82 protein-coding genes, 1 tRNA gene and 1 pseudogene are annotated in these 84,548 nt (G+C 40.2%); 42 read left to right on the top strand and 42 right to left on the bottom strand.

Annotated elements, in window-relative coordinates; translation table 11 throughout:
* Positions 1–149 precede the first annotated feature (149 nt).
* A complete protein-coding gene (hutI, locus tag Q0K96_RS03255) occupies positions 150–1,385 on the bottom strand; it encodes an imidazolonepropionase (protein WP_297332577.1) in 1,236 nt (411 codons plus the stop codon).
* 71 nt (positions 1,386–1,456) lie between these two features.
* On the opposite strand from hutI, the gene corA reads away from it, so the two are divergent.
* Both corA and Q0K96_RS03245 read left to right on the top strand, forming a co-directional pair.
* Positions 1,457–2,539: a magnesium/cobalt transporter CorA gene (gene corA, locus Q0K96_RS03250; protein WP_297332576.1), complete on the top strand. Its 1,083-nt coding sequence runs from the start codon at positions 1,457–1,459 to the stop codon at positions 2,537–2,539.
* Positions 2,540–3,238, top strand: a complete 699-nt coding sequence (locus Q0K96_RS03245) for a DUF1003 domain-containing protein (protein ID WP_297332575.1) — start codon at positions 2,540–2,542, stop codon at positions 3,236–3,238. It abuts the gene before it with no gap.
* Here the strand turns inward: Q0K96_RS03245 and Q0K96_RS03240 are convergent.
* Both Q0K96_RS03240 and fumC read right to left on the bottom strand, forming a co-directional pair.
* Positions 3,235–3,732 carry a GNAT family N-acetyltransferase gene (locus tag Q0K96_RS03240; protein WP_297332574.1) on the bottom strand — a complete coding sequence of 166 codons (498 nt, stop codon included), beginning with the start codon at positions 3,730–3,732 and terminating at the stop codon, positions 3,235–3,237. The two genes, Q0K96_RS03245 and Q0K96_RS03240, sit on opposite strands and share 4 nt — an antisense overlap.
* A 73-nt stretch (positions 3,733–3,805) precedes the next feature.
* A complete protein-coding gene (gene fumC / locus Q0K96_RS03235; RefSeq protein ID WP_297332573.1) occupies positions 3,806–5,206 on the bottom strand; it encodes a class II fumarate hydratase in 1,401 nt (466 codons plus the stop codon).
* Positions 5,207–5,437: 231 nt separating this feature from the next.
* Between fumC and Q0K96_RS03230 the strand changes: the two genes are divergently transcribed.
* Complete coding sequence (locus tag Q0K96_RS03230; RefSeq protein ID WP_297332572.1) at positions 5,438–5,599, top strand: hypothetical protein; 162 nt, start codon at positions 5,438–5,440, stop codon at positions 5,597–5,599.
* Between the two features lie 39 nt (positions 5,600–5,638).
* On the opposite strand, the gene Q0K96_RS03225 is transcribed toward Q0K96_RS03230, so the two are convergent.
* Genes Q0K96_RS03225 through Q0K96_RS03205 form a run of 5 tightly spaced genes read right to left on the bottom strand, consistent with a single transcriptional unit; the run spans position 5,639 to position 10,123 of the window.
* The gene (locus tag Q0K96_RS03225) at positions 5,639–6,175 is read right to left on the bottom strand and encodes a DinB family protein (protein ID WP_297332571.1); all 537 of its coding nucleotides are present in this window, start codon (positions 6,173–6,175) and stop codon (positions 5,639–5,641) included.
* A 57-nt stretch (positions 6,176–6,232) separates the two neighbouring features.
* On the bottom strand, positions 6,233–6,778 hold the full coding sequence (locus tag Q0K96_RS03220) for a Crp/Fnr family transcriptional regulator (RefSeq protein WP_297332570.1): 546 nt from the start codon (positions 6,776–6,778) through the stop codon (positions 6,233–6,235).
* Entirely contained in the window at positions 6,778–9,051 is a 2,274-nt protein-coding gene (locus tag Q0K96_RS03215; RefSeq protein ID WP_297332569.1) for an ATP-binding protein, read from the bottom strand. The genes Q0K96_RS03220 and Q0K96_RS03215 overlap by 1 nt, the downstream gene beginning before the upstream one ends.
* A 37-nt stretch (positions 9,052–9,088) precedes the next feature.
* A complete protein-coding gene (locus tag Q0K96_RS03210) occupies positions 9,089–9,676 on the bottom strand; it encodes a biliverdin-producing heme oxygenase (protein WP_297332568.1) in 588 nt (195 codons plus the stop codon).
* Between the two features lie 9 nt (positions 9,677–9,685).
* Positions 9,686–10,123, bottom strand: a complete 438-nt coding sequence (locus Q0K96_RS03205; protein WP_297332567.1) for a response regulator — start codon at positions 10,121–10,123, stop codon at positions 9,686–9,688.
* Between the two features lie 210 nt (positions 10,124–10,333).
* On the opposite strand from Q0K96_RS03205, the gene Q0K96_RS03200 reads away from it, so the two are divergent.
* The gene (locus Q0K96_RS03200) at positions 10,334–10,582 is read left to right on the top strand and encodes a hypothetical protein (protein WP_297332566.1); all 249 of its coding nucleotides are present in this window, start codon (positions 10,334–10,336) and stop codon (positions 10,580–10,582) included.
* 3 nt (positions 10,583–10,585) lie between these two features.
* On the opposite strand, the gene Q0K96_RS03195 is transcribed toward Q0K96_RS03200, so the two are convergent.
* Both Q0K96_RS03195 and Q0K96_RS03190 read right to left on the bottom strand, forming a co-directional pair.
* A complete protein-coding gene (locus tag Q0K96_RS03195) occupies positions 10,586–11,032 on the bottom strand; it encodes a response regulator (protein ID WP_297332565.1) in 447 nt (148 codons plus the stop codon).
* A 13-nt stretch (positions 11,033–11,045) separates the two neighbouring features.
* Positions 11,046–11,603: an AraC family transcriptional regulator gene (locus tag Q0K96_RS03190; protein WP_297332564.1), complete on the bottom strand. Its 558-nt coding sequence runs from the start codon at positions 11,601–11,603 to the stop codon at positions 11,046–11,048.
* Between the two features lie 183 nt (positions 11,604–11,786).
* Between Q0K96_RS03190 and Q0K96_RS03185 the strand changes: the two genes are divergently transcribed.
* Both Q0K96_RS03185 and Q0K96_RS03180 read left to right on the top strand, forming a co-directional pair.
* Positions 11,787–12,476: a hypothetical protein gene (locus Q0K96_RS03185; RefSeq protein WP_297332563.1), complete on the top strand. Its 690-nt coding sequence runs from the start codon at positions 11,787–11,789 to the stop codon at positions 12,474–12,476.
* A complete protein-coding gene (locus Q0K96_RS03180; protein ID WP_297332562.1) occupies positions 12,473–13,174 on the top strand; it encodes an SDR family oxidoreductase in 702 nt (233 codons plus the stop codon). The genes Q0K96_RS03185 and Q0K96_RS03180 overlap by 4 nt, the downstream gene beginning before the upstream one ends.
* 53 nt (positions 13,175–13,227) lie before the next feature.
* Here the strand turns inward: Q0K96_RS03180 and Q0K96_RS03175 are convergent, their stop codons facing one another.
* Together Q0K96_RS03175 and Q0K96_RS03170 are read right to left on the bottom strand one after the other, a co-directional pair.
* Complete coding sequence (locus Q0K96_RS03175; protein ID WP_297332561.1) at positions 13,228–14,238, bottom strand: aldo/keto reductase; 1,011 nt, start codon at positions 14,236–14,238, stop codon at positions 13,228–13,230.
* Positions 14,239–14,327: 89 nt separating this feature from the next.
* Positions 14,328–15,716: a redoxin family protein gene (locus Q0K96_RS03170; protein WP_297332560.1), complete on the bottom strand. Its 1,389-nt coding sequence runs from the start codon at positions 15,714–15,716 to the stop codon at positions 14,328–14,330.
* Between the two features lie 151 nt (positions 15,717–15,867).
* Between Q0K96_RS03170 and Q0K96_RS03165 the strand changes: the two genes are divergently transcribed.
* Positions 15,868–17,493, top strand: a complete 1,626-nt coding sequence (locus tag Q0K96_RS03165) for an ATP-binding cassette domain-containing protein (protein ID WP_297332559.1) — start codon at positions 15,868–15,870, stop codon at positions 17,491–17,493.
* 57 nt (positions 17,494–17,550) lie between these two features.
* Here the strand turns inward: Q0K96_RS03165 and Q0K96_RS03160 are convergent, their stop codons facing one another.
* The 5 genes from Q0K96_RS03160 to Q0K96_RS03140 all read right to left on the bottom strand — a co-directional run bounded on the left by Q0K96_RS03160 (position 17,551) and on the right by Q0K96_RS03140 (position 22,745).
* Positions 17,551–18,087, bottom strand: a complete 537-nt coding sequence (locus Q0K96_RS03160; RefSeq protein WP_297332558.1) for a GNAT family protein — start codon at positions 18,085–18,087, stop codon at positions 17,551–17,553.
* Positions 18,088–18,096: 9 nt separating this feature from the next.
* A complete protein-coding gene (locus Q0K96_RS03155) occupies positions 18,097–18,489 on the bottom strand; it encodes a hypothetical protein (RefSeq protein ID WP_297332557.1) in 393 nt (130 codons plus the stop codon).
* Positions 18,486–18,677, bottom strand: a complete 192-nt coding sequence (locus tag Q0K96_RS03150) for a gliding motility protein GldL (protein ID WP_297332556.1) — start codon at positions 18,675–18,677, stop codon at positions 18,486–18,488. Before Q0K96_RS03150 ends, Q0K96_RS03155 begins: the two co-directional genes overlap by 4 nt.
* On the bottom strand, positions 18,674–20,065 hold the full coding sequence (gene rimK, locus Q0K96_RS03145) for a 30S ribosomal protein S6--L-glutamate ligase (RefSeq protein ID WP_297332555.1): 1,392 nt from the start codon (positions 20,063–20,065) through the stop codon (positions 18,674–18,676). The genes Q0K96_RS03150 and rimK overlap by 4 nt, the downstream gene beginning before the upstream one ends.
* A gap of 133 nt (positions 20,066–20,198) precedes the next feature.
* Complete coding sequence (locus Q0K96_RS03140; protein ID WP_297332554.1) at positions 20,199–22,745, bottom strand: ATP-dependent Clp protease ATP-binding subunit; 2,547 nt, start codon at positions 22,743–22,745, stop codon at positions 20,199–20,201.
* Between the two features lie 274 nt (positions 22,746–23,019).
* On the opposite strand from Q0K96_RS03140, the gene gyrA reads away from it, so the two are divergent.
* Entirely contained in the window at positions 23,020–25,575 is a 2,556-nt protein-coding gene (gene gyrA, locus Q0K96_RS03135) for a DNA gyrase subunit A (protein WP_297332553.1), read from the top strand.
* Positions 25,576–25,592: 17 nt separating this feature from the next.
* Positions 25,593–26,876: a tetratricopeptide repeat protein gene (locus tag Q0K96_RS03130; protein ID WP_297332552.1), complete on the top strand. Its 1,284-nt coding sequence runs from the start codon at positions 25,593–25,595 to the stop codon at positions 26,874–26,876.
* Between the two features lie 64 nt (positions 26,877–26,940).
* Here Q0K96_RS03130 and pheT read toward each other — a convergent pair whose 3' ends face one another.
* Positions 26,941–29,409: a phenylalanine--tRNA ligase subunit beta gene (gene pheT / locus Q0K96_RS03125; RefSeq protein WP_297332551.1), complete on the bottom strand. Its 2,469-nt coding sequence runs from the start codon at positions 29,407–29,409 to the stop codon at positions 26,941–26,943.
* Positions 29,410–29,560: 151 nt separating this feature from the next.
* On the opposite strand from pheT, the gene Q0K96_RS03120 reads away from it, so the two are divergent.
* On the top strand, positions 29,561–32,053 hold the full coding sequence (locus Q0K96_RS03120; protein ID WP_297332550.1) for a M14 family metallopeptidase: 2,493 nt from the start codon (positions 29,561–29,563) through the stop codon (positions 32,051–32,053).
* 2 nt (positions 32,054–32,055) lie between these two features.
* Here the strand turns inward: Q0K96_RS03120 and Q0K96_RS03115 are convergent, their stop codons facing one another.
* Together Q0K96_RS03115 and Q0K96_RS03110 are read right to left on the bottom strand one after the other, a co-directional pair.
* Positions 32,056–32,454: a response regulator gene (locus Q0K96_RS03115; RefSeq protein WP_297332549.1), complete on the bottom strand. Its 399-nt coding sequence runs from the start codon at positions 32,452–32,454 to the stop codon at positions 32,056–32,058.
* A complete protein-coding gene (locus Q0K96_RS03110; protein ID WP_297332548.1) occupies positions 32,441–34,354 on the bottom strand; it encodes an ATP-binding protein in 1,914 nt (637 codons plus the stop codon). Before Q0K96_RS03110 ends, Q0K96_RS03115 begins: the two co-directional genes overlap by 14 nt.
* A 202-nt stretch (positions 34,355–34,556) precedes the next feature.
* Here Q0K96_RS03110 and dnaK point away from each other — a divergent pair.
* Positions 34,557–36,463, top strand: a pseudogene (dnaK, locus tag Q0K96_RS03105) (molecular chaperone DnaK).
* Between the two features lie 72 nt (positions 36,464–36,535).
* On the opposite strand, the gene Q0K96_RS03100 reads toward dnaK, so the two are convergent.
* Positions 36,536–36,703, bottom strand: coding sequence for a hypothetical protein (locus Q0K96_RS03100; protein WP_297332547.1), 168 nt, complete (start codon positions 36,701–36,703; stop codon positions 36,536–36,538).
* Between the two features lie 181 nt (positions 36,704–36,884).
* Here Q0K96_RS03100 and pyrR point away from each other — a divergent pair, with 181 nt between their 5' ends.
* The 8 genes from pyrR (at position 36,885) to Q0K96_RS03060 (ending at position 44,009) form a co-directional block, all read left to right on the top strand.
* Positions 36,885–37,418, top strand: a complete 534-nt coding sequence (gene pyrR, locus Q0K96_RS03095) for a bifunctional pyr operon transcriptional regulator/uracil phosphoribosyltransferase PyrR (RefSeq protein WP_297332546.1) — start codon at positions 36,885–36,887, stop codon at positions 37,416–37,418.
* A 25-nt stretch (positions 37,419–37,443) separates the two neighbouring features.
* Positions 37,444–38,370, top strand: coding sequence for an aspartate carbamoyltransferase catalytic subunit (locus Q0K96_RS03090; protein WP_297332545.1), 927 nt, complete (start codon positions 37,444–37,446; stop codon positions 38,368–38,370).
* Between the two features lie 77 nt (positions 38,371–38,447).
* On the top strand, positions 38,448–38,780 hold the full coding sequence (locus Q0K96_RS03085) for a ribonuclease Z (protein ID WP_297332544.1): 333 nt from the start codon (positions 38,448–38,450) through the stop codon (positions 38,778–38,780).
* A gap of 37 nt (positions 38,781–38,817) precedes the next feature.
* A complete protein-coding gene (locus Q0K96_RS03080) occupies positions 38,818–39,723 on the top strand; it encodes a ribonuclease Z (RefSeq protein WP_297332543.1) in 906 nt (301 codons plus the stop codon).
* Positions 39,724–39,747: 24 nt separating this feature from the next.
* A complete protein-coding gene (gene pdxH, locus Q0K96_RS03075; protein ID WP_297332542.1) occupies positions 39,748–40,392 on the top strand; it encodes a pyridoxamine 5'-phosphate oxidase in 645 nt (214 codons plus the stop codon).
* 94 nt (positions 40,393–40,486) lie between these two features.
* The gene (locus Q0K96_RS03070) at positions 40,487–41,008 is read left to right on the top strand and encodes a histidine phosphatase family protein (RefSeq protein WP_297332541.1); all 522 of its coding nucleotides are present in this window, start codon (positions 40,487–40,489) and stop codon (positions 41,006–41,008) included.
* Positions 40,974–43,079, top strand: a complete 2,106-nt coding sequence (ppk1, locus tag Q0K96_RS03065) for a polyphosphate kinase 1 (RefSeq protein ID WP_297332540.1) — start codon at positions 40,974–40,976, stop codon at positions 43,077–43,079. Before Q0K96_RS03070 ends, ppk1 begins: the two co-directional genes overlap by 35 nt.
* A 39-nt stretch (positions 43,080–43,118) precedes the next feature.
* A complete protein-coding gene (locus tag Q0K96_RS03060; RefSeq protein ID WP_297332539.1) occupies positions 43,119–44,009 on the top strand; it encodes a rod shape-determining protein in 891 nt (296 codons plus the stop codon).
* A gap of 40 nt (positions 44,010–44,049) precedes the next feature.
* On the opposite strand, the gene Q0K96_RS03055 is transcribed toward Q0K96_RS03060, so the two are convergent.
* From Q0K96_RS03055 to Q0K96_RS03045, 3 genes are read right to left on the bottom strand one after another with little or no spacing between them, the layout of a single operon-like run.
* Complete coding sequence (locus Q0K96_RS03055; protein WP_297332538.1) at positions 44,050–44,493, bottom strand: sensor of ECF-type sigma factor; 444 nt, start codon at positions 44,491–44,493, stop codon at positions 44,050–44,052.
* 4 nt (positions 44,494–44,497) lie between these two features.
* Positions 44,498–44,911, bottom strand: a complete 414-nt coding sequence (locus Q0K96_RS03050; RefSeq protein WP_297332537.1) for a hypothetical protein — start codon at positions 44,909–44,911, stop codon at positions 44,498–44,500.
* Between the two features lie 30 nt (positions 44,912–44,941).
* Positions 44,942–45,484, bottom strand: coding sequence for an RNA polymerase sigma factor (locus Q0K96_RS03045; RefSeq protein WP_297332536.1), 543 nt, complete (start codon positions 45,482–45,484; stop codon positions 44,942–44,944).
* Positions 45,485–45,642: 158 nt separating this feature from the next.
* On the opposite strand from Q0K96_RS03045, the gene Q0K96_RS03040 reads away from it, so the two are divergent.
* From Q0K96_RS03040 to Q0K96_RS03030, 3 genes are all read left to right on the top strand, one after another.
* Positions 45,643–45,960, top strand: coding sequence for a four-helix bundle copper-binding protein (locus Q0K96_RS03040; protein WP_297332535.1), 318 nt, complete (start codon positions 45,643–45,645; stop codon positions 45,958–45,960).
* 69 nt (positions 45,961–46,029) lie between these two features.
* Complete coding sequence (locus Q0K96_RS03035) at positions 46,030–46,689, top strand: HAD family hydrolase (RefSeq protein WP_297332534.1); 660 nt, start codon at positions 46,030–46,032, stop codon at positions 46,687–46,689.
* Positions 46,686–47,339: an HAD family phosphatase gene (locus Q0K96_RS03030; protein WP_297332533.1), complete on the top strand. Its 654-nt coding sequence runs from the start codon at positions 46,686–46,688 to the stop codon at positions 47,337–47,339. The genes Q0K96_RS03035 and Q0K96_RS03030 overlap by 4 nt, the downstream gene beginning before the upstream one ends.
* Here Q0K96_RS03030 and Q0K96_RS03025 read toward each other — a convergent pair.
* Together Q0K96_RS03025 and Q0K96_RS03020 are read right to left on the bottom strand one after the other, a co-directional pair.
* Positions 47,336–48,619 carry a deoxyribodipyrimidine photo-lyase gene (locus tag Q0K96_RS03025; RefSeq protein WP_297332532.1) on the bottom strand — a complete coding sequence of 428 codons (1,284 nt, stop codon included), beginning with the start codon at positions 48,617–48,619 and terminating at the stop codon, positions 47,336–47,338. The genes Q0K96_RS03030 and Q0K96_RS03025 overlap by 4 nt on opposite strands.
* A 5-nt stretch (positions 48,620–48,624) precedes the next feature.
* On the bottom strand, positions 48,625–49,089 hold the full coding sequence (locus Q0K96_RS03020) for an SRPBCC family protein (RefSeq protein ID WP_297332531.1): 465 nt from the start codon (positions 49,087–49,089) through the stop codon (positions 48,625–48,627).
* Positions 49,090–49,237: 148 nt separating this feature from the next.
* Between Q0K96_RS03020 and Q0K96_RS03015 the strand changes: the two genes are divergently transcribed.
* The gene (locus Q0K96_RS03015; RefSeq protein WP_297332530.1) at positions 49,238–50,092 is read left to right on the top strand and encodes a DUF2911 domain-containing protein; all 855 of its coding nucleotides are present in this window, start codon (positions 49,238–49,240) and stop codon (positions 50,090–50,092) included.
* Positions 50,093–50,140: 48 nt separating this feature from the next.
* Here Q0K96_RS03015 and Q0K96_RS03010 read toward each other — a convergent pair whose 3' ends face one another.
* The 9 genes from Q0K96_RS03010 to Q0K96_RS02970 all read right to left on the bottom strand — a co-directional run bounded on the left by Q0K96_RS03010 (position 50,141) and on the right by Q0K96_RS02970 (position 60,460).
* Positions 50,141–51,847 (bottom strand): sodium:solute symporter, encoded by a 1,707-nt coding sequence (locus tag Q0K96_RS03010; protein ID WP_297332529.1) that lies wholly within the window; start codon positions 51,845–51,847, stop codon positions 50,141–50,143.
* A gap of 160 nt (positions 51,848–52,007) precedes the next feature.
* Positions 52,008–54,506, bottom strand: coding sequence for a PIG-L family deacetylase (locus Q0K96_RS03005; protein ID WP_297332528.1), 2,499 nt, complete (start codon positions 54,504–54,506; stop codon positions 52,008–52,010).
* A 21-nt stretch (positions 54,507–54,527) separates the two neighbouring features.
* A complete protein-coding gene (locus Q0K96_RS03000; protein WP_297332527.1) occupies positions 54,528–55,067 on the bottom strand; it encodes a mechanosensitive ion channel domain-containing protein in 540 nt (179 codons plus the stop codon).
* 2 nt (positions 55,068–55,069) lie between these two features.
* Positions 55,070–55,660 carry a Maf-like protein gene (locus Q0K96_RS02995; RefSeq protein ID WP_297332526.1) on the bottom strand — a complete coding sequence of 197 codons (591 nt, stop codon included), beginning with the start codon at positions 55,658–55,660 and terminating at the stop codon, positions 55,070–55,072.
* Position 55,661: 1 nt separating this feature from the next.
* Positions 55,662–56,552 carry a UbiA family prenyltransferase gene (locus Q0K96_RS02990; RefSeq protein ID WP_297332525.1) on the bottom strand — a complete coding sequence of 297 codons (891 nt, stop codon included), beginning with the start codon at positions 56,550–56,552 and terminating at the stop codon, positions 55,662–55,664.
* Between the two features lie 33 nt (positions 56,553–56,585).
* Positions 56,586–57,113, bottom strand: a complete 528-nt coding sequence (locus Q0K96_RS02985; protein ID WP_297332524.1) for an HAD-IIIA family hydrolase — start codon at positions 57,111–57,113, stop codon at positions 56,586–56,588.
* The gene (locus Q0K96_RS02980; RefSeq protein WP_297332523.1) at positions 57,097–57,861 is read right to left on the bottom strand and encodes a Rossmann-like and DUF2520 domain-containing protein; all 765 of its coding nucleotides are present in this window, start codon (positions 57,859–57,861) and stop codon (positions 57,097–57,099) included. The genes Q0K96_RS02985 and Q0K96_RS02980 overlap by 17 nt, the downstream gene beginning before the upstream one ends.
* 60 nt (positions 57,862–57,921) lie before the next feature.
* Complete coding sequence (locus Q0K96_RS02975; RefSeq protein WP_297332522.1) at positions 57,922–59,856, bottom strand: M1 family metallopeptidase; 1,935 nt, start codon at positions 59,854–59,856, stop codon at positions 57,922–57,924.
* A gap of 1 nt (position 59,857) precedes the next feature.
* Positions 59,858–60,460, bottom strand: coding sequence for a hypothetical protein (locus Q0K96_RS02970; RefSeq protein ID WP_297332521.1), 603 nt, complete (start codon positions 60,458–60,460; stop codon positions 59,858–59,860).
* A gap of 241 nt (positions 60,461–60,701) precedes the next feature.
* Between Q0K96_RS02970 and ccsA the strand changes: the two genes are divergently transcribed.
* A complete protein-coding gene (gene ccsA, locus Q0K96_RS02965) occupies positions 60,702–63,806 on the top strand; it encodes a cytochrome c biogenesis protein CcsA (RefSeq protein WP_297332520.1) in 3,105 nt (1,034 codons plus the stop codon).
* A 31-nt stretch (positions 63,807–63,837) separates the two neighbouring features.
* On the opposite strand, the gene Q0K96_RS02960 is transcribed toward ccsA, so the two are convergent.
* Positions 63,838–64,152 (bottom strand): potassium channel family protein, encoded by a 315-nt coding sequence (locus Q0K96_RS02960; protein ID WP_297332519.1) that lies wholly within the window; start codon positions 64,150–64,152, stop codon positions 63,838–63,840.
* Positions 64,153–64,230: 78 nt separating this feature from the next.
* Between Q0K96_RS02960 and Q0K96_RS02955 the strand changes: the two genes are divergently transcribed.
* Genes Q0K96_RS02955 through Q0K96_RS02945 form a run of 3 tightly spaced genes read left to right on the top strand, consistent with a single transcriptional unit; the run spans position 64,231 to position 67,365 of the window.
* Positions 64,231–64,827, top strand: coding sequence for a glutathione peroxidase (locus tag Q0K96_RS02955; protein WP_297332518.1), 597 nt, complete (start codon positions 64,231–64,233; stop codon positions 64,825–64,827).
* 25 nt (positions 64,828–64,852) lie between these two features.
* Entirely contained in the window at positions 64,853–66,511 is a 1,659-nt protein-coding gene (gene menD / locus Q0K96_RS02950; protein ID WP_297332517.1) for a 2-succinyl-5-enolpyruvyl-6-hydroxy-3-cyclohexene-1-carboxylic-acid synthase, read from the top strand.
* A gap of 23 nt (positions 66,512–66,534) precedes the next feature.
* Complete coding sequence (locus tag Q0K96_RS02945) at positions 66,535–67,365, top strand: S1-like domain-containing RNA-binding protein (RefSeq protein WP_297332516.1); 831 nt, start codon at positions 66,535–66,537, stop codon at positions 67,363–67,365.
* A 19-nt stretch (positions 67,366–67,384) separates the two neighbouring features.
* Here Q0K96_RS02945 and Q0K96_RS02940 read toward each other — a convergent pair whose 3' ends face one another.
* Positions 67,385–68,581, bottom strand: a complete 1,197-nt coding sequence (locus Q0K96_RS02940; protein ID WP_297332515.1) for a serine hydrolase domain-containing protein — start codon at positions 68,579–68,581, stop codon at positions 67,385–67,387.
* A gap of 215 nt (positions 68,582–68,796) precedes the next feature.
* Here Q0K96_RS02940 and Q0K96_RS02935 point away from each other — a divergent pair, with 215 nt between their 5' ends.
* The 9 genes from Q0K96_RS02935 (at position 68,797) to Q0K96_RS02895 (ending at position 76,254) form a co-directional block, all read left to right on the top strand.
* Positions 68,797–69,639: a 1,4-dihydroxy-2-naphthoyl-CoA synthase gene (locus Q0K96_RS02935; RefSeq protein ID WP_223052615.1), complete on the top strand. Its 843-nt coding sequence runs from the start codon at positions 68,797–68,799 to the stop codon at positions 69,637–69,639.
* A gap of 18 nt (positions 69,640–69,657) precedes the next feature.
* Positions 69,658–70,191, top strand: coding sequence for a PH domain-containing protein (locus Q0K96_RS02930; RefSeq protein WP_297332514.1), 534 nt, complete (start codon positions 69,658–69,660; stop codon positions 70,189–70,191).
* On the top strand, positions 70,181–71,683 hold the full coding sequence (locus Q0K96_RS02925) for a PH domain-containing protein (protein WP_297332513.1): 1,503 nt from the start codon (positions 70,181–70,183) through the stop codon (positions 71,681–71,683). Before Q0K96_RS02930 ends, Q0K96_RS02925 begins: the two co-directional genes overlap by 11 nt.
* 28 nt (positions 71,684–71,711) lie before the next feature.
* On the top strand, positions 71,712–72,611 hold the full coding sequence (gene menA / locus Q0K96_RS02920; RefSeq protein WP_297332512.1) for a 1,4-dihydroxy-2-naphthoate octaprenyltransferase: 900 nt from the start codon (positions 71,712–71,714) through the stop codon (positions 72,609–72,611).
* A gap of 24 nt (positions 72,612–72,635) precedes the next feature.
* Positions 72,636–73,313 (top strand): metal-dependent hydrolase, encoded by a 678-nt coding sequence (locus tag Q0K96_RS02915; protein ID WP_297332511.1) that lies wholly within the window; start codon positions 72,636–72,638, stop codon positions 73,311–73,313.
* Between the two features lie 4 nt (positions 73,314–73,317).
* Positions 73,318–74,358, top strand: coding sequence for an o-succinylbenzoate synthase (locus Q0K96_RS02910; protein ID WP_297332510.1), 1,041 nt, complete (start codon positions 73,318–73,320; stop codon positions 74,356–74,358).
* A 252-nt stretch (positions 74,359–74,610) separates the two neighbouring features.
* A complete protein-coding gene (locus Q0K96_RS02905; RefSeq protein ID WP_297332509.1) occupies positions 74,611–74,805 on the top strand; it encodes a hypothetical protein in 195 nt (64 codons plus the stop codon).
* Between the two features lie 10 nt (positions 74,806–74,815).
* Positions 74,816–75,253 carry a hypothetical protein gene (locus Q0K96_RS02900; protein ID WP_297332508.1) on the top strand — a complete coding sequence of 146 codons (438 nt, stop codon included), beginning with the start codon at positions 74,816–74,818 and terminating at the stop codon, positions 75,251–75,253.
* Between the two features lie 68 nt (positions 75,254–75,321).
* A complete protein-coding gene (locus Q0K96_RS02895) occupies positions 75,322–76,254 on the top strand; it encodes a cation diffusion facilitator family transporter (RefSeq protein ID WP_297332507.1) in 933 nt (310 codons plus the stop codon).
* A 64-nt stretch (positions 76,255–76,318) separates the two neighbouring features.
* On the opposite strand, the gene Q0K96_RS02890 is transcribed toward Q0K96_RS02895, so the two are convergent.
* The 5 genes from Q0K96_RS02890 to aroB are packed head-to-tail and all read right to left on the bottom strand — an operon-like array spanning position 76,319 to position 80,389.
* Positions 76,319–76,630 (bottom strand): hypothetical protein, encoded by a 312-nt coding sequence (locus tag Q0K96_RS02890; protein ID WP_223052624.1) that lies wholly within the window; start codon positions 76,628–76,630, stop codon positions 76,319–76,321.
* 5 nt (positions 76,631–76,635) lie between these two features.
* Positions 76,636–77,607 carry a deoxyhypusine synthase family protein gene (locus Q0K96_RS02885; protein WP_297332506.1) on the bottom strand — a complete coding sequence of 324 codons (972 nt, stop codon included), beginning with the start codon at positions 77,605–77,607 and terminating at the stop codon, positions 76,636–76,638.
* 22 nt (positions 77,608–77,629) lie between these two features.
* Positions 77,630–79,030: an arginine decarboxylase gene (locus tag Q0K96_RS02880; protein ID WP_297332505.1), complete on the bottom strand. Its 1,401-nt coding sequence runs from the start codon at positions 79,028–79,030 to the stop codon at positions 77,630–77,632.
* 57 nt (positions 79,031–79,087) lie between these two features.
* Positions 79,088–79,264 (bottom strand): hypothetical protein, encoded by a 177-nt coding sequence (locus Q0K96_RS02875; RefSeq protein ID WP_297332504.1) that lies wholly within the window; start codon positions 79,262–79,264, stop codon positions 79,088–79,090.
* 57 nt (positions 79,265–79,321) lie between these two features.
* Complete coding sequence (gene aroB / locus Q0K96_RS02870; protein ID WP_297332503.1) at positions 79,322–80,389, bottom strand: 3-dehydroquinate synthase; 1,068 nt, start codon at positions 80,387–80,389, stop codon at positions 79,322–79,324.
* 91 nt (positions 80,390–80,480) lie between these two features.
* Between aroB and Q0K96_RS02865 the strand changes: the two genes are divergently transcribed.
* The 6 genes from Q0K96_RS02865 to Q0K96_RS02840 form a co-directional block, all read left to right on the top strand.
* Positions 80,481–81,650, top strand: a complete 1,170-nt coding sequence (locus tag Q0K96_RS02865; RefSeq protein WP_297332502.1) for a proline dehydrogenase family protein — start codon at positions 80,481–80,483, stop codon at positions 81,648–81,650.
* 8 nt (positions 81,651–81,658) lie between these two features.
* A complete protein-coding gene (locus Q0K96_RS02860; RefSeq protein WP_297332501.1) occupies positions 81,659–82,033 on the top strand; it encodes a DUF4258 domain-containing protein in 375 nt (124 codons plus the stop codon).
* A gap of 93 nt (positions 82,034–82,126) precedes the next feature.
* A tRNA-Val gene (locus Q0K96_RS02855) sits at positions 82,127–82,201 on the top strand.
* Between the two features lie 270 nt (positions 82,202–82,471).
* Entirely contained in the window at positions 82,472–83,827 is a 1,356-nt protein-coding gene (locus Q0K96_RS02850) for a site-specific integrase (protein WP_297332500.1), read from the top strand.
* A 94-nt stretch (positions 83,828–83,921) separates the two neighbouring features.
* Positions 83,922–84,239: a type II toxin-antitoxin system HigB family toxin gene (locus tag Q0K96_RS02845; RefSeq protein WP_297332499.1), complete on the top strand. Its 318-nt coding sequence runs from the start codon at positions 83,922–83,924 to the stop codon at positions 84,237–84,239.
* A partial coding sequence (locus Q0K96_RS02840) for a transcriptional regulator (protein ID WP_297332498.1) occupies positions 84,217–84,548 on the top strand: 332 nt, incomplete at its 3' end. The genes Q0K96_RS02845 and Q0K96_RS02840, both read left to right, overlap by 23 nt.

Raw genomic sequence — 84,548 nt, 5'->3', positions numbered from 1 at the left:
TGAATAATAATATAAATAATTAACTATTAGGTGTTTTACCTTTACAATAGTGGTTTTATACTTCGTTTCATTTATTATTTTAGGTTGACCCCCGAAACTATTGCAGAAAACACCCGCATTTAATGCGGGTGTTTTTTAATTATACATCTTTATATCAAATTTCCCTCTATCATTACACTGTCAATCAGGTTACTGCCAAATGCATATGGCAACTGGTAGTAAGATGATAAAGGCTTTGTTATAATAAGGTTAGCACGTTTGCCTTTGGTAATGCTGCCATGCGTTGCCGAAAGCCCCATTGCGTAGGCCCCGTTTAGGGTTGCAGCGTTTATGGCCTCTTCAGGGGTCATTTTCATTTTAATACATGCTGTAGCCACAACTAAATTCATATTACCCGACGGTGTTGTGCCCGGGTTAAAGTCAGTAGCAAGCGCAAGGGGCAATCCTGCCGCTATCATTTTACGTGCAGGGGTATAGGGTATGCTTATAAAGAATGAGCAGGTAGGCAATGCAACAGGCATAGTATGTGTACCTTTCAGGGCTTCAATATCTTCATCCGTTACAATCTCCAAATGGTCAACGCTCAAAGCTTTATGCTTTACACAGGCTTCTATGCCATTTATAGCAGTAAACTGGTTAACGTGAATTTTTGCCTGTAATCCATATTTTTTGCCTGCTTCCATTATACGCTCTGTCTCTTCCACAGAAAAATAGCCTGTTTCACAAAAGGCATCAATATACTCGGCGAGTTTTTCTTCTGCAATTTTTGGCAGCATTTCATTTATAATCATGTCAATATACCCGCTGTGGTTTTCTTTAAATTCAGACGGAAAAGCATGGGCACCTAAAAAAGTAGCTTTTATGGCTACCGGATAATTTTCACGCAGGCGTTTAATAACCCGCAGCATTTTAATTTCACCCTCAACACTTAGCCCGTAACCTGACTTTATCTCTACTGCACCGGAGCCAAGTTGCATCACTTCTTCTAAACGTACCCGCGATTGTTCATAAACCTCATCCTCGCTCGTTTCATTCAGCTTTTTAGCAGAGTTTAATATGCCGCCGCCACGTGCCGCTATCTCTTCATACGAAAGCCCGTTAATACGGTCTGCAAACTCCTGCTCGCGATTCCCGGCATACACTATATGGGTATGGCTGTCGCACCATGCGGGTAATACTGTTTTTCCTGTTGCATCTATAACAGTATCTGCATTTATCTGCGGCATGGTGTCCATTTTGCCGAAATCGGCAATTACATTCTCTTCTATCAACAGCCATGCATTTTCTATTTTGGGTAGGTTTGCCATTTCGGCCCCCGATACTTTATGTACTTCCGGTTCGCGTATTTGCAGTAATTCTTTAATATTCTTAATTAGTATTTTCATCCGGTTGTAAACTTTTTGTAAAAATAGAATTGATTTTAAAAAACTCCTATATTTAGGGAAATAAATGCAAAGTGAAAAAAATAAAATATAAGAAGGTACGCAAGTTACAGCCCAATAATTTCGAATATACAGGAACACATAAAACGGTGCCTGTAGAAATGCAGCTTTTTGTTTATAATGAAAACAAATATGAAGAACTGAAAAATGTAGGACATGAACAGGCCGTGCGCAGGTGCGTCTCCAACACAGGTGCAGAAGAGGTTAAATGGTTTAATGTGCATGGGCTTCATAATGTAGAGCTTATACGAAATATTGGCGAAAGCCTTAATGTACAAACCTATATAATTGATGACATATTAAATACATCACGCCGCACCCGCGTTGAAGATCTTGACGATGTGTTGTTTTTTAGTGTGAAGTCGGTCTTGCCGGAAGAAGAGGAGGGAAGTGTAAAAACAGAACAGATAAGTTTTTTGCTTAAAGATGAGCTTCTTATTTCATTTCAGGAAAAGAAAAGTGATTATTTTACACATATCCGCGAGCGCATCCGGACCGGTGCAGGTGTAATACGGAAACGCACAAATGATTACCTGCTGTACCTGATGCTTGATGCCATTATGGAAAACTTTTTTATTACCATAGAAAAGTTTGAAGGCAATATAGAAGAGCTTGCAGCCGAGGCAAAAAAAAACTATAAAGCCGATATAATAGCCAAAGTGGAAAAACTTAGGGAAAACCTTAGCTACCTTAAAAGGAGTATTTTACCGCTTAAAGATGCTTTGTATAATTTAAAAAATATACAGGACGACGACCAGTATGAAGGCATACACAAAACCAGCCGTTCTTATTTTGCAAGGCTGTATCAAAAAAGCCTTGAGCTTTTAGACCAGGTAGATTATGACCTTAATTCGCTGGAAAGTGTTTCTAATTACCATTACTCGGCACAAAGCCAGCGGATGAACCAGATAATGAAAACGCTTACCATTTTCTCGGTTATTTTTATGCCCATTACTTTTATTGTTGGTGTTTATGGGATGAATTTCGAGAATATGCCCGAACTGCGTACAGAAAACGGATATTTTTTTATGTTGGGTGCAATGGCATTGATAACTATTGTGATGGTAATATACTTTAAAGTTAAAGACTGGTTTTAAATGAAAACATTTGTTAGTGATATATCCGGCAAAGAGTTTCCTGAGCGTGAGCGCATAAGCGGCAAATTGGTTCGCACGCCTATACTTGATGTTATTAAACAGGAAAACCCGGGATTTGACGAAAGCTGCAGTCTTGCCATGAGTGAGCTTAACCATTACCGGGAGCAATATATTGCCAACTTTCTTGTGAAGGAAATGGGCGACCTTTCGGTTATGGAGAACAGAGTGCTGGAGGCACTTAAAAATAAAACACTGCTTACCGACAAGCTGGAAGATGAGATGCAGCAGCTAACTTTTGGGCAACGCATAGCCGACAGGGTTGCAACCTTTGGCGGTAGCTGGACGTTTATAATCTCGTTTATGTGCTTTCTGCTGCTCTGGATAGCGGTAAATGTAGCTTTCCTTGCCAATAAAGGTTTTGATCCTTACCCGTTTATATTGCTTAACCTGATACTCTCATGCATTGCAGCCCTGCAAGCACCTGTTATTATGATGAGCCAGAACCGGCAGGAAGAAAAGGACAGGGAAAGAGCTAAGAACGATTACCTTGTTAACCTGAAATCAGAATTAGAGGTGCGTATGCTGCATGAAAAAATAGACCATTTAATACTGCACCAGGAACAGGCACTAATAGAAATTCAGCGTGTGCAGATAGACATGATGAATGATATTTTGGCAAGGCTCGAAAAGAAAATTTAGTCCAGCAAGAGTTGCATAAACTGTACATTAAGCCAACGGTTAAACTTAAAGCCCGCCTGTTGTAGAAGCCCGGCCTCTGTAAAACCAAGTTTTTTGTGGAGGGCAATGCTTATGGTATTATCAGCATCAATAAGCCCTACCATGCTGTGCATTCCGTTTGCTTTTGCATTATCTATTAATGCGGTAAGCAATAGTCTGCCAATACCTTTTCCCTGCCATTCTTCTGTAACATACACAGAGTGTTCTACACAAAATTTGTAACCTTCTTTTGCTTTAAACTGTGCATAGCTGCCATAACCGGCAATTTCGCCCTTTGCTGTTGCCACAATTACAGGGTAATTGTTTTGCCTTTTATCTGCAAACCAGTTGTTTATAAAAGCCTCATCTTTTATATCATAATCATATACGGCAGTTGTGTGCAGTATCGCATGATTCATTATTCGTAGTATGGCGGGCAGGTCTGCTTCTGTGGCAGTGCGAATAGTAGCTTCCATATAAGTAATTAAGCAACAAAAATAAAAAAATAAGGCTGCCAATTGGCAGCCTTATATATAGTAATGACAATGATTATCTCTTTAATGAACCAACCATGTCTTCAGGTTTAACCCATGCATCAAAATCTTCAGGCGATACATAGCCCAAACGTACAGCTTCCTCTTTAAGTGTTGTGCCGTTTTTGTGTGCTGTTTGTGCTATTTCTGCGGCTTTATAGTAACCTATTTTGGTATTAAGTGCTGTTACAAGCATTAAAGAGTTATCTACAAGCTCTTTAATCCTGCCGTGGTTTGGCTCTATTCCCTGTGCGCAGTGTTCATCAAATGATACACATGCATCGCCTATAAGCCTTGCCGACTGAAGGAAATTAGCTGCCATTACAGGCTTGAATACATTAAGTTCATAATGCCCCTGTGTGCCGCCTATGGTTATGGCAACATCATTACCCATAACCTGGGCGCAAACCATTGTCATGGCCTCACACTGTGTTGGGTTAACTTTACCCGGCATGATAGATGAGCCAGGTTCATTTTCAGGAATCAGTATTTCACCGATACCAGAGCGTGGTCCTGATGCCATCATACGGATGTCGTTAGCAATTTTATTCAGCGAAACAGCAAGTTGCTTCAGCGCGCCGTGGCTCTCTACAATAGCATCGTGTGCAGCAAGCGCTTCAAATTTGTTTTCTGCTGTAACAAAAGGCAGTCCTGTAAACTTAGCAATGTACTCAGCAACTTTTACATCATATCCTTCAGGAGTGTTAAGCCCTGTACCAACGGCAGTACCGCCAAGTGCAAGCTCGCTAAGGTGCTCTAATGTATTTTTAAGCGCTTTAAGCCCGTGGTTAAGCTGTGCCACATAACCGGAGAACTCCTGCCCAAGGGTTAGGGGAGTGGCATCCATAAGATGGGTACGGCCAATTTTTACCACATCCATAAACTGCTCGCTCTTTGCTTTAAGCGTATCGCGAAGTTTTTCTACACCGGGTATTGTAGTTTCTACCACAGCCTTATAAGCAGCAATGTGCATACCGGTAGGGTAGGTATCGTTAGACGATTGCGATTTATTTACATCATCGTTTGCTTTAAGTACAGGCTCGCCTTCGCCAATTTTATGGCCCGCAAGCACCTGTGCCCTGTTCGCAACAACCTCGTTTACATTCATGTTGCTTTGTGTGCCAGAACCGGTTTGCCATATAACAAGCGGAAACTGGTCATCAAGCTTGCCTTGCAGGATCTCATCACATACTTGTGCTATGGCATCGCGCTTTTCAGCCGATAGTGCACCCAGGTCGTGGTTGGCATAAGCGGCAGCTTTTTTTAAGTAGGCAAACCCTTCTATAATTTCTTTCGGCATAGAGGCAGGAGCGCCAATTTTAAAGTTATTGCGTGAACGTTCGGTTTGTGCGCCCCAGTACTTATCAGCAGGGACTTTCACTTCACCCATGGTGTCTTTTTCAATCCTGTATTCCATTGTAAAGAATGTTTATTTGTTGTAAAAGAATGTTTATTTGTTGTATTTGTTTGTATGTTTTACGGTTAAAGTACTGCACATGAACAGGCAGTTTTTTAAAGCCTGTCAAAATTAAGGATAATGCACCCGTTTAAAAAATGATTTTGTTAATTAATTTAAGGTTTTTACTGCATATTTATTGGTAATAAAAATTTTTACGCTTATCTTTGGCGAAGTTTAAAACTCGGAAAAATGGAATTTGATCAATACTTAGGATTTTTAGCTTTCTTAACTATACTTACTATAGGCTTCTGGCTGATGATGTTCCTTGTAAGTTTTGTATTCTACTGGGTTGGAGGAGCAACCTTAGAGCTAATAAAAGAAAAGCGAAATAAAAATAATCAACAGGCATAAAAAAAGCTGCATTTGCAGCTTTTTTTATTTCCATGTTTTTTAGGCTAACCGTAATGCCTGGGTAATATGCCTTTGGTTATGGTAAACCATAAACCGCAATGTGTCGCCGGTTTTTAGCCTAATTAGTTTAGTAAAGGTTACAGGGATGCCTCCTTTATTCAGGTTTATTTCGAAGGCCTTCTCAATTAAATCCAGCATTTCTTTCTGACTTTCTATAAAACGTTCTAAGACATCTCCAGATAAAACTGAACGGGAGGGATCCATACTTTTAAAGGTTTTCATTTTTTTGGAATTACTTCCCGGTATAAGCATTTTTACGAGATAGTTACCCCAAAATCCGCTCTTAAAAGTTTCTGCTTCAGCAGTTGATGTAAGAATACTCTTTTTTAAATAAGGGTGATAAAACGCTGCGTAATAGTTGAGGTGCTCAAGGCATTGCAGTATGCTCCAGCTTTGTGAAAAAGGCTTGTAGTTAAGCTGTTCGTTGCTTAAAGATTTAAATCCTGTAACGCTTTGCAGGTTTAGTTTTGTAATTTCCCGCAGTTCGTTTAAGAGTAAATAACTGTCTGTTTTCATGATTGATGATTTGATGGCAAAGTTCATGCAATCAGTCGTAACAGATATTGACTCACGTCAAGATTTTTGAAGGCGCGAAAGTGTTTCGGGTGCCATCCGTAAGTAAGAAGCTATATATTTATGCGGAATTTCTTTAAACAGTTTTGGAGAACGTTTTAATACTTTCTCATATCTTTCTTTGGGTGAAGGGTGCAACAGGTCTGTTTCCCTTTCAAGCTGTGCAATAATGGTGTAAGACAGGATAGCGTTCCAGAGTTTTAAGGTTTCTGTACTGCTGTTTACAAATTCCATGAAATCATCACCATTCATTATCCTTAGCTTTGTTTTCCGGATAGCTTGCACGGTATATGCGGTAGGTGTGCCTGTAATAAGGCTATCCAGCAGGGCAAAAAGCGAATCATTATAAGCAAAGCGGATGGTATTGCTTCCGGCTTCGGTTTCATGAAACAGGTGCAGGGCACCTTGTGTAACAAAGTAAACATTTGTGTTTATTTTTCCCTGTTCAGCTAAAAAGTCGCCGCGCTTTAAAACAAGCTCTGTATCTTGCCACAAGCTTTTTCCATAGCCTTCAATGTGTTTTAAAAGCAGCGTGGTAACGTCCATTACAGGGAATCGTTAACCGGGAAATAAATACTTATTGTAGCGCCTTCTCCCGGTTTACCAGAAGCGGCTATATACCCTTTATGGTTTTGCATGATTTTTTTGCAGAGTGCCAGTCCCACACCGGATCCTTTATATTCTGAAGCGGAATGCAGCCGTGTGAAGATATTGAATATAGAATCAGCGAACTGCTGCTCGAAGCCGATACCATTATCCTGCACATATATTACCTGATATAAATTACTTTCATCCTGTCTGTAGCGCACAGGGTTATCTCCGGCAGTAATTTTTACTATTGGTTGCCTGTCCGGCGAGGCATATTTTATAGAATTTGCTATCAGGTTAGAGAAAAGCTGTTTCAGAAGGAAAGGGATACCGTGTATGATGGGCAGGTTACCTGCAATTATTTCTGCAGGCGGTACATCCCCAAGTGTCTCAGGTAAGTCTGCCTTAACCTCATCTAAAAGCTCATTCAGGTTAATATTTTCAAAAGAATCGTCGGTATGTTTAAGCCTGGTATATTTTAATATATCTATAAGTAATGTCTGCATCCTGCTTGCCGATGCATTCATGCGTAGTATAGAATCCTGTACACTGTCAGGTATCTTATCTTCCTTACTAAGCAGGCGCGAAGAGATAAGCTGTATTTTGCGCAGTGGTTCCTGCAGGTCGTGCGTACTTATCCAGTTGATGTTTTCAAGTTCTGAATTGGTTTCCCTTAATAGCTCGCTCAGTTTTCTGTACTTTTCTTCTTCCTGTGTTATTACAAGCAGGTTAATCTGTTTCTGAAGGCTGTAGGCATATGCCTGAGCTGTTTCCAGTTCGGGTTCCAGCCACGGTTTGGCAGTACAGTCCACTATTTCTTTCCAAAGCTCAAAAGATCTTCTCGGAGACAGGCCTTTTTCGTCTTTTATTATAGATTTAGAAGGGTCTCCTCCCCAGTTTACCTCTGTTTTGGTTTCGGGCCTGAACCACATAATACAGTTGTTGTTATCCATATTAAGTGAGTGGTATATGAGCCCCGAAGTTTTTACACAAACGCTTTCATAGTCCGGCAGTGTATCAATCAGCTTATTTGTACTAAAGCTGCTGTTACTGGTATAGGCGGCAAAAAAGTTGGCAAGGTGTTGCACTTCATCTTCTGTTGGCACAACACCGCTTTTGTAAACGGCACCATTAAATACAATGGCAACACCTGCAGCGTTGCAAAGCTTTAACAGATTTTCATTTTGTACCAGCTTATAAAAATCATTCTGGTTATTTAGTGAAAAATTATTAGCTCTTTCAAGCGATGCAGAAGCCTTACGTGCTACCTCATACTCTTCGTTAGATTGCCTAAGGTCTATCTGAGACGTTATAAAATGCCCCTGCAACTGTGCTGCAAGGCGTATTGCCGGGCTTAAGTTTTTTGGAGAATAGTGGTGGCATGCTATTAGCCCCCACAAACGTTTTTTGTAAATGAGCGATATGGTTAGCGTAGCGCAGACACCCATGTTATGCAGGTATTGCACATGTATGGGAGATGTACTGCGAAGCACCGAAAGGCTAAGATCTAAATTTTTATTTTCTGTGCCGTCATCTATAGTATAAATGGGTACAGGTGTATAGTTGATGTCAGTAATTAATCTTAAAAGGTTTTTTATATACAGTTCTCTTGCCTGTGCGGGTATATCGGTATGCGGATAATGAAGCCCTAAAAATGGCTCAAGGTCATCGCGAGAGCTTTCGGCATATACTTCTCCGTTATAATCTTTATCAAAGCGGTAAATCATTACCCTGTCATAGCCGGTAATTTTTCGGGTTCCCTTTGCCACAAGATCGCACAGTTGCTTAAGCGTATGCGTGTCGTGCATATAACTAAGGAACTGAGATGTCTGGTCATATACTTCACTTACATTTTGCGGGTCTTCATCTTCAGGTTCAGCCTCCAGTATTAAAACAGTATCGCTTTTATGAAGTGTGCATAAATAATGTTTGCCTTTAAGTTCCAGCCTTAGCAGTGTAGAAGAAAGCATTAAATCATCTTCTATGTACTTTATTAATTTTTGGGTGGCATTTTCACCAAAAATTTCGGTAAAAGTTTTACCCAGTATATCATTATGGCTTAAACCGATAAATTCGCTGCTGTTGGCACTGCAATAATCTATCGCAAAATTATTTTGACTGAATGCTACAAGAAAACCGTGTGGCTGAATACTGCCCGGTATGTGTATTGGTTCCTGCTCGCAATTAGTAAGGTTTACTATGTCTCGGTTTACAATATCCTTAATCTTCATAAAAAGCAAAAAGATAGAATGTTGGGGGAATAGGGAATTAACTTAAATGTTCTTTAATGGCATCAAAAGCAAAATTGGCGCCTGCAATTATTTCGTCTTCGCATTCGTGTTCATCAGCATAGCCTGTAAGTACGTCTATAAAACTTTTCCATTTGCTTCCGGTGGTACCACCATAACCTGCAAAATAAGACGCTCCGTTACTTTCGTTAAGCCCAAGCGAAGTTTCTATGTTTTTATAAATTACCCTCCCGCCAAGCGAAGACCCTTCTACTACATACATAACTCCCAATGCAAATGCTGTATCACCTGTATATTCAGCTTTCTGTAAAGGGCTGCCTGTTTGTGGTAATACCGCCCCTATAGCAGCAAGATCTTTTGCAATGGCTGTTGTTTTGCGCCTTGACTCTATATCGGGCATAATGGTTTCCAGTACATGTAAAACTAATGCTTCTGTGTCATATACCACACCATACATTAATTGCAGGTATGCTTTATATTCGGGCAGTGTTACCTCAGGGTCAGTTATTTTTTTTGAAATAGGCAGGCTTTCAAGCGCCTCATGAGATTTGGCAGTAGTATTTCGTAGCCTTTGTAAAAAGGTTACGGTTATTATAGCATCATCCATAATTACTTATCAGCTGTAATTGTAAACAAAATTATTTTTACTGGGTATAAAACCTGACCAGTCCATTTTAAGGGTGTGTTCTATTGACCTTTTAAGATGGTCGAATATTCCTGTTTTAGGAAGATAGTAGCTTGCACCCAGTTCGCGGGTTCGCTCTATTGTATTTTCATCACGGGAAGTGGAAAATATAATAACCGGAAGCTTATTATGCGAAGATGAAGACCTTACACGTTTTAAAACTTCAAGGCCATTGAGCCCCGGCATGTTCAGGTCTAAATATATTAAGTAAGGATTTGGCGGCGGATTATCCAGCGCATGCATTAACTGCTGGCCGTTTGTTTGGGTTATAACTTCAATATTATCATCTATAATATCTACAATTTCTTTAAAGAACTCCAAATCGTCCTGGTCGTCATCTGTGTAAAATATGGTGAACTTGTTGTTCATATCATTTAATTTGGCATTAATAACAAATGTACCAAAAAAAATAATAAGCAACCTGCTGAAAACCGAAATTAAGATATATTTATGATGAATAAAGGGTTAAACAATTCTTAATAAAAATCAGTCAAATCATAACCAATCCTGTAAAATCCTATAAGAAATGTAAAATGAGGATTTATAATTTTGCTTTTTTATCTGCCTAAATGTCTTAAAATGGATTGGAAATTAAAAATAGGTTTGTTCGTAGTTTCTGTAGCAGGATTTATGGCATCTGCATATTTTTTGCTGCAGGATATTTTTGTTGTAGTTAATAACACGAATGATCTTATTTACCTCTCACTTCTTGTCCTGCTGCTGTGCAACAGCCTTATAGGTATAATTATAGCAATGCCCGAAAATTTTTCTTTTCTTAAAAAAATTAAATTATTGGGCCGTGGTGCCTCTCTTCGAAGGGGTATATAAAAGTTATATACTCAGAATAAAACTGTCTTTGTTAAGTCCATCCAGTATATACTGCCAGTTGATATGCACTACATGGCTAAGTACTTTTTTAAGGTCGCCGAAATCATTTGGTTTTTTAATATAAACATTAGCGCCTGCAACAAACGTTTCCTCTATGTCCTGATCTGATGATGATGTAGAATATATGGCTACTGACAGATTTTTAAGGCGTTGGTCTTTGCGGATTTCACGCAGGCATTCCATGCCCGATTTTAAAGGCATATTCAGGTCAAGGAAAATCATATCAGGTAACGGATTGTCGTGGTTATTAAGGTAATCCATTAATTTAACACCATTAACAAAAGGTGTAATGTCGTGCTTAACTTTTACCTCATCAAACGCTTCTTTGAAAAACAACCTGTCATCTTCGTCGTCGTCAGCGAGCAAAATATGTAATGGGCTGGGGCGCATTGAAATCTATTAATTATGTAGCTTCTGAATATCTTTTTTGTTTCATTATTTTCTGGAAAGCAGTAGGGGTAACACCTGTTATGTTCTTAAACTGCTGAGACAGGTAGGCTACGCTGCTGTAATTCATCATGAACGAAATCTCGGTTAACGATAAATTCTCTGTAAGCAGCAATTGCTTAACACGCTCTATTTTATGGAGTATTATAAAATTTTCTATAGAAATAAATGTTACCTCCGAAAATACCTGAGACAGCGTCCTGTAGCTTTCGTTCAGCTTTTCAGAAAGATAAGTAGATATTTTCATAGACTGAAGCCCCTTATCGGCATACACCATTTCTATGATAACGTTCTTGATTTTTTGTACCAATATACTTTTTTGGTTATCTACTATCTCTATACCAAATTCGCTTAAAGATGCAATGAATTTTTTGTATGTATCCATCGGGATGTTTTCCCTGAATTTTACATACCCCGGTTCTGTTACCACGCAGTTAATATTAAACTTATCAAGCTGCTGCTGCAAAAGAACTTTACACATTACGTCTATATTATATTTAATGTAAAGTTCCATCCCTTTCGTCTCTTTTCTCGGAAGTAAAAATAACAATTTTTCTTAACATCTGTCTAAATTCTTCTTACAGAAAAATTGCCACAATGTGGAGCGACAATAATATAGTAACAAAAGATACTGGTTTACTATTAGTTAAAATTTACGGTATTGTAAGAAAATAATTTATTTTAGAGGAAAAATAATATGCAGACTAGCCAAATGCCTCCCGACGGAGGAATGTTATATACCGAAACAAACCTCGATAATTTTTTCCCTGAGCCGCTAAATGCCATAACCTCCTGCCTGTTTCTGCTCATTGCCCTGTACTGGACATTCAGGCTGTGGGGCAGGGGGCGGCAGCATACTTTTTTATCTGTGGCAGTGATATTATTATACATTGGAGGGATAGGCGGAACTATTTATCACGGATTGCGGCAATGGAACTTTTTTATAATGATGGACTGGCTGCCTATAATGCTGCTTTGCCTTTCGGCAGGGGTTTATTTTCTGGCAAAAATTACCCGGTGGTATTATGCACTGCTACTGGTTGCCTTATATGTGGCTTTCCAGTTTTTTGCCCGCAATAGGCTAATGCAGCAAGACAACCTGCAGCTATTTATAAACATTAACTACGCCTTTATGGCAGGCATTGTGCTGCTGCCCGTAACAGCATACCTTATCAAATCTAAATTTGCTAACGGCAAATGGGTTGGCTTTGCGCTTATTGCATTTGTACTCGCGCTTACCTTCAGGGTTGCCGATGGCTGGGGGTGGTTTAGCGCCGGCACCCATTTTTTATGGCATGTATTTGGCGCTGTTGCCGCTTTCTGCATGTTTCAGTACATTTACCTTATCAATAAAAATACACAACAACAAAAGACTATAATATCATGAATTTAGAAGATGCCAAAGTAATAGTAACAGGAGCAACAGGCGGAATTGGTTTAGAAACAGCAAGACTGCTTAAAAGTAAAGGTGCCGACGTGGTTATTTGCGGAACCGATAATGCAAAAGTAGAACGCGCTGTAAAAGAAACAGGTGCATATGGCATAAAAGCAAATGTTACCAGCGAAGCTGAAGTTAAAGCGCTTTTTGATTTTGCCATAGCTAAAATGGGCAGTATAAATGTACTTATCAATAATGCAGGTATAGGGCAGTTCTCTGCATTAACCGATACTTCACTGGATGATTTCAGTAAAGTGTGGGAGGTTAACGTTAAAGGCTATTTTATGGCAGGCAAACTGGCTGCCGAACAATTTAAAGCTCAGCAATACGGCAATATTATTAACATAGGCTCTACAGCTGCATTAAAAGGTTTTGCCAACGGTTCTGCATATGTGGCAAGCAAGTTTGCCGTAACAGGGCTAACCGACTGCTGGCGGGCTGAATTAAGGCCGTATAACATCCGTGTTATGCAGGTTAACCCTAGCGAGGTTATAACCGATTTTATGACAAAATCAGGTTTTGAAATTAAGAATGAAGATAAAAAACTAAAACCCGAAGATATAGCGCACACAATTGCCTCAATGCTCACCATGCGCGATACCGGTTTTATACTCGATGCTTCTGTATGGGCTACTAACCCATGGTAAATAAAAAGGCTGCCAAATAAGGCAGCCTTTTTATTTAAATATCCTTCTATGTATTATCTTCCGTATGCCTGGCGTTCTACCATCCACTGCGGATATTCTTTTACCAGTGCACTTACCTCGTCAATGCGGTTTAATTCTTCTTCAGATAAAGTAATATTTACTGATTTAAGATTATCCTGTAGTTGCTTTTCGGTCTTTGCACCAATAATGGTACTTGTTATGCCTTTTTGCATTCTTACCCATGCCAGGGCTACCTGTGCGGTAGTGGCATTGTGCCGGCCTGCTATTTCTGAAATAACATCTATAATATCATAAGTTTTCTCTTTGTTAACAGGCGGAAAATCAAAATTAGCGCGGCGGCCTTCTGCAGCTTCATTTTCACGGGTATATTTTCCCGAAAGAAAACCACCGGCAAGTGGGCTCCACGGCATTATGTCCAGTTTCTGGTCTTCTGCCATAGGCACTACTTCACGTTCAATATCCCTGCCTGCCAGCGAATAAAAGTATTGCAGCCCAATAAATTTATTCCAGCCGTTCTTTTCTGCTATGCCCTGAGCTTTCATAACCATCCATGCCGGCCAGTTACAAACGGCTATATAGCGCACCTTGCCCGATAGTACAAGATCGTTTAGCGCTCGCATGGTTTCTTCTACGGGAGTCCTCGCATCCACACCGTGTACATATAAGATATCGATATGGCTTATTTGCAGGCGTTTCAGGCTGTCTTCTACCGAATAGAAAATATGGTAACGCGATAAGCCCTGCTCATTGGGGCCTTCGCCCATATTCCCTCTCACCTTTGTTGCAATAACCAGTTCGTTGCGGTTAAGCCCTAAAGATTTAATTGCATTGCCAAGTAAGGTTTCAGATTCTCCTAAAGAGTAAATATTAGCAGTATCAAAAAAGTTGATACCCGAATCGGCTACGGTTTTAACAAGGCTGTTAACCTCACCCTGTTGCACACCTGCAAGTACCTTCCATATACCCTGGCTGCCAAAAGTCATTGTGCCAAAGCAAAGTTCAGATACCAAAAGCCCGGTGCTGCCTAAATAATTGTATTTCATATTGCTTTTATATTTTGATGATATACAAAGTTAGTAGTAACAGGCGTGTTTTGATTAGCGACTATCAAACATAAAGTTGCAAAAATCAATCATTTCAGGTTTTCGGCAAAACTCTCGTCGGTAAGATTGGTAAAGCCGTTTTTAATGGTGCCGTCGGCATTTAGTAAAATGGTGCGGTTAAGCTGGTTTACAGCCCATTTTTTGCGTACAAGGTTAAAGTCACTTGCGCGCAGGTGTATGATATCCTTACAGGTTAAGTTTTTTACGGCACTAACCCAGTCTGACATCTCATCTACATTAACTGCTATAAAATTAACGTCAGGAAATTGTTTTTTTAGCCCTGATACTTTTTCGTTGGCCTGGTTGTAATGAGATGGCGCACATGTAGTCCAGAAAAAGATAACGGTTTCCTTGCCTTTGGCATTAGCTAAGTTGTAAGGCTTGTTATCCTTGTCAACAAGGGTTACCTGCGGTAAGGCATTGCCTTCTTCAAGGTTTTTTATAGAGGCGGCAAGCCTCATAATTTCATTTTCCTTGTTTTTATTAGTCGAGAGTTTAATATAATGGTCTATAAACTTTTTATTATTCTGCGTGCTTTGGTTTTCCAGCAAATAGGCAAATGCAATATTGTCAAGTATATCATTCTTAATATTTTCGTCTGTAAATACAGAGTCGGCTATATGCAGCTTTTCTATATTGTCATTAAGCGAACTTTCTTCAATGTTGCTACTGCGCTGCCCCTTAAAGTTACTCATGTTGGTAAGCATGGCGTTTAAATACCTTAAAAACGGCGAAAAATGAAGTAGCTTAGGGTTATTATAATCTATTGTACTGCGGTGGTTGTAATAACCTTTAGGAAGTGATGCAGTATTGCCTGTACGCCATGTGTGCAGGTAGGGGTAATATTCTTTCTTTGTGTATTGGCTGAATTTAAGCCTGTTTTGTGCATAAAAATCAAACTCATCACTCCAGTCAATTTTCTCCTTATTCTTTTTATAAAAAGCTTCACGTGCGGCATATGATCTATTTATTTCTGCAATAAATTTGTTATAGTCATATTCATATATACGGTAACTGTCATTCCTGTCCGCTTCGTTCATCAGGTACAGTTCCATCAGGAAATTATTTTTCCTGTCGCCCCTGCCGCTAAAAACAATAGACTGGTCAAAATCATCCGCATTTAAAGAAACCAGCAGGCTGTCATTTTTCTCAAAATATACATACTGGTATTCCGGTTCATGCCTAAAGGTGTAAAGGCCGGGAGTTAAAGAGTCAAATTTTACAAAAAAGCGGTTGTTTTTATCAAGCGGAATAGTATCTATAACATTATTTCCTTTGCTTAAAATAACATAATCTGTACGGGGGTTTTGTACCTCACCGCCAAAGTATGCGCTGTAGTCGTTGTCTTTATCCCGGCAGGACACAACAATGACTGACAGAACCAGCAATATAAGTAAGGTTTTATAGGTTGTAAACATCAATTGTTTAAACATTTGTATTAAAGCAAAAGTATTTTTTATAAACATCTCACTTTGTTAAAGTACAGTTAAATTAGGCTTAATAGCTACATTATCAGTAAAGCCTCTGTATAGTGGCTTATTTTTTATACTTTTGCAAAAAAATTAAAAAATGCTGTCAGTTTCAAATTTATCCGTACAATTTGGTAAAAGAATTTTGTTTGATGAAGTTAACACTTCATTTACACAAGGCAATTGCTATGGTATTATTGGTGCCAATGGTGCGGGAAAATCTACTTTTTTAAAAATATTAGCAGGCGATATAGACCCTACATCGGGTCATGTGCACCTTGAGCCGGGCAAGCGCATGTCGGTACTTAACCAGAACCACAATATGTTTGACGAATATACGGTTCTTGAAACGGTAATGATGGGTAATAAAACCCTTTACTCGGTTAAAAAGGAGATGGATGAAATATACCTTAAGCCCGACTTTGGCGATAAGGATGCCGAAAGGGTAGGAGAGCTGCAGGTTGTTTTTGAAGAGATGAACGGCTGGAATGCCGACTCTGATGCAGCAGCTTTGCTGTCTAATCTGGGTATTGGGGAAGAGCATCATTACACACAAATGGCTGATATGGATAGCAAGCTAAAGGTTCGTGTGCTTTTGGCACAGGCACTTTTTGGCAACCCTGATGTGCTGATAATGGACGAACCTACCAACGACCTGGATTTTGAAACCATTTCATGGCTCGAAAATTTCCTGGCGAATTATGAAAATACTGTAATTGTAGTATCGCACGACCGTCACTTTTTAGATTCGGTATGTACACATATATCTGATATAGATTTCGGTAAGATAAACCAATATTCCGGGAACTATACCTTTTGGTATGAGTCGAGCCAGCTTGCCGCCAGGCAGCGTGCCCAGCAAAACAAAAAGGCTGAAGAAAAGAAAAAAGAGCTGCAGGAATTTATTATGCGTTTTAGTGCCAACGTGGCAAAGAGCAAGCAGGCAACCAGCCGTAAAAAAATGCTTGAGAAGCTTAAAGTTGATGATATAAAACCATCAAGCCGCAGGTATCCTGCCATTATATTTGAGCAGGAGCGCGAGGCAGGAGACCAGATACTTAACGTAGAAAACCTAAGCGCATCTATAGAAGGTGAAGTGCTGTTTAAGGATGTGGACCTTAACATGGCTAAAGGTGACAAGATTGTGGTTTTCTCTAAAGATTCGCGTGCCACTTCTGCCTTTTATGAAATACTGAATGGCAACATGCAGCCTGATACCGGTTCTTTTGAATGGGGAATTACTACCATACAATCTTATTTGCCGGCAGATAACCATGAGTTTTTTGATAACGACCTTACATTGGTTGACTGGCTGCGCCAGTGGGCTAAAACGGAAGAGGAACGTGACGAGGTATATGTGCGCGGATTTTTAGGTAAAATGCTTTTTAGTGGAGAAGAAGCCCTTAAGACCGGCAGGGTGCTTTCCGGGGGTGAGAAAGTGCGCTGCATGCTATCGCGCATGATGATGCTAAGGGCAAATGTGCTTATGCTTGATGAACCTACCAACCACCTTGACCTTGAAAGTATCACCGCATTCAATAACTCTTTAAAAAACTTTAAAGGTTCTGTATTGTTTACAACCCATGACCACGAGTTTGCACAGACTGTTGCGAACAGGGTACTTGAAATTACCCCGAATGGTGTTATAGACCGTTACATGACCTTTGATGATTATCTTGATGATGATAAGATTAAAGAGTTAAGAAAGAAAATGTACAATCTGTAATATAAAAGCCCGCAAATAAATTGCGGGCTTCTTTTTATCAGCTACTATTTTTAGCTTTTATTTACTGAATTCATGCTTTAGCAAAGCATACATAATAGAGTCTTCCATAACGCCATTTACATTATAATGCTGCCTTAGCCTGCCCTCATACTGAAACCCGAATTTTAGGAGCAGCTTTAGCGATGCTTCATTTTCTTCGGCTATCAGTGCTTCAACCCTGTGCAGGTTTGCTTCTACAAAGCCATAGCGCAGTACTGCTTCAAGTGCTTCTGCCATATAGCCTTTTCTTTTGTGTGCATCATCATAAATCGAATATCCTATTTCCGCTCTGTGGTGTTTTGGGTACCAGGTATGGAAACCGCAACTTCCTATTACTTTCCCTGTTTCCTTTTCTTCCAGTAAGAAATTTATGAAAGAACGGTTATAGGTTGCTATGCCTTTAGCATAGTTCTCTTTTTCCTTTTCGAGGGCCTCATCACTGGTAAACCCGAAAAATTCTGTAATGGCTGCATCATCCCCACCCTCAAAAAGCTCTTTGTACACTTCCGGAGTCAGTTTTTTTAGTATAAGCCTTTCAGTTATCAGAGCATCCATAAAGAGTAATTATAAACCTGAAACCGCTACTACTTCGTCCCTGCGCTTAAACTTAGGGCTGTTTGCAACCCTTATAAGCTGTATATATGTAGTATCTGTAACAGGAGTTATGTTAACTGTCATAGTACCTAATTTAAGCACCTCGGGTTTTTTTTGAATGGTTGATGAAGTAGGCGAAATGGTATAGGTGCAGCTATCTGTCCACGTTACCCTGAACTCATACACTTCATCAGAGTTTTCTACTCTTTCGGTTTGCGTATCCCCGTCGCGGTCAATTATGCATACTTTTTTACTTTCTGGGTCGGTAAATTTAAAAGTACCGTTCCTGAATTTAGAGCAGTCTGCCTGGCTGTAAGATACAGCAGCAATAATAAGAAAAGTAAATAGGTAAAGTTTTTTCATTTTTCATTTCTTTCTGCAAGAAGCCTTATAATTACCATAATACCTGCAACTCCCTGCAATATAAGGCCTGCTGTAATAGATGTGGTACCATAAGGCCAGTGCATGAGCTTTATAAAGGCTCCTGCCACAACCAGCAAAGCGCCAAGTATAAATATGGAGAGTATATAACGTATCCTGGCAATCATCATGGGGTGGTTACTAAAGGCGTACGCCTCATTTTAAAATTCTTTTCTATAGCGCGTATCATTTCGCCTGCAATATCTTTTTCAGTTGCGCCCTCTATCCCTTCAAGGCCGGGAGAGGAGTTTACCTCAAGCAATAGCGGCCCTTTAGACGAACGTATAATATCTACCCCCGCTACCTTAAGGTTCATTGCCTTGGCAGCCTTTATGGCAATTTTTTTCTCTTCGGCAGTAGCTTTAATTATAGATGCGGTGCCGCCCAGGTGTATATTTGCGCGGAACTCTCCCGGCAATGCCTCACGCTGAATAGATGCAACTACTTTACCGTCTATCACAAAAAGGCGCAGGTCTTTACCGTTTGCTTCTTTAATAAACTCCTGTACCAGTATGTTGGCATTAAGGCTCTTAAAAGCATTAATAACACTCTCTGCCGCTTTCTTTGTTTCAGCAAGTACTACGCCTTTGCCCTGAGTACCTTCCAGCAGCTTAACTATAAGCGGAGGGCCGCCTACCATTTTTATAAGATCGTTAGTGTCAAGAGGGGAGTTGGCAAAACCGGTTGTAGGTATATCTACACCGCTGTTAAGCAAAAGCTGTAGTGAATACAACTTATCTCTCGACTGGCTTATTGCAGCCGCAGAATTAAGGCAAAAAACCTTAAGCGCTTCAAAATGGCGCGTGAGAGCACAGCCATAAAATGTCATGCTTGGCCTTATCCGCGGAATTACAGCATCAAAATCATTAAGCACCCTGCCGCCCCTGTAATGAATTTCCGGGGTTTCGGCATCGAGTTTCATATAACAGTACTTCAGGTTTAAAAAGTGCATTTCATGCCCGCGAGCCTCGCCCGCTTCCATAATGCGCCTGTTGCTGTATAAATCGGGGTTGCTCGCTAATAAGCCTATGCGCAGCCCGCTTCTTGTTTCTTCGTTCTTTTCGTAGTATTCTTTCAGCTTTTCAGTTGTGGGCTGCCCAAGCAGGTACTTTTGCTCAGGGTCTACCAATATGCGCCCGCTCATGGCTTCGCGCCCCAGCAGCATACGGAAACCCATAGAGTCCCTGTTGGTAAGGGTAACTTCTATATCCCAGTGGGCCTCTCCAATCTGTATTTCAGATTTTATAACATATCGCTTTTCACGATAGCCGCTGGAGCTTTTCACGATGCGCTTATCTACAAGAGGCGCCTGGCAATGCAGTACTGTTTTGGTATTGTTTTGTATTGGGTTAATATCAAATTTAACCCAATTTTCACCGTCTTTCTGAAAGGGTGTAATGTTAATGGCATGCAAGGCTGATGTTTTTGCGCCGGAATCTACACGGGCTTTAATCGTGGGGATGCCTAATTGCGGAAAAGCGCACCACTCTTCGCTGCCTACAATAACTTTGTCAAACATTTTAAGAATAGATTATATAATCTAAAGTACTACTTTTTTTTATTGAAAAAAGGGCTTTAAATATTTTATAAGAAAAAAAATCCCTGCGGCGCTTAAAGCCGCAGGGATTTTAGTATCAATAAACCTTATGTTGTTATCCGGCAGGGTTTTGTGCCTTTTTAATAGTAACAACAAGTTCTTTAGTATCTTCATCAAGATCCATAAAAATTTCATCTCCGCTAGATATCTTAGAGGTAATTATCTCTTCCGCAAGGGTATCTTCTACATATTTTTGTATTGCCCTTTTAAGCGGCCTTGCGCCATATTGCTTATCAAAACCTTTATCAGCAATAAATTCTTTCGCTTTATCAGATAATGTAATGTTATAGCCAAGCTCTTTTATCCTTGCATACAGCTTGTCAAGCTCAATATTGATGATTTTATCAATATCTTCTTTTTCAAGCGGGTTAAACACAATTACATCATCAACCCTGTTAAGGAACTCGGGTGCAAATGTTTTTTTAAGCGCAGCTTCTATAACACCTTTTGCGTGTTCGCCTGCCTGTGACTTTTTGGCAGATGTACCGAAGCCAACACCTTGCCCAAAATCTTTAAGCTGCCTTGCACCAACATTAGATGTCATGATGATGATAGTATTTTTAAAGTCTATCTTACGGCCCAGACTGTCTGTTAGGTAGCCATCGTCAAGTACCTGAAGCATCATGTTAAATACGTCAGGGTGTGCTTTTTCTATTTCGTCAAGCAGTACAACGCTATAAGGTTTTCTTCTTACTTTTTCGGTAAGCTGTCCGCCTTCTTCATACCCTACATATCCCGGAGGCGCACCCACAAGCCTTGATATGGCAAATTTTTCCATATACTCGCTCATGTCTATACGCACAAGGGCATCTTCGCTGTCAAACAGCTCTTTTGCTATTACTTTGGCAAGCTGTGTTTTACCCACACCGGTTTGCCCTAAAAATATAAAAGAGCCAATAGGTTTGTTAGGGTCTTTAAGCCCTGCACGGTTACGCTGTATAGAGCGGGCAATTTTAAGCACCGCTTCATCCTGGCCTATAACTTTACCTTTAATAAGTTCGGGTAGTTTAGCCAGCTTGTTGCTTTCTGTTTGTGCAATACGGTTAACAGGTATGCCTGTCATCATGCTTACCACATCGGCAACGTTATCTTCGGTAACGGTAATACGGTTGTTTTTAGAATCTTCCTCCCATTGCTCCTGTGCTATGGCAAGGTCTTTCTCTATACGTTTTTCATCATCCCTAAGTTTGGCAGCCTCTTCATACTTCTGCTTTTTAACTACAGAGTTTTTAAGCTCACGCACTTCTTCAAGCTGCCTTTCCAGGTCAAGTATCTGCTTTGGCACGTTAATATTGGTAATGTGCACGCGAGAACCCGCCTCATCAAGCGCGTCAATAGCTTTGTCCGGTAAAAAGCGGTCGCTCATATAGCGGCTTGTAAGCTTCACACACGCTTCTATGGCCTCATCGGTATAAATAACGTTGTGGTGGTCTTCATATTTATTTTTGATGTTGTTCAGTATGATTATAGTTTCCTCCACAGTTGTAGGCTCTACCATAACTTTCTGGAAACGTCTCTCCAGCGCGCCGTCTTTTTCTATATACTGCCTGTACTCATCAAGCGTAGTGGCGCCAATGCATTGTATTTCGCCACGTGCAAGTGCCGGTTTAAACATATTGCTTGCATCCAGCGAGCCTGTAGCGCCGCCTGCGCCAACAATAGTGTGTATTTCGTCTATAAAAAGAATGATATCATCATTTTTTTCAAGCTCGTTCATAACGGCTTTCATACGTTCTTCAAACTGCCCGCGGTACTTGGTGCCTGCAACAAGGCTGGCAAGATCGAGCGTTACCACGCGTTTGTTAAAGAGTATGCGCGATACTTTCTTTTGAATAATGCGCAATGCGAGGCCCTCGGCAATAGCCGATTTACCCACACCCGGCTCACCAATTAGCAGCGGGTTGTTCTTTTTCCGGCGGCTAAGTATTTGCGAAACACGTTCAATTTCTTTTTCACGGCCTACAACCGGGTCAAGTTTACCGTCTTCGGCAAGTTCGGTCAGGTCGCGGCCAAAATTGTCAAGTACAGGCGTTTTAGACTTTTTATTGGTTTTATTGCCGGAAGAAGGATTGTTGAATGAGCTTTCGCGCATACTGTCATCCTGTCCTGCGTCGTCATTATAAGACTCTGCTCTTGGCAGGTTTTCAAGGTAATCTTCTTCGTTTGATGTCATGTTGAGGAATTGTTCTTTTACTGTTTCGTAATCTATTTTCAGTTTATTCAGCAATTTTGTTGTAGGGTCGTTCTCATTGCGCAAAATGCAAAGCAGCAGGTGCGCAGTGCTGATAGAGGTGCTCTGGAAAACTTTGGCTTCCAGGAATGTAGTCCTTAAAGCCCTTTCGGCCTGGCGGGTTAAATGAAGGTTCTTTTTATCATTACGGTCCGCATTAGGGTTGGCGGGGCTAAGTATTTCCACTTTTCTTCTCAGATGGTCCAGATCAACAGATATGCTGTTTAAGATGGAGATAGCCTTGCCGTTGCCGTCTCTCAGGATACCCAGCATTAAATGTTCAGTACCAATAAAGTCATGGCCTAACCGCAAAGCTTCTTCTTTGCTGTAGGTAATTACATCCTTGACCCTTGGTGAAAAATTATCATCCATAATATACATCCTTTCCTTAATAGTGTAAATTTAAGTATTTAAGTAAGATTTTACAAAAACCATACCTGTAATTGTACATAGTTATGTACAGTAATGCTAAGTGACAAAAAATACTACAATAATAAAAGGCTTTTAGCATTACTTTATTAACCGTTTGAGGTATATTTACTGTTAATAAAACTAAAAAAATTATAGTCTTATTGCCAGTAAATGCTAATTAAAATACGTATATTGGCGCGTTTTATAATAATATAAAAATATAATTTAAATACTTATGGCTGAAGGAGAAAAGTTAATCCCGATTAACATTGAAGACGAAATGAAGTCAGCCTACATTGATTATTCAATGTCGGTAATTGTTTCAAGGGCGCTTCCTGATGTTAGAGATGGCTTGAAACCCGTACACAGAAGAGTACTTTACGGAATGAATGAATTGGGCGTAATGTCTAACCGCCCCTATAAAAAATCGGCAAGGATTGTAGGAGAGGTATTAGGTAAATACCACCCCCACGGAGACAGTTCTGTATATGATGCAATGGTGCGTATGGCGCAGGACTGGAGCATGCGCTACATGCTTGTAGACGGCCAGGGTAACTTTGGTTCTATAGACGGCGACAGCCCGGCGGCAATGCGTTATACCGAGGCAAGGATGCGAAAGGTATCGGAAGAAATAATGGCTGATATTGAAAAGGAAACAGTAGATTTTCAGCTTAACTTTGATGATACCCTGCACGAGCCAACCGTAATGCCTACAAGAATACCTAATTTGCTTGTAAACGGCGCCTCCGGTATTGCAGTAGGTATGGCTACCAACATGCCGCCACATAACCTTACAGAGGTTATTAACGGAACCCTTGCTTATATTGATAATACAGATATAGAAATAGATGAGCTGATGGAGCACGTTAAGGCTCCTGATTTCCCTACCGGAGGTGTGGTATATGGATATGACGGAGTAAGGGAAGCTTTTAAAACAGGCCGCGGCAGGATAGTGCTGCGCGGTAAAGTTCAGTTTGAAGAGGTTGACGGGCGCGAATGTATCATTGTTACCGAGATACCGTACCAGGTTAACAAAGCGGAAATGATTAAAAAAACCGCCGACCTTGTTAATGAAAAACGAATAGAAGGTATCTCCAATATACGTGATGAGTCGGACAGGAAAGGTATGCGTATTGTGTACATCCTTAAAAAGGATGCTGTGCCAAACGTAGTGCTTAATACACTTTATAAATATACCCAGCTACAGGCATCATTCAGTGTAAACAATATTGCGCTTGTTAAAGGAAGGCCGCAAATGCTAAACCTTAAAGACCTGATACACTACTTTGTAGAGCACAGGCATGATGTTGTGGTGAGGCGTACACAGTTTGACCTGAGGAAAGCCGAAGAAAGGGCGCACATATTAGAAGGGCTTATTATAGCCTCTGATAATATTGACGAGGTTATACAGATTATCCGTGGCTCTAAAGACGGTGAAGAGGCAAGGGGTAGATTAATGGAAAGGTTTAACCTGACCGAAATTCAGGCGCGTGCCATAGTAGAAATGCGACTAAGGCAGCTTACAGGCCTTGAGCAGGACAAGCTAAGGGCAGAGTATGAAGATATAATGAAACTTATTGCCGAGTTAAAAGCCCTATTGGAAAGTAAGGAACTGCGAATGAACCTAATTAAAGAAGAGCTTGCTGAAATTAGGGATAAATATGGCGATGAGCGCCGCTCTCAAATAGAATATGCCGGTGGCGATGTTAGTATTGAAGACCTTATCGCAGACGAAAATGTGGTTATTACCATATCGCATGCGGGTTATATAAAGCGTACCCCGCTTAGCGAATATAAAACCCAGAACAGGGGGGGCGTGGGCCAAAAAGGTGTTACCACCCGCGACCAGGATTTCCTTGAGCACCTGTTCGTGGCTACCAACCACCAGTACATGCTTTTCTTTACACAAAAAGGAAAATGTTTCTGGATGCGTGTTTATGAAATTCCCGAAGGAACCAAAACAAGTAAAGGCCGCGCCATACAAAATCTTATCAATATAGAGAGCGACGATAAAGTAAAAGCCTTTATCTGCACGCAGGATTTAAAAGATGAGGAATACATTAACAGCCATTATGTAATTATGGCTACCAAAAAAGGTGTTGTTAAAAAGACATTGCTTGAGCAATACAGCCGCCCAAGGCTTAATGGTATTAATGCCATAACTATACGCGAAGATGATGAACTACTTGAGGCTAAGCTAACTACAGGCGAGAGCCAGGTGCTTCTTGCTGTTAAGAGCGGTAAGCTGGTGCGTTTTGAAGAAGGCAAGACCAGGCCAATGGGACGCAGTGCCTCGGGAGTACGCGGAATTACGCTTGCAGATGATAATGATGAAGTAATCGGCATGGTTTCTGTAAATGATATGGAGAGTGAAATACTTGTAGTTTCAGAAAAAGGCTTTGGTAAGCGTTCCAGCCTCGAAGATTACAGGATAACCAACCGTGGCGGTAAAGGTGTTAAAACCCTTAATATTACTGACAAGACAGGGGCATTGGTATCTATAAACAGTGTTACAGATATTGATGACCTGATGATCATTAACAAGTCGGGGTTAACCATCCGTATGAAGGTTTCCGATTTAAGGGTAATGGGGCGTGCCACACAGGGAGTGAGATTAATCAACATAAAAGGTAACGACTCTATTGCTGCGGTGGCAAAAGTAATGCGTGAGGATGAAGCGGTTGACGAGGCTATAGATGAAGTGCTTGAAAATATGGATGCCGAAAACGGCGTTACAGGTTTTATAGAGCCGGATACTGAAGCTACAGACGAAAACGAAAACCAGGAATAACTTAAACAGAAACGATAATGAAAAAATATGTAATTGTGGCTGCGGCACTGTTATTATCTGCAGGAGCTTTTGCCCAAAAGGATGAGCTGAAGGCGCTGAAAAAGATATCAAATAAAGATGTGCCTACTGCAGAAGACCTTAAGGAATTTGAAAGGCTGCTTAAAGAGGTTGAGCCTAAAATGGCAAATGCCGATAATGAGCAAAAGGCAGATTATTATTACTATAAAGGTGCTTACGGTTTTATACAGATGGCTACAAACCCTGCTGCCGGTATGAAATATCTTGACAATGCTGTTGCAGACCTTAATAAGGTTATTGAGCTTGAGAAAGGTATGAAAAAGAAAGAGCATACAGAGGAAATACAAAAGCAGATTTTCCCGGAACTAAAAGCAGGTATTGTAACTCAGGCTAACGCTATGGGTAAAGCCAATAATTTTAAGGCTGCATACCCGTTATATGAAAAGGTTTACAGAATAAGCCCGACAGATACGCTATACCTTTATAATGCCGCTGCTTATGCTGTTAACGGACAGGATTATGACAAGGCAATTGAATATTACACAGAGTTAAGGGATTTAGGCTTTACAGGTAAATCTGTAAACTATACTGCCAAAAACTCTAAAGGTGAAGTAGAATATTTCGGAGATAAAAAAGTACGTGACCTGTATGTAGCTAAAAATGGTTACACAGAACCGGGCATCTTCAGGGAAGAATCTAAGAGGGGAGATATCATCAAGAACCTTGCTTTACTTTACATACAACAGGGCCAGACAGATAAGGCAAAACAAGCTATTGCCGCTGCTAAGAAAGCAAACCCTGATGATATTACGCTGCTTACCGCAGAAGCACAGATTTTTCTTGAGGCAAATGATTTAGAGAACTACAAGAAAGCGGTAACAGAAATACTTAATAAAGGTTCTAAAGATCCTAACTTGTATTTTAACCTGGGTGTAACTACATCTAAATCAGGAAATGCAGCAGAAGCAAAACAATATTATGAAAAAGCAATAGAGCTTAAGCCCGATTTTGTGGCTGCTTACCAAAACCTTGCGATACTTCAGCTTGACGGAGAACAGAAAGTTGTAGATGAAATGAACAAGCTGGGCACTTCTAAAAAAGATATGGCCCGCTATGACGAGCTAAAGAAGCAAAGAGACGACATGTATAAAAAGGCGGTTGTTTATCTTGAAAAGGCAAACAAAATTGAGCCTAAGAATGAAGACATCAGGAGCCTTTTATTAACAATGTACCAGGGCCTTGAAATGACAGATAAGTACAAAGCGCTGAAAGCACAGCAATAATATCTTATCATCATATAAATAAAAATGCCCGCTAATGCGGGCATTTTTTATATCTGTACATGAATTATCTTAACTGGGCTCCAGCCTGTGTTTCAAGGTTCTGCCTAATTTTGTTCATAATCTTATCGATCTGCTCATCTGTAAGCGTTTTGTTGCTGTCCTGTAATGTAAAGCTTACTGCATATGATTTTTTACCTTCCGGCAGGTTCTTGCCTTCATAAACATCAAACAGACTAATCTCTTTAAGGAGCGATTTTTCCGTTTGTCTTGCTATGTTATACAATTCCTCAAAAGAAGTGGCAGAGTCAACAAGCAGGGAAAGGTCGCGGCGGACTGCAGGGAATTTTGATATTTCGGTAAACTTCATTTTAACCGATACCAGTTTAATAATAGCGCCCCAGTTAAAGTCAGCGTAGAAAACATTTTGTTCAAACTCGTCAAACATTTTTGCAACAGGTTGGCTATAAATTCCGAATTCCTTCAAAATACTTTTTTTAACAGTACCCATTTCCACGATAATATCAGATCCTACTGTAAAAGCAAGACCTTCTGCAAAAACATCATTATTTATAAGTTCTGTTTTATACTTTGATATGCCAAGTCTTTCCAGTACTATTGTTATTATTCCCTTGAACATCCAGAAATCACTTACCGTTTTTTCATTTTTAAGTTTTGTCCAACTTTCTGTCTGACGATTACCCGTAACAGTTAATGATAAGTGCTTGTTCTCATCATAGCCCGACGGCAGCTTGTGGTATGTTTTGCCGAACTCAAACAGCTTAAGGTCGGCACGCCTCCTGTTAATGTTGAATGATACCGCCTCAAGTGCGCTAAAGAGTAATGACTGCCTCATGGCAGAAAGATCGCTGCTTAAAGGGTTAAGCATTAAAACATTAAATTCCTCTTTAAGGCTGTCACTTAGTTTTGCATATTCCGGCCTTGTAAGTGAATTAGCCATCATTTCGTTAAAACCAAGCGCTGTAAGCTGGTTTGCAACAATATTTTGCAGTTTATAATCTTCTGTTCTCGAAGAGTTGGATATAGAGGCATTAAGCTTTTGGGTAAAGTTAATATTATTATATCCGTAAACCCTAAGCACTTCTTCAATAACGTCTATTTCTCTTTCTACATCAACCCTGTAAGAAGGTATGGTAAGCCCAAGCCCGATTTCGGACATTGTAGTTATTTTTATATCAAGCGATACTAAAATCTTTTTTATAGTCTCTACCGGAATTTCCTGGCCAATAATACGTTTTACATTATTAAAGTTAAGGAAAACAGCATGGTCTTCTATCTTTTTTGGGTGTATGTCTATAATGTCTGATGTTATTTCGCCACCTGCTGTTTCCTGTATAAGCAATGCAGCCCTTTTAAGTGCATATTGCGTTATGGTTGGGTCTATGCCCCGTTCAAAACGGAAAGATGAGTCAGAGCTTATGCTGTGCCTTTTTGCTGTTTTGCGTATGGATACCGGATTAAAGTAAGCACTCTCAAGAAAAACAGAAGAAGTGTTCTCTGTAACCCCCGAATTTTTTCCGCCCAGAACACCCGCAATGCACATTGGCCCGTTTTCGTCGCAAATAACAATATCTTCTTCGTGCAATGTCCTTTCAACATCGTCAAGCGTAACGAATTTTGTGCCTGCTTCAGCTGTTTTAACAATAACTTTATTGCCTCTTATTTTTGCGGCATCAAAAGCATGAAGCGGCTGCCCAAGTTCGTGCAGCACATAATTGGTTACATCCACAATATTATTTTTCGGAGTGATGCCTATAGCTTTCAGCCTGTTTTGCAGCCATGCAGGAGACGGTTTAACCGTTATCCCGGAAATAGTTACCCCGCAGTATCTTGGTATCAGTTTATTGTCATCAACCTTAACATCCATCTTAAGCGTGCGCTTATCTACCCTGAAGTTACTTACAGAAGGTGTAATAAGTTCTGTATGCACATTTTTCTGGGTAAGCCCTGCACGCAGGTCGCGTGCCACGCCCCAGTGGCTCATGGCATCGGCGCGGTTGGGTGTAAGCCCTATTTCAAATACTTCATCGTTCTCAATATTAAACAGCTTAGAAGCAGGTGTTCCTGGCTTAAGGTCTTCTGCAAGCAACATAATACCATCGTGGCTTTCGCCAAGGCCAAGTTCATCCTCGGCACATATCATCCCGAAGCTGTCTTCCCCGCGGATTTTTCCTTTCTTAATGTGTATATGGTTACCTTCCTTATCATATAAATCTGTGCCAACTGTGGCTACAGGCACTTTTTGCCCTGCCGCAACGTTTGGCGCACCGCAAACAATCTGAACGGGTGTACCGTCACCCAGGTCAACTGTTGTTATGCGGAGCCTGTCCGCATTCGGGTGGGGTACGCAGGTAAGCACATGGCCCACAACAACGCCCTGTAAACCGCCTTTTACCGATTCATATTTATCAACACCCTCAACCTCAAGTCCAAGATCAGTGAGTAATGCTGCAGTTTCTTCAGAAGTCCAGTCTAATTTAATGAATTGTTTTAACCAGTTATAGGATATACGCATTTGGTGATTCTTTTTAAAGCAAGCAAAGATAATAATTACCCCTTAAATAGCTTTGCCCTTATTGTTATTTAGAGAAATTATATATGCTGTTCCGCGTTGTTTTAAAAGGTATGTTGTAAAATCCTTACATTTGGATTTCTAAAAACGGTACATGAAAAAAATATATATAACCCTGCTGTTTGTTGCAGTAACCTTTGCGGTACAGGCACAGGTTAAAAGCCCTGAGCAGTTTTTACCTAATTACGGAGAACACGTTACCTATTATCACCAGCTTGAAAGTTATTTTGCACAGCTTGTACAGCAGTCAGACCGCATTATGCAGCAGCCTTATGGTGAAACCCCTGAAGAAAGGGAGTTGAACGTTTATTTTATTTCTGCGCCCGAAAACCTTAAGGCATTGCAGGACATAAGGCAAAGCCACCTGAATGCAATAGGAATGGCGACGGCTAAAACAACTGTTATTGCAGATAAAGTCATTATATGGTTAAGCTTTAATGTACACGGTAATGAGCCTGCCGCTGCCGAAAGCGCCATGCAGGTAGCCTATGAGCTTGTAAACTCACAAAACACCAATGTGCAGGAATGGCTTAAAAATACAATTGTAATACTTGACCCGTGCCTTAACCCGGACGGTTATGCGCATTATGGCAACTGGCTGCGCTCAGTTACAGGCTTCAACACCCACCCGGGCACACAGGACAGGGAACACATGGAACCATGGCCCGGGGGCAGGCAAAACCATTATGTTTATGACCTTAACCGTGACTGGGCCTGGCAAACACAGCCCGAAACCCGCCAGCGCATGGCTTTATATAATGAATGGATGCCGATGGTTCATGTAGATGTACATGAAATGGGGTATAATGAACCGTATTTCTTTCCGCCTGCTGCCGAACCAATACATGATTTTATAACGCAGTACCAGAAAGATTTCCATGAATCGATAGGACAGAATACGTCTAAAAAATTTGATAAAGAGGGGTGGAGCTACTATACCCGCGAGCGGTTCGACCTTTTTTACCCGAGTTATGGCGATACCTATCCGTGCTTTAACGGCGCCATAGGCATGACATATGAGCAGGGCGGCATTAATGCCGGGCGTGCCGTAAAAATGCGCAACGGAGCTGTTTTAACGCTTCAGGACAGGATAAACCACCACACAGCCGCAGTACTTACTGCTGTTGAAACAGCCTTCCTTCAAAAAGAAAAGCTCATTAAAAACTTCAGGAGCTATTTTAAGGACAGCCGGGAAAACCCAAAAGGAAAATACAGGGCTTATATAGTAAAAAATAACGGTAAGAATATACAGCTTTCAGAATTGCTAAAGCGTAACAACATTGCTTATGCCTATGCTGACGAAACCCGCAAGCTGACGGGTTATCATTACCAGTCTGACAGTGAAAAAGAATTTACATTAGAGCCTAATGATCTTATTGTAACCACAAACCAGCCAAAGGCTTTACTCACGCAGGTATTGTTTGAACCGCAGCAGCGCCTTTCTGACAGCCTGTCTTATGATATTACTGCATGGGCGCTGCCCCATGCTTATGGTGTAGAAAGCTATGCGCTTAAAACCATACCCGGTGTAAAAACTAAAAGGACCATATCCTATAAAGGCAAACTGGAGTATGACAATGTATATGCTTATTATGTACCCTGGAATGGCAGGGAGTCGGTAAAACTACTTGCACTGCTTCATAAAAATGGAGTGCAGGTGCGCCATGCTGCCAAAGAATCGGCATTAAGGGGCATAAAGATAAACAGGGGCGACCTTATTGTGCTTAAAAGCGACAACAGGCATATAGCTGATTTTGAACAAACTATAAGTATTTTAGTAGCAGACAAGCCCGATTATGAAGTAATAGACAGCGGCTTTTCTGTGAGCGGTGCTGACTTGGGCGGTGAGTTTTACCCGCTTCTCGAAGCGCCTAAAGTAGTATTGCTTGCTGGTGAGGGTATAAGCGCTACCGATTTTGGACAGGTTTGGCATTATATGGACAATGTTATCAATTACCCGGTTAGTATAATAGATATACAGCACTTTAGCCGAATTGATTTTTCGGAGTTTAATACGCTCGTACTGGCAGACGGACGGTATGATTTTACAGATGCCCAAAAAGAAAAGATTGGCAGCTTTATTACCAATGGCGGTAAGGTTATAGCTGTTGGCGGTGCACTAAATATTTTTGAAGACGCGCCCGGATACAGCCTTACAAAATTTGCTGAAGACGCTGATAAAGTTACAGGGGAGGAAACTTATTTATCGGAACGCTTCTCTGACTATGAAGGTTCAGAAAGGCGTTCAATATCAAATTCTGTACCCGGAGCTATTGTAGAGAATATAGCAGATGTAAGCCACCCGCTTGCATATGGGCTTGGCACTAAATATTTCAGCCTTAAAACATCAGGGCAGTATTACCAATTGCTTGCCGGTGCGCAAAATGTTATCTATGTGCCGCAAGGCTATAAAAGTTTTGGCTTTATTGGCAGCAACCTCAAAAAAGAACTGCAAAATACCGTAACCTTTGCCGTAGAGCAGAAAGGGAAGGGTAAAGTAATATATATGGTAGATAACCCTTTATTCAGGGGATTTTGGGAAAACGGAAATTTACTTTTCAGTAACGCACTTTTTTTGGTAAACTAAATTTATTCGGAATAAAGCCTGTTAAATACCTCATCAAGCATTTCTTTGGTTAAGGGCTTCGATTTAAAATCGGCAAGAATTCCTTGTGTCAGTGCCATTGCCCTGTCGTCCGGATTGTCAGATGTACTAAGCATAACCACAATCATGCTGTTTTGCAATTGCGGATTAAGTAGCTTATAATGCTCTATAAATTCCCACCCGTTCATTCCGGGCATATTAATGTCCAGAAAAATAAGATCGGGCAGTAACGAGTTAGTATCAGTAAGGTAGTCAAGAGCTTCACGCCCGGACTCCCTGATTATAATGTTATGTGCCGCATTATTTTTGCGGATTACCCTTTCGTGAAAGAAATTGTCAATCTTATTGTCATCAATAAGCATTATGCAATTAAGCTGTCTCATAACCCTTTAAATTCAATATGGTAAATGTAAAAACTGTACCTCCTCCTTCGCGTGGTTCGGCCCATATTTTGCCGCCATGCATTTCTGCAATTTTTTTGCAATGGGCAAGGCCTATGCCGTGGCCTTCAAACTCTTCGGCTTTATTAAGCCGCTGAAATATATGAAATATCTTTTCATTATACTGAGGGTCAATCCCAATCCCGTTATCAGCTATATAGAAGCTGTAAAAGCCTTTTTCTTCACTACATGATATTGTTACAAAAGGTGTTGTGCCGGGTGCAGTAAATTTTATAGCGTTGTTTATAAGGTTCTGGAAAAGCAGGCGCAATTCTGTTTCGTAACCATTAAGTATTGGCAACTTTCCTTCAACTTCTATTACTGCATTTTTTGAGGAGATAAGACTACTAAGATCAGAGAGTACATTTTCTACTAATACAGAGCAATCAATCAGTGTCATCTTTTTATTACGCCCAAGCTTACCAAATATAAGTAATGATTTCACCAGCGTGCTCATTCTTACAATGGCAGCATCCATAGCAGAAAGGTGTACTTTTATTTCATCATTTATCTGTTCAGGGTAATCTTCTTCAAGCAGTTGAATGTAATTAGCAACAGTGCGAAGCGGTTCCTGCAAGTCGTGCGAGGCTATATAATTAAATTGTTCCAGTTCCTGGTTTTTAAACTGCAGCTCTGTAACCTGCCGTTTAATTATATCTTCATATTTTTTCCTTTCAGTAACATCAATTACAGAGGTAAGGCACAAAACCTCTCTTTCTGTTTTTATAGGTATAAAAACCATTTCTACAGGAAATTCATTGCCATACTTATCAGCAGTTATAAGCATTTCATCATCTTCTGTGCCCTTAAAATGAACAGTAACCTGCCTCCTGAAGAAACTTGCTTTTCTTTCTTCATAATCGTTGTGCATTATTTTTGGCAGAAGCAGCTTTACCGACTGGCCTATTAACTCCCTCTTTTTATAACCATATAAAAGTTCAGTTTGATGATTGGCAAGTATAATCTTACCATCGGCATTAGAAATAACAAGGGCATAAGGTGCAGAGTCAACAGCAATTTTAAAGTTTTCCTGGGCCATGTCTTTTTCGGCCTGGGCATTGTTCAGCTTTTCAGAAGTTTCCCATATTATAAATAATCCTATAAAAATAAGTATAACAGTTTGTAAAGCTGCACTAAATTCATGACTAAACCAATGATACCTATGATCTAAAACATGCAAATAGCCAAGCAGTATTATAGATATGATAAGTTCGGCAAAAATTCGGCGTGCCATGATGTTGCCTATTTTTTTGCCTGTAAATACAGATGTTAAACCCATATTAGGATTTAACAGGGAGGCAGAAGCCGAAAAGATTATAAAGCCCACTGCCGCATATATAGACATAGGCACAAAAGAAAAAGAATATAACTCAGGAACGCTGATTAAATAACCTATAGTTACCACAAGAGCAATAAGGGTAACCGTATTAAAAGCATAAGCAGATGCCTTTCTTAATATTGTAAGGCGTGCCTGCCTTAAAATTACGGCAACTGAACACAGGCAAAAACATAATGCTGTTTGCGGTGCCATACCAAAATTTAATCTTTCAACAGCAGGATGACCTGACAATATACCCGGAGGCAATACTAAAGCATGAATACCAACTACTGCTGAGAATATAAATGATAATAATTTAAATTCTTTTTTTGCAGTTAATTGTAATAATAATGAAATACCCAGCAATAAAAAGCAAAAACCGGAATCAAGCGCCATCGGCAGGTCGCCTAAATTAACAGGTAAGCGGCTGATTGTTTTAAAAAAAAGTACATATATACCCAACAATATTACCATCACTGCTGATAATCGCGCCAGTTTGCAATAAGTTTCTTGGGTGTTATTCACTTAATAATTTTTTAATATGTGGTGTTTATAAAAATAGTGTTTTTTAACTATATAGCGAAATTTTTTTAACAGTTGTTGAGATGTGTCATGTTGTCATATTACTGTCACAATTAAAGGGTGTTTTTCCCATTGGCACAATGATTGACAATCTTAAAGCGAGATTTTAGAAAAACAAATTCAGAAAATAAAATTAATAAGCGAAATGAGTAAAATAATCGGAATTGACTTAGGAACAACCAATTCGTGCGTAGCCGTAATGGAAGGTGGTGAGCCGGTGGTTATTGCTAATGCTGAAGGGAAAAGAACGACACCATCGGTAATTGCTTTTGTAGAAGGCGGCGAAATTAAAGTAGGTGACCCTGCAAAGCGACAGGCGGTAACCAACCCAACTAAAACCATATCTTCTGTAAAACGCTTTATGGGTAACAAATACTCAGAGAGCACAAAAGAAGCACAAAATGTACCTTATAAGGTAGTAAAAGGAGATAATGACACGCCACGTGTAGATATAGACGGGCGTTTATATACGCCACAGGAACTTTCAGCAATGACACTTCAGAAAATGAAGAAAACCGCTGAAGATTACCTTGGGCAAACCGTTACAGAGGCTGTTATTACTGTACCGGCTTACTTTAACGATGCACAGCGCCAGGCTACCAAAGAGGCAGGAGAAATTGCAGGGCTTAAAGTAAGGAGGATTATAAACGAGCCTACTGCTGCGGCACTGGCTTATGGCCTTGACAAAGCAGGTAAAGACCAGAAGATAGCCGTGTATGACCTTGGTGGTGGTACTTTTGATATCTCTATACTGGAACTTGGCGACGGCGTTTTTGAAGTATTATCTACAAACGGTGATACCCACCTTGGGGGCGATGACTTTGACCAGGTAATTATAGACTGGCTTGCAAACGAGTTCAACTCTGAAGAGGGTGTAGACCTTCGTAAAGATGCCATGGCATTGCAACGTTTAAAAGAAGCTGCCGAAAAAGCTAAGATAGAGCTTTCATCTTCTACACAAACAGAAATTAACCTGCCATATATTACAGCTACCGCTTCGGGGCCTAAGCACCTTGTTAAGTCGCTTTCAAGGGCTAAGTTCGAGCAACTGTCAGATGACCTTGTAAGGCGTTCTATGCTGCCATGCGAAAAAGCGCTTAAAGATGCAGGTTTAAAAACATCAGATATTGATGAGGTAATACTTGTGGGTGGTTCTACACGTATCCCTAAAATACAGGAAGAAGTTGAAAAGTTCTTTGGTAAAAAACCGTCTAAAGGCGTAAACCCTGACGAGGTTGTTGCTATTGGCGCAGCTATACAGGGTGGTGTACTTACAGGAGATGTTAAAGATGTACTTTTGCTGGATGTTACTCCACTATCATTAGGTATAGAAACTATGGGCGGTGTAATGACAAAGCTTATAGAAGCCAATACTACAATACCAACAAAAAAATCTCAGGTGTTCTCTACAGCGGCAGATAACCAGCCAAGTGTAGAAATACATGTGTTACAGGGTGAAAGGCCAATGGCAACCGATAACAAGACTATCGGGCGTTTTCACCTTGACGGTATTCCGCCTGCACAAAGAGGAGTACCTCAAATCGAAGTAACTTTTGATATAGATGCCAACGGTATCATTAAGGTATCTGCTACAGATAAAGGTACAGGTAAATCACACGATATCCGTATAGAGGCTTCTTCAGGGTTAACCCAGGAAGAAATAGACAGGATGCGCCGTGAAGCCGAGGCAAATGCCGAAGCTGATAAAAAAGCAAAAGAAAAAGTGGATAAGCTAAACGAAGCTGACGGTATGATTTTCCAGACCGAGAAGCAGCTTAAAGACTATGGCGATAAACTTTCGGCAGGTAACAAGCAATCTTTAGAATCGGCATTAGAAGAGCTTAAAAAGCTTATGAAACAAAAGATATTGATACTGTACAACCGGCGCTTGATAAAATAAACGAAGCGTGGAAAAATGCTTCTGAAGAAATTTATAAAGCTCAGGCAGAAGGAGCCCAGGGTGGTGCCCAGCAGGGAGAGCCACAAGGCGGACAGCAAGAAGGCGGCGGCGATGATGAAGTTCAGGACGTTGACTTTGAAGAAGTAAAATAATTATTATAAGGTAAATAAAATGCCCGTTGTGAGAACAGCGGGCATTTGTTTTTTTATAAGGTTCAGTAAGCTTTATCTCCTGAATTTGCTTATAAGCCATATTATAAGTACTATAACGGCTATAACTATAATTATACCAACAGTCATACCCGCTTCAAAAATATCACCTGCCAGTTCGCAGCCTGTTAGTAATGATAGCAGTATAGCGAACATACCGAGTTTTATTATCCTGTTTTGCATAAACTTTTGTTTTAGGTTATACAATAAAGGTAGCGGTTGTAAAACCTTATTTAGTTAAAAATAAATTAATTATATCTTCTTTAAGAAGTAATGTTGGCAATGTGTAAAGTAATTGGCGTGTGGTAATTTTTAAGAGAATGTATTTTTCTTTACTTTTACAAACCAAACACAATTTAGTATTATGAGCCAGAAAATATTGCTTACTTCACGCGAAGTCAATATCATCCTACACCGTTTGGCCTGCCAGTTACTAGAAAATCACCTTGACTTTAAAGATACAATCCTTATTGGGCTTCAGCCGCGTGGGCGATTTCTTGCCGAAAGGATAAAAGAGATACTGGAACAGCATTACAGCGTGCAGGACATAAAGCTTGGCTTTTTGGATATAACCTTCTTCAGGGACGATTTTCGCCGTTCAGAAAAGCCGCTGGAAGCCAATAAAACGCAAATCGATTTTTTGGTAGAAGGCAAAAAAGTAGTCTTTATTGATGATGTATTATACACAGGGCGCAGCATAAGGGCAGCCCTTACCGCAATACAGTCGTTCGGGAGGCCATCCCAGATAGAACTGCTTGTGCTTATAGACCGCCGCTTTAGCCGCCACCTGCCCATTCAGCCCGATTACAGGGGCAGGCAGGTAGATGCCATAAATGATGAAAAAGTAAAGGTTTCGTGGAAGGAAAATGATGGCGAAGACAGTGTTTATTTAATTTAATGCTTACCGCAACACAACAACTACAATGAAAGAATTAAGCGTTAATCACCTGTTAGGCATAAAATATATAACCCCGCAGGATATTGATCTTATATTTGAAACTGCCGACCAGTTTAAAGAAGTAATTAACCGCCCTATTAAAAAGGTACCATCGCTAAGGGATATTACCATAGCCAATATATTTTTTGAAAACAGCACACGTACCAAACTTTCTTTTGAGCTGGCGCAAAAAAGGCTATCAGCCGATGTTATCAGCTTTTCGGCGGCACAATCATCCGTAAAAAAAGGAGAAACGCTTATAGATACGGTAAACAACATCCTGTCTATGAAGGTAGATATGGTTGTTATGCGCCATGAGCGTCCCGGTGCGGCTTACTTTTTATCGCAAAATGTAAAAGCAAGCATAGTAAATGCAGGCGATGGAGCACACGAGCATCCTACGCAGGCATTACTCGACTCTTATACCATCCGCGAGCGTTTAGGTGGGGTAGGTGGTAAAAAAGTGGTTATTGTGGGCGATATATTACATTCCCGCGTTGCGCTCTCTAATATTTTTGCATTGCAGATGCAGGGTGCCGAAGTAAAAGTATGCGGACCTAAAACACTTATCCCGAAATATATAGAATCATTAGGGGTTACCGTTGAGCCAAACCTGCGCAAAGCGTTAGAATGGTGCGATGTTGCCAATATGCTGAGGGTGCAGAACGAAAGGCTCGATGTAAATTATTTCCCTTCAACAAGGGAGTACAGCCAGCAATACGGAGTAGATAAAGCTTTGCTTGATTCATTAAATAAAGAAGTTATAATAATGCACCCCGGGCCTATAAACAGGGGAGTAGAAATAACCAGCGATGTGGCCGACTCGCAACAATCGGTAATATTAGACCAGGTAGAAAACGGTGTTGCCGTGCGCATGGCTGTAATTTACCTGCTGGCAAGTAAAATAAAATAACACAGTTATTAAAAACAGGTTAAAGGCTTTATCTTTATATACTATATTAGTAATTTAGTACTGATAACACTATAACAATGAAAGTAGAAGAAAAAGGGCATACCGTAGTAATAAAAGACACTAAAGCTGATTTAATAGCTTTTAACGGAAAAGTAAATTCTGAATATAAGAGCTTTAAGGATAAGAATATTATACTCGATCTTTCGGCTGACGGGAAACTTACACTACAGCAGGTATTGTCTTTTCTCGAGCTTTCTAACAAACACAGGCAGGCAAAAAAATCGTTTGTACTGGTTACCGGCGATTTTAACTATAACGATGCCCCCGAAGAAATGGTGGTTGTACCAACACTGCTTGAAGCGCATGATATTATACAGATGGAGGAGATAGAGCGCGATTTAGGGTTTTAATGAGCCTGCCAACAAACGGCAGGAGTAAAAGGAATACATGAAGTTAACCATATTAGGCTGTTATGCCGCTACACCACGGTCTATGACCAACCCTACATCGCAGGTGCTGGAAATAAGAAACCGGATGTTCCTTATAGATTGCGGTGAAGGCACGCAGGTGCAGCTACGCAAAAACAAGCTGCGATTTTCTAAAATCAACCATATTTTTATATCTCACCTGCACGGAGACCACTTTTACGGGCTGATAGGGTTAATTTCTACATTCTCGTTGCTTAACCGTAAAACCGATTTGCATGTATATGGCCCAAAAGGGGTTAAAGAAATAATACTGTTGCAGTTAAGGCTTTCTAATTCGTGGACAGGTTATAACCTTTACTTTCATGAATTGAACTCGGCGGAGCCGCAACTTGTTTTTGAAGATGATAAAGTAAAAGTGACAACGCTTCCGTTAAAGCACAGGGTTTATACCAACGGCTTTTTGTTTGAAGAAAAGCCCTTTGAGAGAAAGCTTAATGTAGCTGCTGCTGAAAAATATGGTATTGATGTTTGCTATTACCAGAAAATAAAAAACGGTGGAGATATTACGCTTGAAAACGGGAGGACTATACCCAATGCTGAACTGAGCTTTGACCCGCCCGCACCAAAAAGCTATGCTTTTTGTTCCGACACCATGTATAATGAAGATTTAGTGCCTTTAATGCAAAGCGTAGATGCATTGTACCATGAAAGTACTTTTTTAGAGTCAGAAAAGCATTTATGCGAGCCAACCATGCACAGTACTGCAAAACAGGCAGCAGCCATTGCCAAAGCGGCTAATGCAAAGCAGCTCATACTTGGGCATTTTTCTACCCGGTATGATGATATTGATAATTTTAAGCAGGAGGCTGCCACAGTTTTTGAAAATGTTGAGGTTGCCGATGACGGAAAAATTTTTGAAATATAAATTCAGCCTAAATCTGTAATTTTTATGAAAGACCTTAGTAACTACCGCAAATCGTATGAAAAGAGCGCACTTACAGAAGATGTAGTGCCGGATGACCCTATTGTATTGTTCAGGGACTGGTTTATACAGATGGAAGAATTTGGCGGGACCGCAGAGGTTAATGCCATGACAGTATCTACTATAGGGCTGGACGGTTTTCCAAAATCGAGGGTGGTGCTGCTAAAGCAGTTTACATATGAAGGGTTTATATTCTTTACGAACTACAATTCAGAAAAAGGGCGTGCAATAGCTGCCAATCCAAATGTCTGCCTGTCTTTTTTCTGGCATGAAATGGAGCGGCAGATAATCATAAAAGGGAAAGCAGAGAAAATAGCCGAAAACCTTTCTGACGGATATTTTGAAAGCCGCCCGTTAGGCAGCCGTCTTGGTGCCGCAGCTTCACCGCAAAGTGAGGTGGTACCGTCACGCGAGTATCTTGATGAAAAACTGCAACAGCTTGAAAAGGAATATCAGGGTAAAGAAGTACAAAGGCCACTACACTGGGGTGGTTATATTGTTAAGCCCGTAAGCATAGAATTCTGGCAGGGCAGGCCCAACCGCATGCACGACCGGATCCGCTTTACACTTACCGAAGACCTGAACTGGGTAAAGGAGAGGCTTGCCCCATAAACTTTAATATCAAATTAACAGCAAATAATGTTTTTTCAATTGGTTTTTTTATGATATTTAAGTTTTTGATTTATAATGCTTAAACCTGAATATAATGAAAAACCTGATATTGATACGCCACGCAAAATCCAGTTGGGATGCCCCCCTTATAGATAAAGACAGGCCGCTCTCTAAACGCGGCATTAATGATGCCCACCTGATGGCTGCAAATATTTATGAGCATTTACCTGATTCTTACATAGTATGGAGCAGCACCGCGCAAAGAGCTAAAAATACGGCTTATATATTTGCCGCTAATTTATCTATACCCTTAGAAACCATAGTGTTTAAAGACGACCTTTATACTTTTGATGAAAAGAGCCTGGAGCGCACCATTAAAAGCTGCGACAACCAATTTGATAACTTAATTCTTTTTGGTCATAACGATGCTATTACTAATTTTGTTAATACCTTTGGGAGCCATGTTGTAGAGAATGTTCCTACAGCAGGTTTTGTATCCCTTTCATTTGAAGAAGACAACTGGAAGGAAATAGGCAAAGGGAAAACAGAAAAGCTATTGTTTCCAAGAGACTTAAAGAAATATGATCCACCACTCACCGGTAAACCGATATATTGACAGAGAAAAAAGCTGGCTTGCTTTTAACGCCAGGGTACTACAGGAAGCTGCCGACGAAAATGTTCCACTTTTAGACAGGCTTCGTTTTTTAGGGATTTTTTCAAACAATTTAGATGAGTTTTTCAGGGTGCGCTATGCCGCCATACGCCGCCTGAGCCTGGAAGGTGAAACCGGCGAAAAAATACTCGGGGGCGTTACAGCCCAAAAGCTTCTTAAGGAAATTACAGAGGTTGTTATAGAACAGCAGTCTGAAAGCCTGCGCATACTTAGCGTTATAGAAAAAGAGCTTGAAAAAGAAAATATACATATCGTTAATGAAAAAGAAGTAACCAAAGAGCAGGGTATTTTTATAAAAGACTTTTTTATACAAAAAGTAAGCCCGGAGCTTGTTACTATTATACTTAATGACCTTGACGAATTTCCGTTATTAAGGGACTCATCGGGCTATCTTGCTGTAAAGCTGGTTATGAAACCGGGGTGGCAGGATAATGGCAAGGTAGAAGAGCAGGTGCGTTATGCCATTATAGAAATGCCCAAAAACATCAACCGTTTTGTGGTTTTGCCTGATGTTAACAATAATAAATATGTAATATTGCTGGATGATGTAATACGTTACAACCTGCATCACATATTTAATATATTTAAATATGAAACTATTTCGGCACACATGGTAAAAATTACCCGTGATGCCGAACTTGAAATAGATAGCGACCAGAGCAAGAGCCTTATGGAAAAAATATCCAAAGGGGTTCTTGAGAGAAAAGTGGGAGAGGTTGTACGTTTTGTTTACGACCAGTCTATTGAAGAAGATACACTTGCTTTTTTCCTGAAGCGTATGGGAATTGATTCAACCGACAGTATTATTCCCGGCGGCAGGTACCACAACCGCAGGGATTATATGGATTTTCCCACTATGGGCCGTGAAGATTTGTTATATAAGCAAAACGTACCCTTACCGGTTAACGGACTGAGCCTTGAGGGTAGCATACTGCAAAAAATAAAAAAGAAAGACTACCTGCTGTATGCACCTTATCAGTCATTTGCTTATGTAATTAAATTTTTAAGGGAGGCAGCTCTGGACCCGAAGGTTATATCCATAAAAATAACATTATACAGGCTTGCCAAAAACTCCCAGATTATCAGCTCGCTGATTAATGCTGCAAGAAACGGTAAAAAGGTTACGGTGCAGATAGAGCTTCAGGCACGTTTTGATGAGGCCAGCAACATTTCTTATGCAGAAATGATGCAGAGTGAAGGCATCAACCTGATATTTGGTGTAAAGGGCTTAAAAGTACACAGCAAGATATGTGTTATAGAAAGGGTAGAAGATAAAAAAGTAAAACGTTACGGTTTTATCTCTACCGGAAACTTTAATGAATCTACCGCGCGCATTTATACTGATGTTACCATGTTTACCAGCCATCAGCCGATAATGAAAGAAGTAAATAAAGTATTTGACTTTTTCGAGGTAAACTACCGTGTGCACCGTTACAAGCACCTGCTGGTATCGCCACAATATACGCGTAGTAAATTCAATAAGCTGATTGACAGGGAAATACTTAATGCAATAGCCGGTAAAGAAGCTTATATTAAGCTGAAAATGAACAGCCTTACCGACTTCAGGATGATAGATAAGCTGTATGAAGCAAGCCGTGAGGGAGTGCGTATCCAGCTTATAATAAGAGGAATATGCTGCCTCATTCCGGATATTGAAGGCATGAGCGAGAATATAGAGGCTATCAGTATAGTAGATAATTACCTGGAACATTCAAGGATATATATCTTTGCCAATGGCGGTAATCCTGATGTATTTATTTCTTCAGCTGATTTTATGACACGAAACCTGGATGCACGGGTAGAGGTTACCTGCCCGGTATATGATGATGAGATAAAGCAGGAGCTTATAGATACTTTTGAGATTGGCTGGAAAGGTAATGTAAAGGCAAGGCTGCATAGCGAGGAACTTGACAATAAATACCGCAAAAGGCATAATAATAAAATATTCAGGGCACAGCTGGAAACCTATATCTATTACAGGAACAAGCTTGAGGTTATTTACGAACAATTATAAGAAAGGCATAACTATACTTTTGTGCCTTACAGTGCAGGAATGATTAACATAAAAAAATATGCTGCCATAGATATTGGCTCTAATGCCATGAGGCTTTTAGTCGCGAATATTGTAGAGCAGGAGGGAAAAGAAACACAGTTTTCAAAAAGCTCTTTAGTACGTGTACCAATACGCCTTGGCCAGGATGCTTTTACCGTTGGAGAAATATCTGACGAAAACATAGAGCGCATGGTTGATGCCATGAAAGCCTACAAGCTGTTAATGAAAGTTCATAAAGTAGAGCGTTATATGGCTTGTGCTACTTCTGCTATGCGTGAGGCTTTTAACGGTAAAGAAATAACAGATTTAATTGAGCGGGAAGCTGACTTGAAAATTGAAATTATAGATGGTAAAAAAGAGGCTGCTATTATAGCCTCTACCGATTTGCATAGCTTTATAAAACCAGAGCATACTTACTTGTTTGTAGATGTTGGCGGTGGCAGTACAGAGTTTTCGTTATTTGCCAACGGCAAGATTGTAGCATCTAAATCGTTTAAAAACGGCACTGTAAGGCTGCTTAACAATATGGTTAATGATATTGTATGGCATGAAATAGAAAAATGGATTAAAACGGTTACAGAGCCTTTTGATAATGTAACCCTTATAGGTTCGGGTGGAAATATAAATAAACTCTTCAAGCTATCAGGTAAAAAGCAGGAATTACCGCTTTCTTACTTTTATATTAATTCGCAGTACCAGTTCCTGAACAGCCTAACTTATGAGCAGCGCATATCAGAACTTGGGCTAAATCCTGACCGTGCGGATGTTATAATATATGCAACACGCATATATCTCAATGCCATGAAGTGGAGCGGTGCACGCAACATTTACGTGCCTAAAATCGGCCTTTCAGACGGTATAGTTAAAGCTATGTATTACGGCAAGCTATAAGAACAACAAGAGCGGCATTGCCGCTCTTAAAATTTATTATTTATCCTTTACGTTCTTTATACTTAGCGAGTAGTCGTTTGTTAAACTCATCTTCCGCTTTTTTAAGCCTGAGTATTTTAACAGGGCCTATAATGGTTTTAAGGTCAGCTATAAGCTTTTGCCTTAACTTAAATAATTCTTCGTCTGCTGCCTCCAGCTGATTTAAATAAGAAAGCGCTTCTTTGTCGGTCATGGAGTCAAGCCCTCCTTCATCAAGTTTGCGAACCAGCCCCCTCATTTTCCTGTGGCGTAAATCAAACTCTTTTTCTTCAAACGCGTTATATACAGGCCAGAATTTAGCGGCCTCTTCGCTGGTAAGGTTTAATTCTGTGGTTAAAAAAGAAACCTTTAGCGCTTTAATACGTTCTCTTTTTTCCTTGCCGCCCTGTGCAAAAATACTTAAAGAAAAAAGTAATAATAGTGGTAGTAAATATTTAGTTTTCATAATGTTATTCATTTAAATAATATTCATAATTACCCTGTCCGGAAATATATTCTTCTATTGCATCATCGCTGATTACAACAGATTGTTCAAGGTCGTGTATATCATCTTCATCAAGGTTTTGGTACAGGTCATAATTACTGATGTTAGCCTGATATACCAGATAATTTTCTATAGCCAGGTTATCAGGCTGGGCTTCCCGTACTCCCAATTTAAAATATAAACCTGTACCAAAAGCAAGTAATAAAACGGCCGCTGCTGATGCATACCATGTGGTAAGCCTTCGGTATAGCGGTATGGTTTTAACTTCAGGTTCCGGTATCTGCTGCATTACCTTGTCCGTTAGCAATTCAAAGTAGCCATCGGGTACTTTAAAGCCTGTGCGGATTTTGGGTTCATTATCAAGTTTAAAATCATTCATGTCAGTAAGACTTACTTATTGTTCAAAAGTTTAATTATTAACTATATATTCTTCAATTTTTTTTACGGCATGATGATAAGATGCTTTTAAAGCACCAACTGATGTGCCCAGTATCTCCGAAATTTCTTCATATTTAAGGTCTTCAAAATATTTCATCTTAAAAACAAGCTGCTGTTTTTCCGGCAGTATGGCAATTGCCTGTTGCAGCTTTAACTGCAAAGCATCACCTTCAAAATAATCATCTGCTTTCAGGTTTAAAATTACTTTTTGCTGTGCTGCTTCGGTACTTAACCCCTGTTTTTTAGCACGCTGGCTTATAAAAGTAATTGCCTCGTTTGTCGCAATCCTGTACATCCAAGAAAAAAGCTTGCTTTCGCCCTTAAAATTTTCCAGGTTCCTGAAAATCTTTATAAAGGTATTCTGCAATACATCATCAGTGTCATCATGGTTTAGAACTATACTCCGGACATGGTTATACAACGGCCTGCCGTATTGCGCTACAAGCTGCTTAAAAGCTGTTTCCCTGGTTTTTGGGTTTAGCAGTTCTGCAATAAAAACTTTTTCGTCTTCCAAAATTATCAGGTATTCAGCTAATAAGACTAAAGTTACGGCAAAAGGTTTAATAGCTGCACATTTAGTATTTATTTAAAAACGTTTAACAGGGTTTTACCAGTCATTCAGTTGTGTAAAGGGTAACTTCGTAATACGTTAAACCTTAAAATCAATATGTTATGAAAAATCAGTCAATGATAGATGCATGCCTAAATTGTTTTGCAGCCTGTGAAGAATGTGCAACCGAGTGTATCAACATGGTTAATGAAGGGCACCTGAAATGTATAGCGCTTTGCAGGGATTGTGGTGATATATGCCTGCAGTGTGTTACTTTCGAAAAGAGGGATTCTGACTTCGCAAAGCAGGTAATGCAATTGTGTGCGGATATATGCAATGCCTGTGCCGATGAATGCGAAAAATTTGCAGACGAGCACGACCACTGCCGCGAATGTGCAGAAGCCTGCAGAAAGTGTGCAGAAGAATGTATGACATATTAACAGCAACTTAATAAGCGGATGCTTTTTGTATAGGGCTGTAAGTTGTATTTTTGCCGCTTAAGCACAACTATGATAAAAACTGTAATATTTGATATGGACGGGGTTATTGTTGATACAGAACCCGTGCACCATTTTGCTTACCACAAGCATTTTGAGCAGCTAAAAATTGAAGTAACACCCCAAATGTATGCCACATTTACAGGTAATTCTACCAAAAATGTTTACCAGAAATTAAAAGATACCTTTTTACTTACTGACGAGGTAGAAGCACTTGTGCAGGTAAAGCGGAGTCTTTTTAACGATGCTTTTGATGAAAAAGAAGACCTTGAGCTTTTAATGGGCGTTCACGACCTTATACAGGATTTATACAACAGCGGTATTTTACTGATATTAGCCTCTTCGGCTTCAAAAGTTACTATCGAGAGGGTTTTCAGGCGATTCGGGCTTCATAAATATTTCAGCCACATTGTCAGTGGCGAAGACTTCCCGAAATCGAAACCGCATCCTGCTATTTTTGAAAAGGCAGCCGAACTTTCGGGTATGCAAAAAGAAGAATGCATAGTAATAGAAGACAGCACCAACGGAATAATGGCAGCAAAAGCTGCCGGGTTGTATTGTATAGGCTATGCAAGCGAAAACTCTAAAATGCAGGACCTTGCCAAGGCCGATATGGTTATTTCACACTTTAATGAGCTTAACGCTGATAAAATTAAAAACCTGAAGGCATGAAAAAGTGTGTAATTTTTGACATGGATGGCGTTGTAGTAAATACCGAGCCAATTGGTTACAGGGCCAATCAGCAAATGTATAAAGCATTGGGCATTACCGTTCCTGATGAGGTATATGCAACTTTTATGGGCAATTCTGATAAGAATATCATCCAAAAGCTTAAAGAATTATATAAGCTGGATCATACCCACGAAGAATTGCTGGAGGAAAAATATAAATACTATTTTGATGCTTTTGATAACGCTCCCGATCTTGACCTGATGCCGGGTGTGCGTAACCTGATAGCAGATTTACATAATAACGGCTTCAGGCTTATACTGGCTTCATCAGCATCTAAGCGAAAAATAGAAAAAGTATTCAGCAGGTTTGGGTTGCACCCTTATTTTGATGCTAAAATTAGCGGAGAAGATTTTGAATTCTCTAAACCGCACCCTGCCATTTTTATTGAAGCTGCCGAAAAATCAGGTTACTCCTTAAACGAGTGTCTCGTTATAGAAGACAGTACCAATGGCATAAAAGCAGCCAAAGCGGCAGGCCTATACTGCATTGCCTACAATAGCGGGCACACAATTATGCAGGACACAAGCGAAGCCGATATGGTTATTACCGATTTTTCGGAGATTAACAGCAGCTATATAAAAAATCTTTAAGCTACAGCTTCTTTATATACCTTAAGGGCACGTTCGCGTGCTTCTTTGTGCTCTACAATGGGCTTGTAGTCAATTTCCTGAAATTCCGGTACCCATTTCTTTACATATTTCAGGTCTTTGTCAAACTTTTTAATTTGCTCAGCAGGGTTAAATATCCTGAAATAAGGCGCAGCATCTACACCGCTTCCTGCAGCCCATTGCCAGTTGCCCACATTACTGCTTTGCTCATAATCAAATAGTTTTTTAGCAAAGTAGGCTTCGCCGCGCCGCCAGTCTATTAAAAGGTGCTTGCATAAAAAGCTTGATACCACCAGCCTTACCCGGTTGTGCATGTAGCCGGTTTCGTTAAGTTCGCGCATACCGGCATCAACCATAGGGTAACCTGTTTTACCCTCGCACCAGGCTTTAAACTCGACATCATTATTACGCCATTTAATATCATCATACTTTGCTCTGAAGCTCTTTGTAACGGTCTCAGGATAATGCCATAAAATCTGCATGAAAAACTCCCGCCAGATAAGTTCATTCAGGAAAGTTTCATTTTTACTGTCGGTGGCTTTTTTTACGATTTCCCTAATACTTACAGCACCAAACCTGAGATAAGGGCTAAGTTTTGATGTACCTTTTATCGCAGGAAAATTGCGGGTGTCTTCATAGTTATCAATAATATCTTCACCTACATCAAATGGAGCAGGCTTAAGCCCGGATTCTTTAAAACCAATATCCTTAAGGCTAAGGAAAGGGTAGGAGTGAGTGGTAATTTCTGCCAGTTTGTTTTCAGGGTGGTGCAGGCGAATGTTTATTTTTTTAAATTCCTGTTTCCACTTTTTCATATAGGGTGTATATACTACATAGGGGCTGCCATCGTCTTTTACAACTTCATCTTTTTCGAAAATTACCTGGTATTTAAATGTATAAAAGGCAATATTTTCTTTTTCGAGTAACTCTTTTATATTTTCATCCCTTTGGCGTGCATACGGCTCATAATCATGATTGGTGTAAACAGCTTTTATACCATGCGCTTTACTGAGTTCTTTAAAAACATTTTCAGGGGTGTCATAAAAAACGGCTAAAGAACGTTTGTGTTTATGCAATTCGGTATTAATATCCTGTAATAGAGTATGTATAAATGTAACCCTGTGGTCATCTTCAGGAAGTTCGCCAAGTATGTTCTTATCAAAAATGAAAACCGGAAGTACCGGCTCACCTGAGTTTAGCGCTTCAAAAAGCCCTGTATTGTCTTTAATCCTTAAATCGCGCCTAAACCAAAATATATTCATAACATTTATTTCATTTCGCCAAAAAGCTCTATAAGCTTGGCATGGCGGTATTTAAAAATTGCTTCAAGTTTTGGCTTTACCATTATGGGGTGCATTACGTCCCCCAAAAAGCCCATTGGCAGTTTGTAGTGTACTATATCTTCCATTTCTACACCACCGGGTATCTCCTTAACAAAATGCTTATGGTGCCAAAACCTGTAAGGGCCGTAACGTTGCTCATCAACAAAAAACTCCAGCTCTTTAACATGCGTAATTTCTGTTACCCATTGTAATTTAATACCCATAAGCGGCGTTACGGTATAGTGAATTATTTGTCCGGGAAACATTTTTCGTTCGTCGCCTGAGAGCGTATTAAAACCCATAGAGTCGGGCGTTATGACAGAAAGGTTTTTTGGATCAGAAATAAACTCCCACGCTTCCTGTAATGATATAGGAAGGTTTTGTTTGCGGTGCAGTGTGTACAGCTTCATGTTTTTCTAATAATGTGTGAAGTTAGAAAACACATGATTATCTTAAAATTAAATTGTAAGTTTTTTTAATACATTTAACAAACGTATAGCGGTAAATTCTTAATTTCGCGCAGTACCTTTGCAATACAAAAAATATAAATTTAAGATTATGAAAAAAATACTGATTACAGGTGCTCTTTTACTGGCTTTAACAGTAGGAACAGCACAAGTTCGCACACCACAGGCCAGCCCGATGGCAAAAATAGAGCAGGTGGTAGGCCTTACAAATGTTAAAATTGAATATTCACGCCCAAGTGCACGCGGAAGGGCTGTATATGGTGAGTTGGTTCCGTTTGGCCGTTTATGGAGGACAGGTGCAAACGCTAACACAATTATAACTTTTTCTGATGACGTAGTTATTGGTGGTAAGCCACTTGCCGCTGGTAAATATGCATTGTTTACACAGCCGAAAGCAGATAGCTGGGACGTTATTTTTTATACTGATACCAACAACTGGGGCCTTCCTGAAAAGTGGGATGATAGTAAAGAAGCATTGCGTGTAAGCGTAAAGCCGGAATTCTTAAACCGTAATGTTGAGACCCTGACCATCGGGATGAATAATCTTGACAATAACTTTGGTTTTCTTGAAATTGCATGGGAAAAAACAATGGTTGCCGTTAAAGTAGAAGTACCTACACAGGAAACAGCTATGAAGAGCATACAAATAGCTATGGCAGGGCCTTCGGCCAGCGATTATTTTGCCGCTGCGCAGTACTACTACCAGAGCAATTCGCAACTGGATCAGGCTTTGGCATGGATGAACCAGGCAATTGAAAAGACTCCTAAAGGGCAGGATGTACCATTTTACTACCTAAGGCAAAAAGCCCTTATACAGGCTAAAATGGGCGATAAGAAAGGTGCTATAGAAACTGCAAAACAATCTTTAGCTGCTGCAGAAAAAGCCAATAACCAGGACTATGTTAAAATGAACAAAGATTCTATACAGGAGTGGAGCAGGAAATAATCCTGTACAGGCTAATATAAAAAAGGCTGCCGGATCCGGCAGCCTTTTTTATATTTCACTTTCGGCAAGCGGCGGTGTGTTGTTGTTCATAAACATTTGTATGAGAGAAGAAAGCACAATAGTAAGTACTGCTCCTATAATATTAAGCCAAAGGAAACTAACTACATCTATATAATAAATATAGAATATGGCAGACTGGCTTATTACCGCCCCCCAGAATATGGCCTGCGCTTTTACGTATTTTATATAGAAGGCCACGAGGAATATGCCCAGTACTGTTCCGTAAAAAATAGAACCGATAATATTAACAAGCTGTATAAGATTTTCGAAAAGTGTACCGAGGCAGGCAAAAAGTATGGCAACAGCACCCCACAGCAGCGTAAACAATTTAGTTGCATCAACAAAATGCTTTTCTGACTTTTCTTTGGTAACATTTCTTTTATAAAGGTCAATTGCAGTGGTAGAAGCAAGGGCATTAAGCCCTGATGCCGAAGATGACATCGCCGCTGAAAATATTACTGCAAGTAGTAAGCCCACCAGTCCTTTCGGCAAAAAGTTCAGGATAAAGTATAAAAAAACATAGTCTTTATCATTTGTTTCTGCGTTACTGTTTATTTTGCTTATCAGTTGCTTGGCATCATCCCGAAGGTCTTTTTCGCGGCTATTAAGCGCAATCATGCGGTTGTGCAGTTCTTTATTATCGTAATCCTGGTGCAGTTGCCCGGCATAGAGCATGCTTATTTCTTTCTTTTCTTCCGCTACATTCTTTAATTCGCCTTCAAGTTTTTGGTAGTCATCTTTATAGGCAGAATTTTCTACCAACTCTACATTATTAGGGTTAAAATGCAGTGGGGCGTCATGAAACTGAAAAAATATAAATACCATTACACCAATAAGCAGGATAAAAAACTGCATGGGCACTTTTAGCAGGCCATTCATGATAAGGCCCATCTGGCTCTCCCGGATAGATTTTCCTGAAAGGTAGCGTTGCACCTGAGACTGGTCGGTACCAAAATAGGATAACGCGAGGAAGAACCCTCCCGCAATACCACTCCATATTGTATAACGCTTTTCAGGGTCAAAAGAAAAATCGACAATATTCATCTTTTCATTTGCACCTGCAATATGCAGTACGTTATTAAAACTCAGTTCTTCGGGCAAATAGCTCAGGATAATAAAAAAAGTAATAAACATACCCGACATAATTACAAACATTTGCTGCTTGTGCGTAACATTTACTGCCCTTGTACCGCCCGAAACGGTATATATAATTACCAGTAATCCTATTATCAGGTTCATCAGGTTCAGGTTCCAGCCCAGTAAAGACGACATGATAATGGCCGGTGCATATATGGTAAGCCCTGTTCCGAGACCTCTTTGTATAAGAAATAGGAGTGAAGCCAGTGTGCGTGTTTTTACGTCAAAGCGCTGCTCAAGGTATTCATAAGCTGTAAAAACCTTTAACCGGTGGTATATGGGTATAAAGGTGATACAGATAACTACCATTGCTATGGGCAGCCCGAAGTAAAACTGCACAAACCCCATACCGTCATGATAGGCCTGCCCGGGTGTAGATAAAAAGGTTATGGCACTGGCCTGAGTAGCCATTACCGAAAGCCCTACAGTCCACCACGGGGTGTTATTGCCGCCAAGGATATATTCCTCTACGTTTTTGCTGCCACGTGTTTTAATAGCGCCATAGGCTACTATAAAAAGCAGCGTAACACAAAGGATAACCCAGTCGATTAACTGCATATCAGGAATAAATTTGCATTAAAAAGTAAAAAACTATTATATATACTAAATTAAGCAGCAGTACAAGCGTATAGCCTTTTTTCCATGAAGCAGGATTTTCTTTCATAACTACTGTGTTTGTTTTATTGCTATAGGACTGTTACAGCCCATATTTGTTACATTATTTGCCCAACGCAATTATGTTGGCCATAAGCCTGTAAGCTCCGGATACACCTTCGGGTAGTTCGCGGAAAAAACTCAGCCCGGTATAAATATAATAACCTTTGCCGTACTTAGCTACAAGCAACGCGCCTTTTTTGGGTGTTTCGCCCATATCATGTGCCGATAGTACAGGTGTAAATTCTTTAGCCCATTCATCAGGGTAGTAAAGCCCCTGCTCCTGTACCCAGCCTTTAAAATCGTTAGCTGTTATTTTATTAGGATAATTTAAAACCGGATGGGTTGCGTCAAGAAAGGTAACTTCTGCATCTTCTTCTGTAACCCTGTCACGCGATATACGCAGGTGATAGGGTGCAAAATCCCTTATGGCAAGATGCCCGGTTGTGTTATACTGCACAACCATATTTCCGCCATTCTTCACAAAATTAAATAGTGCATCCTGCTTTAGTGCAAGGCTTTCCAGCACATTATAGGCTCTTATGCCTAAAACTACCGCATCAAAACCTTTCAGGCTTTCTTCAGAAATTGCCTCAGGCGTAAGCAATGCTACTTCATAACCCATCTGTTTTAGGCTTTCGGGCACGTTGTCGCCTGCTCCCATAATGTAGGCAATTCTTTCACCTTTTATTTTAAGGTCGGCTTTGGTAAATCTTGCTACCGATGGTAACAACACCTGTTGTGTGGCTATATGCGGATAATCAATGATAATCTGCTCACAGTTATATTCTTTATTGTCAATTAAGGCAATGCTTTTTGCTGTGGCTTCAACCGGGTAGGATGGGGGAGTAACCTCAAACGATACAATGGTTTCACTGCCTTTGGTTTGCAGCTCAAACGGTATAAAAGCGGGCGAAACCTGCCAGCCTTCGGGTAGTATAAAATTCAGTATTCCTTTGCAGTTATCTTTGCCTGCCTTTATTTTAACCATGGCAGTTTGCCTGCGGTTGTCTTTAAATAACTGTACTTTGTTCAGTATTTGCGTTGTTACAGCCGGAACCACATCAAAAGGCTGGTAAACCTCACCTTTAACCGGATCGTTAAACTTATGTACTACCTGCTTTTCAAAAGGTATGGATATACCATTAATTTCTACTGTAAAAGTAGCTGTAAGCTGCCTTAGTATGTCCGGCTGCCCTATCTTTTGCAGGTCATTAACCTGATACATACCCGCTGTGCCTTTTTCGGCAAGCCAGTAAGGTGATGTGTAAGCTGCATTTTCTGGAATTTGTACATCTGTAGTGGCTTCCTGGTTCATGTTGTTAGCAAGCTTAATTTCATTTGCTAACAAGTCGGTGTTATCGGGTTGCAGCTTAATATTTTTAAGTATAATAGTATTGCTGCTCCTGTTAATGGCTTCCCAGTGTAGTTTTATGCTGTCGCCGGGAGTAGCCGACTGTGCCTCGGCATATGCCTCAAGATATAAGCCTGAGCAGGCTCCTATAATATCTTTAAGTTCTTTCAGCTTAACGTTCTTCCAGTATTCATCGTCCAGTTCGTTAACCATGCTGTAAACCTTAACCAAATCAGGTACAGATGCGGCAGGATTTTTAAAGTCATAGTTCTTAATAATAGCCGCCACTGCTTCGCCTATGGGTTTTCCGCCGTTAACACGGTTCCATGAAGTGTCGATACCTTCAAAAAGGTTTTGCTTGTTTTTAGGCTCAGTGCCTTTAATAAGTTCAAGGTATTCCATATCCTCACCGCGGGCACCGGTTGTGCCAAACCCCTGAGATTTGTGCTTGCTTCGGCTCAACGCTGCTATTTCCTGATTTGATTTACCTAAAAGCGGGTAATATATTCCTGTAGAGAGGTTTATGTATTTTGACTTATCAGCTTTTTCAAAGTTTTCCCTGCCGCCGAAAAACCACCATGAGGTATTGAAGAGTACCCTTTTGGGTTGCCAGGTTGTAGTGTATTGAAGCTGCCCCGGTTCATAATTTGGGTTGTTTGCCAGCGTAAAAGCCTCTTGTGTAAGCATGGCCGATGAGGTATGATGCCCATGCGTTGAACCCGGCGAGCGGTGGTCGAACCTGTTAATAATAACATCGGGCCTGAACTTACGGATAACCCAAACCATATCCTGTAATACCTGCCCTTTATTCCATATCTGCAATGTTTCATCCGGTACTTTTGAGTAGCCGAAATCATTTGCCCTGCTGAAAAACTGCTCGCCGCCATCAATCTTGCGTGCCTCGATAAGCTCTTGTGTGCGGATTACGCCAAGCAGCTCGCGAAGCTCAAAACCGATTAGGTTTTGGCCGCCATCGCCACGCGTTAGCGAAAGGTAGCCTGTGCGCGCTTTTACATTGTTGGCAAGAAAGGAAATTAGTCTTGTGTTCTCATCATCAGGGTGTGCCGCTATGTAGAGTGCCGAACCTAAAAAGTTCAGTTTTTCTAATTTGGTATATATCTCTGCCGATGTTGGCTTGTCAGGCAGGTTGGGCTGTGCAAAACCGTATAGTGCTGTAAGTACTAATAGTAATGAATATTTTATACGCATGATAATTCAGCTTTTCGGGCTTTAATCGTAAAATTCTTTTTGTTCGTTTTCTTCCGCCACAACCGTAATACCTTTTTGCAGCAAAAGGTTGTTAGGGTAGGTAATAAGTTCGCCCTCTTTTGTGCGCAGTAGCGTATGGAATGCTTTTATATCTTCAATCTGGGCTTCTATAGGGAAATCTTTGTCATGTATCTTGATAAAATCGCCTATGCGGAACGGGAATGAAAAAAACAGTATTATCCCCGAAGTAATATTGCTCAGTATAGACCACTGCGCAAAAAGCGCAACACCAATAACTGCAAATACAGATGACATAACCACAAACAGGTCTTTTGTATTTACGCCCCAAATGGCAAACATAATAACCGTAAGCAGGATAAACATAAAAATATCAATGTATTTGCTTACCAGGTGCGCACGGTGCTCACTTAAATGTGCTTTCTCGGCATATTTTTTTGTTATCTTATTGATGATGAAACGCAGCAGTAAAAATACAGCAAGCGTTACCAGGGTAATTATAAACCTGTCAAAATAGGTATAGTAAAATAAATCACTTTGCATAATTATCTTTCCGTAAAGGTAAGCAGGTGTTGGTAAACCTTATCTACAGGCATGCCCACCACATTGGTATAAGAGCCTTGAATGCCTGCAATGGCAATAAGCCCTATCCATTCCTGTATGCCATAGGCGCCTGCCTTGTCAAATGGCTTATAGTTATCTAAATAGTATTTTATTTCCTCGTCAATAAGACTGTTAAAAGTAACCTTGGTAGTTTCATTAAAAGTAACCGATTTGGTAAGCGTTTTTATGCTTACAGATGTTATAACCTTATGCGTGTTGCCCGAAAGCGATTGCAGCATGGCAAAAGCATCATCATAATCTTTAGGCTTTCCTAACGCTTTATCATTATGCCATACAATGGTATCGCTTGTAATCAGTATCTCGTTTTCAGAGAGCGTTTCCTGAAGCGCTGCCGCTTTTAACCCGGCAAGATAATCTGTTATTTCTTCGCCTTTAAGATGATCAGGATAAACCTCTTCAACCTCTTTAAGTCGTATTTCAAATTCAATATTCAGTTCACGCAAAAATTGCTGCCTGCGGGGTGAACCCGAGGCAAGCACTACTTTATATGGCGATAATTTTTCCTGTAGCATATTATACATCCTTTACTACCATACCTATATTATAGGTAATTACTATTATAGAAATTATGGTAAAGAAAATTATAATCTTCATTACTTGTATCAGATGATGATACTCTTTACCTGATTTAGCCCCCCACAGTTTTATCATGCAATAAATAAGAGGCCCTGCTATTAACAGCAGCACATAAATAAGTGTTATGGTTAGGTTAAGCAGGTACTTATCAGTATAAATAAACAGCATGGCCAGTGGTACTAACACCACAAAGAATGCAATGCGTGTAGCCCTTTCTTTACCTAATGCTATGGGCAGCGTGCTGTTGCCTGCGTTGTAATCTTTATTGGTATCTCTTAAGTTATACAGCAGCGTTATAATAAAAACGAGTATAAACAAAAATAAGCCATAATCTAACATAAGGCTAAGCATGGTTGCAAATGTATCTTTTGTTTCAGGTACCAGTATGGGGTACATATTATACAGGGCAACAATAAACACCGGTATCACTGCGGTTACCGCTACCATAATATTGCTTACTACAATAACCTGTTTAAGGCTCGATGCGTATAAGTACATCAAGGCTGCCCCTATAATAAATACAGCTATCAACAAAGGCTTATCAACTACGTTACCGAGATAATAAGCAATACCAAACCCTGCAAGTGTTAATCCGCCATAAATATTATATAACTTCCCTTCATTCATTCGTGGTTCCTCGCTAAGTGCGTTGTTTGCAAAAAAGCCACCTGCGGCAACCAGTACTGTTGCCAAAACCAGAAGCGCAAACTGCCAGTCGTTAAGCGCCAGTATAGGAGCATTTTCTTCAAGCAGGCCATAGCGTAACGTTAGCTGTGCAAAAGCGATAAGAAGCAGGTAATTGATACCGATTTGTTTTAAAAATTTCATCAGAGCGTAAGTAAGGTTGTTAAATTAGCTTGTTTAGTCGTATCGGGCATTAAAATGTTCCATCCATTTGCCCTGCACTTTCATTACCTGTTCTATTACATCGCGCACACAGCCGGTACCCCCGGTTCTATGCGACACATATTTACTTATTTCTTTTATTTCGGGGGCGGCATCCTGCGGGCAGGTAGGTAATCCAACCATTTGCATTACCCAGTAATCGGGTATATCGTCACCCATATATAACACCTGTTCGGGTTTAATATTATAAATGTCGGTAAATTCGTTAAAGGTTTCTACCTTGTTAGGAACACCCAGGTATATATCGGTAATACCCAGGTTGCGTAACCTTATGCGCACCCCCTCGTTTTTTCCGCCTGATATTATGCATACGGTATATCCGTTTTCTACGGCTGCCTTCATGGCATAACCATCGCGTATGTTCATATTGCGCAGCATTTCCCCGGTTGGGGTAACGTGTATGCTGCCATCGGTAAGAACGCCATCCACATCAAAAATAAATGTGGTAATGTTATTCATCAGTTCTTTATAGCTTTTGCTCATTATAATGTTGTATCGATTGAGATAACAGTTTATAAATATTTATAAGGTTATTGTCCTGTAAAAATTTTATATGCTTTTGCATAGTGGTGCTGTCGCCTCTTTTTGCAGGGCCTGTTTGTGCCTGTACAGGCGGCAGTTGCTGCACCTTTTCGGCGGTTTCTTTAATTAGGGGCTTCAGTATATCAAAAGGCACATTATGCTCATTGCATATAGTACTGCCAATGGTGTACATATGGTTTACAAAATTACTGACAAACACTGCTGCCACATGAAGCGATTGCCGCTGCCCTGAATTTATGGCATATACATTATCTGAAACAGATGCTGCCAGCTTTTGCAGCAGCTCAAAATCATTTGGATTTTCGCTTTCAAGGCAAAGTGGCACTTCTTTAAAATTAACTTCCTTGTTTTTAGAAAATGTCTGTAGCGGGTAAAACACGCCGCGCCTGTTGGCAGGGTTAAGCTCCTGCATAGCCACACTGCCCGATGTATGCACTACAAGCCTGCCTGTAAACGGCAGGAGAGAGTCCACCTTTGCAATGGCATCGTCTGAAACCGATATAATATATACATCAGCTTCCTGTAAATCAGTATAACTGTCGGTTATTTTACTTTCAGGTAGTAAATGTAAAAGGCTTTCTTTTTGCCTTGCAAATGCCTGCATCAGCGTAACGCCGGGCGCGGCATCTAACACTTTTATGAGGTGTTGCGCCACATTGCCCGAGCCTATAACCGCTACTTTTATCATGGTTGCTAAATTAAAAAATAAACCCGGCTTAAAAAACAGTGCCGGGTTTCAATTGTTATTTTAGTTTTCCCTTATCCAGGAATTGTCTTTCATGTCAATATCCGGCAAAAATCTTTCAGGGTCTATATCTATAGATTTTACTTTTTTAGGCGAGCTTATAATATAATCCCACTCATTCTGCCTGTGCCATATCTCTACCGGCAGCATAATTGTTTCTGATGTATTGTCTTCAAAAACAACTTTAAAGCGCACCGGCATCGGTACATCTCCCTTATCTGCAAAAGTAATCGTGGTATAGCCTGCGTTGTCGGCAACGTTGGTAATGCCCAGGTTAATGTTGCCGGTACCTTTAAACCAGCCTCTCCAGAACCAGTTAAGGTTTTCTCCTGCCACGTTTTCCATACAGTTAAAGAAATCTGTGGGCTGAGGGTGCTTGTATGCCCACGCTTTAATGTAGGCTTTAAAAGCATTGTCAAAACGTTCGTGCCCCAGTATATATTCCCTTAGCAGTATCATGCCTGTTGCCGGCTTATAATAAGCTGTAAAGGCAAGGTTCATGCTTTTTGCAACATCAGGGTACGTATCAATACCTTCGCGGTTTTTCCATTTAAACCACTGCACACGGTTAAGACTTTTAGCCACGTCAGATGTATATTCGCCATTATTAAAGTTTACCGTGCTGTAATAATTGATAAACGTGTTAAATCCTTCATCCATCCAGGCATAACGACGTTCGTTAGAGCCTACTATCATCGGGAACCAGTTGTGCCCGAATTCATGATCGGTAACATCCCAAAGGTCGGCGCCAAAACTCCTCACGCTGCAAAAAGACACGCCCGGGTATTCCATACCCCCTACGTTAGAGGCTACGTTTACCGCACTGGGGTAAGGATACTCAAACCATTTTTGTGAGTAATGTTCTATAGAGGCTTTCGTATATTCTGTAGAGCGCCCCCATGCCGACTTGCTCGCCACAGATGCCGGGTAAACCGACTGGGCAACTGCTTTTTTACCGCTTGGCAGGTTAATTTTTGCTGCATCCCAAATAAAAGCCTTAGAGGTTGCAAAGGCAATATCACGGCTGTTGTTCATTTTAAAATGCCAGGTTACCTTGCCATTTTGCAGCGGCCTTGTCAGTTTGGTGTTGCCTACTTCTTCAGGGGAAATTAAGTAAGTAGCTTTGTCGCTGCCCGCTGCCTTTTCCCAACGGTTTAGTAGTTCTTTAGATAATACTTCTTTTGCATTTACCAACTCGCCTGAACCAACCACTATATGATCGTAAGGCACGGTTATCTTATAGTCAAAATTTCCATATTCAAGATAAAATTCACCTGCGCCAAGATAAGGTTCAGTATTCCAGCCTGTAACATCATCAAAAACGGCAACACGCGGATACCATTGTGCCATAGAGTAGATAATACCGTCTTTAGTTTCAAGCTGGCCCATCCTGTCCATACCTTCTTCGGGTATCTTAAATTCAAAATTCATAGATATGGTTGCCTTACCGCCTTTTGCCTTTAGCGGCTCATTAAAAAATACCTGCATGCGCGTATCTGAAATAAGATATTTAGTAGATGGGCTTCCTGTGGTTTTAGCGCTTAATCCTGTAATAGCCATACCGCCATCGGTATCGCCTGCATAGCGGCTGTATTGCATAGCGGTTGTAAGTGTACCCCGCGAATCGCTTTTAAAGCGGTTCTGCTCTACATACATCCATATAAAATTAAGGTCTTCAGGGCTGTTGTTATGGTAGGTCATGGTTAGCCTGCCCTTCAGTATGCTGTTTTTGTCATCCAGTTCGGCTTCAATAACATAGTCGGCGCTGTTTTGCCAGTACTGCGGGCCGGGAACACCCGATGCCGAACGGTATACATTGCCGCGGCGGTACATTACATCATCAAATTTAGACTGGTTGTTGGGCTCTGCTTCCTGCGCAAAAGCCGTGTGCCCTATAAGGGCAAAAGCAAATAATAATTTAATAGTTTTCAGTTTCATATTATGGTTTTTGTTGAGAGAGGCACTCCATAATGGTTTTAATACGGAAAGCCTCGCCTTTGGTTAAAAGGGTTTCTACAGTATTGGTTTCAGTGGTTTCACTGTTGTTAATCGCATATGATATAGCAATGGTTTTAATGCTTTTCTCAATTAGTCTTTCAAGTTCTTTTTTGTTACCCATAACAGGGCTTAAAAAACAAGAAAAAAGCCCTTTGCAGTTTTTTCCGCCCATGTTTATGAGTTCAATTTTCTTACCATCGGTAAAAACGATTATGGCCTTGGTGTTCTCATCAGTACACCATATTTCAGGAGATACAATAGCAATGTTAATTACAACCGATTGTGATGTTTTAAGCAACGTAACCTCAAGCCCGGATTTATCCTGTTCACCATTAATCTTTATTGAATTATTGGCATAGGTAACGCTTTTGCCGTCGGCATAGGTTTTACTGTGGGTAAAATAATTGCACAGGCTGTCGGCATAAATCCAGGTGCCGTTATTATTTAATATAACCTGCCGCCCGTCTTTAGTCTCGGCTACCGTTTGCGCCTGCGCAAAGGGCACATATAAAAACAAGACAAACAGTTTAAGTGAAAACCTCATTTACATAGCAAATTGTAACCCAAATATACACTACAATTAAACAGAACAAAAAATACTGTGCTTAAATGCATCACTTTTTTAGGCTTTGTTAAACATTACGTGCTGGCAGTGCATTTTTATCAATTTTTAATTCTTAAAATAGCCTTAAAAAGTGAAGTTTTGAGTAATTTTGCAGGAATTTATAATCATCGATTTTTTACTCATGCCTAAGATAATTTCATTTTTTTCCTCCACACGGTTAATGGCTTTCCTTTTTATAATTTTTGCTGCTGCAATGGGCATCGGCACATTTATAGAAGATGCCTATAATACCGATACCGCCCGTAAATTTATATATAATGCCAAATGGTTCGAGCTGATAATGCTGCTTTTTATGCTCAATTTTTTTGGCAATATAAAACGCTACCAGCTTCATAAACGCGAGAAATGGGCTACGCTGCTGCTGCACCTTTCTTTTATACTTATCATATTCGGGGCAGCCGTAACACGCTATATAAGCTTTGAGGGTATGATGCCCATTAGGGAAGGTGCTGCCGAAAGCCAGTTTTACAGCGACAAGGCTTACCTTACCGTTTTTGTAGATGGGGAGTATGAGGGCGAAATGCGCCGCCGTACTTATGAAGAGCCGCTTATAATGACCTCTAAAGAGATACCTTTACTTGCCAGCAATGATTTTTCTGTTTCAGACCAGTTTAACAACATTCCTTTCGAAATAGAGTATAAAGAGTACATGACGGGCGCCAAGGAAGTTATAAAGGAAGATCCCAATGGTGTATTTTATATTAAAATGGTGGAAGCCGGAGACGGCGGAAGGCATGAGCACTACCTGAAGGAAGGCGAGGTGCAGAACATACACAACCTGCTTTATGCTGTTAATAAACCTACTCCGGGAGCTATCAATATTACTACCGATGGCGAGAACTATACTATAAGCACCCCTTTTGAAGGCAGCTTTATGCGCATGGCCGACCAGTTTCAGGGTACGGTTGCAAAAGACTCTGTGCAGCCTTTAATGCTGCGTTCGCTTTATAATTTAGGTGGTTCACAGTTTGTATTCCCTGAGCCTGCCGTTAAAGGTGCTATAACTTATGAATCGGATAACGATTTTAAATCGAAAGAAAACGCAGCGCTAACCGTAGTAGTACGCACACAGGGGCAGGAAAAAGAAGTGACACTTTTAGGTGGCAGCAAAAAAATGGGCATACCACAGGCATTTAAAATAGGCGACCTTGAGTTTACGCTGCTTTTTGGTAGTAAGGTGCACGAGCTTCCGTTTGCCGTAAAGCTGAACGACTTTATCGCCACTAAATATCCGGGAACCGAATCGAGCTATGAATCGTTTGAAAGTAAAGTAACCGTACTGGATACTGAACAAAATAATAATTTTGATGCGCGCATCTATATGAACCATGTGCTCGACTACAGGGGTTACCGTTTTTTCCAAGCATCATACGACCAGGACGAAAAAGGAACTATCCTTTCGGTTAATCACGATTTTTGGGGTACATGGATATCTTATATAGGTTATTTTTTACTTTACATCGGGCTTATGGCAATATTGTTTGACAAGAACACGCGTTTTGGTGACCTGAAGCGTAAACTTGAAAAAGTAAAAGAAAAGAAAGCAGCCTACATGTCTGCATTATTAGTGTTTTTCACTCTGGGTGTTTCTGCACAGGATCATATACATGAGGAGTTCTCACAGCAACAGCTTGACTCACTTATCCAGAAATATAAGGTAAGCGAAGAGCATGCAGCCAAATTTGGGCGTGTTATAATTCAGGATGCAGGCGGAAGGATGAAGCCGGTAAACACCTTTTCATCAGAGTTGTTAAGAAAGGTCAGTAAAAGCGATACTTACAAGGGCATGAACGCCGACCAGGTGCTGCTCTCTATGGCTATGCTTGATCAGGCTTGGTACAACATGCCTGTTATCTACCTTAGTCGCGGTAATGACAGCCTGCGAAGTGTTGCAGGTATAAAAAAAGATGCCAAATATGCCGCTCTTGCCGACTTTTTTGATGCTAAGGGTAATTATAAACTTTCTTCTTTACTGGATGAAGCGTATAGAGAACCTGTTCCTAACAAGTTCCAGAAAGATTTTATGGAAATTGATAAGCGCATCAACCTTTTATATTCAGCGCTTAGCGGCCAGATATTAAAAGTTTTCCCTGTACCCGGAGATAAAAATAATAAATGGGTTTCTTACCTTGAAATCAGTGAGCCTACAGGCACCGCACTTGATACGGTTAAAAATGTGCTGCCGTATTATTTAACCTCACTTGCCAATGCCACTGCAACAAATGATTACAAATTATCGGAAAGCCTTTTGGAAGGGCTCAAAAAATACCAGCATAAATATGGCGCTGAGGTAATGCCCGAAGACGACAAAGTAGAGGCAGAGATATTGTATAACAAATATGATATCTTTAAAAAGCTCTTCTCTTGGTATATGTACGCCGGGCTGCTGATGTTATTCTTTGTTATTGTAAATATTTTTAATAACAGTAAATGGGTGAAAATAGGCATAAAGTCGTTCCACATAATTGTAGGGTTACTTTTCGCCTTACATACCGCAGGCTTAATTGTACGTTGGTACATATCAGGCCACGCCCCGTGGAGTAACGCTTATGAGTCGGTTATTTACGTAGGCTGGGCTACCATGTTCTTCGGTTTGGCCTTCGGCAACAGGTCTAAGCTAACGGTTGCTGCGGCTGCCTTTGTAACCTCTATCGTGCTTATGGTTGCCCACTGGAACTGGACAGACCCTGAAATTGGTAACCTTGTGCCGGTACTTAACTCTTACTGGCTAATGATACACGTGGCGGTAATAGTGGCAAGCTACGGGCCATTTACACTCGGTATGATACTCGGTCTTGTATCAATGTTGCTCATGCTTTCTGTTAACGACAAGAACAAGGCTAAAGTAGATTTAAACATAAAAGAGATTACCTATATCAATGAAATGGCGCTTACCGTTGGGCTTGTTATGCTTACCATTGGTAACTTCCTCGGTGGGCAGTGGGCTAACGAAAGCTGGGGCCGCTACTGGGGCTGGGACCCTAAAGAAACCTGGGCGCTGGTAAGTATTATGGTATATGCATTTGTTATACACATGCGTTTTGTACCTGCACTGCGCGGCTCGTGGATATTTAATTTCTTTAGTGTACTGGCGTTTGCCTCGATATTAATGACCTACTTTGGTGTAAACTTCTATCTTACAGGGTTGCACAGTTATGCAAGTGGTGAGGTACGCACGCCAATGTACTTTTTCTGGATGGCGTTGGGCGTAATTATACTGGGGATATTCTCTTTCTTCAAGTACAGGAAATATCTCAGGAAATAAATAAAGCTAAGGCTGTCAGATTTGGCAGCCTTTATTTTTTGCGCTTGTCCTGTTGCGATTCTTTATAATGGTTTTGCAGTGTGTTTATAAAATGGAGTATCACGCCTATACCCATAATTATATAAGCAATGGTAAAGAGCTTGCCTGCATCTGTTTTCGGGGAAAGGTCGCCAAAACCTATTGTGGTAAGTGTAACTACCGAGAAGTAAAGCGAATCTATAATACCCCAGCCTTCTATAAAATGGTAGGCAACAGTGCCTATAGCCAGTATAACCGCAGTAGTATAAAGCAGATCCCTGTATTCGGGATTTTTTAGAAATGTAAAAATAGTCCTGAAAAAATACATGGCCGGGCTGTAGGTTAACAATGGTTAAATATATCGGTTTTATTGAAATTATATGTAAATTTATCCAAAAATAAAAAGATGAAAAACATACTATTACTCGCTTGCAGCATAATACTTTTAGTAGGCTGCAAGGACACAGCTAAAGACACTGTGCAACAAACATTAGCATCATCTGAAACATCACAACCAATGGCAAAAGCAACTATATACCAGTTTAAGGTAAAAGACCTGTACGGCAAAGAATTTGATTTTGCATCGCTTAAAGGCAAAAAGGTTATTATAGTTAACACAGCTTCTAAATGCGGACTTACTCCACAATATAAAGACCTTGAAGCACTTTATAAAGAGTATAATGACAAAGGGCTTGTTATCGTAGGTTTTCCTGCCAATAACTTTGCAGGTCAGGAGCCGGGAACCAATGAGGAAATTGCTGCTTTTTGCGAGCAGAACTATGGTGTAACCTTCCCTATGATGGATAAGATATCGGTAAAGGGTAATGATATGGCGCCGATATATAAATTCCTAACCCAGAAAAGCCAGAACGGGCTTCAGGACAGCGAAGTGGATTGGAACTTCCAGAAGTACCTTATAAACAAAAACGGCGAGCTTGAAAAAGTGGTTAGCCCACGCACCCTGCCAACCGATCCTGAAATTGTAAACTGGGTAAAGGCTTAATTGTCTTTACCATTATGTACCTGAAATGATTTACCCTAAAATACCCCTGGCGCAAAGCATTATACAATTATGCCTTGCACAGGGGGTTAAGCATATTGTAATATCGCCCGGCTCACGCAATGCACCGCTTACTATTGGTTTTGCAAATAATTCACATTTTAAATGTTACAGCATTGCCGACGAGCGTTGTGCAGGTTTTTTTGCACTGGGTATGGCGCAACAGCTAAAAAAGCCTGTCGCGTTAGTATGTACATCCGGTTCGGCACTGCTGAATTATTATCCGGCTGTTGCCGAGGCTTTTTACAGCCAGATACCGCTTGTAGTAATTTCTGCCGACAGGCCGCATGATAAAATAGATATTGGCGACGGGCAAACCATACGGCAGGAAAACGTGTATGCCAACCATATACTGTATAGTGCAAACCTTACAGAGGAAGCTGGCGAAGAAAATGATAAAAAGATAAATGCAGCGCTGATTAGAGCGATAACCCAAAAAGGCCCGGTACACATTAATGCACCTTTTGAGGAGCCGCTGTATGAAACGGTAGAAGATGTGACTGTTAATCCGGTTGTGCAGGAAATTCCGGTTGTTGAAGATGCTTTAACTGCGGATATAACCCCATTTGCTGTAAAATGGAACGCGGCACAAAAAAAGCTGGTTTTAGTTGGTGTAGATGACCCTGACACTTTGCCTGCTTCTGTAATTGAAAAGCTGGCGGCAGACCCTTCTGTAGTTGTTATGACCGAAACTACAAGCAACCTTCACCACGAAAGTTTTATTGATAATATTGATACTATAATTACCCCGTTCACCCAAAGCGATTTTGATGAGCTGAAGCCTGAAATACTGCTTACTTTCGGCGGGATGGTAGTATCTAAGAGAATTAAGGCATGGCTGCGAAATTATGCGCCTGCAGAGCATTGGCATGCCGATCCGCTTAGGGCTTATGACACCTATGGCGCTTTAACTCAGCACATAGAAGCTGAGCCTGAGGTATTTTTATCGGAACTGCTTCAAAACACACACCCTGTTCAGAGTGAGTATAGCAATTCTTTTCAGCATATTAGAGCTTTAAGGCAGCAAAAACATAATGAATACCTTGCAAAAATACCTTTTTCAGATTTCAAGGCTTTCCAAATAATCATTCCACAACTGCCCGAAAATTCGCATCTCCAGATAAGCAACAGTGCCGCCATACGTTATGCACAATTATTCAGCATTAAGCCTTCGGTTGCGGTATTTTGTAACCGTGGCACCAGTGGTATAGATGGCAGTACCTCTACAGCCGTTGGCGCGGCTGTGGCAAGCGGAATCCCTACCACGCTGATAACAGGAGATATCAGCTTTTTTTATGACAGCAATGCTTTGTGGAATAACTATATACCTAAGAATTTCAGGATAATACTCATAAATAATGGGGGCGGGGGTATCTTCAGGATATTGCCTGGCCATTCAGAAAATGCTGTCTTCAATACCTATTTTGAAACCGAGCACACCCTTACAGGAGAACACCTTGCCAGAATGTACGGCTTTGGTTATGCTTCTGCAAAAGGCGAGGAAGAACTTGCATCGGCTATGCAAAATTTCTTTAAGGATTCAGCGCAACCGCAGTTATTGGAAGTATTTACCCCAACAAAAGATAATGATAAAATACTGAAAGCTTATTTTAAGGAGTTGGTGTAGCGTTTCTTTGTTACCTTTGCAAAATGATAGAAACAGGAAAATATAATGCCCTTACTATTGCAAGGGAAACTTCGGTCGGCTTATTTTTAACAGATGGCAATACCGATATACTGCTGCCTAAAAAATATGTGCCAAAAAACTACAAAATAGGCGATATACTTACTGTTTTTGTATATCTCGACCAGGAAGAAAGGCCTGTGGCAACCACCCTGGAGCCGTATATCATACTCAACGACTTTGCTTTTTTAAGGGTTAACCACACCAATAAATTTGGTGCTTTTTTAGACATGGGGCTCGAAAAAGATTTGTTTGTCCCTTTCAGGGAACAGGCAAAACCAATGGAGCAGGGCAAGCGCTATATGGTACATATGTATTATGATGAGCAGAGCGGCAGGCTTGCCGGCAGCAGCAAGATAGGGCGTTTTCTTGATAACGAAGAACTGACAGTAGCCGAAGGCGAAGAGGTAAATCTTACGATTTCGCATATAACTGATATGGGTATTAATGTAATTATAAACGGCAGGCACAAAGGGCTGGTTTATAAAGATGAAGTATATCATGACCTGAGGCCCGGCGAAAAAATGAAAGGCTTTATTAAAACCATAAGGCCTGATAATAAGATAGATGTAAGCCTGCAAAAATCTGGTGTAGAAGGGATTGAACCTAATGCCGAGAGAATACTTGCCGAACTTAATGCCAGCCGCGGCTTTTTAAGGCTTAATGACGACAGCCACCCCGAAGATATAAAGACTGTACTGCAAATGAGCAAAAAAGCTTTCAAAAAAGCAATCGGTAGCTTATATAAACAAAGGCTTATCGATATTAAAGAAGATGGTATTTATTTGATAGATTAACTAATCTTTAATCAATTACTTATTCTGATTCCTCTTTATCGCCTTTAATGGGATAATTACCAAACTCCGTAGCCAGTTTATAAATGCGGTAAGGCTTGTATGAAAATTTGTTGCTAAGCGCAATAAGTGCTACAGTATCTTTTTTCAGTGTTACATAAGATGATGTATTGCCGTGCCACCATCCGTTGTGGTAAAACATCTTTTCTCCTGTTTTCCATTCATTCAGCCGTATGCCCAGGCCATAGTTTTTAATTCCTTTGCTTTCATAGCTGTAGCCTTTAAATACCTGTTTAACCAAATCAGGGTTCAAAAAAGTATCAGAGTAGGTGGCAAGGTCAAACTTAAGCAGGTCGCGCGGGGTAGAATAGATGTTTTTATCGCCATATACATTATCAAGAAAATCAAATCCATACAATACATTGTTCCCTTTATAAGAAAGGCTTGCAGAATCTTTATGTAGTTTATAATCAAACACATACGTATCTTCCATGCCAAGTGGCTCGAACAATATTTTCTGCATGGCACTGGCATAGCTCATGTGTGTCAGTTTTTCTATTACAAGCGCCAGCATGGCATAGTTGGTATTGCAGTAGCCAAATTTTTTATCCGGTTTAAAATACAGCCCTAGTTTGTGCTGAGCAAGCAAATCGAGTATATCCTGATTGGTTAGCATACTGCGGTCCCAGATAGCCCTGTCATCACAAAAATAGGCGTAATTGGGCAGCCCGCTACGGTGGTTAAGCAGCATTTTAATAGTTATATCCTCATACGGAAATTCGGGTAGTACAGTATTAACCTTCTGGTCCAGCTCCAGCTTTCCGAAATCAATTAGCTTAAGCACTACCGCAGCTGTTAATACCTTGCTTACAGAAGCAATATGCAGCGGTGTGTGTGCTGTTATCTTTTCTTTATTTGCCCTGTTGGCAAGGCCTCCGTATTTTTCATAAATAACCTGTCCGTTCTTTGCCACTAAAAAACCACCGCTAAGGTCGTTCTTAGTCCAGTTCTTTTTGTAAAAATCATCAATGTGCAGGGCTTTCAGGCTTTTGTATCCGGGCGAGAGCCTGTTCAGTTTAATATCGAGCGGGTGTATAACCAGCGCGGTATCTTTTGTTTTTATTTCGGGTTTGTGTTCTGCAAGCAGCTCCTTATCCGGTTTGCAGGAAAAGGTGAGCAACATCAAGAGTATATATATAGGGAATTTAAAAAACTTCATCTTTCAAATATGCATAAAAAGCAAATATAAACATCCGAAAATATTTTTTGTATAAAAAAATAAGCGTTAACATTTAAATACTTCTGCATTTTGTAACTTAAACCGCTTAAGTTTTTGACTAAAAGCGTTTTATTACCATAACCGCCACACTGCATTTATTTTGATTGGGCAAATGCGAAAAATGGCTTATTTTTACAGTAAAATAATACACACCGATGAGCGAAATAAATTGGAAAACCGTAAAGGAATTTGAAGATATTACCTATAAAAAATGTGATGGTGTTGCCCGTATAGCCTTTAACAGGCCGGATGTGCGTAATGCCTTCAGGCCCAAAACAACAAGCGAGCTTTTTGAAGCTTTTTTAGATGCACGCGAAGATACCTCTATCGGGGTGGTGCTGTTATCTGCCGAAGGGCCTTCTTCTAAAGACGGGGTTTATTCGTTTTGCAGCGGCGGCGACCAGAAAGCCCGCGGGCATCAGGGATATGTGGGCGATGACGGTATGCACAGGCTCAACATACTTGAGGTGCAGCGGCTTATACGTTTCATGCCCAAAGTAGTTATTGCAGTTGTTCCGGGCTGGGCTGTAGGTGGCGGGCACAGCCTTCACGTGGTGTGCGACCTTACCCTTGCCAGTAAAGAACATGCTATATTTAAACAGACTGATGCCGATGTAACCAGTTTTGATGGTGGCTATGGCTCGGCATACCTTGCCAAGATGGTAGGGCAGAAGCGTGCCCGTGAAATATTCTTTTTAGGAAGGAACTATTCAGCACAGGAAGCATATGAAATGGGTATGGTTAATGCTGTTATACCGCATGCCGAACTTGAAAGTACTGCTTATGAATGGGCACAGGAAATATTAGGTAAATCGCCAACGGCAATAAAGATGCTTAAGTTTGCCTTTAACCTTACCGATGATGGTATGGTAGGCCAGCAGGTATTTGCGGGTGAGGCCACAAGGCTTACTTATATGACAGAAGAAGCTAAAGAAGGGCGTGATGCTTTTCTTGAAAAAAGGAAGCCTAACTTCAGGGATATCAAATGGATACCATAACCATTTGTAAAACTATATATGGATAATTTTATAAACGAACCTATAGATACAGCATCCTTGCCACGCTTTGAAGAAGTGAAGCTCAATCCGCTACAATCTTCCTACTACAAGGTGATACTATTTAATATAGCTGTCCGCTATCTCATTGCCGGTATAGTAGCCGGTTGTGCTCTCTATTTTGTAGAGGGCACTACTCAGGCATACTGGTATATAGCATTGGTGCTGTATATAGTATTGTTGCTGTTTTCGTTATTCATTTCACGTATCAGTTTTAAGAATAAAGGCTTTGCCTATCGCACGCACGATGTTATATACCGCAGTGGCGCTATAGCCATAAGCACTGTTATTGTGCCATACAACCGTGTTCAGCACGTAGCGCTGCATGAAGGGTGGCTGTCACGCAGGCTTGGCCTTGCACGGGTAGAGATTTTTACTGCCGGCGGAGACAGCAGCGATGTTAAGATACCGGGACTTGATAAAGAGCATGCAGAAAGTATAAAACAACTTTTAATGGGTAAGGTTTTAAACATACAAGAGCAGCATGAAGAGTGATTTCAGCAGCCCGCAGCGGCAGTCGCTTGTAGGGCTTATTGTAATGTTTGGCGACACACTGCAAAGTACCTTAAGATCATTATGGCCGTTTTTGCTGGTGTGGGCGTTTCGCATTAACCAGATGAACCGCCTGTATGTAATAATTGTTATTGGCTCGGCACTTATTTTAACGGCTATAATTGCTTATTTAAAATTTTACAATTTTACTTTTTTTCTTGATGAGGAGAATGAGGAGTTTGTTATAAGGAAAGGTATATTAAACAAAAGCCGTATTGCCATACCACTTGATAAGATACAGCAGGTAAACATCAACCAGTCTTTAATACAAAAATTTATAGGTGTTCATTCGCTTGAGGTAGATACTGCCGGGAGCAGCAAAAAGGAAGTAACTATTAAAGCCATAACACACGATTTGGCACTCTCCCTTAAACAACGTTTATTAGATTCTGAGAAAAAGATCCTGGAAGATGGCAATGTACAAGATAGCAGCCATACAGATAAAGCTTACCCGTTTATCAGTATAAGTTTTGCAAGCCTGCTTAAAACAGGCATAACCAGTAACTATGCCCGTAGCTTTGCGCTGTTGTTTGCATTTGTAATTACTGTTTACCAGAACATAGAAGATTATTTTGAAGGCGAAGGTTATGAAAACGACCCGCTTGATAAATATGTGAATGGTGAAGTACTGCTAAAGTTTGCCGCATTTATTGCTATTGCCATTTTAGTGCTCACACTTTTGGTAAATCTTTCTAGAACCATCTTGAAGTACTTTGGCTATACTATTACTCTGCAAAACAAATCCCTGCTGTTGTCATACGGATTGCTGAATACCAAGAACACGATAATAAGACCTGAAAAAGTACAGATAGTTGCTTTGAGGCGCAATTATTTTCAGAAAAAAATGGACATACAGGATGTCAGGATAAGCCAGGCATCTAATAACGATGATTCTAAAGAACAGCAACAGGAAGCAATAGAAATTCCCGGATGCAGCGAAGTTGAGAAGAATGAGCTTTTAACATTTCTGCTTGGGCAGATACCCCAAAAGGGAGAAGGGCTAAAACCGAATATCAGGAAAATTATATTAAATACAGTCAGGTTTATTATTATACCGCTCGCACTATATTTTGTTTGCGCAATATGGTTTTACAACGAATTATTTGAATATATGATATTTCTGCCGTTGTATCTTACTTTTATTATCAGCATGATATATTTCGGCTACAGGAACAGCAGGCTGTACAGTACCAAAGATTTTATAATTAAACAAAGCGGGGCCTGGGATATAGACAATGAGTTCCTTGCGCCGCATAAAATACAGGCAGTACGGCTAACACAGTACTTTTGGCAAAAAAAGGCCAATCTAGGGGCGATAAAATTATATACAGCAGGCGGAAATCTTTCTTTTACCGTAGCCGATTACACACGTCTTAAGGAGCTTGCCAACTATTGGCTGTATAGTGTAGAAGCCACAGATAAAAACTGGATGTAACAGGCATTAAATTAAAAACATCATATAAATGAATGCAAAAGCATGGCTTGAAGCCGCGCGTTTAAGGACACTGCCTCTATCGGTTTCAGGAATACTGGTAGGCAGTTTCTATGCTTTTTCTCAGGGCTTTGTTAGTTGGCGAATATTATCATTTGCACTTATTACCACACTGGGGCTACAGGTACTCTCTAACTTTGCAAATGATTACGGCGATGGTATTAAAGGCACTGACAATGAGCACCGCATAGGCCCGCAACGTGCCATACAAAGTGGCGCCATAACAGTAGCAGCCATGAAAAGAGGCATTATTATAACCTCATTGCTCACACTTGCTTCGGCAATAACGCTTATATACCTCGCATTTGGCAAAGACGACTTTGCAAGTTCCTTTTTCTTTTTCTTTTTAGGGCTTGCGGCAATAGCATCGGCCATAAAGTATACTGTAGGCACCAGCGCTTATGGTTACAGGGGGCTGGGGGATGTATTTGTGTTTATTTTTTTCGGGCTGGTGAGCGTATTGGGTTGCTATTTCCTCTTTACAAAACAGATAGACAGTTTGATAGTACTGCCTGCCATTGCCATAGGGCTGCTTAGTGTTGCCGTACTAAACCTTAATAACATGCGCGACCAGGTCTCAGATGCAATGTCAGGAAAAAATACGCTGGTAGTAAAAATGGGACCTGCAAAGGCAAAACTTTATCATTATTTTATAATAGTTACTGCATTGGTTTTAACGCTAACATTCGCTATATTGTATGGCTTTAAGCCGGTACAGTACCTGTTTTTGGCGGCATATGTGCCATTTTTGCTGCATATAAAAACCGTAGCCAGAAACAATATACCAAAAGCGCTGGACCCCGAACTTAAAAAAGTAGCGTTAAGCACTTTCTTGCTTTCAGTATTATTGTGTATAGCATTGCAATTATAATAACCAAACCCAAAATAATAAATTATGAAAATAACATACTACGGACACGCCAGCCTCGGGATTGAAGTGGGAGGCAAAAAAATTATTGTTGACCCCTATATTTCAGCGAATGAACTTGCTAAAGACATTGATATAAATGAACTTGAGGCAGATTACATCCTGATTACCCATGCGCACGGCGATCATATACTTGACGTGGATGCCATTGCTAAAAATACAGGTGCTGTAATTGTTTCTAATGCCGAGATTGCAGGCTATTATGAAAAGAAAGGTTTTAAGGCTCATCCTATGAACCACGGCGGAAGCTGGAACTTTGACTTTGGTAAAGTAAAGTATGTAAATGCTATCCACTCAAGCTCGTTTCCTGATGGTACCTATGGCGGTAACCAGGGAGGTTTTGTGATTGAGGGAGAGCATAAAAACATATACATTGCCGGAGATACCGCACTTACCTATGATATGAAGCTTATACCGCTCAGGACAAAGCTTGATCTTGCCATATTGCCGATAGGCAGCAACTTTACTATGGATGTGGAGGATGCCATTATAGCTTCTGACTTTTTAGAGTGCGACAAAATACTTGGCTATCACTATGATACCTTCGGCTATATTAAGATAAACCATGAGGAAGCCAAACGAAAATTCTACGATAAAAATAAAGACCTTATGCTTTTAGAGATAGGCTCATCTTTAGAATTATAATATTTTGAAAGCTTCTTATAAAAAATATGTACTTAATTTTAAACGCCCTAGCGGAACTTCGCGGGGCGTTCTTACCCAAAAAGAAACCTGGTTCATTATACTTGAAGAAAACGGTAAAAAGGGTATAGGCGAATGCGGCATATTGAGAGGGCTCAGTATAGATGACCGTCCTGATTATGAAGATAAGCTAAAATGGGTTTGTGAAAATATACATTTAGGCGAAGAAACGCTGTTGAACGAATTAACTGAATTTCCTTCAATACAATTTGGTCTGGAAACAGCTTTTCTGTCAGTAAAAGGCACATCGCCTTTTGTTTTATTTCCATCGTTATTTACAGAAGGAAAAAATACTATTGGCATAAACGGGCTTGTATGGATGGGAGAGGAGCAGTTTATGAAAGAGCAGATAGAGGAGAAGCTCGCTCAGGGTTTTAACTGCATAAAACTCAAAATTGGTGCAATTGATTTTGAGAGAGAGCTGGCCCTGCTCCGTTTTATAAGGCAGCATTTTGGCCCTGAAACGATAGAAATAAGGGTTGATGCCAACGGGGCATTTACTCCCAAAGAAGCTCCTGAAAAACTGCAACGATTATCTGAATACAATCTGCACAGTATAGAACAGCCCATAAAACAGGGGCAGTTTACACAGATGGCCAATCTCTGTAAAACAAGCCCTGTACCTATTGCTCTGGATGAAGAGCTTATAGGTGTTTTTAATATGCAGGATAAAAAAGAGCTGCTTAAAAAAATCAATCCCCAATACATTATTTTAAAACCAAGCCTTGTGGGTGGTATTCACGGTTCTGAAAAATGGATAAGCTTAGCCGAAGAAAACAATGTTGGCTGGTGGATAACTTCGGCGCTCGAAAGTAATATCGGCCTTAATGCTATAGCGCAGTTTACCTATAGTAAGAACAATCCTATGCCTCAGGGCCTGGGTACGGGTGCGCTTTATACCAATAATTTTGATTCCCCTCTCACTGTAAAACAAGGTCAGTTACATTATATTGCTGAAAAACAGTGGAATATAAACGGACTTGTGTAACTACTCGCCTTATTTTAACTGAGTATATAATACTTACGTTAATATTGGCATATCTTCTTGACATGACTGCTTAAATTCACTACATTTAGTAGCATAAAACATCCGCCTGACTTTGCGGATGCAACCTGACTTCCAACCATCATTTTATTTGGCTATTATTTAATAATCTGTTATAGAATAATTAGCACTGTATACCATTTTGAGTTTGTAATTTAGAAGTACATAAAACAAGTAACTAAACCACTCATTGCTATGGAACGACTAGTAAACCACGAAAGCAGCGCCAATGCGGTAAATGCAGTACTTTATGAAAGAGCTGCTGCACAGTTGGAGAAAGAAACTGAAAAGCCCGAAGTACTTAGCTGCAACCAGTTAGTTAAGAATCTTTTAAAAACAAATCTTAAATTGCTTAAACTAAACGAGATAAGCAGTATACTGCTGTTTTAAAATATATGCTATGGAAAAAGAACCACATACCAATACCGAAAACGAAAACCTGCGCGACCAAAGTAAAGGCAACGGCGATACTTCCGGGCAAAATGAATTTCACAGGAATGACAATGCCGGCAGTAACAACCTGAATGACGACATGCATGCAACCGCTAATGACCGTGCACCTGAAAATATAGATGATACCGATAAATATCTTGCTATGGAGCAACCGGGTGTGCAGTACACTAAAGAGAGCGGCTCTGTGCATTTATCTGATGAAGATGGTTACAACAGTAACAACAAAGCGGATAAATGGAATGCAGAAGGCGGTAACAGCGAATATTCTGATGCCTTTAACCAGGATGATTATATACTGCAGGACAATGTTGATCTTGATGAAGACCAAAACCAGTCAATATCAAGTGATGACGATGATTTTGAAGAAACGAACGAGAGATATTAAACTTTTAATATCCTGATAAAAAACCTTCCCCGGTACAATAGTATTGGGGATTTTTATTAGTAAAAGTTATGACAGGAAACTCAAAATTTGCGATATATGGCGCGCTTGGCGCCAATTTGTGTATTGCTGCTGTAAAGTTTGTAGCGGCTTCTATAACAGGCAGTAGCGCAATGATTTCGGAAGGAATTCACAGTACGGTTGACAGTGGCAACTCTTTATTGCTTTTGCTGGGCATGAAAAGAAGCCAAAGGCCCGCAGATGCAGGGCACCCTTTTGGGCACGGCAAAGAAATTTATTTTTGGTCGCTTATTGTTGCCATACTTGTATTTTCGCTTGGCGGAGGCATGTCTGTTTATGAAGGCATAAGCCATTTACAGCATCCGGTAGCATTGTCTGACCCGATGTGGAACTATATTGTGCTGCTTGCTGCTATGGTTTTTGAAGGTGCATCACTTTTTTATACTATTCGGCAATTTAATAAGAGCAGGGGAAAGCTCGGGTTCTGGAAAGAGTTAAGCCTGAGTAAAGACCCCGGGCTTTTTGCAGTTATCTATGAAGAGAGCGCTGCTATTGCCGGTTTGGTTATTGCGCTTTTGGGTGTATGGCTCGGGCATTATTTTCAGAATCCGGTTTTTGATGCAGGAGCATCTATACTTATAGGCTTGGTGTTGGTATTTGTTGCTATAACTATGGTTAGGGAAAGCAAAGGGCTGTTAGTAGGCGAGAGCGCCGGCACGCCAATAGTAAAAGGTATATATAATCTTGTAAATAACGAGCCCAGAGTGCATACTTTATACTATCCGCTAACCATGCATTTGGCACCCAATGAAATATTGCTTGCACTTGATGTGGAATTTAAAGGCGACATGACGGTAAAAGAACTATTTGGTACCATTCAACATTTAGAAGACCAGATTAAAAAGGAGTATCCATCGGTTAAAAAAATATATATAGAAGCCAAAAACTTTGAAGGCAAAGACAGGCCATGGGAAGATTTATAATATTTCTACAAACAAAAAAAGAACCCGTAAAGGGTTCTTTTTAGTATAAGTTAAAGTCTCAGACCTATTCGTCTTCCTCTTCTTCTTCGCCGCCTTCATCGGCTATTTCAAGGTCTTTAAGTGCATCCATGTCATCAGATGGCTCATCTACCATATCGTCATCTTCAAAATTCTCAATCCTGTCGGCAAGCTTGGTACTTACTTTTACAAGGTATATGGTATCTTCGGTACGAACCTCTACAGCCTCGATGGTTTCATTCTTGGCATTTTTAAAGCGTATAATGTTTGAATCATCATAGCCTTCCGGAAATTTTTCGACCAATAAGGTCAAAATCTCGTTTGTCAGTTTAGCGTAGTCAACAATTACTCGTTTCATCGGTATTATAAATCTAATAAGTAGGCAAATATAAGCGGTGCAACGATAGTTGCATCAGATTCTATGATAAATTTTGGTGTTTTTATATCAAGTTTTCCCCAGGTAATTTTTTCATTAGGCACAGCCCCTGAATAGGAACCATAGCTGGTTGTAGAATCTGATATCTGGCAGAAATAGCTCCAGAAAGGTACATCGTGCATCTCCATGTCCTGATATAGCATTGGCACTACGCATATAGGGAAATCTCCCGCAATACCACCGCCAATCTGGAAGAAACCAATACCGTTGCTGCAATTTTTGGTATACCAGTCGGCAAGGAAAGCCATATACTCAATACCCGATTTCATAGTAGAAGCCTTAAGTTCTCCTTTTATAACATAAGAAGCAAATATGTTACCCATAGTACTGTCTTCCCATCCCGGTACTATAATTGGCAGGTTCTTTTCGGCTGCGGCATACATCCAGCTATCCTTAAGGTCTATTTCATAATATTCTTCCAGCACACCACTTAAAAGCATTTTGTACATAAACTCATGCGGAAAGTAGCGCTCGCCTTTGTCATCAGCATCTTTCCATATTTTATGGATGTGCTTTTGCAGGCGGCGGAAAGCCTCATGCTCCGGTATACAGGTATCGGTAACACGGTTCAGGCCCCTTTCCAGTAAATCCCATTCCTGCTCAGGTGTAAGGTCCCTGTAGTTTGGCACACGCTCATAGTGGCTGTGGGCAACAAGGTTCATAATATCTTCTTCAAGGTTTGCTCCTGTGCACGAAATTATCTGTACTTTATCGCGGCGAATCATTTCGGCAAAGCTCTTGCCAAGTTCTGCAGTACTCATGGCACCGGCAAGCGTTACCATCATTTTAGCGCCGTCAGCAAGCTGTTTTTCATAGCCTTTTGCAGCATCTACAAGAGCTGCGGCATTAAAATGCAGATAGTGCTTTTCTATAAACTGGCTTATAGGTCCTTTACTCATTTCGGGTGTTTTTTATTCAGTTTTATTCTTTATTGTAACCAAGTATTTTTAAAACTTCTTCAGCTTTCTGCATTTCAGAGAAAACCTCTGTCGCTAATATACCATTTTCATCCCTGTCTATTAATATATGCTTTGGTTGCGGTATAAGGCAGTGGTGCAGCCCACCATAGCCGCCAATGGTTTCCTGATAGGCGCCTGTGTTAAAAAAGCCAATATACAGTGGTTTTTCTTTATTATATTTTGGCAGGTATATGGCGTTCATATTCTGCTCAGAGTTATAATAATCGTCGCTGTCGCAGGTTAAGCCTCCTAAAAGTACGCGCTCATAACTTTCATTCCAGCGGTTAATAGCAAGCATTATAAAACGCTTGTTTATTGCCCATGTATCGGGTAGGGTGGTTATGAAAGAAGAATCTATCATATTCCATTTCTCCCTGTCATTTTGTTGTTTTTGGTACAACACTTGGTATATGGCACCACCGCTTTCGCCTACAGTAAAAGAACCGAATTCTGTAAAAATGTTCGGTACATCTACTTCTGCCTCCTCACAGGCAATTTTAATCTGGTTCACAATTTCGTCAATCATGTACTGGTAGTCATATTCAAACGCCAGCGAATTTTTGATTGGGAAACCGCCACCAATATTAAGGCTGTCTAACGACGGGCATTCTTTTTTAAGGTTTATGTATACCTTTAGGCATTTAAGCAATTCGTTCCAGTAGTAAGCAGTGTCACGAATACCTGTATTGATAAAAAAGTGGAGCATTTTAAGCTCTACATTCTTATTTTCGTGAATTTGTTTCCTGTAAAACGGAACGATGTTGCGATAACCGATACCAAGCCTTGAGGTATAAAATTCAAATTTAGGCTCTTCTTCGGCTGCAATACGGATACCTATTTTAAACTTTCCTTTTATCTGTTCCTGTAAAAGGTCGAGCTCTTCATAATTATCAATAATAGGTATTGTTTTGTTATGCCCGTTATTTATAAGCCTCGCAATGTTGCTTACATATTCATCTCTTTTAAAGCCGTTGCAAATTATGTATGTATTCTTGTTGATCTTGCCGTTTTCAAGCAGTTTTTCAACAATATTAATATCATAAGCGGCAGAGGTTTCTATGTGAATATTATTCTTAAAAGCCTCATTCATCACATACTCAAAATGAGAGCTTTTTGTGCAATAGCAATAATAATATTTACCTTCATATTTGTTTTTCTCCATTGCCACCCTGAACCATTCTTTGGCTTTACGAATGTTGTTGGAAATTTGCGGAAGATATGTAAATTTTAAAGGCGTACCATATTTCTCTACAAGCTTCATCAGGTCGATGTTGTGGAAAAGCAGGTTGTCTTTATTTAATGTAAACTCTTCCTGCGGGAAATAATATGTCTGGTTAATGAGGTCTGAATACTTTGTGTTCATTTCTGTAGCTAAAAGTTTGAAAGTTTATATTTTTAAAACGCGAAAATATGAACGGTTTCAAACCCTGAGATTGGCATATATAATCTGTAGTTTTTCGTGCTGGTTTGCCTTAACGCAAAAAACATCGGCTGCCACAATGTTAACAAGCAGTTTAACCAGTGGCTTTACATCTGCTAATGCCCTGTATTTACTGATAGTACCGCAATGGGAAAAGATGCTGTTTACTTTTTTCATTGCGACAAATGTAAAAAAATATACAACGTATTTAAAAACTATTCTCTTAAAAAATTGTTAGTTTTGGTAGTCGCGGAATGCATTGTAAATTAAAGGGTTATCAGCTTCCTGATCTATAACCGCTTTTCCTGTTTCCTGCAATAACACAAACTTCACTAAGCCAAATTCATTTTTTTTGTCGTGCAGTAGCAATTTTATAATCTCTGTCTCATCATTTTCTGTAATTTCAAGTTTCCCGAATACGCCTGTAAGCACTTCTTTAATGTAATTATATTCATTTTCAGAGAGCATCTTTTTTTGCATAGATAAATGAGCCTCCAGTATCATTCCGGCAGCTATTGCTTCTCCATGTAAAAGTATCTTTTTATCCCTACTTTCAAGAAAATACGATTCTATTGCATGCCCAAGCGTGTGTCCGAAATTTAAAATTTTGCGAATGTTTTTCTCGAAAGGATCCTGCTCAACAACCCCCATTTTAATTTCAACCGAGCGTTTAATGGCTGCATCTAAATCATCATTGGTTAAGTTGGTAAGGCTTACTACGTTTTCCCAATATTTTTTATCATATATTAAACCGTGTTTAAGCATTTCTGCAAAGCCGGAACGTATTTCTTCAGCAGGCAGGGTTGCCAGGTATGAAGTGTCAGCCAGTACCGCAACAGGATTGCGGATAATACCTACCTGATTTTTAAGGCTCCCTAAATCTACCCCGGTTTTACCGCCAATTGCGGCATCTACCATACCAAGCAGAGAGGTAGGGATGTTTATAAAATCTATACCGCGTTTAAATGTAGCTGCTATAAATCCGCCAAGATCTGTCACTGCGCCACCGCCCAGATTAATAATAATGCTTTTCCTGTCGGCGCTTATATCTGCCAGTGTTTGCCAAACCTGTGTGCAGGTTTCGATAGTTTTGTTTTCTTCTCCCGGCTCAAGTTCTATGATCTCTATGGGCAGGTCGGTTTCAAAACGCTGTAAAAATAAAGGAAGGCAGTACTGCTGTGTATTGCTGTCGGTAATTATAACTGCCATAGAGTAGCGGTTAAGCCTTACATTTTCGTACAGCCACAGATAGCAGTCGTCATTAAAGAAAATTGTATAATCTGCTGTTTTTACAGCTTCCATGTTTAATGAATTTAAATATCCGCAAAATAAGGCAAATTATATTATTAATTCTTGTGCAGTATTTATATTTGCACAAATTTCTTTAAAAGCAATGGAAAAAATATTTAATAATACCGAAGTTGCATTTTCCCTTAAAAGCGATACCGAACTGGACAGGGCCTATTTTTTATTTAAAATGATTGCCTCGCAGCCGCTTGTGCGCATAGGTACTGCGGTTACCAATTTTGCGTTAAAGGCACACCTTCCGGTAGAAGGGCTTATAAGGGCTACAGTATTTGATCATTTTTGTGGTGGTACTACAGAAGAGGATTGCCTGCCGGTGGTAGATAAAATGTACACTAAAGGGGTATCCTCGGTACTGGATTATTCTGTAGAAGCCAAAGAAGACGAGATGGAATTTGATATGGCATTGCAGAAAACGCTTAAAACCATTGTTTTTGCAAAAGAAAAGAATGCTATACCTTTTGCAGTGTTTAAGCCAACCGGCTTTGGCAGGTTTGAACTTTATGAAAAGCTTGGTGAGGGTAAGGAACTCAATGAAACTGAACAGGCAGAATGGAGAAGGGTAGTGGAACGTTTTGAGCAGGTTTGCAAATCGGCTCATGATAATGATGTAGCATTACTTATTGATGCTGAGGAAAGCTGGATGCAGGATGCTGCCGATGCACTTGTAACACAAATGATGCAGAAGTATAATAAAGAAAAAACTATAGTTTTTAATACACTTCAGATGTATCGCTGGGACAGGCTCGATTATCTTAAAAATCTACATGAGCAGGCAAAGCAGGAAGGTTTTTATATAGGGATGAAAGTAGTTCGTGGCGCCTATATGGAAAAAGAAAACAAGCGTGCCGAAGAAAAAGGATATAAGTCGCCGATATGCATTTCTAAACAGGCTACAGACGATAATTATGATGCCTGTATAGCCTATATGATTGAGCATATAGATACCATGGCTATTTTTGCCGGGACACATAATGAAGAAAGCTCTTATAAGCTGATGCAGTTGATGCATGCTAATACTATAGCAGCAACAGACAACCGCATCTGGTTTGGGCAGTTGTATGGCATGAGCGACAATATTAGCTTTAACCTGGCCGCAAGCGGCTACAATGTTGCAAAATATTTACCTTTTGGCCCTGTAAGAGATGTAATGCCCTACCTGATAAGGCGGGCAGAAGAAAATACATCTGTAGCAGGACAAACCAGCAGGGAACTTAACCTTATAAGCGCTGAAAGAAAGCGAAGGAAACTAAATTAGATAATACAATGAAATTTAAATTCAGGCTTGCATATTACCTTTTCGGAATGCTAATAGGAGTGATGTTCCTTATGTTTTTTTTAGCCAACAAAAAGGCTGAGTTTTGCTATTTACCCAACTGCCGAGTACTTAAAAACATACGCAGCAAGAATATGACTATTTCTGCAGAAGCACAAAAAACGCTTGATGAAAAATGGGTAACGCTTAACGATATAAGGAATTCTGTTCAGGATGGAGATGTGGATTTTTCCAAAAGTAAAGAAAAATATAAAGGAGGTACTGTTTACGTAATAGAAAGCGAAACTGCTAAAGGAGAGCCCATTGAAGTTGTAATGGTTAATTATGAAAATAAGGTGCTACTCAAAGAAGTAAAAAAGCAATAAAATTTTACCTCTAAAACTTGTAATTACTAAAAACCGGGTTATATTTGCAGTCGCAATACGAAACTGGTCACGGTTAAGTACTGCAACATATTGGGGCGATTAGCTCAGCTGGTTCAGAGCACCTCGTTTACACCGAGGGGGTCGGGGGTTCGAACCCCTCATCGCCCACTAAAATCTAACTTTATTTTATATAAAGTAAGCTAAATCACAGAAAACCTGCACTTTACGAAGTTGCAGGTTTTTTTATTTTATCCCTGTACGGTCAAAATTTTGAAAAATGCACAGTGATTTGTGGCACTTTTGTGGCACATTGAACAGTTTGGAAAATGTGCCACAGAATGTGATTTAATGTTTTGACTGTCAGCTAATAAGCCTGCTTAACATCTTGATTTAAGGACGCTATAATTCTAATTTTATTAATACTTAAAATGTTGAATTATGCTAGCAGCAAGTTTTGGGATAACCTTCTTTCTGAAGACCCCGCGAAAAGAGACCAATGAGAAAATGATTTACCTGGGGATTACCGTTGACGGTATTCCAAAGGAAACCTCTACCCGGAGAAAATGGGATGCTACACGTTGGGACCAAGGTAAAGAGCGTGCCACAGGAAACCGTGAAGATGCCCGAACCACTAACTTCTTTCTGGATACACTACAGACAAAAGTCCATCAGTACATTAATGAGCTCATAAATCATGGGCGGCCAATTACCAGCCAAAAGCTGATGGATTATGTATTGGGCAAGTCAACTGACAAAGCTATGATTGTAGAAGAGTTCCAGCTCCATAATGACGAACTTCTGGCATTGGTAAAAAGAGGTGAATATGCTATCGGTACGCATACGCGATTTGAAATATCAAAAAAGCACATAAAGGAATTTGTACGCTTCAAGTACGATATGCAGGATATGGATTTTCGGGAGCTTAACTTCGAATTCATTAAGGATTACGAATTCTACCTGAAGACCGTAAAGAATATCAGCAACAATACAGCAGTAAAGTACATAACAAACTTCAAGAAAATTGTACTTCGGGCTATTGACAAGGAAATTATTACCCACGACCCTTTCAAACGCTTTAAGGCTAAGAAAATTAAAGTACCTAAGAAACCGCTTAGCAGCCATGAACTAGCACTATTGGAAAATCATACTTTCTCTACACCACGCCTGGCGGCGGTAAGGGACATTTTCGTATTCCAATGCTATACAGGACTTGCGTACATAGACGCTTTCAACCTGAAGAAAACCGATGTGAAAATCGGCATTGATGGTGAAATGTGGATTATTACCGAAAGGCAGAAAACAGGCAGTAATATTAATATACCTCTACTGCCTAAAGCCAAAGCTATTATGGAACGTTACAAAAACCATCCGATTTGCCTGGAACGAAATTCTGTCCTTCCGGTAACTTCAAACCAGAAGATGAACGCCTATCTCAAAGAGATAGCTGACCTGTGCGGCATTCAAAGTACATTGAATACACATAAAGCCAGGCGTACTTTCGGAAGCACTGTAACGCTAAATAATGATGTACCTATTCATGTAGTTAAAGAAATGCTAGGCCATCAATCGGTAAAGCAGACCGAAGAGTATGCTATTACTGAGCAGAAGTCTATCGGAAAGGAAATGAAGCAATTACAGGAGAGATTGGGGAACGCTAAAACTGATCTTCCACCTGACGATACAAGAGCAATTATTTCAAAAATGGAAAAAGAAATTAGAGAGCTAAAAGCCAAGCTTAATATGACGGGGAATGAAAAGCTTGAAGGTAAAGGTGTTCTCCGAATATGCAGATAATTAATTATCGCCCCAGTGCGGCTACAATTACAACATAAGCGAAAAGAAATCTTCAAACATGTTACCAATTTGGTAACAATTTTATATATTTGCAATGAGAATAATTGCTGTAAAAACCTTAAAGAACTATTGGGAGCAATTTCCGGATGCAGAAAGGCCGCTCCAATACTGGTATAAAGAAGTGACTGCTGCCGATTGGAGCAGCCCGAACGATTTGAATGGCCAGTATGGCAATGCCTCGGTACTGACAAGCAAGCGTGTTGTTTTTAATATTCATGGCAACACCTACCGGCTGATAGTGGATATTGAGTACCGACTGAAGATAGTATTTATAGTCTGGCTAGGAACACATAAGGAGTACGATAAGATTAACGCAAAAGAGATTAGCTATGTTAAGACTGATAAAAAATGACTCGCAATACGAAGATACACTTGCGCGCATCTATGAACTGATGCAAATGGACTTGCAGCCTGATACACCAGAGTCTGATGAACTGGAAATTCTCTCAATGTTAGTTAAGAAGTATGAAGATGAACATTATCCCGTTCCTGAGCCAACTCCACTAGAAGCTATAAAATATCGGATGGAGCAACTGAACATTTCCGATGCTCAACTCTCTGAAATTTTAGGTGCTCGTTCCCGAAAATCTGAAATTCTTTCAGGAAAAAGGAAATTAAGTTTATCAATGATTCGGGCTTTAAAAGAGAAACTGAATATATC

It is taken from the genome of Flavobacterium sp. (assembly GCF_024305175.1).
Classification (GTDB): Bacteria; Bacteroidota; Bacteroidia; order Flavobacteriales; family Flavobacteriaceae; genus Flavobacterium.
Note: the sequence above shows the minus strand (reverse complement) of the source record. Positions and strands in the feature narration are given on the sequence as shown.

What these genes read in the sequence shown, in the direction of transcription:
- Q0K96_RS03050 (WP_297332537.1), bottom strand. Translation starts at nt 44,911, where the DNA reads ATGAATGATTTTAAACTTGATAATGAACCCAAAATCCGCACAGGCTTT.
- Q0K96_RS02885 (WP_297332506.1), bottom strand. Translation starts at nt 77,607, where the DNA reads ATGAGTAAAGGACCTATAAGCCAGTTTATAGAAAAGCACTATCTGCAT.
- Q0K96_RS03030 (WP_297332533.1), top strand. Translation starts at nt 46,686, where the DNA reads ATGAAAAAGTGTGTAATTTTTGACATGGATGGCGTTGTAGTAAATACC.
- Q0K96_RS03130 (WP_297332552.1), top strand. Translation starts at nt 25,593, where the DNA reads ATGAAAAAATATGTAATTGTGGCTGCGGCACTGTTATTATCTGCAGGA.
- Q0K96_RS03170 (WP_297332560.1), bottom strand. Translation starts at nt 15,716, where the DNA reads ATGTTTACAACCTATAAAACCTTACTTATATTGCTGGTTCTGTCAGTC.
- Q0K96_RS03000 (WP_297332527.1), bottom strand. Translation starts at nt 55,067, where the DNA reads ATGCAAAGTGATTTATTTTACTATACCTATTTTGACAGGTTTATAATT.
- Q0K96_RS02880 (WP_297332505.1), bottom strand. Translation starts at nt 79,030, where the DNA reads ATGAACACAAAGTATTCAGACCTCATTAACCAGACATATTATTTCCCG.
- menD (WP_297332517.1), top strand. Translation starts at nt 64,853, where the DNA reads ATGATTTACCCTAAAATACCCCTGGCGCAAAGCATTATACAATTATGC.
- Q0K96_RS03025 (WP_297332532.1), bottom strand. Translation starts at nt 48,619, where the DNA reads ATGAATATATTTTGGTTTAGGCGCGATTTAAGGATTAAAGACAATACA.
- Q0K96_RS03015 (WP_297332530.1), top strand. Translation starts at nt 49,238, where the DNA reads ATGAAAAAAATACTGATTACAGGTGCTCTTTTACTGGCTTTAACAGTA.
- Q0K96_RS02980 (WP_297332523.1), bottom strand. Translation starts at nt 57,861, where the DNA reads ATGATAAAAGTAGCGGTTATAGGCTCGGGCAATGTGGCGCAACACCTC.
- Q0K96_RS03230 (WP_297332572.1), top strand. Translation starts at nt 5,438, where the DNA reads ATGGAATTTGATCAATACTTAGGATTTTTAGCTTTCTTAACTATACTT.
- Q0K96_RS03120 (WP_297332550.1), top strand. Translation starts at nt 29,561, where the DNA reads ATGAAAAAAATATATATAACCCTGCTGTTTGTTGCAGTAACCTTTGCG.
- Q0K96_RS02970 (WP_297332521.1), bottom strand. Translation starts at nt 60,460, where the DNA reads ATGAGGTTTTCACTTAAACTGTTTGTCTTGTTTTTATATGTGCCCTTT.
- Q0K96_RS03200 (WP_297332566.1), top strand. Translation starts at nt 10,334, where the DNA reads ATGGATTGGAAATTAAAAATAGGTTTGTTCGTAGTTTCTGTAGCAGGA.
- Q0K96_RS03090 (WP_297332545.1), top strand. Translation starts at nt 37,444, where the DNA reads ATGAAAGAATTAAGCGTTAATCACCTGTTAGGCATAAAATATATAACC.
- Q0K96_RS02860 (WP_297332501.1), top strand. Translation starts at nt 81,659, where the DNA reads ATGAAATTTAAATTCAGGCTTGCATATTACCTTTTCGGAATGCTAATA.
- Q0K96_RS03005 (WP_297332528.1), bottom strand. Translation starts at nt 54,506, where the DNA reads ATGCGTATAAAATATTCATTACTATTAGTACTTACAGCACTATACGGT.
- Q0K96_RS02890 (WP_223052624.1), bottom strand. Translation starts at nt 76,630, where the DNA reads ATGAAACGAGTAATTGTTGACTACGCTAAACTGACAAACGAGATTTTG.
- Q0K96_RS02900 (WP_297332508.1), top strand. Translation starts at nt 74,816, where the DNA reads ATGGAAAAAGAACCACATACCAATACCGAAAACGAAAACCTGCGCGAC.
- Q0K96_RS03220 (WP_297332570.1), bottom strand. Translation starts at nt 6,778, where the DNA reads ATGGACGTTACCACGCTGCTTTTAAAACACATTGAAGGCTATGGAAAA.
- Q0K96_RS03240 (WP_297332574.1), bottom strand. Translation starts at nt 3,732, where the DNA reads ATGGAAGCTACTATTCGCACTGCCACAGAAGCAGACCTGCCCGCCATA.
- Q0K96_RS02930 (WP_297332514.1), top strand. Translation starts at nt 69,658, where the DNA reads ATGGATAATTTTATAAACGAACCTATAGATACAGCATCCTTGCCACGC.
- Q0K96_RS03010 (WP_297332529.1), bottom strand. Translation starts at nt 51,847, where the DNA reads ATGCAGTTAATCGACTGGGTTATCCTTTGTGTTACGCTGCTTTTTATA.
- Q0K96_RS03180 (WP_297332562.1), top strand. Translation starts at nt 12,473, where the DNA reads ATGAATTTAGAAGATGCCAAAGTAATAGTAACAGGAGCAACAGGCGGA.
- Q0K96_RS03225 (WP_297332571.1), bottom strand. Translation starts at nt 6,175, where the DNA reads ATGAAAACAGACAGTTATTTACTCTTAAACGAACTGCGGGAAATTACA.
- Q0K96_RS02850 (WP_297332500.1), top strand. Translation starts at nt 82,472, where the DNA reads ATGCTAGCAGCAAGTTTTGGGATAACCTTCTTTCTGAAGACCCCGCGA.
- Q0K96_RS02915 (WP_297332511.1), top strand. Translation starts at nt 72,636, where the DNA reads ATGAAAATAACATACTACGGACACGCCAGCCTCGGGATTGAAGTGGGA.
- Q0K96_RS02985 (WP_297332524.1), bottom strand. Translation starts at nt 57,113, where the DNA reads ATGAGCAAAAGCTATAAAGAACTGATGAATAACATTACCACATTTATT.
- Q0K96_RS03175 (WP_297332561.1), bottom strand. Translation starts at nt 14,238, where the DNA reads ATGAAATACAATTATTTAGGCAGCACCGGGCTTTTGGTATCTGAACTT.
- Q0K96_RS03100 (WP_297332547.1), bottom strand. Translation starts at nt 36,703, where the DNA reads ATGCAAAACAGGATAATAAAACTCGGTATGTTCGCTATACTGCTATCA.
- rimK (WP_297332555.1), bottom strand. Translation starts at nt 20,065, where the DNA reads ATGTTTGACAAAGTTATTGTAGGCAGCGAAGAGTGGTGCGCTTTTCCG.
- Q0K96_RS03020 (WP_297332531.1), bottom strand. Translation starts at nt 49,089, where the DNA reads ATGAAGCTGTACACACTGCACCGCAAACAAAACCTTCCTATATCATTA.
- Q0K96_RS03190 (WP_297332564.1), bottom strand. Translation starts at nt 11,603, where the DNA reads ATGGAACTTTACATTAAATATAATATAGACGTAATGTGTAAAGTTCTT.
- Q0K96_RS02960 (WP_297332519.1), bottom strand. Translation starts at nt 64,152, where the DNA reads ATGTATTTTTTCAGGACTATTTTTACATTTCTAAAAAATCCCGAATAC.
- ccsA (WP_297332520.1), top strand. Translation starts at nt 60,702, where the DNA reads ATGGCTTTCCTTTTTATAATTTTTGCTGCTGCAATGGGCATCGGCACA.
- Q0K96_RS03245 (WP_297332575.1), top strand. Translation starts at nt 2,540, where the DNA reads ATGAAAACATTTGTTAGTGATATATCCGGCAAAGAGTTTCCTGAGCGT.
- Q0K96_RS02940 (WP_297332515.1), bottom strand. Translation starts at nt 68,581, where the DNA reads ATGAAGTTTTTTAAATTCCCTATATATATACTCTTGATGTTGCTCACC.
- fumC (WP_297332573.1), bottom strand. Translation starts at nt 5,206, where the DNA reads ATGGAATACAGGATTGAAAAAGACACCATGGGTGAAGTGAAAGTCCCT.
- Q0K96_RS03070 (WP_297332541.1), top strand. Translation starts at nt 40,487, where the DNA reads ATGAAAAACCTGATATTGATACGCCACGCAAAATCCAGTTGGGATGCC.
- Q0K96_RS02845 (WP_297332499.1), top strand. Translation starts at nt 83,922, where the DNA reads ATGAGAATAATTGCTGTAAAAACCTTAAAGAACTATTGGGAGCAATTT.
- Q0K96_RS03210 (WP_297332568.1), bottom strand. Translation starts at nt 9,676, where the DNA reads ATGGATGATGCTATAATAACCGTAACCTTTTTACAAAGGCTACGAAAT.
- ppk1 (WP_297332540.1), top strand. Translation starts at nt 40,974, where the DNA reads ATGATCCACCACTCACCGGTAAACCGATATATTGACAGAGAAAAAAGC.
- Q0K96_RS03150 (WP_297332556.1), bottom strand. Translation starts at nt 18,677, where the DNA reads ATGATGATTGCCAGGATACGTTATATACTCTCCATATTTATACTTGGC.
- Q0K96_RS03140 (WP_297332554.1), bottom strand. Translation starts at nt 22,745, where the DNA reads ATGGATGATAATTTTTCACCAAGGGTCAAGGATGTAATTACCTACAGC.
- Q0K96_RS03060 (WP_297332539.1), top strand. Translation starts at nt 43,119, where the DNA reads ATGATTAACATAAAAAAATATGCTGCCATAGATATTGGCTCTAATGCC.
- pyrR (WP_297332546.1), top strand. Translation starts at nt 36,885, where the DNA reads ATGAGCCAGAAAATATTGCTTACTTCACGCGAAGTCAATATCATCCTA.
- Q0K96_RS02935 (WP_223052615.1), top strand. Translation starts at nt 68,797, where the DNA reads ATGAGCGAAATAAATTGGAAAACCGTAAAGGAATTTGAAGATATTACC.
- menA (WP_297332512.1), top strand. Translation starts at nt 71,712, where the DNA reads ATGAATGCAAAAGCATGGCTTGAAGCCGCGCGTTTAAGGACACTGCCT.
- Q0K96_RS03055 (WP_297332538.1), bottom strand. Translation starts at nt 44,493, where the DNA reads ATGAAAACTAAATATTTACTACCACTATTATTACTTTTTTCTTTAAGT.
- Q0K96_RS02945 (WP_297332516.1), top strand. Translation starts at nt 66,535, where the DNA reads ATGATAGAAACAGGAAAATATAATGCCCTTACTATTGCAAGGGAAACT.
- Q0K96_RS03160 (WP_297332558.1), bottom strand. Translation starts at nt 18,087, where the DNA reads ATGGATGCTCTGATAACTGAAAGGCTTATACTAAAAAAACTGACTCCG.
- Q0K96_RS03155 (WP_297332557.1), bottom strand. Translation starts at nt 18,489, where the DNA reads ATGAAAAAACTTTACCTATTTACTTTTCTTATTATTGCTGCTGTATCT.
- hutI (WP_297332577.1), bottom strand. Translation starts at nt 1,385, where the DNA reads ATGAAAATACTAATTAAGAATATTAAAGAATTACTGCAAATACGCGAA.
- Q0K96_RS02990 (WP_297332525.1), bottom strand. Translation starts at nt 56,552, where the DNA reads ATGAAATTTTTAAAACAAATCGGTATCAATTACCTGCTTCTTATCGCT.
- pdxH (WP_297332542.1), top strand. Translation starts at nt 39,748, where the DNA reads ATGAAAGACCTTAGTAACTACCGCAAATCGTATGAAAAGAGCGCACTT.
- Q0K96_RS02865 (WP_297332502.1), top strand. Translation starts at nt 80,481, where the DNA reads ATGGAAAAAATATTTAATAATACCGAAGTTGCATTTTCCCTTAAAAGC.
- aroB (WP_297332503.1), bottom strand. Translation starts at nt 80,389, where the DNA reads ATGGAAGCTGTAAAAACAGCAGATTATACAATTTTCTTTAATGACGAC.
- Q0K96_RS03215 (WP_297332569.1), bottom strand. Translation starts at nt 9,051, where the DNA reads ATGAAGATTAAGGATATTGTAAACCGAGACATAGTAAACCTTACTAAT.
- Q0K96_RS03085 (WP_297332544.1), top strand. Translation starts at nt 38,448, where the DNA reads ATGAAAGTAGAAGAAAAAGGGCATACCGTAGTAATAAAAGACACTAAA.
- Q0K96_RS02905 (WP_297332509.1), top strand. Translation starts at nt 74,611, where the DNA reads ATGGAACGACTAGTAAACCACGAAAGCAGCGCCAATGCGGTAAATGCA.
- Q0K96_RS03035 (WP_297332534.1), top strand. Translation starts at nt 46,030, where the DNA reads ATGATAAAAACTGTAATATTTGATATGGACGGGGTTATTGTTGATACA.
- Q0K96_RS02995 (WP_297332526.1), bottom strand. Translation starts at nt 55,660, where the DNA reads ATGCTACAGGAAAAATTATCGCCATATAAAGTAGTGCTTGCCTCGGGT.
- gyrA (WP_297332553.1), top strand. Translation starts at nt 23,020, where the DNA reads ATGGCTGAAGGAGAAAAGTTAATCCCGATTAACATTGAAGACGAAATG.
- pheT (WP_297332551.1), bottom strand. Translation starts at nt 29,409, where the DNA reads ATGCGTATATCCTATAACTGGTTAAAACAATTCATTAAATTAGACTGG.
- Q0K96_RS03165 (WP_297332559.1), top strand. Translation starts at nt 15,868, where the DNA reads ATGCTGTCAGTTTCAAATTTATCCGTACAATTTGGTAAAAGAATTTTG.
- Q0K96_RS03080 (WP_297332543.1), top strand. Translation starts at nt 38,818, where the DNA reads ATGAAGTTAACCATATTAGGCTGTTATGCCGCTACACCACGGTCTATG.
- Q0K96_RS02875 (WP_297332504.1), bottom strand. Translation starts at nt 79,264, where the DNA reads ATGAAAAAAGTAAACAGCATCTTTTCCCATTGCGGTACTATCAGTAAA.
- Q0K96_RS03040 (WP_297332535.1), top strand. Translation starts at nt 45,643, where the DNA reads ATGAAAAATCAGTCAATGATAGATGCATGCCTAAATTGTTTTGCAGCC.
- Q0K96_RS02925 (WP_297332513.1), top strand. Translation starts at nt 70,181, where the DNA reads ATGAAGAGTGATTTCAGCAGCCCGCAGCGGCAGTCGCTTGTAGGGCTT.
- Q0K96_RS03115 (WP_297332549.1), bottom strand. Translation starts at nt 32,454, where the DNA reads ATGAGACAGCTTAATTGCATAATGCTTATTGATGACAATAAGATTGAC.
- Q0K96_RS03205 (WP_297332567.1), bottom strand. Translation starts at nt 10,123, where the DNA reads ATGAACAACAAGTTCACCATATTTTACACAGATGACGACCAGGACGAT.
- Q0K96_RS02975 (WP_297332522.1), bottom strand. Translation starts at nt 59,856, where the DNA reads ATGAAACTGAAAACTATTAAATTATTATTTGCTTTTGCCCTTATAGGG.
- Q0K96_RS02895 (WP_297332507.1), top strand. Translation starts at nt 75,322, where the DNA reads ATGACAGGAAACTCAAAATTTGCGATATATGGCGCGCTTGGCGCCAAT.
- Q0K96_RS02955 (WP_297332518.1), top strand. Translation starts at nt 64,231, where the DNA reads ATGAAAAACATACTATTACTCGCTTGCAGCATAATACTTTTAGTAGGC.
- Q0K96_RS03195 (WP_297332565.1), bottom strand. Translation starts at nt 11,032, where the DNA reads ATGCGCCCCAGCCCATTACATATTTTGCTCGCTGACGACGACGAAGAT.
- Q0K96_RS03185 (WP_297332563.1), top strand. Translation starts at nt 11,787, where the DNA reads ATGCAGACTAGCCAAATGCCTCCCGACGGAGGAATGTTATATACCGAA.